Source organism: Amycolatopsis balhimycina FH 1894 (genome assembly GCF_000384295.1).
Taxonomy (GTDB): Bacteria; Actinomycetota; Actinomycetes; order Mycobacteriales; family Pseudonocardiaceae; genus Amycolatopsis; species Amycolatopsis balhimycina.
In genome coordinates this window covers 558,251-673,593 of record NZ_KB913037.1, presented here as the reverse complement: position 1 = coordinate 673,593, position 115,343 = coordinate 558,251, and the positions used below count along the sequence as shown (strand labels likewise).

The following is a 115,343-nucleotide window of genomic DNA, read 5'->3' as shown; positions in this document are numbered from 1 at the left end:
GCTTTGTGGCACGCCCGGCGGAACTCGCGGAGGCTGGTCATCGCGCGACCGTATAGGCTCGACGCCGGTCCACGTAACGGATTTCGCGCGACGGGATTCAGCGTCCGGTCCGCCGAGCAACAGGCCGGGGCCTGCCGTCACCCGGTTGCTGGCCGCCATCACTCGACGGGGGCATCCCTTGCCTGACCGGATTACGACGTTCAGGTACGGGTACGAGCCGGCGTTAACGAGCCCGGCGCGGCAGCCGACTTCCCACACTCCGGCGTACGAATTCCTGGAGGACCGATGGACCGCCTCACGACCGATCAGCGACTGAACATCGACGACGAGATCGTTTCCGGCAACGGCCGCGTGCGGCTGATCATGCAGGGCGACGGAAATCTCGTGCTATACCGAACCGATGACGGCAACCCACTATGGGCGTCCGGCACCGCCGGGACACCGGCAAGCTACGCGATAATGCAGGGTGACGGCAATCTTGTGGTCTACGACTCCGCAGGTACGCCGTTCTGGTCGTCGGCCACGGGCGGAAATCCCGGCGCTTTCCTGGTGATCCAGGACGACGGGAACCTCGTGGTCTACGGCGTCGACGGCGCAGCCTTGTGGGCGTCGGACACGGTCCAGCGCTTCGGCCCCGTGAAAGTGCCGGGATTCCTTCCCTCGACCAGGGCGCCCCTCTTCCACAACAATCCATGGCCATCCGGAACATCACTCACGGTTTCCATCCTGGGGCTGCCGCCGGTATCACTGGATGCGACAACGATGGGTCTTTGCGGCGGCATGTCGTTCCTCACCCGGGACATCTTCGAGAGCGGCACGCCCCAACTGCGTAACAAGGTCTCAAGCGAGATCCCTCCCCAGTTGGTGCAGCAATTGCTGAGCCGGCTGATCGACAGCTTCGCCGGTCCGCAGATCGTCGCACGATGGCTGGCCGCAACGGCTGCCCTCGATCACGACACGGTCGTCTGGGGTGATGGACTGTTCCGGCGGACGCTGCGCGAAATTCCCGCCATACTCGACTCGATCGACAACGGGATTCTGTGCCCGATCGGACTCGTCCTCGTGCACTCGTACGCGCCGTGGGACGTGTTCCAGAATCACGTTGTCCTGGTCTGGGGTTACGAAACCCACGGCGACATCCTGACGTTGCACACCTACGACTGCAATCGCGAAGGCAAGGACGACATCGTCATCCAACTGGACATCAGCGAACCCGCGCCGGCGAAGACGATCGCCACCAACGGAACCGGACCGGTCCGCGGCTTCTTCCCTATATCCTATACGCACGCCGACCCCGCACCGGCCTACGTCGACGACGCCGTGGTGAGCACGCCGACCCCGCCGCCGGTTCCGATGGCAGCAGGCGCGACTGCCGGAGTGCGAGTATCGGCGAAGAACACCGGATCGACGACGTGGACCCCGGCGGACAGTTACCGTCTCGGCAGCCAGGACCCTCAGGACAACGCATCGTGGGGAGCGAACCGGGTACAGCTCAGGCAGCCGACGGTCGACCCGGGCGAGACGGTGGCGTTCGACTTCCAGGCCCAAGCTCCGGGCGCGGCCGGGAGTTACCGGTTCTGCTGGCAGATGGTGCGTGATGGCGTCCACTGGTTCGGGAACGCCGGCCCGTCGATCCCGGTCGCGGTCGGCTCCACGGCGGACACGTGCGAGCAACTTCACGACAACCACGGTTTCCTGGCAACGCAACTGGCCGAAGTCCGTGCCGAGATCGCGGCCATCGATTGGAGCGACCCGGTGATCGCTCGCCACGAGGCAGCCGCGCTGAACGGGCGGGCGAAGGCCCTCCTGGGGCAACTGGAGCGCATCGAAGCCCAGCAGGCAGCCAACGGATGCGCACCCGGATGACGCGGACTACGTCGTCACGCGGTGACCGTGACGACGACCTCGTCGAAGCTGGCTCCGATCCCCGCGCGCACCCGGATCGTGCCCGGGCGGTGCTGATCGTCAGCTCGCCCCTGCGGCAGCCGAGGGCGGCCTCGACGATGCTGAATCGGATCGGCGCGCCGCTCGGCGTCGAATCGGCGGTGATGACGACAGTGCTCGGTGCTCCGGGGGCCGACACGGCCACCGTCGGAGTGGCCGCCTGGACATTGCGCACGGCCGCCGCGCCGATGTACGGGTCGGTGTGCTCGGCCCCGTTGGCGCTGACGAAGAACTCTGGGGCGCCGGGGCTGGTTTCGCGGAGCCCCCGGACGTGCACCGGTGAGGCGAACGCGGCGCGCCACGTGTTCGTCGGCTGCTCGAGCGAACGCAGGTTCTGGGTGACGCTGAAGTCGGCGGGCAGCGCACTCGCCGGCGCCGGGTTGGAAGTGTTCGCGACGAACGGCCGGATGCTGATCCCGGCTCGGCCGACGGTGACTTGGTCGTCGCCGATCATCTCTCCCCCCCCCGACGAGTCGATCCCCCAGCCGCGGTGACGTTCGACGGGTCGTTGGGTGAAGTGGGCAACGGGTAGCTCCAGCCGATCGTGGCGTCCAAGGTCACGCCCATTGTCGGGCATGAGCTCAATCGAAGGACGTGGCGGGGGACCACACGCCGAACCACTGCTCGGCGCCGTACGCCTCGAACAGTTCCACCGCGGTGAACCCCAGCTTTGCCGCGACGCGCATGGAGCGTTCGTTGGCGGTCTGGGTGCAGAGCACCACCGGCTCGGCCGGGTGCGTGCCGGCGAACCAGCCAAGCGCGGCTTGATGCAGTCCGCTGCGACTGTGCCGAATACTCAGTTGGGCATGACCCGACGTCGCCCAGGTGCCGTCGAGATCAAGTCTTCGACTCGGAGCCCGCGTGCTGCGAGGCAATGGCGGATCCAGTCCTGTTGGTGCCGGCTTCGGTTGTCCCAGGTGACTGCAGCGCGTCTTGCGGGCGACGGGGACCGGTCGGCCTCAACCCGGGCACAAGGTTGTCGCACACGTCCGCCAGTTCGCGGATCTGCTGCTGGTAGTCGCAACCGGGGAAGAACTCATCACACATGGTTTCACGTCGATGTGCCATTGCCCTCATGAACAGAACCGATTGGTGAACTATGACGACGATCGCGTCCGCCATCACCGACTTCCGACCAAACCTGCCCCTCCACATGGAGCTCAGTCTTCCAGAACCGGCTGTCCAGCCGGTTCGGGCGGGCTGAAGCGCAGACTATGCCGACGTGCAGGCACGACGCGTCGCGGAGTCCGGTGCTGTTCGGTACTACGGGGACAACGCTCCGCGGCTGAGCGGCGCGATGCACACAGCAAGCAGCACCGGATGGTTTGGTGCCTGGTCACCACCGGCGACAGGGTAGGGAGTATTGCCTCGGGAGGGTTCACCGTTCGGTGATCGCGAAGCTGTCGTCGAGCTTGGCCGCCAAGTCTCCGGCCATGCCGGGAGCGAAGTCGTGAGCCCATTGGGTGGCTGCGTCCAAGAAGCCGAGGAGGTCTTGGTGTGTGGTGTGCAGCTGAGCGGCGAACACGTCCAGTGGTGCCGTGATCGCGCGCTCGATCGGGGGTGGGGCCTCGCCGAGGCCGCCGTCGGGCCAGATGCGCACGGCGTTGCCGAGGTGCTCCACCCAGGGTGCAGGGCTGTGGCCGAGCCACGGCTGGCCGCCGTGCGGCACGGCGGTCCATTCGCGCCAGCTCTCGAGGCCGCAGCAGCAACTCGGCGGGATAGCGACCCCTGTCAGCGTGTCGCGGGCCAGCAGACCACCGGCGGCGATCAAGCAGTCGGCCTCGATGATTGCCCGGAGCACGGCAACAGCGTCATGAAGGCGTGCGGCAGAGGCATCGGAACCGCGAGGGTGCAGGGCCGCGATCACCGTGCCGACATCGAGCGGGGACATACCCGCTGACACGCGGATCAAGGAGCGCCCGGCCCGGGCTGTGACCGGCCAGAGAGTGAAACCGGTCGCGTCGGCCGCGTCGATCACCGGTTCCAGGACGAGCATGGCTGTCAGTCTTCATGAGCGATACGTCACCACGCAACGACATTTGCTCGGCGCTCTTCTCGCGGCCCGCGACCTTCTAACATCCCTGGTCACGCGCCAACGTCCGGTCTTAAGTAGCCCGAATTGAGCGCGTCCGCCTTTCGGTCCGGGCCTGCGACCGAGCGGCCTCGACAGGGCAGGATGAACGATCGTGACGATCATCTTGCCTGTACCGCAGATCGGGTCTGCCGCGGTCTTGCGGCTGCGGCCGTGGCGCCTGGGCGACCTGTCGGTGCTGGTTGCGGCTCATCGCGATCCGGCGTTGCGCCGCTGGCTGGCTCACTCTCTGGCCGACGAAGCCGAGGCGCGGTAGTGGCTGGCTGTCCAGGCTGCCGGCTGGGACTCCGCGACGCGGTTCAGCTTCGCTGTGGTGACCGGTGTGAACGACCGGGCACCTGTCGGCCATGTGGTGGTGAAGGTGGGGGCCGTCGGTGTGGCCGAAGTCGGCTACTGGACAGCGGCCTACGTCCGGGGGCGCGGCATCGCCGCCCGTGCTCTGGAGACCGTGTCCCAGTGGGCATTGAGCACGCAGGGCCTCGTCCCGTTGACCCGTCTCGACCTGCTGCACGCGGAGGACAACCGGGCCTCCTGCCGGGTGGCGGAAAAGTGCAGCTACCTCCTGCCTGCCGCGCCACCCGCGACCCGACCGGCGGGCATAGACACGTACGCACGTCGCCGGGATGCCAGCGGACATGAAAAAATCCGGGTGGGCGGACAGTTCGGTCCGGGTGGGCGGACATGAAATCTCCGGGTCGATGGACATGAGATCTCCGGGACACGCCTGACATCAATGCAGGTAGGGACCCCTCCGGCGGGGTTGGCTCTGGTTGCTGATCAGTTGCCCGCCCGTGCGGCCGGAGGAGTCCCTTGACCAAGTCTGACAGGGAAATCATGGACATCTTGGAAGCGTTCGATTTGACACGCTGTGCGCACTCGGCAGCGGAGCTGGCGGGGGTGGATGAGAAGACCGTCGCCCGTTATGTCGCGATCCGCGACGCGGGTGGTGACCCGTTCACCCCGGCGCGGCGGGCTCGTGGGATCGACCCGTTCCTGGGCAAGATCGAGGAACTGGTGGCGAACTCCCAGGGCCGGGTCCGCGCCGATGTGGTGCATCAGCGGCTGGTCGCGATGGGGTTCACCGGCACCGACCGCACAACCCGACGCGCGGTCGCCGAGGCGAAAGCAGCGTGGAAGGCCGGCCACCGCCGCAAGTACCGGCCGTGGACCCCGGAGCCGGGGATGTGGATGCAGTTCGACTGGGGTGAGGGCCCTCGAGTCGGCGGGCGGCGCACGCAGTTGTTCTGCGCGTGGCTGTCGTGGTCGCGCTTCCGCGTGGTGCTGCCCGCATGGGACCAGACCTTGGGCACTCTGGTGTCCTGTGTGGATGCCACGTTGCGTCGGATCGGTGGCGCACCAACATATCTGCTGACCGACAACCCCCGGACGGTGACGATGGACCGGGTCGCCGGGGTGCCGGTACGTCACCCTGAGATCGTCGCCGCGGGCCGGTATTACGGCTGCAAAGTCGAAACGTGTGAGCCGTTCGACCCCGAGTCCAAGGGCGGCGCCGAGCACACCGTCAAGATCGCCAAGGCGGACCTGGTGCCCACCACGGCGAACCTGCTGCCCGCCTACTCGACGTTCGCCGACCTGGCGGACGCGTGTGTCGAGTGGTGCGAGCGGGTCAACGCCCGCACCCACCGCGAGACCGGGGCCGCTCCGGATGTCCGGCTGGCCACCGAACTGCAGCATCTGCACGTCCTGCCCGCCGAACCGCACGCGATCGCCCTCGGCGAGGAGCGCCTGGTCGACGATGACCAGACGATCCGGTTCGGGTCGGTGCGCTACTCCACCCCCGACGGGCACCAGGGCAGCAAGGTCTGGGCCCGCGTCACCGGCGACGAGCTGGTCATCGTCGGCGACACCACCGCCGGGCTGACCGAGATCGCCCGGCATGTGCTGTCCACTCCGGGTTCTCCGCGCATCGACGACGCGCACTACCCGCACCATCCGGGCGGGAATCTGCCTCGCCCGCCGAAGGTCAGGGCACGCACTCCGGAGGAGGTCGCGTTCCTCGCCCTCGGCGAGGGTGCTCGCCGGTGGCTGGTCGAAGCCGCTGCGACCGGGGTGACCCGGATCCGGGTCAAGATGGCCCGCGCGGTGGAACTGGCGGCGATCCTGGATGCCGGCCGGGTCGACGACGCGCTGGGGCTGGCGGCGATCGCGGGCCGGTTCGCCGAGGACGACCTCGCCTCGATCCTGGACCACCTGACCTCCTCCGGGCCGCCGAGTGACGTGGTGGTGGCCGATGAGGCCCACTCCGCGCAACCGGGCACCAGCGGCTGGGAGGTGTTCGGCCAGTGAGCAGCCCCAAAGCCCCCGCCCTGCCTGAGGAACTGGACCTGGTGCTGCGCCGGATGCGGCTGCCCTACCTGCGCAAAGCCGCACCCGACGTCCTGGCCACCGCGCGGGCGCAACGCTGGGATCCCGCCGAGGTGCTGCGCGTCCTGCTCGGCGAGGAGGTCACCGGCCGCGGCGCCGCGACCCGGCGGATGCGGCGCAAGACCGCGAACTTCCCCACCGGCAAGACGTTCTCCTCCTGGCGCGCCGAGGAATCCTCGATCTCCGAGGCTACCCAGAACTCACTGTCCACATTGGAATGGATTGGAAGACAAGAGAACCTGGCCGTCGCGGGGCCGTCGGGCACCGGGAAGTCGCACTTCGTGGAAGCCCTCGCGCACTCGGCGATCGAGAACGACATGCGGGTGTCCTGGTTCACCCTGGAAACCTTGACCGCCGCGGTCGGCAAAGCCAAGGTCGACGGCTCGGTGGCCCGCACGATCTCCCGGATCTGCGGCTGCGACCTCATCGTCGTCGACATCGGGATGCTGCCCGCCGGGCAGGACGCCGCCGAGGCGTTCTACCGGATCATCGACGCCGCCTACGAACGCCGCTCGATCGCGGTGACCAGCAACATCCATCCCAGCGGGTTCGACTCGATCATGCCGAAAACCCTCGCCACGGCCACCGTCGACCGGCTACTGCACCACGCCCACCTGGTCACCACCAAAGGCGACAGCCACCGCCTCGCCGAAGCCATCGCGGGCAAGGGGGTGGTCCCCTTGACCTAACCAAGATCCGGAGAACCGCTGTCCATCAGCCCGGACAAGTACTGTCCGCCAGCCCGCAGACCAGCTGTCCGCCCGCCCGGAGTTCCCAATGACCGTTGACACGGGAAGCGCCTGTCTTTCCGCCAGGCCGTGATCGAGCCACGATGCCGCCGCCCGCTACCGTCGTCTCCGATCCCCGGACCCGGAAGCCGACCGACTGGATACCCCGCTCATCCGAGGCCCGGATCCGACGAAAAAGTAGACCGCGAATAGACCGCGACTGGCCGCACGCCACCGGTATCAGCCGTACACAACCGGACATCCCGGACTGGATCGCTGCTCCAAACAAGGCTGCCCAGAGGCCTGTTTTCGCAGGTCAGAGGTGGTGCCCTCGGAGAGATTCGAACTCTCACTGGACGGGTTTGAGACCCGTCCGCCGGAAGCGGGTCGACGAGCTGAGGGAAGCCGACAAGCCCGGCCGGCCGAGTGTCTCGGCGATCGATACCCAGGGCAGAAGAGGTGGGCGGTCGTCGGCCTGTATAGCGCCCATCACGAGGGGGCGATGGGTTGGCCTCGGGAGGACGGCAGTACCGGAGCGCTTCGCCGAAGATTGCGCGGGAGCGGCTCTGAGGGACGCCGAATTCCTCCGCAGCGTGGCTCTCGGTGGCGACGAGTAGCCCTGCGGTGCAGGACATCGGCGACGGCCTCGCCAGCGAGAAGCACGGTCGAGACCTGTTCGATCGCGGCCTACTCCGCTGGGGCGCCGAGGTCGAGGAGCCCGAGGGGCTGGTGGACAAGGGAACCAAAGGCAAGCGGGCCCGGAAGGTACCGCTGATCGAGGACATCCGAGAGCTGGTTGAGAGGCGGATCGCTCTGGCTGACCGAGATCCCGACGCTCGGCTGTTTCAGGGGCCTCGCGGCGGTCGCATCACGACGGCGGTGTTGCGCGATGCGACACGGTGGGATGAGGTGGTGTCGCGGCTGGGGTACGACCACCTTCGCCGCCACGATTTGCGGCATACGGGCCTGACCTGGCTGGCGGATGCCGGCGTTCCGGTGCATCACCTGCAGAAGATCGCCGGCCACGGCTCGCTGACGACGACGCAGAGGTACCTGCATCCGGATCATCAGTCTGTGGCGGATGCGGGGGAGCTGTTGACCAAGCACCTGCGATCGCCACGATCAGCCCGGCTGCGCGCCGTCTGATGACGGCATACGGAAATTGGTGAACGCTCCGTCTTCGAGAAGGCGGAGCGTTCCTTCATGCGCTTCTGGCACTGCGGAACGATTCCTGGCCGCTAGCGACCAGTCCTCGCCACGTTGCGAGGCCGACGTACTGAGATCCCGGCTGTGAGGCCGCCGCACAAGCCCGACGGCTACGAGTGCCGTGTCCACGGGGAGTCGCTGCGCCGCAATCCACGGGTGAACTGGTCGTCAGCGGCTGGGACGGCGACCTCCCCTGAGACCGTGGACGCCGGAACCAGCATCACCAGGTCCCAGCAAGCGCACGGGACCTGGCTCCGGCATAGAGCCAGGTCCGTGGGGTCAGGTACTACGCGCTGACCGGTGCGAGCCGCCAGTGTTGTTTGGCACCGCCCCAGCAGTCCCAGATCATTCCGCGAGCACCGCGGTCGAGGCCGCTACCGGCGATGTCGAGGCACCTTTGGTTGAGCTGGATCCTAATCTCGTAGTAGCCATTACCTGCGTCGGCGAGCCGCCAGTGCTGCTTGGCGCCGCCCCAGCAAGCCCACTGCATGGCCGGAGCGCCCTGGTCGAGGCCGGACCCTGCTACATCGAGACACCTCTGGCTGTTGAGCGGATGGATTTCGTAATAGCCGTTTCCGGCATCAGCGAGGCGCCACTTCTGGTTGGCGCCGCCCCAGCAGTCCACTGCCACGACCGGAACTCCGTCCCCGTTGCCGGCGGACTCAATGTCGAGGCATCTCTGGGTGAGCTGGGACCTGATTTCGAAGTATTGGTCAGTCCGAATATTGGCTTGGTGATTCGCCGCGGTGCTGGCCTGAGCCATCGCTGGGCCAAAGCCCAGGAACAGAGCCAGCGCACCCACGAGAACCCCGAGGTAGCGCCTGAACTTGCTCATAATGTCGGTAACCCCTGATCGCCACGTCATGTCGACACGCCGGACCGGTGGCCTGGCCGCCTTGCTGGAGCAACACCGCAGTGGTGGACAGGTCGACGGTGCTCGCCGGATAATGGCCAGCAGCTTGCGGGATCCTTGGTGACTGTCGGTGCCTGCCGGTGTCCGTTCTTGCAAGGCGCGTCGGTGGTGGTGAGGTCGTGGAAATCCGGCTGCTGGGAGTGGTCGAGGTCTGGGACTGCGACAGGCGACTGCCGGACCTCGGCACACCGCAGCAGCGAGCTGTCGTGGCGGCGCTGGCCGTGGACGCCGGCCGTCCGGTGATGCTGCATACGCTCATCGATCGGATCTGGGACCAGGCGTCCCCGGCCGGGGCCAAGCCGGCGCTGTACGCCCACATCTCTCGTCTGCGAAAGGCCCTGGACCAGGCCGAAACGGTCCGGCAAGCAGGGCCGGTCCGCCAGGCGGGCGGATACGCGTTGGACATCGACCCGGATAGCGTCGACCTGCACCGGTTTCACCGGTTGACCACCGCCGCCCGCCACTCCGAGCGTCTGGTTGCCGAGCAAGCCGGACTGCTGAACGAGGCCCTTGGTCTATGGCGGGGGCCTCCGCTGGCCGGCCTGCCCGGCGAATGGGCCGCCCGGATGCGCGAGGACTGGAACCAACAACGGCTGGACGCCACCGTTGCCTGGGCACGAGCCGAACTACGGCTCGGCCACCACGACGAGGTGATCGGGCCGGTGCGGCAGCTGCTGACCGAACACCCGTTGACCGAGCCACTGACCGCGATACTGATGCGCGCCCTGGTGGCCGCCGGCCGGGACTCCGAGGCCTTGGACCGCTATTCCCTCACCCGAAGCCGGCTCGGAGACGAACTCGGAAGCGACCCAGGACCCGAACTCCGCGCCCTGCACGAGGCGATCCTACGCGGTGAGCAGCCGCTGCCATCGCCCGACCTGGTAGTCACGCCCGGTGGCAGGCCGCCGGCCACACGCGCACAGTTCCCGCCGGACCTGCACAGTGTCACCGGACATGACCACGAACCACGTCATCTGGAGGGCCTCACCGACACCTTCGTGTCGCCGCACGTCGACCCCCTGGCAGACTTCTTTGGTCGCGCGTCCGAATTGGACGCGATGCACACCATTTTCACTGGTACCGCGGCACGGGGTGCCTCGAAAACGGTAGTGCTGACCGGGATGGGCGGGGTCGGCAAGACCAGCCTTGCCCGCGCCTACGCCCGACACCATCGCGCGGACTATGGCGTGGTGTGGTGGATCCGCGCCGAGGAAACCGCGACGATCGACGGAGATTTCCGCACGCTGTTGGAAATCCTCGCTCCGCACGATGCCGGCCAGATCAGCGATGCCGCGGCTGCGGTACACGCCCTGCTCGCCGATCAGCCCCGACCGTGGCTGTTGATCCTGGACAACGTGCCTGATGCTTCGTCGGCACGGGGCTTGGTTCCTGCGGCCGGGGATGGGCATGTGCTGATCACCAGCCAAGCCACCGCGCACTGGCCCTCGGGGCAGGCAGTGATCGCCGTCGAACCGTTGGGGCAGGAGACATCGATCGACTTGCTGACCTCACTGTCCCTGGACGACGACCGCGACGCGGCGCAGGTCCTGGCGCAGGAGCTGGGTGGAATGCCGCTGGCGCTGGCCCAGGCGGGGGCGTTCACCCGGGCCGGCGCGGTGACTCTGGCCACCTATCTGCGCCTGTACCGCAGCCGCAGAACCGAGCTGCACCAGGAAGGCCGGCCTCCGGACTATCCGCACACGGTGGCCACCACCTGGCAGTTAGCATTCGACCGGCTGACCCCGACCGCACGGGCACTGCTGAACGTTGTGTGCTTCTATGCACCCGACGCGATTCCGGTTCACCACCTTTTCACCCCGCTACACCGTGTCGAGGGCAGGTTGTCTGACGCTGTCGAGCCGTTGTCGGTGCTGCTCGATGACGAGCTCGCAAGGCACCGCGCGGTGGGGGAGGTCATGGCCTACAGCCTGATGGCCCCTGTCCGGGCCGCGACCATGACGGTCAGCATGCACCGTCTGGTCCAGGCCGTCACCCGTGACCAGTTCCGGACACCGAGCGCTACCAGGGAATGGGTGAAGGCCGCCCACATTCTGCTCGGCGCGGCGTTTCCGACCGAACCACGCACTGTCGTCAGTGTGACCACCCAGCACCACGTGGCCCGTGACCTGTTCGCGGAGCTGCTGCTGGTGGAACAACGAGTACTGGGCACCGACCACCCCGACACCCTGGCCACCCATGAGAGCCTCGCTCGCTGGACCGGACACGCCGGTGACACCGCCAGCGCACGCGACCTGTACACCGAGCTTCTCCAGGCGCAGCGGCGGGTACTGGGCGCCGAACACCCCGACACCCTGGCCACCTACTACAACATGTCGTTGTTCACCGGCCACGCCGGGGACTACTCCCGGGCGCGCGACCTGTGCGCGGACCTGGCGACGGTACAGCAGCGGGTGGTGGGCGCAGAACACCTCGACACGCTGGCCACCCGCTCACGACACGCCTACTGGACCGGGCAGGCCGGAGATATCGTCGGGGCACGTGACCTGGCAACCGAGTTGCTGATAGTGCAGCAGCGGGTCCTGGGCGCCGAACACCTCGAAACCATAGTCGGCCGCTACAACACAGCATTCTGGACCGAGAAGGCAGAGAACCCCGCCGCAATACACGATGTGTACCCGCATCTGCGGTCGATGCAAGAGCAGGTAATGGACGCCGAGCATCCCGGCACCGTGACAGTCCGCCACAACATTCCGTATTGGCCCGGCCAGGAGTTTGACTTCGCCTTCCTCCGCGCTATGTTCACCGACCTGTTGCCCGTGGCGAAACGGACGCTGGGCGCCGAACATCCTTTCACCCTGAAGTGCCACTACAATCTAACCCGCTGGACCGGGTACCTCGGGAATACGGCCGGAGCGCGCGACCTGTACACCGACCTGCTGACGATTGGGGAGCGAGCGCTGGGCGCCGAACACCCCGACACTCTGACCACCCGCCACAACCTCGCCTACTGGACTGGGCTGACCGGTGCCACCGTCGCGGCACGCGAACAGAACGCCCAACTTCTGGCGGTCCGAGAACGGGTACTGGGCGCCGAACACCCCCACACTTTGACCACCCGCCACAACCTCGCCCACTGGACCGCACACGCCGGCGACACCGTCGGCGCATGGGATCTGTTCACCGCGCTGCTACCGGTGCGGGAGCGAGTGCTGGGCGCCGAACACCCCGACACCCTGACCACCCGCCACCACCTGGCCCACTGGACCGGGCAGACGGGAGATTCCGCTGGGGCGCGTGACTTATTCGCAGAACTGCTGCCGGTGAGGGAGCGGGTACTGGGCGTCGAACACCCCAACACCCAGATCACCCGCCACAATCTCGCCTACTGGACCATGCAAGCCGCAGCGAGCGACGGATGAAACCGCAGACAGACGCTGCATGGGAGCGGACCTTCAAATTCATCAATGCGGCGAGCGCCGGTTGTCTATTGGCACGGTGGTGACCAACTGGATGGAGGCCAAGGCAGCCACCGGGCCGGGACCGCTGGCGCACGCAGCAGGACTGCGTGGACGCGCCGGTAACCTCGGCCTGCTGCTCCTGCTTCGGCGGTGCCGTCGATGTTCGTCGGGGGGCCGCCATGCCGGACCTACTGCCACTCACGTTCGTGGTGGCGTGTGGTCTCAGGTGCCAGTTCAACGGTCGGATTCACTCGTCAGAGCATGATCGCCTGGCGCTGCATCAGCAGAGTCAAGTGCGCTGCACGCCCTCAAAACCTGACCTGGTCCCCATATGGTCCCCAAGGGGGCCTGCTCATGATCAACCGCAAGATCAAGAGCGGAACGCAAAAAAGCCGCCTGAACTGGGCTTTCACCCAGGTCGAGCGGCCATCTGCGTCCGTCGGGCTGACAGGATTCGAACCTGCGACCCCTTGACCCCCAGTCAAGTGCGCTACCAAACTGCGCCACAGCCCGGACCCGCACTCCCTGAGTGCGTGAAAGTACTTTAGCGTGCCCGCCAAACGGCCCCGCAACCAGGGTCCTCGGCCCGCCTGACCTGCGGAAACACCGCCAGACGGACCGAGATGCAAGATCAAGCCGGGTTGGCTGCGTGTGTCAGGGTCTGCCAGGCCACGAACAGGTTGTTCGTGCCCGCCGGGCGCTGGTGCTCCGTCAGTGTCTGCGTGTTCGCCATTGCTGTGCCCAAGCGCGTGTGGAGCGCGTTGAAGCCCACCTCCGTCACCGGGCCGAGGCCGAGGTTCAAGTGGCCTGAACACAGCCAGCTGGGGACCGCCGCGCCCAGTTGGTACTTCGACTGGAAGCCCAGGGCCTGGCGCAGGCGCGTGCCGACGTCCGTGGAGTAGACGTCTTCGCCCTGGATGTGCAGCGTCTCCGCCACGTCGGCGATCGCCGCTATGCCGTAGCCCGTGTGGGTGAAGTCGCGGCAGGTCTCCTGGGTGAGGCCGTCCACGAACGTCGACTGGCCCTGCCAGTACGCCACGATCTGGTCGCGGGACGACAAGCCGCTGCCGGGGACCGTCTTCGGCAGGGAACCGTCCGAAGACAAATACACGTACGCCGCGACGCGGTTGCGGTACCGCGAAACCGCCTTGTCGAAGCTCGTCCTGTCCTCCAGGAACACCGAGATGCCGATCGCGGCCTCCATCATGGACAGTTCCCAGTTTCCGTTGCTGTTGCTGCCGTTGATGACCTTGCTCAGGTAGACATTGCGCAGCATCGTCGCGAACCGGCCGGAGTTCGGCCAGCTCGGATACGTGTACCTGATGATTTCCGCCGCGCGGGGCCACGACGAGCCTGCCCAGCCCGTCTGCAGTGGTGCGTTGCTGTTGGTGTGGCTCGTGATCACCGCCGACCACGCGTCCATCAGCGCAATCGCCTTCTGTGCGTAACGGGCGTCGCCCGAGATGTACCAGATCAGCGCGTCCGTGTATGCCGCTATTGCGTCTTCGCGCTCGTCCGTGCAGCCGTAGTTGGGGTTCGAGTACGAGCCGCATTCGACCACCGAACGCGGTTTCGGTGTCCGGGAAAGTGAGGCGTAGGCGCTCGCCAAAGTCTGGTCGTACGCCGCTTTCCAGGGCTGGGCGCCGGCCTTCACCTTGGTCTTGACGAAGTCCAGCTGTGGGCGGCTGACCAGTACTCCCGGGTGGGTGAACGTCGCCGGGGCAGCGGGCGCCGGTGTGGCGGTCAGACCCAATGCCAAGGGGATCAGTGCACCCCAAGTGAAGACCTTGCGAAAGCGGGACATGGCTCTCCTCGAGACGACGGTGTCTGGGGGCGCGTTGTCCACAGTGTCATGGTCCAGACCACTGTTGGTCAAGATGTTCTTTGACGGCAAAAGAAAGGGTTCAGCCCGCTGAACAAATCTGTTCAGCGGGCTGAACACGAGCCGCCGCGTTAATGTCCCGAGAACGTGGCTTTCCCCGGCCCATCGGCCAGGAACGACTTCACGGCGTTGCGGAGGTCCTCGGTTTCGAAGAGCGAAGCCGCGATCGTCGTGATGTGCGCGTTCGCCTCGGGGACGCCGCCCGCCGAGTAGTGGTCGAGGACGCGCTTGGTCGCCGCGTGGGCGCGCGTGGGGCCCTCGGCCAGGCGCTGGGCGAACGCCCGTGCGGCCGCGTCGAAACCTTCGTCCGGCAGCACGCGGTTGACGACGTTCCAGCGCTCCAGCGTGGCCGCGTCGTAGGTGTCGCCGGTCATCACGAACTCCTTGGCCCGCCCGACGCCGGCCCGTGCGGCGAGGCGCTGGGTGCCGCCCATGGTCGGGGTGAGCCCGACGACCTTCTCGACCAGCCCGAACTTCGCGCGCGAGGCGGCGAGGATGATGTCGCAGGCCACCGCGACCTCGAACGCCCAGGTCAGGCACAGGCCGTGGGCGGCGAACACCGTCGGGAACGGCAGTGCCGCGATCCGGTCCGGCACCGCCAGCATCTCGTCGAACAGCACTTTCGCTTCGGCGGGCGAGCCCTGGGCGTCGAACAGCGAGACGTCCACGCCGCCGCTGACGATCTTGCCCTCGGCGCGGATGAGCAGTGCCCGCGCGGGAGCGTCTTCCAGCGTGCCGATCGCCGAAGCGAGCGAGGACTGCAGCGAAGCCGTGTAGAGGTTCAGCGGCGGGGCGTCGATGGTCAGGACGGCGAGCCCGCCATCACGGTCGAGGCGGACCTGCTCAGTCATGCTCACCCTGCTTCTTCGGCTTCGACGATGTCGTCCCAATACTGCTGGGCCTCCGGGCGCCAGTCGACGTGTTTGTGATGGAACAGCTCCGCCGCCTTCGTCCCGCTCCACTTCGCCGGGAGGAGGTCGGCGGGCAGCTGCGGGTCGAGGAACGGGAACCGGCGCCACTCGTGCACCAGCTCCGTCTGCGCCCGCAGCACCGCGCGGCCGCCGGTGGGGTGCAGGCCGGTGAACCGGTCGATGAAGTCCTCGTAGCGGTCCTTCAGCTCGCTCAGGTCCCAGGACCGGGCGACCATGGACTCCTGCTCGCCGACCTCGCCGTATGCCGCGGTGAACGACATCGCCTGGGCGTCGAGGCCGAGCTCGCTGACGATCTGCTGGGCCTCCCGCTGGCGGGACAGGTCCGGGCTCACCCACACGCCGGCGACCGGCGAGCCGAAGCCCGCCCAGGTCAGGCGCGTGCGGAGCCGGTGCCGCAGGTCGCGCTTCGCTTCCGGCACGGAGACGATCAGCATCAGCCACTGCCCGTTCCAGCGGCGTTCCTCGCGGCCGAACGCGTAGATCCGGTCGGCGCCCTCGGTCAGCAGGCGCCGCCCGGGCGGGGTCAGCGACCAGCGCACGCGCCGCCCGACGCGCTCGGACACCACCCAGCCCTCGGCGGCCGAGCGGGCCAGTGCCTGCCGCGCCGACTTCTCCTCGATGTCGAGGAGACCCAGCACCTCGACGAGCATTGACGTCCAGACCGGCTTGTCCCGCGGCAGCGCGTACTCGCCGAGCACGGTCATCAGCAGCGACCGCGCGCTGGCGTGGCTGACCTCGCGGCGCCGGCTGACCGTGGGCCGGGGCGCGGAGGGGCGGCCTTCCCTCGGTTTCGGCCTGCGGCCGAGGGTGACCGGGGGAGCGGGTTCGCCCATGCTGTTCACCGACCTCACTGCGCGGGGGACTGACAACCGAACAGGGTACCCACACTGAGTGATCAAGGCGCCACGGGACACACACAGCCGGTGGCTTTGACCTTGATCTGACACTTCACCACGGGGTCGTAGACTCGGCTACCTCATGAGCGCAACTCTCGTCGCGAAGGACCTGGCCTCGGGCCACGGTGACCGCACCCTCTTCTCCGGACTCGATCTCGTGGTCGCACCCGGCGACGTCGTCGGCCTGGTCGGCGTCAACGGCGCCGGCAAGTCGACGCTCCTGCGGACCCTGGCCGGGCTCGCGAAGCCGGACGGCGGCGAGATCCGCCTGAACCCGCCGACCGCGACCGTCGGGCACCTGCCCCAGGAGCCGGAGCGACGGGAGGGCGAGTCGGTGCGGGGGTTCCTGGCCCGGCGCACCGGCGTCTCGGCGGCGCAGGTGGACCTCGACACGGCGACCGAGGCGCTCACCGCGGGCTCGGCGGGTGCGGACGACGAGTATGCCGCGGCACTGGACCGGTGGCTGGCTCTCGGCGGCGCCGATCTCGACGACCGGGCCGCCGAAGTGGCCGCCGACCTGGGGCTCACGGTCGATCTGGACCAGCCGATGACGTCGCTGTCGGGCGGCCAGGCCGCCCGGGCGGGGCTGGCGTCGCTGCTGCTGAGCCGGTACGACGTGTTCCTGCTCGACGAGCCGACCAACGACCTGGACCTGGACGGGCTGGCCCGGCTGGAGCGGTTCGTGTCGGGGTTGCGGGCGGCGACCGTGCTGGTCAGCCACGACCGCGAGTTCCTGGCCCGGACCGTGGACCGCGTCGTCGAGCTGGATCTGGCGCAGCAGCAGGTGAACGTCTACGGCGGCGGTTACGAGGCGTATCTCGAGGAGCGTGAGGTCGCGCGGCGGCACGCGCGTGAGGAGTACGACGAGTACGCCGACACGAAGGCCGCGTTGGAGGCGCGCGGGCGGATGCAGCGGGCGTGGATGGAGAAGGGCGTCAAGAACGCCCGCCGGAAGCAGCCCGACAACGACAAGGCCGCGCGTAAGTTCCGCTCGGAAGCCACCGAGAAGCAGGCGTCGAAGGCGCGGCAGACCGATCGGATGATCGAGCGCCTGGAGACCGTGGACGAGCCGCGCAAGGAGTGGGAGCTGCGGATGGAGATCGCCGCCGCTCCGCGTGCCGGAGCGGTGGTCGCGACCCTGCGCGGTGCGGTCGTCCGCCGAGGCGGGTTCACGCTCGGGCCGGTGGACCTGCAGATCGACTGGGCGGACAAGGTCGCCATCACCGGGGCGAACGGGTCCGGCAAGTCGACGCTCTTGGCGGCGCTGCTCGGCCGGGTTCCGCCGGACGAGGGTTCTTGCGCGCTCGGGCCGGGTGTCGTGGTCGGCGAGGTCGACCAGGCCCGGCGGTTGTTCCTGGGTGACGTCCCGCTCGCGGAGGCGTTCGCGCGGGAGGTGCCGGAGCTCGCCGACGCCGAAGTGCGGACGTTGCTGGCGAAGTTCGGGTTGAAGGCCGCGCACGTGCTGCGGTCGGCGGCGACGCTTTCGCCGGGGGAGCGGACGCGGGCGGCGCTGGCGTTGCTGCAGGCGCGAGGGGTGAACCTGCTGGTGCTGGACGAGCCGACCAACCACCTGGACCTGCCGGCGATCGAGCAGCTCGAGGCGGCGCTGGACAGGTACCCGGGGACGCTTCTGCTGGTGACCCATGACCGCCGGATGCTCGACGCCGTCCACGTGACGCGCCGGCTGGAGGTCGACGCGGGCAAGGTTCGCGAGTTGTGACGGCCGGCGGTTTCGCGGCCATGGTGAGCAGCGCTCTCGAACGTGAGCACCGCCGCGCGACGTGAGTGATCACCGCTCTCGGGAGAGAGCGCCGCTCACCCCTTCGTCGCGCCGCCCGTCAAGCCCTTCACGAACTGTTTCTGCAGCGCCAGATAAAAGATCAGCACCGGCAACGTCGCCAGGAACATCAGCGCGAACACGCTCCCGAGATCCGCCTGGTACTGGCCGATGGACCGGTAGATGCCCGTGGTGATCGTCGTTCCCTGGCTGGGCCCGAGGATGATCAGCGGGTCGATGAAGTCGTTCCAGATCCACACGCCGAGGAAGATCAGCACCGACGCCGTCGCCGGGCGCAGCAGCGGGAACACCACCCGCCAGAACACCTGCATCCGGCTCGCGCCGTCCAGGCGTGCCGCTTCCTCCAGTTCCACCGGGACGCTGCGAATGAATCCCGAGAACACGAACACCCCGAACGGCACGTAGTACCCGACGTTGAACAGGATCAGGCCCTGCAGCGTCGCCATCAGGTGCGTGACGCGCAGGACGTCGGTGATCGGGATGAGGATGACCTGCGGCGGGATCATCAGCCCGGCCAGCAGCACCAGCGTCAGGACCTTCGTCCACCGCTTGCCCGAGCGCGCCAGGTAGTGGCCCAGCATCGCCGACAGCACGGTGAGCACCAGGATCGACAGCACCGTCACCACGATGCTGTTGGTCAGGCTGACCCAGAACAGGCCGTCCGGCCGGGTCAGCACCGCGTGGATGTTCGCCAGCGTCGGCGGCAACGGCAGTGACGCCGGCTCCTTCGCGATCAGGTCGCCGCGCTTGACCACGTTCGCCAGGACCAGGTACAGCGGCACGAAGAACACCGCGCTGACCAGCAAGGCGACCGAGGGCCGCAGCCAAGAGCGTGTCACAGGTCCACCTCCCGGCGGCGCAGGAAGGTGAGCACGACCGTCGTCACGACCGCGACGATCACCAGCATCAGCACGGCCATCGCGGACGCGTAGCCGATGTGGTTCGAGTCGAAGCCGGTCTGCAGCACGTCGAACGCGATCGTCGCGGTCGCGCCGGAGCCCGGGCCGCCGTTGGTGATCACCTTGACGTAGTCGTAGGTCTTGAACGCCGAAATCAGCAGCACGACCGTGTTGATCGTCAGCGACGGCGCGAGCAGCGGCCAGGTCACCGCCCGGAACCGGCGCAGCGGGCCGGCGCCGTCGATCTCGGCCGCTTCCAGCAGCTCCGCGGGCACGCCCTGCAGCCCCGCGAGGTAGACGACGACGCAGAACCCGAGCATCTGCCAGCACACGATCGACGCCAACGAGTACAACGCGACGTCCGGATCGGACAGCCAGCCCGGCGGGTGCTCGACACCCAGAACACGCAACAGGTTGTTCAGCGGACCCTGGTCGTCGAGCAGCCGGGACCACACGATCGAGACGACGACCGAGCTGAGGATCACCGGCGTGAAGAACACGCTGCGCAAAGCGTTGTACAGCCAGCCTTTCCGGTCCAGCAGCAACGCGACGCCCAGGCCGAGGACGTTGGGCACGATCACCACGATCAGGGTCAGGATCGTGGTGACCTTCAGCGCGGTGAGGAACTGCTCGTCGGTGAAGAGCAGCTTGTAGTTGTCGAGGCCGACGAACTTCACCGGCGGGTTGAACGGGTTGTAGTTCGTGAGGCTGTAGCCGAAGCTGATCAGGATCGGCGCCATCACGAAGCACAGGTAGACGAGCACACCCGGCGCGCCGAACGACGCGAAGTGCGCCACCCGCGGCAGGATCGGCTTGCGCCGCCTGCCGCGGGCGGGAGTGCGGGGTGTGCGAGGCGGAGCGGGGGAATCGACGACGGCGGCCAAGTGGGTCAGCCCGCCTTCGCCCACTCGGTGTCCAGGAACGCGCACGCGTCGGCCACGGACTTGCGGCCCGTGATGACGTCCTGGGCGGCCTGGTCGACCTTGTCCTTCATGCCGGGCAGCAGCCCGTCGTCGGCGGTCTCCCAGCGGAACGCGTGCACCACGGCGTTCTGCTGCACGGCCTGGGTGTAGAGGTCGTAGCCTGCCTTGAAGGTCGAGCCGACGTCGGACGGCGGGGTGTAGCCCTTGATCGCCGGGAACAGGCCGTCGGCCTTCACCGAGGCGTCGAGCTGGTCCTTGTCCAGCTGGAACCCGAGGGCGAACTTCCGCGCGGCGTCGAGGTTCGCGGCCTTGGCGTTGACGATCATGCCGCCACCGGTGTACGCGGGGACGACGAGCTTGCCGTCCTCGGTGGGGAAGTTGAACACGCCCACCTCGAAGTCGTGCTTTTTCGAGTCGGCGTTCGCGGCGAACCAGTTGCCCATCGGGTACATCGCGCTCTTGCCGTCGAGGAACGCCTGCTCGGTCGCCGCGTAGTCGCGGGACACGCTGGTCTTGTCGACGTACCCCTTCGCCGCGAGCTCGGCGAGCTTCGAAAACGCGTGCTGGAACGCGGGATCGGCGAACTTGACCTTGTCCTGGCGGCGCTGGGTCAGCCAGTCCGGCATCGTGTTGTAGACCTCGGTGCTGACCAGGCCGGAGAGGATCATCGACGACGGGAAGCCGTCCTTGCCGCCGCCGATGGTGAACGGCGAGGAGCCCTTGTCCTTCAGCTTGCCCGCGTCGGTGACGAGTTCGTCCCACGTCTTCGGGGGCGCGGTGATGCCCGCGTCGGCGAACATCTTCTTGTTGTAGTAGATCGGCGGGATGGTCTGGGTGTTCGCGGGCAGCTGGTAGTACTTGCCGTTCACCGGGTTGGCCTGCGGGAACTGGAAGTCCTTGAGCTCGTCCGGGGTCCAGGCGTAGAGGTTACCGGCCTCGGCGAAGCCCGCCGAGTCGACGGCGATCATCACGTCCGGGAACTGGCCCGACTGCAGGAGCTGCTTCGCGTACGACGTCCGTCCGTCGGCGGTCGGCGCGACGAGCTTCTTGACCTTGATCCCGGGGTTCTTGTCGGTGACGCGCTTGATCGCGGCGTCCCAGTAGGCCGGGGTGAGGTTCGGGGTTTCGAACGTCAGGAAGGTGATCTCCTTGTCGCCGCCGCTGCCGCCGGTGTTCGACCCGACCGAGCACGCGCTCACCGCCAGGAGCGCCGCTGCGCCCAGCGCCAGGGACCTTCTCATGTCCAGCCACCTTCCTCGACCCACCATATGTGATGTATGACGCATCTGATCGGATCTATTCGACGATGTCAAGCGCCGGATACGCGCAAATCCGCATCGAACGGCGACATAGATCAGATCTTTATGCGATCGAGTCGGACGACGACGCTGGCGAAGTCTCCGGGGGGCAAGCCGAGGGGAAGTCCGTGGGCGAGCAGGACCGCGCCGCTGTGCGTCCGGCCCGGCTCCGGCTCGGCGTACCGCGCGGCCGGGTCGAGACCGTCGAGCCGCAACGGCCGCTCCGGAGCGTTGAAGTGCGCGGCCTGGCGGTAGGCGAAGACGACCGACCGGTCGCCCAGGACGTACTGGAAGGCGACGACGCCGTCGTCGATCGGGGGCCGCAGCCGGTACAGCGTGCCGTGCTGCACCACCGGCCGGATGTCCCGGTAGCGCGCGATCAGGTCCCGGGCGAGCGCGAGATCCTCGTCCGGCCAGTGCACGATGTCGCCGCCGAGACCGAGCACCCCGGCCATGGCGACGTGGAACCGGAACCGCAGCGGCACCGACCGCGCGGTGACGAAGTTGGGGTTGTCGGTGACCCAGGCCGACATCGCGCCCGCGGGGTAGAGCTGGCCGTAGCCGTGCTGGATCCGCAGCCGGTCGAGGGCGTCGGTGTTGTCGGAGGTCCAGACCTGGTCGGAGCGGGCCAGCACACCGAGGTCGATCCGGCCGCCCCCGCCGCTGCACGACTCGATCCGCAGGTCCGGGTGGTCCCCGCGAAGCCGGTCCAGCAACGCGTACACCGCGTGGGTGTGCTCGACCCACAGCCGGTCCTGGTCCGCTTCGCCCGGCCAGCCCGCTTCGCTGAACGGCCGGTTCATGTCCCACTTCAGGAAGTCGACGCCGTGTTCGCCGACGAGCCGGTCGAGCCAGTCGTACGCCCACTCCTGCACGTCGGGCCGCGCGAAGTTGAGCACGAGCTGCCGCCGCAGCTCCGACCGGCGCCGGTGCGGGTGGTGCTGCACCCAGTCCGGGTGCGCGCGGTAGAGGTCGCTGTCGGGGTTGACCATCTCGGGCTCGACCCAGATGCCGAACTTCATGCCGAGCGCGTGCACGGCGCCGACCAGCGGCTTGAGCCCCTCCGGGAACCGCTCGCGGTTGACGTGCCAGTCGCCGAGGCCGGCGTGGTCGCCGGTGCGGGCGCCGAACCAGCCGTCGTCCATGACGAACAGTTCCACCCCGAGCGCCGCGGCCCGCTCGGCGAGGGCCCGCTGCCCGGCCTCGGTGACGTCGAAACCCGTGGCCTCCCACGAGTTGTAGAGCACCGGACGCAGTTCTTCCGGGTGCGGCAGGACGTGCGCGCGGACGTAGGCGTGCCACGCCCGGCTCGCGGCGCCGAACCCGCCGTCGGTGTACAGCCCGGCGGAGACCGGCGTGGTCAGCGGGCGCCTGGGCCCGACGCGGTGCACGACGCCGTCCTGGCCGAAGCCGCCGCTCACGGTCAGCCGTCCGGTCGAGGACCGGGTGGTGGTCAGGCGCCACGACCCGCTCCAGGCCAGCGCGACGCCGTAGACCTCGCCGTGACGCTCGGTCGCGGTGCCGTCGTCGACCATCACCCACGGGTTGGCGTGGTGGCTGGTGATTCCGCGACGGCTGGCGAAGGTCGTTTCGCCGTGCGGCACGGATTCCCGGTGCAGCTGGGTTTCCGCGGCCCAGCGCCCGGTGACGTGGCTCAGCCGGTAGTCCTCGGAGACCGGCAGCGCCCAGGTGGCCGAGTCGGCCCGGACGACTTCCACGTCGGTGTCCGCGGTCAGCTCGGTCCAGCGTTCGAGGACGTCGCCGCGCAGCCGGTAGTGCAGGGTGATCCGCAGCGGGTAGTGCCGGTCCGTGAAGTGGACGCGCAGGTGCCCGGCGGTGATTTCGTGGTCTTCGTACCGCCATTCGAGGGCCCGTGTCCCGTCGGCGAAACGGACCTGCAGGGCGGGTGTCCAGTAGCGGGTGCCGCCGTCGGTGGCGAGCTCGTCGAGTCCTTCGTTGGGGTCGTTGAAGCCGTCCCACCAGGGAAGCGTTTTCGCGGTCAGCTCGACGACGCCGGCCGCGGGCAGCGCGGGTCCCCAGTAGACATGGGCGGGGACGTCGTCTTCGCCGAGCCGCAGCGCGTACGTGCTCGACTCCCCGGTGAGCACCCAGGTGCGGTGTCCTTCGAGGAAGCTGATCCCGGTCATGCGGGACATCCTGCTCATCGGCGTGGCCGCCGCCAAGGGATGTCCCGCTCACCGGTCACGGGCGGTCGGTGAGTCCATCCATGCCCCCGCCACCACCCTCAACGGAGGCGCTCCGCGCCACTGCATAGATATCCGCCCATGGTCTTGAAGTACTCGTGCGCGCCGACATCGGTTCCGTCGGCGGTGCGGACGCGCTCGACCAGCAGGCCGGGCGACTGCCCGCGGCGGGCGTCCGGCCCGGCCACGATCACGACGCCGTCGCCTTCCCTGATGAAGATCCGGCCCGGCGTGCCGCCGTAGTGGCCCTGCGAGACCGACGCCTTCGTGATCCGCAGCTCCTGGCCGCGGTGGTAGGCGAACGCGTTCGGGTACGGGTCCGACAGCGCGCGCACGAACCGCTCGATGTCGGCGGGCGGCAGCGTCCAGTCGATCAGGCTGTCCCGCTTGGCCCGCTTGTGGAAGAAGCTCGCCTTGGCCCGGTCCTGCGGCACAGGCGTGTAGCCGGTCTCGATCAGCCCGATGGCCTCGGTCGTGATCGGCGCGATGAGGTCGACGGTGCGGTGGAACAGGTCCGTGGTCGTGTCGGCGGGACCGACCGGGATCGCGCGCTGCAGCACGATGTCGCCGGCGTCCAGCTCGCCGTCCATCATGTGGGCGGTGACGCCGACCTCGGGCTCGCCGTTGATCACGGCCCAGATGAGCGGGGAGAAGCCCGCGTAGGACGGCAGCAGCGAGTCGTGGATGTTCAGGGTGCCGTGGCGCGGCAGCTCGAAGATCTCCGGCGGCAGCCAGGTGCGCCAGTTGTTCGCCACGATCAGGTCGAGGTCCGCCGCCTTGAGCTCGGCGAGCAGCTCGGCGTCGTCCGGGCGGGTGCGCAGGAGGACCGGGAGGCCGTTCTCCTCCGCGAGGCCGGCGACCGAGTCGGCCCAGATCCGCTCGTAGGCGTGGTCGCTCTTCGGGTGCGTGACCACGAGGGCGACCTCGTGGCCGGCGTCGATGAGCGCCCGCAGGGTCCGGTGCCCCCAGGTCTGGTAGCCGAACATCGCGACGCGCATTGGTGCCCTTTCAAGATCGGGGGACGAACATCACCACGAACGTACTAGGCGAGGCTCGCCTAAGTTAGGTTAGGGTTCCCTGAACCGTACCGGAGCGCGCGAGGGAGCAACATGACTGCAGAGGTCCCGATCTACGACATCGTCGGCGTGGGCTTCGGGCCGTCGAACCTCGCGCTCGCGATCGCCCTCGCCGAGCACAACGCCGGCAGCGCCGTTGCAGGGAAGCCGGTGACCGCGCACTTCCTCGAGCGGCAGCCGCGGTTCGGCTGGCACCGCGGAATGCTGATCGAGACCGCGACCATGCAGGTGTCGTTCCTGAAGGACCTGGTCACCATGCGGAACCCGACCAGCGAGTTCAGCTTCCTGAACTACCTGCACGCGTCCGGGCGGCTGGTCGACTTCATCAACCACAAGAACCTGTTCCCGCTGCGGGTCGAGTTCCACGACTACTTCGAGTGGGCGGCCGCGAAGGTCGACGACGTCGTCTCCTACGGCACCGAGGTCGTCTCGGTGCGGCCGGTGTACGACGGTTCCGAAGTGGCCTACTTCGACGTCGAGGCGTCGGACGGTTCGTCGCTGCGGGCCCGGAACCTGGTGCTGGGCACGGGCTTGCGGCCGCAGCTGCCCGAAGGCGTCACCGCCGGCGCCCGGGTCTGGCACAACAGCGAACTGCTGTTCCGCGTCGAAAGCCTTCGCGGCAGTTCACCGCGGCGGTTCGTCGTGGTCGGCGCCGGGCAGAGCGCGGCCGAGGTGGCCGCGCTGCTGCACGACGAGTTCCCGCGCGCCGAGGTGTGCGCGGTGTTCGCGCGCTACGGCTACAGCCCGGCCGACGACAGCTCGTTCGCGAACCGGATCTTCGACCCCGAGGCCGTCGACCAGTTCTACCGCGCGGACGAGCCGGTGAAGGACCGCCTGATGCGCTACCACGGCGCGACCAACTACTCGGCCGTCGACGTCGACCTGATCGACGAACTGTACCGGCGTGTCTACCGCGAGAAGGTCCTGGGCGTGGAACGGCTGCGGCTGTTCAACGTCTCCCGGCCGGTCGAGGTGACGGACGCGGGAACGGTGACGGTCGAGTCCCTGACCACCGGCGAACGCACGGTCCTGGAAGCCGACGCGGTCGTCTACGCCACCGGTTACCGGCCCGCCGACCCGACGCCGCTGCTCGGCGAGCTGGGTCCGCGTTGCCTGCGCGACGAATCCGGCCGCCTGCGCGTTTCCCGGGACTACCGGATCGCCACGGAGTTTCCGCTGCGCGGCGGGATCTACCTGCAGGGCGGCACCGAGCACACGCACGGGATCACGTCGTCGCTGCTGTCGAACACCGCCGTGCGGGTCGGGGAGATCCTGCAGTCCATTGTGGACCGCCGGGTGGTCGCCGCGCCCGCGGGGGAGTACGCCGTCAGCGCGCGGTGATCTGCTCCCGGAGGATGTCGCTGTGGCCGGTGTGGCGGGCGAGCTCCTCGATCAGGAAAAGGTAGATGAACCGGAGGCTGACCTCGCCGACGACCGGGTGCGTCCATCGGTCGTCGAGTGAGAAGCCCGCCGCGATCTCGCGTGAACGCGCGCTCGTGCGCTCGTACTCGGCGATGACGTCGTCGACGGTTTCGTCGTCGGCGACGGCGAAACTCGGGTCGCCGGGGGTCGAGGGCCCGTCGATCTCGGCCTCGTCGAGCCCGGCCACCAGCCACTGGAACCAGCGGCGCTCGGCGACGGCGGCGTGCTTGACCAGGGCGATCGGCGTGGTCAGGGAGGGGACCAGCCGGCGCCGGGCGTCGGCTTCCGACAGGCCGCGCGCGTTCTCGACGAGGGCGAGGCGGCCACGGTCGATCATGGCCTCGAGCAGTTCACGCTCGGAGCCGGTGGTCTTTTCGGGCAGCGCGTACACAAGTGACCAGCTTCCTTGAGGGGGAGAGTGCCGGAATCGGCGCGAGGGCCCCAGGATAGCGCTAGTTCACCGGTGCCGGGTGGTGGCGGCTGATCGGGATGACCATCGGGGTGCCGCTCACCGGGTCCGGGGTCACCTGGCAGCGGACGTCGAAGACCTCTTCGACGAGTTCTTCCGTGATGACGGCAGCCGGCTCGCCCGAGGCCACGATCCGGCCCGCCTTCATCGCGATCACGTGGTCGGCGTAGCGGCACGCCTGCGGGAGGTCGTGCAGCACCATCACCACCGTCCGGCCCTCGGCGCGGTTGAGGTCGACGACCAGGTCGAGGACGTCGATCTGGTGGGCCAGGTCCAGGTACGTCGTGGGTTCGTCGAGCAGCAGCACCGGCGTTTCCTGCGCGACCGCCATCGCGATCCACGCGCGCTGGCGCTGGCCACCGGACAGCTCGTCCACCGGGCGGTCGGCGAGGTCCGTCATTTCCGTGGCTTCCAGGGCCGTGCGCACCGCGCCTTCGTCCGAAGTGGACCATTGGCGCCACCAGCTCTGGTGCGGGGCGCGGCCGCGGCCGACGAGGTCGGCCACCGTCATGCCTTCCGGCGCCACCGGGGACTGCGGCAGGATCCCGAGCCGCTGGGCGACCTGGCGGGTCGGGAGGTCGTGGATCGACCGGCCGTCGAGGTACACCCCGCCCGCCTTCGGCGTGAGCAGCCGGGCCAGCGTGCGCAGCAGCGTCGACTTCCCGCACGCGTTCGCCCCGACGATCGCGGTGATCTTCCCGGGCGGGATGTCGAGGTCGAGGCCGTCGATGACGACCCGGTCGTCGTAGGCGACGCGCAGGTCCCGCACTCGCAGGGACGGTGTCATCTTCTCAGCCTCCGGAGCCGGATCGGTTGGCCCTGGCCAGCAGCCAGAGCAGCAGCGGGGCGCCGAGCGCGCCGGTCACGATGCCGACCGGCAGCGGCGACGCCGTGAGGATGCGGGCCAGGATGTCGCTGCCCAGCACGACGACCGCGCCGGTGAGCGCGGACGCCGTCAGCGGCGGGGACGCCTGGCGCGCCAGGCGTTGCGCGATCTGCGGCGCGGTGAGCGCCACGAACGAGATCGGGCCGGCCGACGCCGTCGCGAAGGCGACCAGCCCGGCGCCGGCCAGCAGGAGCCCGAGCCGCACCGGCTGGACCGGGGTGCCGAGCCCGGCCGCCACCTCGTCGCCGAGCTGCAGGGTGCGCATCCACCGGGACAGGGCCAGCACGAGCGGCAGCAGCACCGCCAGCGCGCAGGCCAGCGGGACGACGTGCTCCCAGCCGCGGTTGGCGAGGTTGCCGACCAGCCAGCCGATCGACGCCTGGGCTTCGGTGATCTGCGCGCGGCTGAGCAGGTAGTCGGTCAGGCTGGTGCACATCGCGAAGATGCCGATGCCCACCAGGATGATCCGGTGGCCGGTGGTGCCGCGCCGCCACGCGAGCACGTACACGAGCAGTCCGGTCAGCAGCCCGCCGAGGAGGCCGAGCGTGGTGGTGCCGAGGCCGCCGCCGAACCCGAACGAGATCCCCGCGACGACGGCGGTGGCCGCGCCCGCGTTGATGCCGATCATGTCCGGGCTGGCCAGGGGGTTGCGCGTGATGGTCTGGAACACCGCACCGGACGCGCCGAAAGCGAGCCCGGCCAGCAGCCCGGTCAGGGCCCGCGGCAGCCGCAGCTCCTGCACGATGTAGGCGGTGCCGCTGTCCCCGCCGCCGAACACGGCGGAAAGGACGTCGGACACGCCGAGCGGGACGTCGCCGATCGTCATGCCCACGCAGAACAACGCGAACGCCAGCACAGCGAGGACGAGCGAGACGACGAAGAGCCGGAGCCGGATCTGCCCGGACACCGGGGGTTTCGCGAGGCGGAACGTGACGCGGTCGCGCCGCACCTGCAGGAGGCTCATGTCAGGGCTCCACGAGCTTGCGGCGGCGGACGAGGTAGATGAAGAACGGCGCGCCGAGGAACGCGACGATCACGCCCGCCCGGACCTCGCCGGGCCGCGCCATGACGCGGCCGAGGATGTCGGCGGCCAGCAGCAGGCACGGCGCGAGGACAGCGGTGTAGGGCAGCAGCCACCGGTGGTCGGGGCCGATGACGAACCGCACGGCGTGCGGGACGATCAGCCCGAGGAACACGATCGGTCCCGCGACGGCGACGGACGCGCCGGTCAGGAGCGTGACGGCCAGCGCGCCGCGCAGCCGCAGCGGCCCGAGCCGGCGCCCGAGCGCGACGGCGACGTCGTCACCGAGGGCGAGGCTGTTCAGCGCGGGCCCACTGGCGATCGCCAGTACCAGGCCGGCGAGGAGGAACGGCAGGATCCGCAGCAGCGAGCCGCTGTCGACGCCGGCGAGCGAACCGGCCGACCAGAACCGGAAGCGGTTGAGCGCCACGGGATCCGACAGCACCATCGCGCTGGTGAACGACCCGAGCAGCGCCGTGACGGCGGCGCCGGCGAGGGCGAGCTTGACCGGGCTCGCGCCGTTGCGGCCCCGGGTGCCGAGGTAATACACGACCGCGGTGGCGGCGAGCGCGCCGGCGAAGGCGAACCAGACGTAGCCGTAGAGGGAACCGACGCCGAGCACGGTGATCGAGAAGACGATGGCGAACGCGGCTCCGGCGCTGATGCCGAGCAGGCCCGGGTCGGCGAGCGGGTTGCGGGTCAGTGCCTGCATGAGCGTGCCGGCCAGACCCAGCGCGGCGCCCACCACGACGGCCAGCAGTGTCCTCGGCAGCCGGACACTGTGGATGATCACGGCGTCGGCCGAGCCGTCGTCGTGCCAGAGCACCTGCCAGACCGCGCCGGACGAAATCTCCTTCGACCCCAGCCAAACGCTGAGCAGGCACAGGAAAACCAGGACACCGAGGGCGGCGAGCAGGCCGAGCGCGCGGCCCGTGTGTGGCGGGCGTCGCGTGAGAGCGATCCCTCCGGGGGCTGTTCGCACCGCACCTCCGACTGGTAGTGATTTAGGTAAGGCTAACCGATGGTACAGGAGTGCATCCTCACCATCCGTTTGTTAGGGTCGCCTAAGTTTGCATCCCGATCGGGGTGCCGTGAGCAGCGGGAGGCTGGTCTACCGGTGAGCAACGGTGACGCTGTGCAGCAGGTGTCGAGGCTCGGGTTCTGGCGTGATCGCCTCGCCTCGGCGCCGAAGGAGCTGCCGCTGCCGGTCGACCGGCCGTACTCCGCGGAGCCGGTCGCGGGACGGCTGATCAGGCCGGTGCCCGAGGCCGACGAGCTGACTCTGCTCGCCGCGTTCGTCGTGCTGCTGTCCCGGTATTCGGGCACCGCCGACGTCGTGGTGGGCGTCGGCTCGCTGGTGCCGCTCCGGGTGGATCTCGGTGGTTCGCCCGGCTTCGCCGAGGTCGTGACGCGGGTGCGTGAAGCGCGCGAAGAGGCTCTGGCGCACCAGGTCCCGTTCGCCGACCTGGTCGCCGAGGTGGAGCCCGAGCCGGGGCGTGGGGGATCGGTGCTGGTCAACGTCGGCTTCGGCGCCGAGACCGACCTCCCGCTCGACCTGAACCTCACGGTCGCCGACGGCGTGCTGGTGGCCGGCTACCGCGCCGACGTCCTCGACGAGTCCACTGTGGACCGGATGCTCGGGCACCTCGGACACCTCCTGGCCGACGCGTCGAGGCGTCCACAGTGTCCGGTCGCACGGCTGGAAGTCGTGCCGGAGCCGGAACTGCGCCGGATGCTGGACGACTGGAACGACACGGACCTCGATGCGCCGCTGTCGACCCTGCCGGAGCTGTTCGCGGCCCGCGTCCGGGAAGCACCGGACGCGGTGGCGCTGGTCTTCGAGGACGAACAACTGACCTACGCCGAACTGGACGCGCGCGCCAACCGGCTCGCCCACGTCCTCATCGGACGGGGCGCCGGGCCCGAACGGGTGGTCGCGCTCGTCGTGCCCCGCTCGCCCGAGATGATCGTGGCCGAGCTGGCTGTGCTGAAGGCCGGTGCCGCGTACCTGCCGCTGGACCAGGACTACCCGGCCGAGCGGATCGCGTTCATGGTCGCCGACGCGCGCCCGGTCTGCGTGGTGACCACCGCCGATCTCGCCGACCGCTTCGACGGCGATGTCCTGCTCCTCGACGAAATCGACCTCGGCGCGGGCCCGGACACGGACCCGCGCGCGGAGATCGTCCCGGCGAACGCGGCCTACGTCATCTACACGTCCGGGTCGACCGGCCGTCCCAAGGGGGTCGTGGTTTCCCACGCGGGCGTGGCGAAGCTCGTCGCGACGCAGTCCGAGCGGTTCGGCGTCGGGCCGCACAGCCGGGTGCTGCAGTTCGCGTCGCCGAGTTTCGACGTCGCGTTCTGGGACCTGTGCCTCGGTCTGCTCTCCGGCGGCCGCCTGGTCATCGTCCCCGCCGAGCGGCGCGTGCCCGGTTCCGAGCTGGCTGAGTATGCGCATCGGCACGGCGTCGACTTCATGATCCTGCCGCCCGCGCTGCTGGCCGAGTTCCCCGAGGACTGCGACCTGCCGCGGGACAGCGTCCTGCTGGCCGGGACCGAGCGGGTGTCGCCGGAGCTCGTCCGGCGGTGGGCGCCGGGGCGGCGGATGTTCAACGCCTACGGCCCGACCGAGGCGACGACCAACTCCACGCTCGGGCTCTGCGACCCGGAGATCGCCCCCGGTTCGGCCGTGCCGATCGGCGTGCCGGACCCGGGCACCCGCGCGTACGTCCTCGACGCATATCTCGCGCCGGTCCCGGCCGGCGTGGTGGGGGAGCTGTACCTCGCCGGATCCGGTCTGGCGCGTGGTTATCTCGGGCGGCCGGGGTTGACGGCGGAGCGGTTTGTCGCGGACCCGTTCGGTTCCGGCGGCCGGCTGTATCGCACGGGTGACCTGGTGAAGTGGCTGCCGGACGGGCGGTTGGTGTTCTTGGGCCGGGCCGATGACCAGGTCAAGATCCGCGGCTACCGCATCGAGCTCGGCGAGATCGAGTCGGTGCTCGCCGAGCACCCGCGCGTCGGCCAGTCGGTCGTCGTCGCGCAGGACGGCCGGCTCGTCGCCTACGCCGTGCCGGTGCCCGACCGCGACCAGGCGGCCGAGCAGGGTCACGTCGACGAATGGCACGACGTCCACGAGGAGATGCTCGCCGGCTCGACGGGCATCGAGGAGAACTTCGCCGGCTGGAACTCGAGTTATGACGGGTCCGAGATCCCCCTCGACGAGATGCGGGAGTGGCACGCGGCGACGATCGAGCGGATTCGTTCGCTGGGGCCGAAGCGGGTGCTGGAGATCGGCGTCGGCAGCGGCCTGATCCTCTCGCGGATCGCACCGGAGACCGAAAGCTATTGGGGTGTCGACCTTTCCGAGAGCGCGATCGAGAACGTCCGGCGTGAGGTCGCGGCGATGCCCTTCGCGAACAAGGTCCATCTGGCCGCGCGGCCGGCGCACGACCTGGGCGAGCTGCCGGACTTCGACACGGTGATCATCAACTCCGTCGCGCAGTACTTCCCGAGCGCGGACTACCTCGCCGAGGTCGTCCGGACCGCCGCCGGTGTCCTGAAGCCGGGCGGGACGATCTTCCTCGGCGACATCCGCAACCTCCGCTCGCTGCGCGCCTTCCGCACGGCGGTCGAGCTGTGGCACGGCCGGGGCGACGTCGCCGCGGTCGACCAGGCGATCGCGCGCGAGGGCGAACTGGTGCTCGACCCCGACTTCTTCCCGGCACTGGCCCGGGACCTCGAGGGCTTCGACGACGTCGACCTGTGGGTGAAGCGCGGCACCGCGCACAACGAGCTGACCCGGCACCGCTACGACGTCGTCCTGCGGAAGGTGCCGAAGCCGGAAGTGGCCGACGAGCAGGTCGTCGCGTTCGGCGATCTCGTTGCGGTGGAACGATTCCTGACCGCCGAGACGCCGGCGCGGCTGCGGGTCACCGGGATCCCGGACGCGCGGCTGGCCGGGGAGCTGGCGGCGGTCCGCGCCCTGGACACCGGCGACGCCGGCGCGGCACTGGCCGCCCTCGAGCGGCGCGACGGCGTCGACCCCGAAGCCCTGCACCGGCTCGGCGACCAGGCCGGCTACCGCGTCGCGGTGACGTGGGCGGCCGAGAGCGGTGAGCTGGAGGCCGTCTTCATGAAGGGCGAGGACGGAACCGCGTACCGGCCGGTGCGCCAGGCCGGCGCGCCCGCGTCCTATGCCAACAACCCCGCGGCCCGGCGCGAAACCGGGGCGCTGGTGGCGTCGCTGCGGGCGCACGTGCGAGACCGGTTGCCGCTGTACATGGTGCCTTCGGCGTTCGTCGTGCTGGACAAGCTGCCGGTGCTGGCGTCGGGCAAGCTGGACCGCAAGGCCCTGCCGAGCCCGGAGCGGTGGGCCGGCCCGGGCCGTGCGCCCCGCAATCCCGTCGAGCAGCTGCTGTGCGAGATGTTCGCCGATGTCCTCGGCCTTCCGCAGGCCGGGCTCGACGACGATTTCTTCGCGCTCGGCGGCCACTCGCTGCTGGCCACCCGGCTGATCCAGCGGATCCGCGCGGCCGCCGGTGCCGAGGTGCCGGTGCGGGCGGTGTTCGACGCGCCGACGCCGGCCGCGCTCGCGGAACTCCTGTCCGGGGCTGTCGCCGGCACCGAGCGGCGCCCGCTCGTCCGCGTCCCCGAGCGGCCGGACCGGCTGCCGCTGTCGTTCGCGCAGCAGCGGCTGTGGTTCCTGCACGGGCTGGACGGCGGGTCGGCGACCTACAACGTCCCGCTCGTCGTCCGGCTGGCCGGTGAGCTGGACGTCGAGGCGCTGCGCTCGGCGCTGAACGACGTCGTCGCGCGGCACGAGACGCTGCGGACGGTCTTCCCGGCCGCCGATGGCGAGCCGTACCAGCAGGTGCTGGACGAAAGTACGGTGGAGCTGCCCGTCCGCGCGGTGGCCGAGTCCGAAGTGGACACGGTGGTGGACTGCCTGGTCCGCGAGGTGTTCGACCTCGGCGCAGGCGTGCCGCTGCGCGCCGGGCTCCTGGCCGTCGACCCGCGCCGGCACGTGCTGGTCGTCGTCCTGCACCACATCGCCGCCGACGGCTGGTCGCTGTCCCCGCTGTGGCGCGACATCGCCACGGCCTACCGCGCCCGGCTGCGCAGTGAAGCTCCACAATGGACGCCGTTGCCGGTGCAGTACGCGGACTACACGCTCTGGCAGCGGGATCTCCTCGAAACCGAAGAAACCGCCCAGCTCGACTACTGGCGTGAGACGCTTGACGCCCTGCCCGAGCGGCTCACCCTCCCGCTCGACCGGCCGCACCCGCCGGTCTCCGCCCACCGCGGCGAGTTCTTCACCTTCACCTGGGATGCCGGGCTCCAGGACGGGCTCGCCGACCTCGCGAGGGCGTGCGGCGCCAGCCCGTTCATGGTCGTCCATGCGGGTCTGGCGGCACTGTTGTCGCGGCTCGGCGCCGGCTCCGACATCCCTCTCGGCACCCCGATCGCCGGACGCGCCGACCCGGCACTGGACGACCTCGTCGGGTTCTTCGTCAACACCCTCGTCCTGCGCGTCGACACCGGCGGCGACCCGTCGTTCCGCGACCTCGTCACCCGCGTCCGCGAGCGGAGCCTCGACGCCTACAACCACCAGGACGTCCCGTTCGAGCGGCTGGTAGAAGCGCTCAACCCGGCCCGGTCGCTCGCGCACCACCCGCTGTTCCAGACCATGCTCGCCTGGCAGAACACCCCCGGCACCGGCGCCGGGCTGCCCGGGCTCACCGTGACCACGCAGCACGTCGGCACCGGCACGGCCAAGTTCGACCTCTGGTTCTCCTTCACCGAGCAGGACGGCGGCCTCGAGGGCGAGGCCGAATTCAACACCGAGGTGTTCGACCGCGCCACCGTGCACGGTCTCCTCGACCGCCTCGAACTGCTGCTGCGCCAGGTCATCTCGGCCCCGGACCGCCGGCTCGGGTCCCTGGAGGTACTGACCCCGGCCGAACGCGACCGCCTGGCCGACGTCTGGTCCGGTGCCGTCCAGGACGTCCCCGCGGTCACCTTGCCCGAGCTGTTCGCCGCCCAGGTGGCGCGGACCCCGGATCACCCGGCCCTGGTCTTCGAGGACGAAGAGCTCAGCTACGCCGAGCTGGACGCTGTCTCGAACCGCCTCGCCCGCGTGCTCGCCGCGCGCGGCGCCGGGCCCGAGCGCGTGGTCGCCCTGGCCCTGCCGCGCTCGGCACACCTGGTCACGGCCATCCTCGCCGTTCTCAAGACGGGTGCGGCCTACCTGCCCCTCGACCCCGGCTACCCGGCCGACCGCATCGCGTTCATGCTCGAAGACGCGCAACCGGCTCTGGTGCTCGCCACCGCGGAGACCGCGATTCCGGGCGCGCTGCCGCTGGACGATCCGGACGTCCTCGCCGGAGTCCCGGACGCGCCCCTCGATGTCGTGCTCGGGCCGGAGCACCCGGCATACGTCATCTACACCTCCGGGTCGACCGGCCGCCCCAAGGGCGTCGTCGTACCGCACGCCGGAATCGTCAACCGGCTGCTGTGGATGCAAGACGAGTACGGCCTCACCGGCGACGACCGCGTGCTGCAGAAGACGCCGTCCAGCTTCGACGTCTCGGTGTGGGAATTCCTGTGGCCGCTCGTCACCGGCGCCACCGAGGTCCTGGCCCGGCCGGACGGCCACAAGGACCCGGCCTACCTCGCCCGGCTGATCCGGGAACGCGGGATCACGACCGTCCACTTCGTCCCGTCGATGCTTCAGGTCTTCCTGCGGGAACCGGCGGCGGCGGAGTGCACGAGCCTGCGCCGGGTGCTGTGCAGTGGCGAGGCCCTGCCGCCGGACGCGGTCGCGCAGTTCGGCCGGGTGCTCGGCGCCGAGCTGCACAACCTCTACGGCCCCACCGAAGCTTCGGTGGACGTCACCTCGTGGCAAACGTCCACGGAGGACACGACTGTCCCGATCGGACGTCCGGTGTGGAACACGCGGACGTACGTCCTCGACGCCGCCCTCCGCCCGGTGCCGCCGGGCACGCCGGGGGAGCTCTACCTCGCCGGAGTCCAGCTCGCCCGCGGCTACCTCGGCCGGCCCGGGCTCAGCGCGGAGCGGTTCGTCGCCGACCCGTTCGGCGCGCCCGGCGCCCGGATGTACCGCACCGGTGACCTCGCCCGCTTCCGCCCCGACGGCGTGCTGGAGTTCCTCGGCCGCGGTGACGAGCAGATCAAGATCCGCGGCTTCCGCGTCGAGCCCGGCGAGATCGCCGCGACGCTGTCCGCGCACGACGACGTCGCCCACGCCGTCGTCGTGGCCCGCGAAGACCGGCCGGGCGACGTCCGCCTGGTCGGGTACGTCGTGCCGGCCGGTCCCCGAACCGGCGCCTTGCTCGCCGAGCTGCGGGTTCTGGCCGCCGCCCGGCTGCCGGACCACATGGTGCCGTCGGCGATCGTGCTGCTCGACGCGCTCCCGGTGACGGCCAACGGCAAGCTCGACCGCCGCGCGCTCCCGTCCCCGGACCCGGTGACGCCGACGTCCGGCCGGGCGCCGCGCACTCCCGTCGAACGGCAGCTGTGCGAGCTGTTCGCCGACGTCCTCGGCCTGCCGCGGGTCGGCCCGGACGACAGCTTCTTCACCCTCGGCGGCCATTCGCTGCTGGCCACCCGGCTGATCGCGCGGATCCGTGCGGCACTGGGCGCCGAGGTCGAGATCCGGTCGGTGTTCGAGACGCCGACCCCCGCGGGCCTGGCCGGGGTGCTCGCCACCGGCGCCGGGGCCGCGCGCCCGCCGCTGATGCCGGTGCGCAGGCCGTCGCCGGTGCCGCTGTCCGGCGCCCAGCAGCGGCTGTGGTTCCTGCACCACCTCGAAGGCCCGTCGGCCACCTACAACGTCCCGCTGGTCATGCGGCTCGAAGGCGAGGTCGACGTCGAGGCGCTGCGCGCGGCGCTGGCCGACGTGGTCGGCCGCCACGAGGCGCTGCGGACCCGGTTCCCGCAGCGGGATGGCGTGCCGTACCAGGACATCCTGGCCGTCGAGGACGCGGACGTCACCCTCCGGGTGCGTGCGGTCGCCGACCTCGGCGAAGCCCTGACCGGGCTCGTCCGCGGGCCGTTCGACCTCGAGCGGCACGTGCCGGTGCGCGCCGAGCTGCTGCGCCTGGGCGATCGGGAGCACGTCTTCGCCCTGGTGTTCCACCACATCGCCTCCGACGGCTGGTCGATGGCCCCGCTGTGGCGTGACATCGCCACGGCCTACACCGCCCGCCGCGCCGGTGAGAGTCCACAGTGGACGCCGTTGCCGGTGCAGTACGCGGACTACACGCTCTGGCAGCGGGAACTGCTCGGCCGCGAGGACGACCCGGACAGCGTCCTGTCCGCCCAGCTGGCCTACTGGCGTGCCGCGCTGGACGGCCTGCCGGACCGGATCGAGCTGCCGCTGGACCGCCCGCACCCGGCGGCCGCGACGTTCCGCGGCGAGCTGCACACCTTCACCTGGGACGCTGGGCTGCACAGCCGGTTGGCCAGGCTGGCCCGCGAGTGCGGCGCGAGCGTGTTCATGGTCGTGCACGCGGCCCTCGCCGCGCTGCTCACGCGGCTGGGCGCGGGCACCGACGTGCCCATCGGCTCGCCCATCGCCGGCCGCACCGACCAAGCCCTCGACGACCTCGTCGGGTTCTTCGTCAACACGCTCGTCCTGCGCGTCGACACCGGCGGCGAGCCGTCGTTCCGCGACCTGGTGGCGCGCGTCCGCGAGCGCAACCTCGACGCGTACGCCCACCAGGACGTCCCGTTCGAGCGGCTGGTCGAGGTGCTGAACCCGGCGCGGTCGCTGTCGTACCACCCGCTGTTCCAGGTGATGATCGCCGGGCAGAACAACGCCCGCGCCGAGGTCGTCCTGCCCGGCCTGACCGTCACCGAGATCCCGGTGACCACCGGGACGTCGAAATTCGACCTCGCGATTTCGCTGACCGAGCGCGACGCCGGGATCGCGGGCGTGCTGGAGTTCAATGCGGACGTCTTCGACCACGCGGGTGCCCACGCGATCCTGCGGCGGCTCGAAGTGCTGCTGCGCGCGGCGCTGGCCGAGCCGGACCGCCCGGTCGGGGCGCTGGACCTCCTCGCCGGCGACGAGCGCGATCGGGTGCTCGGCCGGTGGGCCGGCTCCCTCGAACCGGCCGGTACCGAGACGTTCCCGGGGATGTTCGCCCGCCGCGTCGCCGAGGCCCCGGACGCGGTGGCGCTCGTGTTCGAAGACGTCGAACTCACCTACGCCGAAGTGGACGCCCGTGCCAACCGGCTCGCGAACCTGCTGGTCGAGCGCGGTGCCGGGCCCGAGCGGGTCGTCGCGCTGGCCGTGCCGCGATCGCTGGACATGATCATCGCCGAACTGGCCGTCCTCAAGGCCGGCGCCGCCTACCTGCCGGTCGACGTCGACTACCCGGGCGACCGGATCGCCTACATGGCCGGGGACGCGGCCCCGGTCTGCGTGGTGACGACGCGGGAGATCGACGCGAAGCTGCCCCCGGACGTCCCCCGGGTCCTCCTGGAGGATCCGGCCCTGGACGGAATGTCCACAGCGGACCCGGCGGTGATGGTCAAGCCGGAGAACGCGGCGTACGTGATCTACACGTCCGGCTCGTCCGGGCGGCCGAAGGGCGTCGTCCTCCAGCACTCCGGTGTCGCCAAGCTCGTCGCGACGCAGTCCGAGCGGTTCGGCGTGGGACCGCACAGCCGGGTGCTGCAGTTCGCGTCGCCGAGTTTCGACGTCGCGTTCTGGGACCTGTGCCTCGGCCTGCTCTCGGGCGGCCGCCTGGTCGTCGTCCCGGCCGAGCGCCGGGTCGCCGGGCCCGCGCTGACCGAGTACGCGCATCGGCACGGCGTGGACTTCATGATCCTCCCGCCCGCGCTGCTCGACGCCCTGCCGGAGGACTGCGACCTCCCGCGCGACAGCGTGCTGCTGGCGGGGACTGAACGGGTGTCGCCGGAGCTTGTCAGGCGGTGGGCGCCGGGGCGGCGGATGTTCAACGCTTATGGCCCGACCGAAGCGACCACCAACTCGACGCTCGGGGAGAGCGACCCGGCCGAGCTGGCGGAAGCGACGGTCGTTCCGATCGGCATCCCCGACCCGGGCACCCGGGCCTACGTGCTCGACGCCGGTCTGCGGCCGGTCCCGCCGGGTGTGGTGGGGGAGCTGTATCTCGCCGGATCGGGCCTGGCGCGCGGCTATCTCGGGCGGCCAGGGTTGACGGCGGAGCGGTTTGTCGCGGACCCGTTCGGTTCGGGAGGGCGGCTCTACCGGACCGGTGACCTGGTGAAGTGGCTGCCGGATGGACGGCTGGTGTTCCTGGGCCGGGCCGACGATCAGGTCAAGATCCGCGGCTACCGCATCGAGCCGGGCGAGATCGAAGCCGTGCTCGCCGAGCACCCGGCCGTCGGGCAGTCCGTCGTGCTCGCGCAGGACGGGCGGCTCGTCGCCTACGCCGTCCCGGCCGCCGGCCGTGACGAGGAAGCCGAGCTGGACCACGTCGGCGAGTGGCGTGAGCTGCACGAGAACGTCTTCACCGACGCGGCTTCGGCTGGGCTGGAGGAGAACTTCACCGGCTGGAACTCCAGCTACGACGGGTCCGAGATCCCCCTCGGCGAGATGCGGGAGTGGCACGCGGCGACGATCGAGCGCATTCGTTCCCTGGCGAAAGCGCCACTTTCACGTGAAAGTGGCGCTCTCGGGCGGGTGCTGGAGATCGGCGTGGGCAGCGGCCTGATCCTGTCCCGGATCGCGCCGGACGCCGAAGAGTACTGGGGCGTCGATCTGTCCGAGCGGGCGATCGCGAACCTGCGGCGCGAACTCGCCGGGACGCCGTTCGCGGGCAAGGTCCACCTGGCCGCGCGCCCGGCCCATGACCTGGGCGAGCTGCCGGAATTCGACACGGTGATCGTCAACTCGGTCGCGCAGTACTTCCCGAGCGTCGGCTACCTCGCCGAAGTCGTCCGCACGGCCGCGGCGCGGGTCCTCCCCGGCGGGGTGATCTTCCTCGGCGACATCCGCAACCTGCGTTCGCTGCGGGCGTTCCGGACCGCGACCGAGCTGCGGCACGGCCGCCGGGACACGGCCGCGGTCGACCAGGCGATCGCGCGGGACGGCGAACTCGTCCTCGACCCGGACTTCTTCCCGGCGCTGGCCCGGGACCTCGGCGGCTTCGACGACGTCGACCTGTGGGTCAAGCGCGGCCACGCCCACAACGAGCTGACCCGCCACCGCTACGACGTCGTCCTGCGGAAGGCGCCGAAGCTCGCCACGCCCGAAGAGCAGGTCGTGACGTTCGAGTCCGTCGCCGACCTGGACCGGCTCCTGGAAACGCGCCCGGGCCGGGTGCGTGTGACCGGGGTGCCCAACGCCCGGCTGTCCGGCGAACTCGCCGCCGTCACCGCGCTCGCCGCGGGCGACCCCGATGCGGCACTGTCCTCCTTGGACAGCAGGGATGGCGTGGATCCCGAGACCCTGCACGATCTCGGCGAGCGCTTCGGCTACCGGGTGTGCGCGACCCTCACCGCGGACGAAGGCGCGCTGGAGGTCGTGTTCACCACCGGTGAGCCGACGCGGATCCACCGCGTCCGCCCGGTCCGAGCCGCCCTGGAAACCCTGGGCAACCACCCGGCCGGGCAACGGGACACGAACGCGCTGGTGACGGCCCTGCGGACGCACGTCCGCGACCGGCTGCCGCAGTACATGGTGCCGTCGGCCTTCGTGATCCTGGCCCGGCTGCCGCTGCTCGCCTCCGGCAAGCTCGACCGCCGGGCCCTGCCGAGCCCCGACAAGCAGGCCGTCACCGCCGGCCGGGCCCCGCGGACGCCGGTCGAGGAAGTCCTGTGCGGCCTCTTCGCCGAGGTCCTCGACACCGCCTCGATCGGCGTCGACGACGACTTCTTCGCCCTCGGCGGGCACTCGCTGATGGCGACGCGGCTGGTCGCGCGGCTGCGCGCGGTCTTCGGCGTCGAGCTGCAGGTGCGGTCGGTGTTCGAGACGCCGACGGTCGCCGGGCTGGCCGCGCTGCTGTCCACCGCCGGGCAAGCTCGTCCGGCGCTCGTGCGCGCGGATCCGCGGCCGGACGTGCTGCCGCTGTCGTTCGCCCAGCAGCGGCTGTGGTTCCTGCACCGGCTCGAAGGCCCGTCGGCGACGTACAACATGCCGAGCGCGGTCCGGCTGACCGGAGACCTGGACGTCGACGCGCTGCGGGCCGCGCTGTCCGATGTGGTCGGACGCCACGAGGCGCTGCGGACCGTCTTCCCCGAGGTCGGCGGCGAAGCCCGGCAGCTCGTCCTCGACGACGTCGCGATCCCGCTGCCGCTGCGCACGGTCACCGAGGCCACGCTCGCCGACGCGGTGTCCGAAGTGGCCGGCACGGTGTTCCGGCTGGAGGCGGAGCTTCCGCTGCGGGCGGAACTGCTGCGCCTGGGGGCCCGGGAGCACGTCCTCGTGCTGGTGTTCCACCACATCGCGTCGGACGGCTGGTCGACCGCGCCGCTGTGGCGCGACCTCGCGAAGGCCTACACCGCCCGCCAAGCCGCAGAAGCTCCACAATGGACTCCACTGCCGGTGCAGTACGCGGACTACACGCTGTGGCAGCGGGACGTCCTCGGCGAGCCGGTGATCGAACCGCAGCTCGCCTACTGGCGTGAAGCATTGGCCGACCTGCCGGACCGGATCGAACTGCCCACTGACCGGCCGCACCCGGCGGAGGCGTCCTACCGCGGCGAGCAGTTCGCCTTCGGCTGGGACGCCGAGCTCCACAGTGGACTGGTCGAGCTGGCCCGCGCGTGCGGCGCCAGCGTGTTCATGGTCGTGCACGCCGGGCTCACCGCGGTGCTCACCCGCCTCGGGGCGGGCACCGACATCCCGCTCGGCACGTCCATCGCCGGCCGCACCGACGAGGCCCTGGACGACCTCGTCGGGTTCTTCGTGAACACCCTGGTCCTGCGCGTGGACACCGGCGGCGACCCGTCGTTCCGGGACCTCGTCGCCCGGGTGCGGGACCGCAGCCTCGACGCCTACGCCCACCAGGACGTCCCGTTCGAACGGCTCGTCGAAGTGCTGAACCCGGTCCGGTCGCCGGCTTACCCCCCGCTGTTCCAGACGATGCTCGCCTGGCAGAACAACGCCGTCGCCGACCTCGCCCTGCCCGGCCTGACCGCCGTGGAGGAGCCGGTCCGCACCGGCACCGCCCGGGCCGACCTGACGTTCTTCGTCGGCGAACAGCCGGGTCACCAAGCCGGGATCCGCGGCACCGCGGAGTACAACAGCGACGTCTTCGACCGCGCGAGCGTCGAAGCGATCCTGGACCGGCTCCGGACGCTGCTGCAGGCGGTCGTGGCCGACCCGGACACCCGGATCGGCGCCGTCGACCTGCTCACCGAGGCCGAGCGCGAACAGCTCGCCGCTGCCCCCGCCACACCCCTGTCCGCCGAGACGGCCGCCGAGCTGTTCGCCGCGCAGGTGGCCCGGACACCGGACGCGACCGCACTGGTCTTCGGCTCCGCGCGGCTCACTTACGCCGAGCTGGATGCCCGGGCCACGACGCTCGCCCGGGCGCTGCTCGCGCGCGGCGCGGGCCCGGAACAGGTGGTGGCGGTCGCGCTGCCGCGGTCGCCCGAGCTGGTCGTCGCGCTCCTGGCCGTGCTCAAGGCCGGCGCCGCGTACCTGCCCTTGGACCTCAACCATCCGGCCGAGCGCATCGAGCTGATGCTGACCGACGCGGCACCGCACTTAGTCGTCGCCGAGGATGGCTTCGGGGACCGCCTGGTCCGTCCCGGCTCGACCGCGGACCAACCGGATGCCTGGCCGCCGATCAGCCCGGACAACCCGGCGTACGTGATCTTCACGTCCGGTTCCACAGGCCGTCCGAAGGCGGTGGCGGGAACCCAGCGGGCGCTGGCCAACCGGCTGTACTGGGGCCGCGACCTCGCCGAGGGCGTGCGCGCGGCCAAGAGTGCGCTGACGTTCATCGACGGGTCCACCGAGCTGCTCGGCGGGCTCGTCGCGGGCGACCCGGTCGTCCTCGCCGACGACACGACGGCCACCGATCCGATGGCCCTGGCCGAATTCGTCCGCGAGTCCGGCGCGCAGGTGCTCACCGTGGTCCCGAGCCTCCTCGACAGCTTCGCCGAGGACGCCCCGGCCGACGCGTTCGAGTCGGTGACCACGTGGATCACCAGCGGGGAGCCGCTTTCCGCTGCGCTCGCCGAGAAGGTGGCGACCCGCTGGCCGTCGGCGAAGCTGGTCAACCTGTACGGCTGCTCGGAAGTCGCGGGCGACAGCCTGGTCCAGGTCTGCGGTCCGGTGGCCATCGGGCGGCCGATCGCGAACACCCGCGCGTACGTCCTCGACACCGCGCTGCGGCCGGTGCCGCCGGGCGTGCGCGGCGAGCTGTACCTGGCCGGCGCCGGGCTCGCCCGGGGCTACCTCGGCCGTCCCGCGCTCACCGCAGAGCGGTTCGTCGCCTCGCCGTTCGAGCCGGGGGAGCGGATGTACCGCACCGGCGACCTGGTCCGGCGGCGCGCCGACGGCGCACTGGAGTTCCTCGGCCGCGCCGACCAGCAGATCAAGATCCGCGGCTTCCGGGTCGAGCCAGGCGAGGTCGAGGCCGTGCTGACCACGGACGCCTCGGTGGCACGCGCGGCCGTGATCGCCCGGGGCAACCGGCTGATCGCTTACGTGGCACCGTCGGGCGACCCGGTCGCGCTGCGGGCTCGGGTGGCCGAGCAGCTGCCGGAATACCTGGTGCCGTCGGCGGTCGTCGTGCTGCCGGAGCTGCCGGTCAACGCCAACGGGAAGCTCGACCGCGCCGCGCTGCCGGACCCCGAGGTCCGGACCTCGGGGCGCGTCGCGCGAACCCCGGCCGAGCAGGCGCTGTGCGAGCTGTTCGCCGACGTCCTCGGCGTCCCGGTGGTCGGCCCCGACGACGGCTTCTTCGCGCTCGGTGGCCACTCGCTCCTGGCGACGCGGCTGGTCAGCCGGATCCGGGCGCTGCTCGGCGTCGAGGTGCCGATCCGGGCGGTGTTCGACGCGCCGACCCCGGCCCGGCTCGCTGGGCTCCTCGACCCCGGACGCCGGAGCCGGCCGGCTCTGGTCCCGGCCGAGCGGCCCGAGGTGCTGCCGCTGTCGTTCGCGCAGCAGCGGCTGTGGTTCCTCGATCGCCTGGACGGGCTGAACGCGACCTACAACATCCCGTGGGCGTGGGAGCTGACCGGCCCGGTCGACGTCGGCGCCCTGCGGGCCGCGCTGTCCGATGTCGTGGCGCGCCACGAGATCCTGCGGACGCTCCTCGTCGAAGAGCAGGGCACGCCGCGGCAGGTCGTGCTCGACCGGGCCGAGCCGGTGCTGGTCACCGAGACCGTCGCCACGGCCGACCTCGACGAGCGCGTCACCGCGGCGGCGTCGTACTGCTTCACCCTCGACACCGAGATCCCGATCCGGGCCACCCTGGTGTCGGCCGGGCCGGAGCGGCACGTGTTCGTGCTGCTGGTGCACCACATCGCGGGCGACGGCTGGTCGCTGCCGCCGCTGAAGCGTGACCTCGACACCGCGTATGCCGCCCGGCTGCGCGGTGAAAGTCCACAGTGGACGCCGTTGCCGGTGCAGTACGCGGACTACACGCTGTGGCAGCGGGAGTCGTTCGGCCGGGCCGGCGACCCGGACAGCGTCCTCGGCCGCCAGGCCGCGTTCTGGCGGGAAACCCTCGCGGACCTCCCCGACGAACTGGCGCTCCCGGTCGACCGGTCGCGCCCGGCGCGGTCGACGAACCGCGGCGCCGCCGTGCCGTTCACCGTGCCCGCCGACGTCCACCGTGGACTGCGGGAGCTGGCGCACGGCAGTGACACCAGCACGTTCATGGTGCTGCAGGCGGCGCTGGCCGCCCTGCTGACCCGGCTCGGCGCGGGCACTGACATCCCGCTGGGGACGCCGGTGGCCGGCCGCACCGACCACGCCCTCGACGACCTCGCCGGGTTCTTCGTCAACACTTTGGTGCTGCGGACGGACACCGGCGGCGACCCGACGTTCCGGGAGCTCCTGGCCCGCGTCCGCGAGGCCGGCCTCGCCGCGTACGCCCACCAGGACCTGCCGTTCGAGCACCTCGTCGAGCTGCTCAACCCGCCCCGGTCGCTGGCCAGGCACCCGCTGTTCCAGGTCATGCTCGCGGTCTACCACTCGGGCACGGAGGACGGACGGCTGCTCGGGCTCGACGCGGCCTACCGGGACACCGGGCTGCGGCAGGCGAAGTTCGACCTGTCGTTCGACCTGGTCGAAACGGCCGAGGGCATCGACGGCGACCTCGAATACAGCCTCGACCTCTTCGACGAACCGACCGCCCGGACGCTCACCGAGCGCCTGGTCAGGGTGATGGCGGCGGTCGTCGCGGACCCGGACCGGCCGCTGAGCCGGATCGACGTCCTCGACTCCGTTGAGCGGGACCGGATCCTGCGCGACTGGGGTGCCGGTGCGCCACTGACGCTTCCGGCGCCGACGGTCGTCGACCGGCTGGCCGCGCAGGTGGCGGCGACCCCGGGCGCGATCGCGCTGAGCGACGCTCGCGAGAGCCTCACGTTCGCGGAGTTCGCCGCGCGGACCGACCGGCTCGCCCGGTGGCTCGCGGCCCAGGGCGCGGGGCCGGAGAAGGTCGTGGCGCTGGTGCTGCCCCGGTCCGCGGCGGTCGTCGAGGCGATCTTCGGCGTGTTCAAGACGGGGGCGGCCTACCTGCCCGTGGACCCCGACCAGCCGGGGGACCGGATCTCGGCGATCCTCGCCGACGCCGGTGCCGCGCTGGTGCTCACCAGCCGTTCGCTGGCTTCGCCGGTCCCCGGGGCGCTGTTCGTCGAGGACATTGTGGACAGTGACGCGGCCCTGACCCCGCCGTCGCCCGCCAACCCGGCGTACGTGCTCTACACGTCCGGCTCGACGGGCAACCCGAAGGGTGTCGTGATCCCGCACTCCGGGCTGGTGAACCTGTTCCACAGTCACCGCGAGACGCTCTACCGCCCGGCGGTCGCGGCCGCGGGCGGGCGGCGGCTGCGGGTCGGGCACGCGTGGGCGTTCTTCTTCGACGCGTCCTGGCAGCCGCAGCTGTGGCTGCTCGACGGGCACGAGGTGCACGTCGTCGACGACGACACCCGCCGCGACCCGGACCGGCTGGCGGCGGTGGTGCGCGAGCGCGGGCTCGACTTCCTCGAACTCACGCCGTCGCACTTCGCCCAGCTGGCCGCGGCCGGGGTGATCTCGGACGGCCGGTGCGCTCTCGGCGTGGTCGGCGTCGGCGGTGAAGCCGTTTCGCAGCCGCTGTGGGAGCAGCTGCGGTCGATGCCGGGGACCGAGGCGTACAACCTCTACGGCCCGACCGAGACCACTGTGGACGCTCTGGTCGGCCGCTTCCGCGACGCCGACCGGCCGGTGGTCGGCCGTCCGGTGCACAACACGCGCGCGTACGTCCTCGACGGCGGCCTCAGCCCGGTCCCGGCCGGAGTGCCCGGCGAGCTGTACCTGGCCGGCGCCGGTCTGGCCCGCGGCTACCACGGCCGTCCCGCGCTCACCGCGGACCGGTTCGTCGCCGACCCGTCCGGGCCGCCGGGGGAGCGGATGTACCGCACCGGCGACCTCGTGCGGTGGCGGCCCGGAGGGCAGCTCGAATACCTCGGCCGCACCGACGACCAGGTCAAGATCCGCGGCTTCCGGATCGAGCCGGGCGAGATCGAGACGGCGCTGACCCGGCACGACGACGTCGGCCAGGCGCTGGTCGTCGTCCGTGAGGACCGGGACAAGCGGCTGGTCGCGTACACGACCCCGGCGACCGCCGATCCGGTGGAGCTGCGGGAGTTCCTCGCGCGGTCCCTGCCGGAATACATGGTGCCCGCGGCGATCGTGCCCCTGGAGAAGTTCCCGGTGACCCCCAACGGGAAGCTGGACAAGGCGGCGCTCCCGGTACCCGACGTCGCGGCTCGCGGCCGGGCGCCGGAAACACCCCTGGAAAAGGCTCTCTGTGAGATCTTCGCGGAGGTCCTGGACGTCGCCGCGGTCGGCGCCGACGACGACCTGTTCACCCTCGGCGGCCATTCGATGCTGCTCGTGGTCCTGCGCAACCGCATCACCGAGCGGCTCGGGACCGAGCTGGAGATCGCCGAGTTCTTCCGTACCCCGACCGCGGCCGGGCTCGCCGCGCTGTTGACCCGAGACGCGAGGTAGACCGTGCACCGCACCCTGATGAACGCCAAGATCCACCGAGCCACCGTCACGCAGGCCGACCTGCACTACGTCGGCTCGCTGACCATCGACGCCGAGCTGATGGCCGCCGCGGACATCGTCGAGGGGGAGCGGGTCCAGGTCGTCGACATCACCAACGGCGCCCGGCTGGAGACCTACGCCATCACCGGCGAGCCGGGCTCCGGCGTGATCGGCGTCAACGGCGCCGCGGCGCACCTGGTACACCCCGGCGACCTGGTCATCATCATCACCTACGCCCAGATCGCCGAGTCCGAGCGCGCCGCCCACCGGCCGCGCGTGGTGCACGTGGACGGCGACAACCGCCAGGTCCACCTGGGCCACGACCCGGCCGAGCCGGTGCCCGGCGCTTCAGCGCAGCTCTCGGGCCGAGGTGGGCGCTGACACAGTTGCTTTTGAGAGGCTGCCCTAAATAAGGTGTGCCTATCCTAAAAGCTGGCGAGAGGTTCTCATGTCCGTGTTTCATGGCGCTGCCGGGCTCAGCCGGCGTGGATTCCTGATCGGGGCGGGCGGGCTCGCCGCCGCCGCGGCGCTCACCGCGTGCGGCGATGGCAAGTCTTCTTCGGGTGCCGCCGCCTCCGGCCCGTGGGAGTTCACCGACGACCGCGGCCAGAAGGCGGCGCGCGAGCAGCGTCCCGCCCGCGTGGTCGCCTACGTCAGCGCGGCCGCCGCGCTGTGGGACTACGGTGTCCGCCCGGTCGGCGTCTTCGGCCCGCAGAAGACGGCCACCGGCGGCAAGGAGATCCAGGCCGGCAACATCGACCTCGGCGCCGTGACTTCGATCGGCAACGCGTGGGACGACTTCAGCATGGAGAAGTTCGCCGCGCTCAAGCCCGACCTGGTCGTCACCGGCCTGACCGGCACCAAGCCGACGGACATGTGGGTGCTGACCGACGACCTCGGCCCGAAGGCCCAGCAGATCGCGCCGATCGTCGCGCTCTCCGAGTACAAGGTCGCGCTGCCGAAGGTGATCGAGCGCTACTCGCAGCTGGCCGTCGCGCTCGGCGGCGACGCGAACTCCGAGACCATGAAGAAGGCGAAGGAAGACTTCGACAAGGCGTCCGAGGACCTGCGCGCGGCGGCGAAGGAAAAGGCCGGGCTCAAGGTCCTGGTGCTGTACGGCGACAAGGACGGCCTGTACATCGCGAAGCCGGAGTACTTCGCCGACCTCGCGTACTACCGCGAGCTGGGGCTGGACATCGTCTCCGGCGGCGGCACCGAGGACTACTGGGAGCAGCTGTCCTGGGAGCAGGCGGGCAAGTACCCGGCGGACCTGATCCTCACCGACACGCGGTCGTACGCGCTGCCGCGCGCGCAGATGACGCAGTTCCCGACGTGGAACCAGCTGCCCGCGGTCAAGGCGGGCCAGCTCGGCGACTGGTCCGCCGAGCCGCGCTTCAACCACCTGCTCGCCACGCCGGTCATCGAGAAGCTGACCGCGCTGGTGAAGGGTGCCCGCACCGACGTCACCGCCTGAGGAGGCCCGCGATGACCAACCCGTTCGAAGACCCTGACGGCACGTACCTGGTGCTGGTGAACGCCGAGAACCAGCACAGCCTGTGGCCGGAGTTCGCCGACGTCCCGGCCGGCTGGACGGCCGCCTTCGGCCCCGCGTCCCGTCAGTCCTGTCTGGACCACGTCGAAGCCCACTGGACGGACATGCGCCCGAAGTCCCTGGCCGACGCCATGGACGCCTGACCTTCCCACCGACACGCCGGGAGCCACGGGCTCCCGGCGTGTCGTCTTCCTAAGCACGCGTGTCGTCCCTCCAATCACGCGAGATGCCCCTCCAATCACGCGAGTTCCGGCTTCAATCACGCGAGTACCGCGCCCGATCACGGGAGTTCCGTGTACCGGAACGGACGACTCGCGTGATCAGGCGGTCGACTCGCGTGATTGGAGGGTCGACACGGGTCAGGTGCGCTGGCCGGACCAGGCCGCCCACAGCTTCGCGTACTGGCCGCCCGCGGCGACGAGGTCGTCGTGGGTTCCGGACTCCACGACGGCGCCCGCGTCGAGGACGACGATCCGGTCGGACGCCGCCGCCTGCGTCAAGCGGTGCGCTACCACCAGCGCCGTGCGTCCCTCCAGCGCCGCCGCGGCCGCGGACTCCAGCACCCGGGCGCCCGCGCTGCCCGCCTCGGCCGTGGCCTCGTCGAGGATCGCGATCGGCGGGTCGGCCAGCACCAGCCGGACCAGCGCGAGCTGCTGGGACTGCGTCACCGTCAGCTGGTGGCCGCCTTCGCCGACGACCGTCGCGAGTCCGTCCGGAAGGGACGACGCCCAGGACAGCGCCCCCACCTTCGCCAGTGCGGCCCGCAGTTCGCCGTCGGACGCCGACGGGCGCGCCAGCCGCAGGTCGTCGGCCAGGGGACCGGCGAAGACGTGGACCTCCTGGCTGATCAGCGCGACCGTCCGGCGCGTGGCCTCCGGGCCCAGCTCGTCCAGCGGGACGCCGCCGAGCGTGACCGACCCCGTGTCCGGGCGGTGGATCCCGGCGATCAGCTTCGCCAGCGTCGTCTTCCCGGCTCCGCTCGCCCCGACCAGCGCCATCCGCTCGCCGGGCGCGACGCCGAGGTCGACGTCCTGCAACGCGGGATGACCGTCCACATAGGAGTAGCCGATCCCCGCGGTCTTGACGGACGCGTCGACCGGCCGCGCCGGCCGCGAAGGCGACGTCTCGGCGGGCAGGTCGGCGACGCCGATCAGCCGCGCCAGGCTCGCCGCGGCCGCCTGGGCGTCGTCGACCAGCGCCAGCGCGCTCATGATCGGCCCGAACAGGCTGTGGAAGTACAGCGCCGCGGCCGTCGCCACGCCGAGCGTGACCGCGTCCGCGCCGACCAGCAGGAACCCGATCGCCAGCACCGCAGACAGCCCGACGAACTCGGCGAAGTTGAGCCGCGAGTAGAACCGCGTCACGAGCCGGATCCCGCGCAGTGCCAGCGAGACGGCCGTGCCGGACCGTTCCCGCACCCGTTCGAGATGCGTGTCGGCCAGCCGGAACGCGCGGACCGTCTTCGCCCCGCCGATCGTGTCGAGCAGTTGCTGTTGCTGCGCTCCGACCGCCTCACGCTGCGAGGCGTACAACGGCTTCGCGCGCGGCACGTACCACCGCACGGTCCACAGCTGGATCGGCACGGCCACCAGCGCGGCGAGCAGGAACCGCCAGTCGAGCACCGCCAGCGCGCCGAGCGTCAGGACGACGGTCAGCACCGACCGGCCCAGCTCCGGCAGCGCCTGCCGGACCGCTTCCGAGACGACCGAGACGTCGTTCGTCACACGGGCGGTGAGGTCGCCGGACCCGGCGCGTTCGAGCTGTTCGAGCGGCAGTCCGAGGGCGCGTTCGACGAAGCGTTCGCGCAGTTCGGCGAGGATCGTCTCGCCCAGGCGCGCCACCAGCGACACTCCGACGGCGGTCGCGACCGCCTGGGCGAGCGCGACCAGCACCAGGCCCACGACCGGCGGCACGAGGTCGGCCGCCGGACGGCGCGTCGCGACCAGGTCGACGATCCGGCCGAGCAGGGGCGCGGTGAGCAGGCCGATCGCGGTGGCCGCGACGAGCGTCGTGAACGCGGCGGCGGCGCGGCCCTTCGAGCGGCCCACCAGTTCGCCGAGGACGGCGCGGATCCGGCGGCCGTCAGCCACCGGCAGCAGTTCATAAGTCACGACAGCACCGCCGCCCGGTAGTCGGCCCGGCCGGCCAGGTCGGCGTGGCTGCCTTCGCCGGCCACGCGCCCGTCGTCGAGCAGGACGACGCGGTCGGTCGCGGCGAGCAGCGCCGGGCTGGTGGTCACGAGGATCGTCGTGCGCCCGCGCCGCAGTTCCGCGAGACCCGCGGCGATGCGGGCCTCGGTCACGGTGTCGACGGCGGTCGTCGGGTCGTGCAGCACCAGCACCGGCGCGTCGGCGGCGAGGGCCCGCGCGAGCGCGACCCGCTGGCGCTGCCCGCCGGACAGCGACCGCCCGCGCTCGGTGACGGCGGTCGCGACGCCGCCGGGCAGCGCGCTCGCCACCTCCTCGACGGCGGCCGCGGACATCGCCTCGGCGGCCAGCGGCCCGGCCGTCACGTTCTCGGCGACCGTCCCGGCGAACAGGTCCGCGTCGTGCGCGGCGACCAGCACGACTTCGCGGACCCGGCCGGGGTCCACAGTGGACAGGTCGACCGAGTCGACCGACACCGAACCGCCGTCCGGGTCGGTGGCCCGGCCGAGGCAGTCCAGGAGGTCGGTCGCGGCGGCCGGGTCGGTCGCCACCACGCCGAGCAGCTCGCCCGGCCGGGCTTCGAAGCCGACGTCACGCAGGGCGCCGCGGCGCAGCCCGGAAAGCTTCACGTGCCCGGCCGCCGGGACCGGCAGCGTGGCGTCCCCGCCGCCGACGGCGGGGGGCGCGTTCAGCACGTCGGCGATGCGCGCGGCCGACGCCCGGCCCTGCGCGAGCTCGCCGTTGACCCACGAGAAGAGCGTGAACGGCGTGATCAGGTACTGCGCGAGCCCGACCGCGGCGACCAGGTCCCCGACGCTGATGTCACCCGCGGCGGCGAGGGTGCCGCCGACGAGCGCCACCACGGCGATGAAGATCCCGGTGAGCGCGAGCAGCGCGCCGTTGTGCCAGGCCTGGGCGCGGGCCGCGCGCAGCGTCGCCCGCAGCGAGTCCTGGCTGGTCCGGCGATAGCGGTCGACGGCGGCGCGTTCGGCGCCGATGCCCTTGAGCACGCGCAGCCCGGCGACGAGGTCGGTGGCGACGCCGGAGGCGAACGCGGACCGTTCCTGCTCGGCCTCGCTGCGGCGTTCGAGGGGCTTGCCGACCAGGTGCGCCAGGCACAGCATCGGCGGCGTGCCGAGCAGCACGAGCAGGCCGAGCGGAAGCGACATGGTGAGCAGCGCGACGGCGCTGACGAGCAGCCCGGCCAGGCCCGCGACACCGAACGGCAGCACGCCGTTGACCGTGCCGACCCGCTTGGCGTCCGACGTCCCGATGCTCACCAGCTCGCCCGCGAGGGTGCCGGAGTCGGCGACGCCGCCGGGGTGCAGCACCCGGCGTCCGAGCGCGAGCCGGAGGTCGTGGGCGGCGCGTTCCGCGGCGCGTTCGCCGAAGCGGGCGCCCAGGCGGTAGCTGTTCGACAGCGCGGCGAAAAGGACGCCCAGCACCGCGAGCCAGAGCAGGAGCGTGCCTGCCGAACCGTTGGCCACGGCCTGGTCGACGATCACGCCGATCACCACCGGTACCAGCGCTTCGCCGCCTTGGTGGCAGGCGGTCAGCAACGCCGCGAGCGTCACCGGCCGCCGTTGCCCGGCGATCGAACGGCGGAGGACTTCCCGTCCCGTCGTGCCCACCCGAGCCTCCCTGTCCTGTGCTGGGATAGGTAAGGCTAGTCTAAGTTATTGGTTCACGGGGACACGGTCTCGGTTCGCGGCTCGGTGGCGGGTTCGCCGAACCGGGCCAGTGCGAGCGCGGCCGCGACGGCGAGGACGAACCCGGCGACGGCGACGAAGGCGAACCCCGGCCGGGTGCGGTCGCCGAGCGCCAGCACGCCGACCAGCGAGGGGAACACCGTCTCGCCGAGCACCATCATCGCGGTCGAGGTCGTGACGCTCCCGCGTTGCAACGCCGTCGCGTAGAACAGCATCGCCATCCCGCCGGCCACCGCGACCGTGTAGGTCGCCGGGTCGGTGAGCAGGTCCAGCGGCGCGAGGCTGGGGATGATCCGCCCGGAGATCGCGACGACACCGAAGCACAGCCCGGCGACGAGCCCGAGCGCCGGCGTCCGCACGCGGCGGTTCGCCTTCCCCGCGGCGATCCCGGCCGCGGCCAGCACGACGACGGCGCCGATGAGAACGAGACGGAAGCCCAGCCCGACCGGATCGGACCCTTCGCTCTCGGCGGCCGCGCCGAGCAGCCCCAGCCCGGCGCACACGACGGCCACGGCCGCCCACTCCCGCTTGCCGAGCCGGACACCGAGGAACCGGGCCGCGACCGCCGTCACGGCGAGGCTCGCTGCGAGGGCGGCCTGCACGACGAACAGCGGCAGCACGTGCAGCGCCACGATCTGGGCGGCGAACCCGAGGACGTCCAGCACCAGCCCGAGCACGAACTTCCCCTGGCCGAGTACGCGGACCAGCAGTTTCGGGTCGACGCCGTCGGTGCCGGTGTCCGTCGCCTTCGCAGCGTCCGACTGCATCACCGAAGCAACGCCGTACGCGCATGCCGCGCCCAGGGCGCAGAGCAGTCCCCACCACATGCTGATCACTCTATGGCGGATTTCGTCGGACCGGTGCGGTAGGTTCCAGGCATGTCGAACACGAGTTCGAAGACGCACCGCCGGTGGCCGGATCGCCTGGCCTTCGACGAGCTGCGCCTGCAGCTGGATTTCCTGCAGTTCCTGCGCGCCACGGCGGTGAACAAGGTCGCCGGGCTGACGGCGGAGCAGGCCGCGGCGACGCCGTTGCCGTCGTCGCCGCGGATGAGCGCGCTGGGGGTGGTGAAGCATCTCACCGCGGTCGAGCGGTGGTGGCTGTGCATCGAAGCGGGCGGGGCGGACCTGCCGTCGCTGTGGGCGGGCACCCCGGACCCGAGCTGGGACCTGACCCCGGACGACACACCGGCGTCGGTGGTGGCGGCCTACCGGGCGGAGTGGGCGCGGGCGGAGAAGGCCCTGCGCGGACTGGGCCCGGACGACCGCACCCGGCGGCGCTCGGAGTTCACGGTCCGCTGGGTGGTGGCGCACGTGGTGCAGGAGACCGCGCGGCACCTGGGGCACCTGGACGTGCTGCGCGAGCTGGCCGACGGGGAGGTGGGCGAGTAAGGGAGGAGTGAGCGCGGCCTCAGGCCCGGAGTCCCCGGAGCGCCGGCTCGGCGCACCGCCGTGACCGCCGAGCTGTTCGCCGGCGGCCTGCGGGCGGTCGTGCACGAGGTGCTGCCGCTGGAGCAGGCGGCACAGGCGCACCGGAAGCTGGACGCGGGCGAGGTGTTCGGCCGGATCGTGCTCACCACGCGGAGTTTCAGCGGAGCACGCGATACCTCAGGTGCGTGACCGAGGCCGCCGCGCGCGACTCCAGCTGCTCCAGGTTCAGCGGCGGGACCCCGTCGAACAGCCGGACGCCGGCACCGAGCGTGAACGGCGCGATGTGCAGCCGCAGCTCGTCGATCAGGCCGGCGGCGAGGTACTGGTTGACGGTGGTCGCGCCGCCGTGGACGGAGATGTCGCCGCCGTCCCCGGCCGCTTCGCGCGCGCGTTCCAGCGCGGCCTCGATGCCGCCGGTGACGAAGTGGAACGTCGTGCCGCCGTCCATCGGCTGCGGGTCACGCGGGTGGTGGGTGAGCACGAAGACCGGGCCGTGGTACGGCGGGTTGTCGCCCCACCAGCCCTTCCACGCGCGGTCCCACTCGCCGCGGACCGGCCCGAACATGTTGCGCCCCAGGATGAACGCCTTCGCCGTCAGCATCCGGTCGAACTCGGCCGGGTGCTCGTCGCGGCCTTCGGCGAACCAGGCGTGCAGCTTGTCGCCCCAGCCGTCGCCGCCGTCGTCGCCGAACGGGCGCTGTTCGGTCTGGTGGAGCCCGGCCGCGTACCCGTCGACCGTGATGGTGAGGTCGCAGGTCACCCTGCCCGTCCGTGTGGTCATCGCCGTGCCCTCCCTCGTGGTTGTGCGAGTCCAGGATGGCCCGGACCCGACATGACGTCTAGTGTCAGTCCGCGCGCCGAATCATTGATATTCTCGATGAATGCTCACTCTGGTCCAGCTCAAGGTCTTGGCCGCGGTGGCCCGGCACGGGTCGGTGACCGAGGCGGCCCGCGAGCTCCACTATTCGCAGCCGTCGGTGAGCCACCACCTGGCTCGCCTGGAAACGGCCACCGGCGCCAAGCTCCTGCAGCGAACCGGCCGGGGCATCCGCTTGACGCCGGAAGGACGTCTGCTGGCCGACCGCGCCGCCGAGATCGTGGGCCGCGTGGACGCGGCGGCGGGCGAGCTGGCCGCGCAGGTCGGCCTCCGGGCCGGGCGGATCCGGCTGGCGGCCAACGCATCCACGCTGAGCACGCTGGTGCCGGACGCCGCGGCCGCACTGGCTCTGGCGCACCCGGGTCTGGAACTGAGCCTGTTCGACCGGCACCCGGTGGAAGCGCTGGAATTGCTGCGCCGCGGCGAGATCGACGTCGCCCTCGTCTTCCAGCACGCCGGCGCACCGCTCGAGGACGAGGGATTCCGGTTCCGGCACCTCGCCGACGACCCGATCCACCTCATCAGCAAGCACCCCGGCGACAGCCTGGCGAACCACCGGGACTCCGCCTGGATCGGCGGCTGCGACCGGTGCCGGGCGGAGCTGACCGCCGTGTGCGGCGGTGCGGGCTTCACCCCGCGCATCGCCGCGCACAGCGACGACATGGTGGTGGTGCAGTCGCTGGTCGCCGCCGGTCTCGGCGTCGCGACCCTGCCCGGATTCGCGCTGGCCGCCCACCGCCGGCCCGGCATCCACGCCACCGAACTCCCCGGCGTCCACCGCCGGATCCACGCCGCCACCTACGGCGACCCGCCGGACCCACCCGCGGTCGCCGCCGTGCTGGCCGCCCTCACCAAGGCCGCCGCGGCGGCGCGGAGCGGCCCGTAAGGTGACCGGTATGACTGATCGTCTGTACTTCCGGCAGCTGCTCGCCGGCCGGGACTTCGCCGTCGGGGATCCCGTTGCGACGCAGATGGTGAACTTCGCCTACCTGATCGGTGACCGCGAAACCGGGGACGCCGTGATCGTCGACCCGGCCTACGCGGTGCGGGACCTGCTGGACGTCCTGGCGGGCGACGGGATGCGGCTGACCGGGGTGCTCGCGACCCATCACCACCCCGACCACGTCGGCGGCGAGATGCTCGGGTTCTCGCTGCCCGGCATCGCCGAGCTCCTCGCGATCGAACAGGTGCCGATCCACGTCAACGGTGCCGAGACCGAGTGGGTCCGGCGGGTCACCGGTGTCTCCGGGACCGACCTGCGCGCCCACGAGCACGACGACGTCGTCGAGGTCGGGGCGATCCCGATCCGGCTGCTGCACACGCCCGGGCACACGCCGGGCAGCCAATGCTTCCTCGTCGAGGACAAGCTCGTCTCCGGCGACACGCTGTTCCTCGAAGGCTGCGGGCGCACCGACTTCCCCGGCGGCGACGCCGACGAGATCTACCGCAGCCTGCAGGCGCTCGCCGGGCTGCCCGGCGATCCCGTCGTCTACCCCGGGCACCAGTACTCGGCCGAACCGTCGGCCGCGCTGTCGGAGGTCAAGCGCACCAACTTCGTCTACCGGCCGCGCTCGCCCGCCGAATGGAAGGTCATGTTCGGCGGCTGAGACAAGCCGTTCCACAGGGTGAAACGCTGCCTGTTCACGGAGTGGGCGCGGATTGACTTCCCCTCCCAGGGACCGGAAGGTCGGGACCACGCAATCCCGAAAATCCCCGTCCCCGGGAGAAATCCGTGTCGATTTCCCTTACGGGTGTGCTGCCGCGCGCCCGGAAAAACGAGCCGCCGCGAAAGGCGGTGCGGCGGCTCGACCTCCGGCGCTGGATCAGCCCGGTGGTGCTCGTCGCCGCCTGGCAGATCGCCAGCGCCACCGGTGCCTTGCCGCCCGACAAGCTCAGTTCACCGTGGACAGTCGTGCGGGCCGGCGTCGAAGTCGCCCGCAGCGGCGAACTCGGGACTGCGTTCGCGGTGTCGCTCGGCCGTGTGGGTGCCGGCTTCGCGCTCGGCGCAGTCGTCGGTGTCCTGCTCGGCATCGTCTCCGGGCTGTCCCGCTGGGGCGAGGCACTGGTCGACCCGCCGGTGCAGATGCTGCGCACCCTGCCCTTCCTCGGCCTGATCCCGCTGTTCATCCTGTGGTTCGGCATCGGCGAAGAGACGAAGATCGTGCTGGTCTCCCTCGGCGTCGCCTTCCCGCTCTACCTGAACGTCCACTCGGGAATCCGCGGCGCCGACCCGAACCTCGTCGAGGCTTCGCGAGCACTCGGGTTCACCCGGGCGGAACGGCTCTGGCACGTCATCCTGCCCGGCGCGCTGCCGCAGGCGCTCGTCGGGCTGCGGCAGTCGCTCGGCCTCGCCTGGCTCGCGCTGATCGTCGGCGAGACGGTCAACGCCGACGCCGGTGTCGGCTACCTCATCAACAACGCGCGGGAGTTCCTGCGCACCGACGTCGTGGTGGTCGGCCTAGTCCTGTACGCCCTGCTCGGCCTGGTCACCGACGCGCTGGTCCGGCTGCTCGAACGGAAGGTGCTGCGGTGGCGAACCCAGTAGCCGAGGTCCGTGACCTCACCAAACGGTTCGGCGACCGGACCGTCCTCAAAGGACTGAACCTGACCGTCGAGCGCGGCGAGTTCGTCGCCCTGCTCGGCCGCAGCGGCTCGGGCAAGTCGACGCTCCTGCGTGTCTTGGCCGGCCTCGACGACGAGGTCGAAGGCAGCGCCGAAGTCACCGGCACCGTCTCGGTCGCCTTCCAGCAGCCGAGACTGCTGCCGTGGCGGAAGGTCTGGCGCAACGTCGTCCTCGGCTTGCGCCAAGACGGCGTCGCGAAGTCCCGCAACCGGGCGCTCGCGGACCAGGCCCTGGCCGAGGTCCACCTGACCGCGCACGCCGACGACTGGCCGCTCACCCTGTCCGGCGGGGAGGCCCAGCGCGTGTCGCTGGCCCGCGCGCTGGTGCGCGAACCCGATCTGCTGCTGCTCGACGAGCCGTTCGGCGCCCTCGACGCGCTCACCCGGCTCGCGATGCACACCCTGGTCCAGGACCTCTGGCGGCGGCACCGGCCGGGCGTGCTGCTGGTGACCCACGACGTCGACGAAGCCCTGCGGCTCGCCGACCGGGTCCTGGTGCTCGACGGCGGCCGGATCGTGGCCGCGCACCGGCCCCGCGAAGCCGCCGGCCACGACGACCTCCGCCGGCGTGTGCTGGCCGATCTGGGAGTGAACGAAGATGCTGTGGCGTAAGGGACTGGCCGCCGTCGCGGCGGCACTCGTGGTGACCGCGTGCGGGACGGCGACCGGCGAAGCCCCGGCCGCCGTGCCGGGGCCGGTGAGCGCGGCGGACCTGGCGAAGGTGACGCTCAAGGTGGGCGACCAGAAAGGCGGGTTGAAGTCCCTGCTCACCGCGGCGAACCTCCTGCAGGGAACGCCGTACAAGATCGAATGGGCGACGTTCACGTCGGGTCCGCCGCTGCTCGAGGCCGCCTCCGCCGGCGCGATCGACGCCGGCCGGGTCGGCAACACGCCGCCGATCTTCGCGGCCGCCGCGAAGGCGAAGATCAAGGTCGTCAGCGTGTCGCGCAGCAACGTCGAGCGGGAGGCCGTCCTCGTCCCGCCGGACTCGCCGCTGCGCGACGTCGCCTCCCTGAAGGGGAAGACGATCGGCGTGGCCAAAGGCAGCTCGGCCCACGGGCAGTTGCTGAACACCCTGCACAACAACGGATTGTCCACAAAGGACGTCAAGCTGAGCTTCCTGCAACCGGCGGAGGCGTACGCCGCGTTCACGCAGCACACCATCGACGCCTGGGCGATCTGGGACCCGTACACCGCGCAGGCCCAGCTCGAAGCCCACGCCCGGGTGCTGGCCGACGGCCGCGGCGCGTCGAACGGACTGGCCTTCCTGGCGGCGAGCACGGCCGCGCTCGGCGATCCCGGCAAGAACACCGCCTTGCGCGACTTCGCGGTGCGCGTGGTCAAGGCGCAGAAGTGGGCCGACACGCACCGCGACGAGTGGGCGCAGGCGTGGGCCAAGGAGACCGGGCTGAAGCTCGAAGTCGCGCGGGAAGCCGTCGACGCCGGCCGCGACCGGCCGATCGCGCTGGACGACTCCGTGGTGGCGTCCGAACAGCAGCTCGCGGACGCCTTCACCGACGAGAAGACTCTGCCGGGGAAGGTGGACTTCGCCGCGTACGTCGACCGGCGGTTCGCCGCGGACCTTGATCAGGCGAGGAGCAACGGATGAGCATCAGGCTGCACTGGTTCCTGCCCACCAGCGGCGACGGCCGCACGATCGTGGAACGCTTCCACGCCAACCGGTCCGCGGGCCCGGCGGCGCAGCGCGACCCCGACCTCGACTACCTGGCCCAGGTGGCCCGCGCGGCCGAACGCCAGGGCTTCGAAGGCGTCCTGACGCCGACGGGCACGTGGTGCGAGGACGCGTGGCTCACCACGGCCGCGCTGATCCGCGAGACCACCCGGCTGAAGTTCCTGGTCGCCTTCCGCCCCGGCGTGATCTCACCGACGCTCGCCGCGCAGATGGCCGGCACGTTCCAGCGGCTGTCGAACGGCCGGGTGCTGCTCAACATCGTCACCGGCGGCGACGCGGTGGAGCAGCGGCGGTTCGGCGACTGGCACGACCACGACGCCCGCTACGCGCGCACCGGCGAGTTCCTCACGATCGTCCGCGGGGTGTGGTCGGGTGAGCCGTTCACCTTCGCCGGTGAGCACCTGAGCGTCGAAGGCGCGACGACGCTGGCCGTGCCGGATCCCGTGCCGCCGATCTACTTCGGCGGCTCGTCGCCGGCCGCGCTGCCGGTCGCGGCGCGGCACGCCGACGTCTATCTGACCTGGGGCGAACCGCCCGCGCAGGTCGCGGAGAAGATCGGCAAGGTCCGCGAGCTGGCCGGGGACCGGCCGATCCGGTTCGGGGTCCGGCTGCACACCATTTCGCGTGACACCTCGGCCGAAGCCTGGGCGGAGGCGCAGAAGCTGTTCGACGCGCTGAGCCCGGAGCAGGTCGCGAAGGCGCAGGCGCAGCTGGCGGCCAGCGAGTCGGTGGGGCAGCAGCGGATGGTCGCCCTGCACGGCGGCCGGACCGGCGGCGGGGTCCGCGGCCTGGAGATCCACCCGAACCTGTGGGCCGGCGTCGGCCTGGTCCGCGGCGGCGCGGGCACCGCGCTGGTCGGCAGTCACGAGGAAGTCGCCGATCTGATCGAGGAGTACCACTCGATCGGCGTCACGGAGTTCGTGCTGTCCGGCTACCCGCACCTCGAGGAGGCCTACTGGTTCGGCGACGGCGTCCGCCCGGAGCTGGCCCGGCGCGGCCTGCTGGCCGACGTCCCGGCCCTCCGCCGGCCGTCGCACCCCGAGCGGAACATCGCCGCTCTCTAGCCTGCGTCTTTCATGCGATGTGATGTAGATCAGGGTCTGAAAATGGAGGGAGTGCCTGTCCTGTAAGGGAAACTTGGGCTTGCGACGGTCCAAGATTCACCAGGCAGGAAGGCACTCCCTTGGTGCAGAGTAGCAAGGCGTCATCGGTGCGGGTCAGCGCGGACGGTGAGGGGCTGGTGTCGCGGGCGGGGGTGGCGTTGCTGCGGGAGCTGACGATCAGCACGGGCCTGGGAACCGGCTGGTCGGAGGCACTTCTGGACACCTATGACGGGACGCCGGTCCACCTGCCCGGCCGCGTCCTGGCCGACCTGGCGGTGATGATCGCTGACGGTGGTGACGCGCTGGCGCACCTGGCGACACTGCGGGACCAGGACAAACTCTTCGGCGCGGTGGCCAGCGACGCCACCGCGTGGCGGGTGCTGGACCGGGTCGACGACGAGCACCTGGTCCGCCTGCAGACGGTCCGCACGTCAGCCCGGGAACAGGCCTGGGCCGCCGGAGCAGGTCCCGACCTGGCGGCTGGGTTGACGATCGACATCGACGCGACGATCAGCATCGCGCACAGCGAGAAAGAGAACGCGGCGAAAACATGGAAGAAGACCTTCGGGTTCCATCCGCTGCTGGCCTACCTCGACCGGCCGGATATCTCCGGCGGGGAAGCACTCGCCGGGATCCTGCGACCCGGCAAAGCCGGGTCCAACACTGCCGCCGACCACGTCAAGGTCCTCACGATGGCACTGGCCGCGCTCCCCGCCTGCGCCCGGCCCGACCCCGATGATCCCGACGCGCCGCGGGTGCAGGTCCGGACCGACGCCGCCGGCGCGACCCACGCCTTCGCCGCGGCGGTGCGAGCGGCGGGATGCGGGTTCTCGATGGGGTTCCCGATCAGCACCGAGGTCCAGGCCGCGGTCCTCGCCGTCCCTGACCATGCGTGGGTCCCGGCCTACGACATCGATGGCGGGCCCCGGGAGGGGGCGTGGGTCGCGGAGATCACCGGCATGCTCGAGTTGACGAAGTGGCCGGACGGTTCGCGGGTGTTCCTGCGCCGGGAACGCCCCCATCCTGGTGCGCAGTTGCGGTTCACCGACGCCGACGGGCACCGGTTCACCGCGTTCATCACCGACACCGCAGGCGGGCAACTCGCCGACCTCGAAGTCCACCACCGCTGCCACGCCCGGGTCGAAGATCGGATCCGTTGCGGCAAAACCACCGGGCTACGGAACTTTCCCTGCCGCGGCTACCCGGAGAACAAAGCCTGGCTGGAACTCGCCCTCACCGCCGCCGACCTGCTCACCTGGACCCAGGCGTTGTGTTTCACCGGTGACCTCACCCGAGCCGAACCGGCGACCTTCCGCTACCGCATCTGCGCCATCGCCGCCAAACTGACCCGCACCGCGCGGGTCACCACCCTGCACCTGGACCAGGACTGGCCCTGGGCACAGCACCTCGCCACCGCCTTCACCCGGCTCCGCGCAGCTCGCTGGCCCGGCTGAAACCCTGCTCCTGCCCCTACAACCAAGGACCTCGGACCCCGCCCGCCGACGCGACAGCCGGCCCACAACCCTGCCCCCACCACGGTTTCCAGCCAAAACCCCGGCTACGACACGAACCCCCACCGAACGCCACAGCCCCATGCAAGATCGAGGCTAGATCCGTGCCGCTGGACGATCTCGAATGTTCGTGAAGGCCACCTTGAGGAACATAGAGTTCCTCAAGGTGGCCTTCACGGCTTTGCCGGCCGGCCTGGGCGCACCTGATCGAGTGCGAACTTCGGCGGGCCTCAGGGAGCGGAGAACGGGACGAGCAGGCCCGGCGGCGCGAACAGCGGGTAGGTGACGAGCACGCCGGCTTCGGTCGGGGTGACCGAAGCCGGGCGGAACAGGTCGCGCTGGCCGGTGTAGAACGCCGTCACGCCGTCCTCGCCGCCGGTCAGCAGCACCCGGCGGCGGGGCTGCCCGGCCGGGTCCTCGCCGGCGACCTCCGGGAAGGCCGCCACCGTGACCGGCTGCATGGCCGACAGCGCGGCGATCGTCGCGATGAGCCGCGGGTCCGCGCGGCCCTCGCGGAGCACGGCGGCGGCGTCCGGGGCCAGGGAGATCCGGGCCGACGCCGTCAGGGCCGAGCCGGCGTGGGCCCGGGCCGGTGCTTCCGGCGGCGCGGTGGGGTCGGGCGGGGGCAGCCCGAGCCGCCGGACGGTGACCCGGCGGTCGCGGGTGCCGAACACCGCGGTCGTCCCCGCGCCGGTCAACGCGGTGTCGAGCGCCGGGTAGCGCTCCCGCAGCCCGGTCACGTCGCCGGAGAAGACGGCCCACTCGGCGGGCGGGCAGGCGACCGCGCAGGCGGCCGGCGGGGCCAGCATGCCGGTCGGCCAACCGGCGTTCGCGAGCTCGCCCCACGCCGCGTCGTCGACCAGCAGCCAGGAGCCGGAAGCGTTGTCCCGCAACCATTTCTGCGCTTCGGTGAGCGGCCCGGACCGGTCGGTCGACGGCTGCAGCGCCGGGTAGCCGGCGGACCATCCGACGGCGACTGCCGCCACCGAACCGGCGGCGGCCAGCGCGAGCCAGGTCCGCCGCGTACGGCCGGTGTCCGACAGGTGCGCGGGCGTACGCCGCCTGATGACGGCCTGGGCGACCCCGGCCAGCAGGAGCGGCGTCAGCGGCAGCAGCAGGGCGAGCACGGCGGTGTGCTGCACGCCGGGGACGAGCAGGGTCGCGGCGAGCAGCAGGCCGGACACCGCGAACGGCCGCAAGGCGGTGAACGCGAGCGCGGCCACCAGTGCGACGGCCGACAGCGCCGCCCAGGCCGGGTCGAGCGCCGCCCAGTCGGCGGCCGTCGGGTGGCCGGCCGTGGCGAGGTGCGGCTGGAGCACGCCGCCCGCCGGGCCGTACGCGATCCCCAGCCCGAGGTTCAGCAGCACCGTCACCAGCGCCGCCCGGATCGGCGCTCGCCGCACCAGCAGCCAGCCGGCCGCGGGCAGGAACAGCAGCGCCAGCGGCGAAGTCAGGACCGCCGCGAGCAGGCAGAGCGCGGCCACGACGTCGTGCCGGATGCGGGCGCCGGGCCGGGTGACCAGGACCAGCGCGCTCAGCGCCCACACGACGGCCAGGTGCTCCACGAGGACCAGCCGCTGCAGGCCGAGCGCGAGTGGGGACGCCGCCACGAACAGCACCGCGGCCGCCGACGCCCAGTGCGTCATGCCCAGCCGGCGCGCCAGGAACCACAGCAGCACGGCCGCCACGACGGCCGTGACCAGCATGGTTTCGCGGACCGCGGCCAAGGCCGTTGCCGAGCGGCCGAACGCGTCCGAAACCATCGTCCAGGCACCGAGCTGCAGCCAGCCGAACCGGCTGACCCCCGCGCCGCCCGCGTCGGTGAAGGAGGTGAGGTGGCCGAGCGCGTAGGCGTGGGCGACGGTGGCGGCTTCCGAGGGCAGGGCCGGCTCGGGAGCCGCGAGGTAGAGCACGCGCAAACCGCCGGTCAGGGCCAGCAGCGCGAGCAGGATGTCGAGTGACAGCAACCGGTGCGCGGCCGAATTCCGGATACCCGGCCCGGGAAGAGTCGCCGGAGAGCGGTCGCGCGTTTCCCGGCTGTGCTGCGCCATTGCACGGATCGTAGCGGGCCCCGAACCGCCGTCCAGCACGGGCCGGGGACGTCAGCCGGACGGCCTAGCCCCGGCAAAGTGTTGCCTGGCAAGATTATTTCCGACTGTCCGCAGTGGATCCGGAGAGTGTCCGGGTCAACGCGAGCGCGACCGTACGGACGGCGGGAGCGACCCGTTCGGTCCGCATCCGGTTGGCCCAGCCGGAAATGGAGACCGCTGCCACCGCGACGCCGTGTGCGTCGAGCAGCGGGCTGGCCGCGCACACGACGCCGACACCGGATTCCTCGCGTTCCAAGGCGACTCCGTCCTCCCGCACCCGGGTGAGCTGACGGCGGAGCAGGCCGGGCGCGGTGATCGTCCGCGCGCTCACCCGCGGCAATCCGGCGTCGATCACCTGGTTCACCACGGATTCCGGAGAAAACGCCAGGATCGCCTTGCCGACCCCGGTGGCGTGCGCGGGGAACCGGCCGCCGATGCGCGACGGCAGCGTCGGCGCGTCCGGGCCGCGCAGGACGTCGAGGTACACCACTTCGGTGCCTTCGAGGATCGCGAGGTGGACGGTGTTGTGCGTCGCTTCGCGGAGGTCGGCCAGGTACGGCCGGGCCGCTTCGACCAGTCCGCGGCGGGGCGAGGCCAGTTGGCCGATTTCGAACAGGCGCAGCCCGAGCCGCACCGCGCCGTCCTCGCGCTCGAGCAGGCCCGTTTCGGTGAGGTGCCCGACGAGCCGGTGCACCGTCGTCTTCGCCAGCCCGGTCCGGCGGGCCAGTTCGGAGACGCCGACGGTCTCGTCACCCGGCCGGAAGGCTTCGAGGAGCGCGGCGAGCCGGGTCGCGACGAGCCCGTCGCCGCTCGTCCCTTCGTTCCGCCCAGCGGTACGCATGGGTTGAGTGTGCCCCATTGGCCGCGCGAGTGTCACCAGGTCGGAGGGGGAGGTCAGTGGTCGTCGGCGCCGAGGACGAGCTTCACGCAGTGCGCGACGAGCCGCTCGCGCGAAACCTTCAGCGAGCCGTCGAGGTAGGCGATGAAGACGTTGCTCAGCGCGCCGACCAGCCCGACCGCGACCATCCGCCGCTCGATCTCGTCGCCGTGGGACAGCTGCTCGCCGACGAGCGCGGCGAACACCGGCAGCAGGTGCAGGCCGCGGCGGGTCAGTGCCGGGTCGGTCAGCGGGGCGAGCAGCAGTACCCGGCCCTTGCGGGGGTCGTCGACGATCAGCTCGACGAACGCGCGCACGGCGTGTTCGGCCCGCAGGACGGGGGTCGGGGCGTCCCGGACGGCGTCGACGAGTGCCTGCCGCGCCTGTTCGCCGACGTGCTCGTACACCGCCGCGACGAGCTCTTCCCGGTCGGCGAAGCTCTCGTAGAAGTAGCGCTCGGTCAGCTTCGCGTGCCGGCACACCGCGCGGACGCTCGTCCCGGCCGAGCCCTCGGTGCCCAGCAGCTCCAGGCCCGCGGCCACGAGCTGCTCGCGCCGCAGCGCCTTCCGGTCGTCCAGCGTCGTGCCCGCCCACGTGCGGCCCGGCATGGCGGCTCCTCGGTTGACTACAACTGTTGTCAGATCCTAGCCTGACAACAGCCGTAGTCAGTTTTGACTCGACGAGGAGCGCGCTGATGACACCGGACCCGCTGGGTCCCGACTCGCTGACCTGGAAGTACTTCGGCGACTGGCGCGGCCTGCTCATCGGCCTGTGGGCCGGGTCGATGCAGAACATGCACCCGGGCCTCGGCGCCGGCGTCGAGCAGCACTCGCGGTTCTTCCAGGAACGCTGGCAGCGGCTGTTCCGCTCGCTCTACCCGATCGGCGGGGTGGTCTACGACGGCCCGCGCGCGCACCGGACCGCCCTGGAGGTCCGCGGTTACCACGATCGCATCAAGGGCGTCGATGCTCAAGGCCGCCGCTACCACGCGCTCGACCCGGACACCTACTACTGGGCGCACGCGACCTTCTTCGTCAGCACGATCCTCATCGCCGACCACTTCATGGGCGGCATCGGCGAAGCGGAGAAGCGGCAGCTGTTCGCCGAGCACGTCCGGTGGTGGCGGATGTACGACATGACCATGCGGCCGGTGCCCGAGAGCTGGGAAGACTTCCAGCGCTATTGGAAGCACATGTGCACCGAGGTCCTCGAGGACAACAAGGCGACCAGGGACGTCCTGGACATCCGCGGGCTCGGCAAGCCGCCGTTCCTGCCCTGGCTGCCGGACGTGCTGTGGCGGCCGGTCCAGCGCATCGTCGCGCGCAACTTCGTCTGGCTCACGATCGGCCTCTACGACCGAGAGGTCCGCGACCTGCTCGGCTTCCGCTGGTCCGAACGCGACGCACGGCGCCACCGGCGGTTCGGGAAGCTCGTCAACGCCGTGTTCAAGCTCGTCCCGCACGATCGTCGCTACCACCCGCGAGCCCGCGCCGGCTGGCGTCGCGTCCGCGGCGAGGTGGCTCCGGACGCGCCGTTGGCCGAGACTCCACGAAGGAACCTGCCGCCGCTGTCCCAGCGGGGCAAGCCCGAGCACTACGCGCCGAACGTCTAGGAGGCATTCGTGAAGCTGGGATTCCACGTCGGGTACTGGGGCAGCGGCCCGACCCCGGGCGCGCTGGAGGCCGTCCTCAAGGCCGAGGAGCTCGGGTTCGACTCGGTGTGGACGGCGGAGGCGTACGGCTCGGACGCGTTCACCCCGCTGGCCTGGTACGGCGCTTCGACCAGCCGGATCCGGCTGGGCACGAACATCGTCCAGATGGCCGCGCGCACCCCGACCGCGACCGCGATGCACGCGCTGACCCTGGACCACCTGTCGGGCGGCCGGATGGTGCTCGGGCTCGGCGCGTCGGGCCCGCAGGTCGTCGAAGGCTGGTACGGGCAGCCGTACCCGAAGCCCCTCGCCCGCACCCGGGAGTACGTCGACATCGTCCGGCAGGTGATCGCGCGCGAAGCGCCGGTGACCCTGGACGGGCAGTTCTTCCAGCTGCCGCTCAAGGGCGGGACCGGGCTCGGCAAGCCGCTGAAGCCGACCGTGCACCCGCTGCGGAAGGAGATCCCGATCCATCTGGCCGCGGAGGGCCCGAAGAACGTCGCGCTGGCCGCGGAGATCGGCGACGGCTGGCTGCCGATGTTCTTCTCGCCCAAGAGCAACGGCTTCTACCAGGCCGCGCTGGAAGAGGGCTTCGGCCGGCCGGGCGCGCGGCACACCCTCGAGACGTTCGAGGTGCCGTGCTCGGTCCCGGTGATCGTGCACGACGACGTCGAGGAAGCGGCGAGCTGGATGAAGCCGTCGCTCGCGCTGTACATCGGCGGGATGGGCGCGAAGAGCGTGAACTTCCACCACGACGTCTTCGCCCGGCTCGGCTACGAGGACGTGGCCGACAAGGTGCAGGAGCTGTACCTGGCGGGCCGCAAGGAGGAGGCCACGGCCGCGATCCCGACGTCGCTGGTCGAGGACACCTCGCTGATCGGGCCGCCGGCGAAGATCCGCGACGAGCTGCGGGCGTGGGAGGAAACGGTCGTCACGCAGCTGCTGCTACGCGGTGACGCCGCGACGCTGGAGAAGATCGCCCGCGCCCTCGGCTGACCGGCGGGTCGCTCCGTGGCCTTGGTCACGACGATGGCACGATTCCCCTCGACCACTACCGGGTGCGCGCCGAGATCGAATACTCATGGCCTGCACCCGGTACGCATTCGAGGAGGACCTGTTGGCGACGCTGTCCGGCCGGACGAGGTTCCGCTATTCGCTCGGCTCGTTCGTCACCGGGTCCTTCGGCACGGTCCCCGGACTGGTGCTGGTGAAGTACCTGACCGACACGATGGCCGTGCCCGCGGGCTGGGCCGCCGCGATCGTGTTCGTGCCCAAGGCCTGGGACGTGCTGTTCAACCCGATCGCCGGCCGGCTGTCCGACGCCGACCTGCTCAAGACCGGCAGCCGCCGTCGCTTCCTGCTCATCGGCGGCATCGGCGTGGCGATCCTGTTCGCGGCGATGTTCGCCCACCCCGGGTTCGGGAGCCCGCTGCCGGACGCGCTGTACGTGGCGATCACGTTTGCCGCGTGTGCCACGGCGTACGCGCTGTTCCAGGTGCCGTTCAACGCGCTGCCCGCCGAGCTGACCGAGTCGGCGACCGAGCGCACGAAGCTCACCAGCGTCCGCATCGGCGTGCTGGCCGTGACGATCCTGATCTGCGGTGGCGGCGCGCCGGCGATCACCGCCGCGATCGACGGGGTCGCCGGCTACCGGCTGATGGCCGTGGTGATCGGGCTGATCGTGCTGGCCGCGACGCTGCTGGTGTACTTCGGGCTCAAGGACGCGCCGGTCGGCTCGCTGCGGCCGAACACCGTGAACCTGAAGGAGCTGGTGCGGACGCTCGCCGCGTGGCGGCCGTTCCGCTGGCTGCTCGGCACGTACTTCATCCAGGCGCTCGGCATCGGCACGGTGCTCGCCGCCATCCCGTTCTTCGCCCAGCGCATCCTCGGCAAGGAGAGCTACGGGACGATCCTGTTCGTCATCTTCGTCGGTCCCGCGCTGATCACGATGCCGCTGTGGCCGCGCCTGGGCGACCGGGTCGGCAAGCTCAACGGCTTCCGCCTGGCCACCGCGGCCTTCGCGGTCGGGCTGCTCGGCCTGGTCTTCGCGCGCGAAACCCCGCTGGTCGTGTCGTTCGTCTTCGTGGCGCTGTGCGGGGTCGGCTACGCCGGGATCTCGGTGTTCCCGCTGGCCATCCTGCCCGACCTGATCACCGCCGAGGAGGAGCGCACCGGCGAGACACGGGCCGGCATCGCCGCGGGCGTGTGGACCGCGGGGGAGACGCTCGGCCTGGCCTTCGGCGGCGGGCTGTGGGCGATCATCCTCGCGTTCGGCGGGTACGTGTCCAGCACCGACGCGACGGCGGACCAGCCGCACAGCGCGATCCTGGCGATCCTCGTCGGGGCGTCGGTCATCCCGGGCGTGCTCATCGCGCTGGCCCTGCCGCTGCTGCGGCGGTCGGTGCTGGAACCGCGGCATGAACCCGCCTGAGGACGTCCTCGCCCGGCTGCGGGCGCTGCGCGCGGGTGACCTGCCGACGCACGGCGGCCGCACGCTGGCCTACGTCTACGACAGCGGAATGTCCGAAGTGGACTCCCTCGGTGCGGCGGCGCACGCGCTGGCGTCGTCGGCGAACGGTTTGGATCCGACGGCGTTCCCGAGCCTGCTGAAGATGGAGAACGACCTCGTTCTCGCGGCGTCCCGGTTGCTGGGTGACGTCCCGGGGGTGGTCGGCTCGGTGACGTCCGGCGGGACGGAGTCGTGCCTGCTGGCGGTGCTCGCCGCGCGCGACGGACGGCCGTCGCCGTCGATCGTGCTGCCGACCACCGCGCACGCGGCGTTCCACAAGGCGGCGCACCTGTTCGGGCTGCGCCGGATCGACGTCCCGGTCGACCCGGTGACGTTCCGGGCCGACCCGGCGGCGATGGCCGCGGCGATCGACGACTCGACGGTCCTGGTCGTGGCGAGCGCACCGTCGTACGCCCACGGCGTGCTCGACCCGGTGCCGGAGATCGCCGCGGCGGCTCTCGAGCGGGGTGTCCGGATGCACGTCGACGCCTGCATCGGCGGCTGGGTGCTGCCGTACTTCGCCCGCCTCGGCGCGGATGTCCCGCCGTTCGACTTCCGCGTCCCCGGCGTCACCAGCATCTCGGTCGACCTGCACAAGTACGCGTACTGCCCGAAGGGGACGTCGGTGCTGCTGCACGCGTCGGCCGAGCTGCGGCGCACGCACTACTTCGCGAGCGCGGCCTGGCCGGGCTACACGATGTTGAACACGACGATCCAGAGCACGCGCTCCGGCGGCCCGCTCGCCGCGGCGTGGGCGGTGGTGCACCACCTCGGCTCCGAGGGGTACCTCAAGCTGGCGACCGCCGCGCGTGAGGCGACGTCCCGGATCCGTTCCGGTATCGAGGAACTGCCCGGTCTGCGGGTGCTCGGCGACCCGGTGTCGACGCTGATCGCGTTCACCGGCGACGACGGCTTCGACCTGTTCACGGTGGCCGACGAGATGAAGGCACGCGGCTGGTACGTCCAGCCGCAGTTCGCTCATCTGACGTCGCCGGTGAACCTGCACCTGACGGTCACGGCGGCGAACCACGGCGGCGAGAAGGAGTTCCTCGCCGACCTGGCCGCCTCGGTCGACGCGGCCCGCGCCGCCGGTCCGGTGGTCGTGGACCCGGCGGTGGCGGAGTTCGTCGCGGCCCTCGACCCCGACACGCTGACGTCTTCGCAGTTCGCGGACCTCCTCGCCGCGGCAGGTCTCGGCGGCGCTTCCGGCCTCCCGGACCGCATGGCCCCGATCAACGCCCTCCTCGCCACAGCGCCACCCCCACTCCGGGAGCGCCTCCTGCTCGAGTTCCTGGGCGCCCTCTACACGCCGTGAAAAGCCGTGAATGGCACATTGAGGGACTTAGAGTCCCTCAATGTGCCATTCACGGACTTCGGCTACTGGGTGCGGGAGGCCAGGCCGGCCGGGGCGGATTTGACGGCCGCGTGGATCGCGTCCGCCAGGGCCAGGGCGTCTTCTTCGGTGAGTTCGAGGGCGACCCGCGCCGACGCGCCCAGGGCCGGGCTGCGGAAGTCGATGTTGACGGTGTGCCCGTACGGCGCGTGGACCGGGTGGTCGACGTACACGGTGCCCTCGGTCAGGCGGAACCAGCCGCGGGCGCCCTTGCCACTGCCTTCGAGGGCGAACTTCTCGGTCAGGTAGGTGCACATGGCGAGTCCTCTCAGACGGTGAGCGTGCGCGCGTAGAAGTCGAGGATGCGTTCCCAGCCGTCCTTCGCGGCTTCGGGGCGGTAGCTCGGGCGGTCGACGGCGAAGAACGCGTGACCGGCGTCGGCGTAGGTGTGGAACTCGTGCTCCTTGCCGAGTTTCTCCAGCTCGGCCGCCAAGACCGCCACCTCGTCCGGGCCGGGGAACTGGTCGTCGGCGCCGAAGATGCCCAGCAGCGGGCAGGACAGCTGCGGGGCCAGGCCGAGCAGCGGCTTCATCATCCTCATGGCTTCGGGCGGGTCGTTGACGACGAAGGCGCCGTAGCAGTCCACCGCCGCGTCGAGGTCCAGGGAACAGGCCGAGAGGAACGCGTGACGCCCGCCCGAGCAGTGCCCGATCACGCCGATCCGGCCGTTCGCGTTTTCCAGGGCGCGCAGGTAGTCGGCCGCCCCGGAGACGTCCCCGACCAGACGGTCGTCCGGGACGCCGCCGGCCGCGCGGACCATCGCGGCCGCGTCGTCCGGGTCCGCGCCCGGTGCTTCGCGGGTGTACAGGTTCGGGCAGAGCGCGTTGTAGCCCTCGACGGCGAAGCGGCGCACCATCTCCTTCGTCGCCGCGTCGTAGCCGGGCAGGTGGTGGATCACCACGACACCGCCGCGCGGGGTCGCGTCGGTCGGTTTGGCCAGGTAGGCCTCGAGCTCGTCCCCGCCGTGACCGCTGATGGTGACGGTCCCGGCGACGATTTCGTCGGTCATTGAGACTCCTTGACTTCCTCGGGAGTGTGGAAGTAACGCCCGCCGCGCGCGGCGGAAGCCACCGCGGCGATGACGGCCATGAGCGCGGCCGCGGTGAACACGACCACCAGGCCGTGGTGGAACGGGCCGGACACCAGCCGCGGGAAGAACTCGCCGCCGGTGAGCGTCGCCCGGTCCGCGGGCGGCAGTCCGGAAAGGACGTCCGGGCCGAGCAGGTGCCCGACCGGGTTGCTGCCGAGGAACGCCGCGAACAGCGTGCTCACCGGCGGCAACTGCGCGACGCCGTCGGCGACGGGCGCCGGGACGCCGTGGGCCTGCAGCCCGCCGGTGAGCGTCTGCGGCAGCGACGAGGCCAGCCCGGCGATCATCAGCGAGAAGAAGACGCCGATCGACAGCGACGTCCCGGAGTTCTGGAACGTCGCCCGCATGCCGGAGGCGACACCGCGCTGATCGGTCGGCACGCTGCTCATGATCGCCGACGTGTTGGGCGCGGCGAACATGCCCTGGCCGACGCCGCTCAGCACGAGCAGGGCCGCGAACGCCGGGTACGGGAAGTCCACCGGCAGTGCCAGCAGCCCGACGAAGGCCACCGCGACCAGGAGCAGCCCGCCGGTGGCGAACAGCCGCGCCCCGAACCGGTCGGAGAGGTACCCGGACACCGGGCCGGCGAGGAGGAACCCGACGGTCAGCGGCAGCATGTGGATCCCGGCCCACAGCGGCGTCTGCTCGTAGTCGTAGCCGTGCAGGGGCAGCCAGATGCCCTGCAGCCAGATGATGAGCATGAACTGCATGCCACCACGCGCGACCGAAGTCAGCAAGGCGGCGACGTTGCCCGCGGCGAACGCGCGGATCTTGAACAGGCTCAGCTGGAACATCGGCGCGGCGACGCGGGTCTCGATGACGCCGAACAGCAGGAGCAGCAGCACGCCGGCGCCGATCCCGCCGAGTACCCACGGGTTGCCCCAGCCGGTCGCGCCGCCGCCGTAGGGCTGGATACCGTAGGTGATGCCGGCGAGCAGGAGCGCGGTGCCCGCGGCGAACGTGACATTGCCGCCCCAGTCGATCTTCGCGCGCTTCGGCGTCCCGACCTCGCGGAGGCTGCGGATCGACCAGATCGTGCCCAGCAGCCCGAACGGCACGCTGACCCAGAACACCGCGCGCCAGTCGATCTCGGCCAGCAGGCCGCCGACGACCAGACCCAGGAACTGCCCGGCCAGCGCGGTGATCTGGTTGACGCCCAGCGCCATGCCGCGCTGTTCGGTGGGGAAGGCGTCGGTGAGGATGGCGGCCGAGTTCGCCGTCAGCATCGACCCGCCGACGGCTTGGACGACCCGCCAGCCGATCAGCCACAACGCGCCGCCGCCGGCGTGGAACGGGTCGAACGACAGCGCCACCGAAGCGACGCTGAAGATGACGAAGCCGAGGTTGTACATCTTGACCCGGCCGAACATGTCGCCGAGCCGTCCCAGCGTCACCACCAGCACGGCCTGCACCAGCAGGTAGCCGAGGATCATCCACAGCAGGTAGCCGATGTTGCCCGGCGCGAGGGGGTCGAGCCCGATGCCGCGGAAGATCGCCGGCAGCGAGATGATGACGATCGAGCCGTCGAGCGCGGACATCAGCACGCCGAGTGTGGTGTTGGACAGCGCGACCCACTTGTAGCTCACAGCTCGTCCGCCAGCCGTTCGATCAGCGGGATAGCCGCGGCGAGCTCGCGCTGCTCGGCCGCGGTGAACTTCTCGGCCAGCGCGGCCGCCATGAGCCGCGTGGTCCGCGACCGCCGGTCGGTGAGCAGCTTGATGCCGGCCTCGGTGACCGACATCAGCACCTTGCGGCCGTCGGAGTCGTCCTTGCGCCGTTCGACGAGCCCGCGGCCGACGAGCCCGGCGAGCGTGACGCCCATGGCCTGCGGTTTGACGCGTTCGAGGTCGGCCAGGCAGCCCGGCGTGGCCGGGCCCTCCCGGTCGAGCCGGGAGAGCACCGAGCGTTCGGGCAGGGTCAGCTCGCCGGCGACGTATCCCTGGCGCAGCCGCCGGATCAGCCGGCCGAGGGCGACGCGCAGGTCGGCGCTCGCCTGGAGGAGCTCCTCGTCCGTCACATTCGTCAACCTAGACTGATAAACCTGGGTTGATCAACTCGGACGCGAGCGCCGCTATCGGGTGAGCCGGGAGGTTTCGCCCGGGCCGGGGCCGGGCCCGGTGTTACCGTCCGAAATGGACACACCTGGAAGGGGCAGCCGATGACCAGCCCGCACGTGCGGCACGCCGGCCACGACCACATCCACCGCGAGGGCTGCGGCCACGCGGCGGTCCCGCACGGCGACCACGTCGACTACGCCCACGACGGGCACCTGCACCGGCCGCACGACGGCCACTTCGACGAGTGCGAGATCGCGGGGCACGTACCGCACGCGGGCCACGACCACACCCACGGCGACGGCTGCGGCCACGTGGCGGTGCCCCACGGCGAGCACGTCGACTACCTGCACGACGGACACCGCCACGCGGTCCACGAGGACCACTACGACGACCACTGAAGTGCTTTCATCGGATCAATCGGCTTGATGGTCCAGTCTGAATCACGACGATCTCCCTGGCTGTAAGGAATTCCGCTGATCGGGACCTTTCAAGAAAGGTCTTTACATCCGATGTTCGGCGGCTACCTTGGAAGCGTGGCGACGACGCCGCGCTCGGCTCAGGGAGAGGAGCAAGGCATGTCAGGTCCGCGCCTGGCCGGACTGGCCATCGTGGTCGCGGCCGCTCTGGCCATTCCGGTCACCGCCGCCTCGGCGGCGCCCGTCCCGCAGGCCGCCGTGATCGGCACCGGCTGGACCCAGGTCGACCCCTCGAAGACGATCCAGGTGGTCAGTCACGGCACCGCCCATCCGCACGACTGGGCCACCACGACGCAGGCAGCCGAGGACGGCGTGTCCTACAGCCGCTCCGGTGGGGTGGAGACGTTCAAGCTGCTGAGCAAGTCGTCGAACCGGGTCGAGGTCCGGGTCCACAACGACTACAAGACCGGGCTCCGCCACTTCGAGGGCGACCTGAAGGTGGCCGGTCCGACCGAAGACGAGTCGTGCATGCAGATCTTCGGCAACGACGGGCCCGGCGCGACGACGTTGATGATCCGCGCCTACGCGGCCGACGGCGGCACCCTCCGCGGCCTGGGCAAGGTGCTCGCCACCGGAGTCTTCGGCAAGTGGGTGCACGTCAACGTCATCCACGACGCCACCGCGAACAAGGTCTCCGTCTACCTCGGCGGCAAGCTCGTGGCCAGCGGATCCGGCCCGACGGGCACGCACTACTTCAAGTACGGCGTGTACGGCACGCTCCAGGCGGCGAACGCGCAGACCCAGTGGAAGAACGTGAAGTTCTTCCAGAAGTGACTCGTGAGCGCTCCGGGCCGTCCGGAACGCTCACGAGTCAGTGGACGTGGACCGGGCCCCACTCCGGGAACGGGTCGGGCCCGGTCGCGACGTCGCCGAGGCAGTCACCCAACGCGGCGAGCAACGCGTCCCCGGCCAGGTCGACGCCGATGAACACCAGTTGGTTGAGCAACGTCGTCTTGCCCGCGCCGCGGAAGCCGGACAACACCGTGACCGGGACCGTCACGAGTGGAAGTGCTTCATCAGCCGGCGCGGGACCAGCTGAACCTTGCCGTCGACCTTGATCGGCACCAGGTCCGGCACGGCGGCCTTCCACTGTGACCGCCGGGACCGGGTGTTGCTGCGGGACATCTTCCGCTTCGGGACGGCCATCAGCGGTTGCCTCGCTTCCCGTAGCGGCGGTGGAACTTCTCGACCTGGCCGGCGCTGTCCATGATCCGCTGGGTGCCGGTCCAGAACGGGTGCGACCACGAGCTGATGTCGACCATGACGAGCGGGTAGGTGTTGCCGTCGGACCATTCGATGGTCCGGTCGGAGGTGATGGTGGACCGGGTCAGGAAACTGTCGCCGGTGGACGAGTCCTTGAAAACCACGGGGTGGTAATCGGGGTGGATGCCGTTCTTCACTGGTCTTCCTTTCGGTTCGCCGCGGTCGCGTCGTGCCGCGCCGGGTCGGGTTCGGTGTCCTCGCAGGGCTCTTCGTGCCAGTCGCCGAACGGGTCCGGGTAGCGCTGCCACTCCCCGGGGCCGGCGGCCAGTTCTTCGTCGGTCAGTAGAGCGCCGCGCAGGGCCGTGTCGATCTCGTCGGGCGTTGTCTGGTCCGTCACCACGACGAGCTCCTGCGCCCGGTCGCCGTGCGCCGGGTCCCAGCGCAGGGACGCCAGGGTGTGGCGTTCGGGGGAGACGTCCGTCCACATCCGCGCCAGCTCGACCCGCGGGATCGACGGCGCCACCCGGTCGAGCACCGCGGACGCCTTCGCGGCGCTCCACGCGTCGGTGGCCGCGCCGGCCAGCACGAGGACGTCGGCGAACTCCACCTGGGACAGCGCGACCTGGGCGACCGTCCGCTCGTCCTCGGGGCTGCCCTGCAGGTTCCGGTCGGCCAGTTCGTCGTCGCCGGTCGCGTCGGCGAGCCAGGTCGCGCAGTCGACGACGGTGAGGACGGCCCGCAGGTCGACGTCGTCGCGCACCGGATGGTCGCCGACCAGGACGTTGCGGATCGCCCAGCTCACCGGCTCCGGCTCCATGGCCTCGTCGAGCCGGACGACGATCCGGGTCACCTCCGGGCGCCGCGCCAGCCGCCGCAGCAGCGGGAGGAGGTCCTCCCGCAGGGTGCACGACACGCAGCCGTGGGCCAGTTCCAGCACGGACAGTTCGTCGTGTTCGCCGAGCCGCAGCTGGCGGCGGACGACGCCGGAGTGGATCTCGCGCAGGTCGTGGTGGACGACGGCGGTGCCCGGCCCGGCGACGCGCAGAAGCTCGGCCAGCGCGGCGTTCGGGCCGGGGGCGAGCCCGCTGACGAGGACGAGCGGGACGCGGGGGTGAGGGGTCACTGCGGCTCCAGGAATGCGGGCGGGGTACGGTGCGTAGAGTAGATGACAATGATAACCACTATCAACTTGGGAGGGTCCTTGTCCGCCGTCTGCCAGGTCACCGGCCGCAAGCCGGGCTACGGCAAGCAGGTCTCGCACTCCCACCGCCGCACGTCCCGGCGGTGGGAGCCGAACCTTCAGAACCGCCGGTACTTCGTGGCCGGTGAGGGCCGCTGGGTGCGGCTGCGCGTCTCCGTCAAGGGCATGAAGACGATCGACAAGCGCGGCATCGAGGCCGTCGTCGCCGAGCTGAGGGCGAAGGGGGTGAAGCTGTAATGGCGAAGAGCACCGACGTCCGGCCGATCATCAAGCTGCGGTCCACCGCGGGCACCGGCTACACGTACGTCACGAAGAAGAACCGCCGCAACGACCCGGACCGCATGGTCCTGCGCAAGTACGACCCGGTCGCGCGCAAGCACGTCGAGTTCAAGGAAGAGCGCTGATGGCCAAGAAGTCGAAGATCGCGAAGAACGAGCAGCGGAAGGTGATCGCCGCGCGGTACGTCGAACGCCGCCGCGCGCTCAAGGCCGTCGTCGCCTCGCCGGCGTCGTCGCCGGAGGAGAAGGCCGGGGCGGTCGTCGCGCTGCAGAAGCTGCCCCGTGACGCGAGCCCGACCCGGATCCGCAACCGCGACACCGCCGACGGGCGTCCCCGCGGGTACCTGCGGAAGTTCGGGCTGTCGCGGGTGAAGATGCGGCAGGCCGCCCACAACGGCGAGCTGCCCGGCGTCGCGAAGTCGAGCTGGTGAGCCGGATGCCGAAGCCGAACCGTGACCGTCCCGCCAAGCGCAAGGTGAACCTGTTGCGCGCCAACAAGATCACCGAAGTCGACTGGAAGGACGCCGACCTGCTGCGGAAGTTCATCTCCGACCGGGGCAAGATCCGGGCCCGCCGGGTCACCGGATTGACGCCGCAGCAACAGAAACAGGTCGCCACGGCGATCAAGAACGCGCGCGAGATGGCCCTGCTGCCGTACCCGTCCTCGGGGCGCGCGAGCTGAAATTCGGATGCGGCAGCCGGGTGGGTGCGCGACCATGGGTGGACGAAAGGGGGCGTCGCAGGAGGATGTCCTGACACAGGAGGTCCGCGCTTGCACGCCCAGCTCACGGTCACGCCCGCCCGGCTGCCCGAAGTCCTGCTCACCACCGCCGTCGTGCGGCCGGTGTTCCTCTGGGGCGCGCCGGGAATCGGGAAGTCCTCGCTCGTCCGGGACTTCGCGGCGTCGCTGGGGCTCGACTGCGTTTCGCTGCTGGGCACGCAGCTCGCGCCCGAAGACCTCATCGGCGTCCCGCAGATCGTCGACGGCCGCAGCCGGTTCTGCCCGCCGGAGCAGATCGCGCGCGACGAGCCGTACTGCCTGTTCCTCGACGAGCTGAACGCCGCCGCACCCGACGTCCAGAAGGCGTTCTACTCGCTCATCCTCGACCGCCGCATCGGCTCGTACGAGCTGCCGCCTGGCTCGGTCGTGATCGGCGCCGGCAACCGCGCCACCGACCAGGCCCTCGCCCGGCCGATGGCCTCGGCACTGGTGAACCGCCTGGTGCACGTCCACCTGCGCGCCGCGCCCGACGACTGGCTCGCGTGGGCCGCGGGCCACGGCATCCACCCGTGGGTCGTCGAGTACCTCACCCAGCGGCCGGACCACCTCTGGAGCCCGCCGCCGAAGACCGAGGAGCCGTTTTCGACGCCGCGGTCCTGGCACATGCTCTCCGACCTGCTCCACTCCGCCGGTGACCCGGCCGACGACGAGACGGTCGCGCTGCTGGCGTACGCCACCCTCACACCGGCGCACGCGGGCGCGTTCCGCGCGTACCTCAAGGTCGCCCGGCACGCCTTCGACCTCGAGGCCATCCTCAAGGGCGAGGTGCGCTGGCCGGCCGAGCCGGGTGACCGGGACCTGCTCTACTTCCTCGCCGAGACGTTCCGCGCGCGGCTGGTCAAGGACCTGCCCGCGGACAAGCGGCACGCGTCGGCGGCCGTGCGCCAGTTCGCCTTCCGGGCGAAGAGCCTGCTGGTGGAGCTGGCCGAGATCTCCCTGGAGATGGCGCAGCTGGTCATCGCCGACGACGAAGCCGGCAACCCGCGGCTGCCGTCGTGGTTCCTGGTCGAAACCGCCCGCGACCTGCCGCGGCTGGTGGCGGCGCGCGCATGAGCAACGTCCGCGCCGAAGCCAAGCGCCGCGAGCGCCGGACCAAGGCGATCGAGGACGGCTGGGCCCAGGTCCGCGCGCACACCGTCCTCGACCACCTGGCCCGCGGCGCGAGCCTGAGCCAGGAGAGCCTGACCGGGGTGGGCAGCTGGGCTGTCGTCACCGACCGCGGAACGATCACGCCGAACCGGGCCCGCGACGCCGAGGCGGGCGAGTGGGCCTGGGTGTTCGCGCACGTGCTGCTGCACCTCGGCCTCGGCCACCTCGACGAGGACCGGCTGACCGAGGCGGAGGCGGTCACGCCGGACCGCGAGGTCGACCCGGCCTACGCCGCCGCGTGCTGCGTCGCCGTGCACCGGTTCGCCGAGGCCGTCCACGTCGGGACACCGGTGCTGGACCTGCCCGAACTGCCCGGTACCGAGGAGCTGACCTTGACCCGCGCCTGGCGGGAAACGGGCGTTCCGGCGCCGTTCGCCGACCTGGGCACCGGCCGGCCGTGCCTGGCGCTCGCGGAGCCGATGTCCCGCTGGCAGCTGCAGTACCACGGGAAGCCGAAGCCCTGGACCGAACGGTTCGCCCGCGGTCTGATCGCCTCGGCCACCGAGGCCATGGAACGTGCCGCCGACGCGCGCGGGCAGACCCGGCACCGGCGGGCGATCGGGGAGTGGGACCGCGCGCTGTCCTGGTTCGTCTCGTCGTTCCCGCTCCTCGGCGCGGTGGCCGCGGGGTTCACCCTGGTCGTCGACGCCGAGGTCGTCCGCGCCTGGGACATCTCCCTGGCGGCGGTCGACGCCGAACACGGCGAGATCTACGTCAACCCGGCGGCCGCCCTGACCGCCGAGGAATGGCGGTTCGTCCTGGCGCACGAAATGCTGCACGCGGCGCTGCGGCACGACCGGCGGGCCCTGGGCCGCGACCTGTACCTGTGGAACGTCGCCTGCGACTACGTGATCAACGGCTGGCTGGTCGCCATGGCCGTCGGCGAACTGCCCGACGGCACCCTGCACGACCAGCAGCTGACCGGGATGTCGGCGGAGTCGGTGTACGACACGCTGACGACCGACATCCGGCGGGCACGCAAGCTGCTGACCCTCGGCTCGCGCGAGGCCGGGGACGTCCTGGGCGACTGGCTGTCCGAGCCGGAGGCGGCGCAGCGCCGGTCGTCGAAGCGGGACACCCGGCCGCTGCCGTGGCGCGACGGCGACCGGGCCGGCGGCGTCGACCTCGACGAGTTCTACCGCCGGGCGCTCACCCAGGGGCTCGAATACCACCACGCCCGGGGCCGCGGGCTCCTGCCGGCCGGACTGGAGCAGGAGATCCGGGCCCTGGATCACCCGCCGCTGCCGTGGGACGCGCAGCTGGCCCGCTGGTTCGACGAGCACGTCCGCGTCGAACTGCCGGTGCGCAGCTACGCGCGGGCGTCGCGCCGCCAGTCGGCGACCCCGGACATCCCGCGCCCGGGCCGCGTCCGCCCGGAACGGCTCGATCGGCGCGTCACCTTCGGCGTCGTGCTGGACACGTCGGGGTCGATGAACGCCGAGCTGCTGGGCAAGGCCCTGGGGGCGATCGCGTCGTACGCGCTGGCCCGGGACGTCCCGGCGGCGCGCGTGGTGTTCTGCGACGCCGTCGCCTACGACGCCGGGTACCTCGCGGTGGAGGACATCGCGGGCCGGGTCAAGGTGCGCGGCCGCGGTGGCACGATCCTGCAGCCGGGCGTCGACCTGCTGCAGCGGGCGGACGACTTCCCGGCCGATGGCCCGATCCTGATCATCACCGACGCCCAGTGCGACCACGTCCGGCCGCGCCGCGAGCACGCGTACCTGGTGCCGCGGGGTGCGCGGCTGCCGTTCGTGGCGCGCGGGCCGGTCTTCCGGGTGGCGTGACCCACGCTGGGCTGTCGTGGGCGTGAACCCTAAATAGACTCCCGGCCATGGACGACCCGCACTACCTCTCCGGCCTCCAGCTCACCGGCCGCCGCGTCGTGATGATCGGCGGCGGCACCGTGGCCCAACGCCGGCTGCCCCGGCTGATCAGCGCGGGGGCCCGCGTCGAACTGGTGTCGCCGCACACCACGCCGTCGGTGCAGGGAATGGTGGACGCGGGCGAGCTGGTCTGGCACGAACGCCCTTACGCCGAGGGCGATCTTCGCGCTGCTTGGTACGCGCTGGCCTGCACGAACGACCCAGACGTGAACGCGGCCGTCTGTGCCGAGGCCGAGCGCGAGCGGGTGTTCTGCGTCCGCGCCGACGAAGGCGAGTCGGGCAGCGCGGTGACCCCGGCGTCCGGGCGGCACGGTGGCCTGCTGTTCGGCGTCCTCTCCGGCGGCGAGCCGCTGCGCTCGGCCGCGGTCCGCGACTCGATGCTCGACGGCCTGCACAACGGCACGATCGAGGACGGCCGCCGGCCCCACCCGGAGGGCAGCCTGCCCGGGGTCGCGCTGGTCGGCGGCGGCCCGGGCGACCCGGAGCTGATCACGGTCCGCGGACGGCGGCTCCTGTCGCGCGCGGACGTCGTCGTGGTCGACCGGCTGGCACCGCGCGAGCTGCTCGGCGAACTCGCGCCGGAGGTGGAGATCGTCGACGCGGCGAAGATCCCGTACGGCCGCGCGGCCAGCCAGGACGTCATCAACAGCACGCTCATCGAGCGCGCCAAGGAGGGCAAGTTCGTCGTCCGGCTCAAGGGCGGCGACCCGTACCTGTTCGGCCGCGGCTTCGAAGAGGTGCTGGCCTGCGCCGAAGCGGGCGTCCCGGTGACGATGGTCCCGGGCATCACGAGCGCGTTCGCGGTGCCCGCGGCCGCCGACGTCCCGGTGACCCACCGCGGCGTCGCCCACGAGGTGGTGGTGGTCTCCGGCCACGTCGCCCCCGGCGACGACCGGTCCCTGGTCGACTGGGACCTGCTGGCCCGGATGCGCGGCACGATCGTGCTGATGATGGGCGTGGAGCGGCTCCCGCAGTTCGCGAAGGCCCTCCTGGACGGCGGCCGCCCGGCGGACACCCCGGTGGCGATCGTCGAGGACGGCACGATGCGCACCCAGCGCACCCTCCGGTCCACATTGGACAAGGTGGCGGCGGACGCGGCGGCCGCGTCCGTCCGCCCACCCGCGGTGATCGTGATCGGCCCGGTCGCCGCACTGGCCCCTGCTGATCACACGTGATGCCCCGCTGATCACGCGAGTCACGTCTTCAATCACGCGAGTTCCGGGCTCAATCACGCGAGTTCCGGGTTTCAGCTCGGCTGGAAGAACGCCTGCAGTTTCCGGGCGGCGTCCGGGGACATCATGAGTTCGTGCATGTCCTCGGACCTGCGGGCGGCGGCGCCGGCGCGTTCGAACATCTCGCGTTCGTACTCTTCGACGGCGGTGGCGAAGTCGTCCGGGTGCGCGGCGAGGGCCAGGCCGAGTGAGGCGCCGTCGAGCATTGCCATGTTCGCGCCTTCTCCCACCGCCGGCATCAGGTGCGCGGCGTCGCCGAGCAGCGTGACGTCCGGCCTCGACGGCCAGGTCAGGCCGGCCGGGAGCGTGGTCATCGACCGTGGCACGACCCGGTCGTCGCAGGCGGCGATCAGCGCCGTGATCCGCGGGTCCCAGCCCGGGAGCAGTTCGATCAGCCGCGCCCGGGCGGCGGCCGGGTCGTCGAAGGGGATCCCGCTGGTGGCGAACCAGTCTTCGGCGGTGTTGGTGAAGCTGACGCCGATGCGGACGCGGCCGTCGCCGTTGCGTTGCGCCGCCAGGGAAATTCCGTTGCCCACCACCCAGTAGGTGCCGCGCCCGACCATCGCCGCCAGGTCCGGGTGCGTGCGGTCGATGTCCGGGATGCCGATCTCGACGACGTTCTTGCCGATGGGTGCCGGGCGGACGTCGGTGAGCAGCGGGCGGACCCGGGACTGCGCGCCGTCCGCGCCGACCAGCAGGTCGTACGGCGCACTGCTCCCGTCGGCGAAGTGCAGCCGGCCGTCGCCGGCGGACTTGAACACGTGCCCCCAGCGCACCGTGTCCTCGGGAAGAGAGTCCAGCAGCAGGTCGCGCAGATCGGCGCGGTCCACCTCCGGGCGCAAGAGCGGGGCGTCGTCGGGCGTGTCCTCCTGGTGCAGCAGGGTGCCGTCCGGCTCGAGCAGCCGCATGTCCTGGCCCTCGCCGCGGGCGATCGCGAAGAACTCCTCGAGCAGACCGGCCTCGCGCAGTGCCCGCTGCCCGGAGTGGATGTCGAGCATGCTGCCCTGATCGCGAGCGGTACGCGAAGAGTCCCGTTCGTACACGACGGCTTCGATGCCGTTCACGTGCAGCACCCGGGCGAGGGTCAGGCCGCCCATCCCGCCGCCGACGATGGCGATCGTCATGGTTCCCCCTTCGATACAGTGTATTGACAAATACAGTGTATCGCGACAGGCGTTGTATCGTCACCGGCATGTTGGTGTGGGAGCGGCCGGAGCCGCCGGATCGGCCGGTACCGGCCTCGCTGAGCCGCGAGCGGATCGTCGGGGCGGCGATCCGGCTGGCCGACGCGGACGGCCTGGACGCGGTGTCGCTACGCAAGGTCGCCGCCGCGCTGGACGTCGGCCCGATGCGGCTGTACGGCTACATCGCCACCAAGGAAGAGCTGCTCGACCTGATGGTCGACGCGGTCTACGCCGAGATCCGGCCGGTCGGCGACGGGTGGCGGGAGGTGCTGTGTTCCCTCGCCGAAGCCACCCGGAAAGCGGCGCACCGGCACGAATGGCTCGCCGACCTGCTCGGCGGCCGGCCGCAGCTCGGGCCGAACACCATGGCCGGGGGAGAGGCGGTGCTGGCCGCGATGGACGGCGTCGACCTGGACACGGTCGTGCCGGGGGTCGCCGCGGTCACCGCGTACGTGACCGGCGCGGTACGCCGCGAGATCACCGAACGGCGTGCCGAGCGGGTCTCCGGGATGGACAAGAGGCAGTGGCAGGCCACCTTCGGGCCCTATCTGGAGCGGACCTTCGCCACCGGCAGGTTCCCGGCGCTGGCCACGATGGTGCGCGACGGCCCCCACCTGGACGCCGACCAGACCTTCCGCATCGGCCTCGGCTTCGTCCTCGACGGCATCGCGGCCCGCATCTCAAAGCGCGTTCAGTAGCAGCTCGCGGCGAAGTCCCGGATCGCGTCCGACAGCCGGGTCGGGTCGAGCCTGAGCTCGACCGGGCTGCGGGCCTGGACGAACTCCGCGTCCGGCATGTCGGCGGCGAGGGTGTCCGCGTCGCCGAACGGGTGGATCGGGTCGCCCTCGTGGCCGATCACCAGCGCGCGCGTGGTGATCTTGCGGCGCACCGACTTCGGCGGCGCGATCCGGCCGAACAGCACGCCATGCAGCAGCGCCGCCATCGGGGCCGGGCGCTGCGAGAGCGTGTCCGTCACGACGTCGACCCACTGGTTGCCGTGCGGAACCACCGACGCCGCGAGCGCGACCGCCTGCACCGTGAACGGCAGGAACCGGGCCGCCATCAGCAACGGCGCGAACGTGAACAGCCCGGCGACGATCGCGTTGTCCAGCACCGGCATCTCGACGACCAGCCCGCGTGCCCGCTCGGGGGCCAGCACCGCCACTTCCAGCGAGACGTTCGCGCCCAGCGACGTCCCGCCGATGACGGCCGACTCGACCTCGAGGTGGTCCAGCAGCGCCAGGGTCTGCTCGGCGAACGAGGGCATCGAGTACAGCCACGACTCGGTCGGCCGGTCGGAGTCGCCGTGGCCGAGCAGGTCGAGGGTGATCACCCGGAAGCCGGCGCGGGCCAGCCGGCGCGCGAGGGGCGCGTGCATCCGGCGGGTCAGCATGATGCCGTGGGTGAGGACGACGACCTTGTCACCGCTGCCGAACTCGGTGTACCAGAGCCGGTGTCCCTCGTGGTCGAAGGAGCCGGTCAGCTCGATCGGGCGGGACTCGCGCCGGGCGGGCGCGGCGGGGGGTTCGGGTTCGATCGCGGTCGCGCTGGCCGGGCTCATGTCCCACCGTCCTCCCCGTGTCGTGGGGGTGAGTCTCTTTCAGGAAAGCATCCCCCGACCAGGTTGGCACGGTGACCATGGGGTCAATTGACAAGGTGCCAATGGCGGGTCGCCGCGAGCATGGGTCAAGATGACCCCATGACCGCTACTGCTGACAGTTTGCCCGACCTCGTGTCCCTGAAGGTCGACGTCGACGGCCCTGTGGCCGAAGTGACGCTGCTCGGCCCGTCGAAGGGCAACGCGATGGGGCCGGACTTCTGGCGCGAGCTGCCGCAGGTGTTCCGCGCGCTGGATGCTGACCCGCAGGTCAGGGCCGTGGTGCTGACCGGCAGCGGGACGAACTTCTCCTACGGCCTCGACCTGCCGGCGATGATGGGCGACTGGGCGCCGATGCTGGGCCCGGACAACCTGGCCGGCCCGCGCACGGCGTTCCTCGACCAGGTCCGGTCGCTGCAGGCGGCGGTCAGCTCGATCGCGGAATGCCGCAAACCGGTCGTCGCGGCCGTGTCCGGCTGGTGCATCGGCGGCGGGGTCGACGTCGTCGCGGCCGCGGACGTCCGGCTGGCCAGCGCTGACGCCAAGTTCAGCGTCCGCGAAGTGCGTGTCGCGATCGTCGCGGACCTCGGCAGCCTCCAGCGGCTGGCCTCGATCGTCGGCGAAGGGCATCTGCGGGAGCTGGCCCTGACCGGCAAGGACATCGACGCCGCCCGCGCCGAGAAGATCGGCCTGGTCAACGACGTCCACGCGGACCAGGAAGCCGTGCTGAAGGCCGCCCGCGAACTCGCCGGGGAGATCGCTGCGAACCCGCCGCTGGTGGTGCAGGGTACGAAGCAGGTACTGGCGGCGAACACCGAGCGCCAGGTCGCCGACGGCCTCCGGTACGTCGCGGCGTGGAACTCGGCGTTCCTGCCCAGCAAGGACCTCGGCGAAGCGGTCCAGGCCTTCATGGAGCGCCGGAAGCCGGAGTTCAAGGGCGAATAGAGGAGGTAGCGTGAGCGCTTCGACTGTCCACCACGCGTTCCGCGTCGCGCGGGACTACCTGCAGGCCCGCCGCGAGGACTACGACACGGCCTACCGGGACTTCGCCTGGCCGGAGTTCGACGAGTTCAACTGGGCGATCGACTGGTTCGACGTCGTCGCGCACGACCCCGACAACGCCGAGCGGGACGCCCTGTGGATCGTCGAAGAGGACGGCAGCGAGAGCCGCTGGACCTACCCCGAGATGTCGGGCCGGTCCAACCAGGTGGCGAACTGGCTGCGCGTCCTCGGCGTCCGCCGCGGCGACCGGCTGATCCTCATGCTGGGCAACCAGGGCGAGCTGTGGGAGACGATCCTCGCCGCGATCAAGCTCGGCGCCGTGATCATCCCGGCGTCCACGCTGCTCGGGCCGGCCGACCTGACCGACCGCGTCGAGCGCGGCGCGGCCAAGCACGTCGTCGTCCGGGCGGTGGACGCGCCGAAGTTCGACGGAATCGAAGGCGACTACACGCGCATCGCCGTGGGCGAGCCGGTCGAGGGCTGGCTTTCGTACTCGGCCGCGTTCGCGCAGTCGCCGGAGTTCACGCCGGACGCCCCGACCCGGGCCGGCGATCCGCTGCTGCTCTACTTCACCTCCGGCACGACGGCGAAGCCCAAGCTGGTGCAGCACACGCACGTCTCGTACCCGGTGGGCCACCTTTCCACGATGTACTGGATCGGGCTGGAACCGGGCGACGTCCACCTGAACATCTCCTCGCCGGGCTGGGCGAAGCACGCGTGGAGCAACTTCTTCGCACCCTGGAACGCCGAGGCCACGGTATTCCTCTACAACTACAACCGGTTCGACGCGGGCGCGTTGCTGGCGCAGCTGGACCGGTGCGGGGTGACGAGCTTCTGCGCCCCGCCGACGGTGTGGCGGATGCTCATCCAGGCCGACCTGACGGCGCTGAAGACCCCGCCGCGCAAGGTCGTTGGCGCGGGGGAGCCGCTCAACCCCGAGGTGATCGACCAGGTCCGGAAGGCGTGGGGCGTCACCATCCGCGACGGCTTCGGGCAGACGGAGAGCAGCGTCCAGATCGCCAACACGCCGGGGCAGGACGTCGTGCCCGGCTCGATGGGCCGCCCGCTGCCCGGGTTCGTGGTGGCGCTGGTCGACCCGATCAGCGGCGAGCGGGCATCGGAGGGCGAGATCTGCCTCGACCTCGCCCACCGCCCGGTGGGCCTGATGACGGGCTACGCGGACGACGACGAGCGCACCTCGGCGGCGTTCGGCGGCGGCTACTACCACACCGGTGACGTCGGTTCGATCGACGAGCGCGGCTACATCACGTACGTCGGGCGCACGGACGACGTGTTCAAGGCGTCGGACTACCGGATCTCGCCGTTCGAGCTGGAGAGCGTCCTCATCGAGCACGAGGCGGTGGCGGAGGCGGCGGTGGTCCCGGCCCCCGACCCGATCCGGCTCGCGGTGCCCAAGGCGTACGTCGTGCTGGCCGCGGGGTTCTCCCCGGACGCGGCGACCGCGCGGTCGATCCTGGCGTACTGCCGCGAGCACTTGGCGCCGTACAAGCGGATCCGGCGGCTCGAGTTCGCGGAGCTGCCGAAGACGATCTCGGGCAAGATCCGCCGCGTCGAGCTGCGAGGTCGTGAGAGCGACCCGAAGCGCGCCGAAGCGACGGAGTACCGCGAGGAGGACTTCCCCGACCCAAGTCCTGACTCCGGCAGCTCACCGGGGCCGCGGACGTCATGAAAGAGTCGTTCATGACCTCAGACGTCATGAACGACTCGTTCATGACATGCGGTGGGGCGGGCGGTCAGGCGCGCGTGCCTTCGACCTGGCGGCCGTCTTCGGTGGAGCACGCCGTCACCGGGTCGTTCGGGCCGCTGCCGCACGTCCACTCGTCGAGCACCACCGGGCCCGGGCCGTCCGCGGAGGCGGCCTCCGCCGGGGTCAGCTTCGCGAAGTAGTCCTTCAGCAGCTTCGTCGCCGCGGCGCAGTCCACCTTGCCGTGGGCCACGACGGCTGTCTTCGCGCCGCCCGCACCCGGGACTTCGCCGCAGGGCACGCCCGGTGCCGTCGACTCGACTGCCGCCACCGCGGCCGGGACAGTGGCGGACGGCGAGACTGCCGCACTGACGGGCGCCGGGTCGCCGCCCGCGCAGCCGGCCAGTGCGGCGGTCGCGGCGACGAGCAGCAGGGGGTACGCGAGTGTCTTCATGGGCCCTTCAGGAGCGGACGGGACGGCAGCGGACTCACTCGGACGGCACGACGGCGGCGAACACCGTCTGCTCGCCCTTGGTACAGGTGGTGCCGCCCTGCGCGGCGGGCGGACCGGACGTGCACAGCCAGCCGTCGACGGTCTCGTTCACCGCGTCGTTCGAGCCGGTGCCCTGGCGCCCGGCGATCTTGCGGTGGAAGTCGCCGACGAGCTTGGTCGCCGTGGCGCAGGTGACCCCGGCGGAGCCGCTGTCGAAGACGTACAGCGTGAGCCCGCTGGCGGCGGTGACCGTGCCGCACGACCCGGGCACCGTCGGCGGCGCTCCGGACGGCTTGGTCACCGGGGCCGGCGCGGACGTACCGCCGGTCGCGGCCGAGGGCGGCGGAGTGGTGCCCGGCGGCGTCGCCGTGGTGGGCGCCGCTGCCGCGGAGGAAGGCGGGGGAGGGGGCGCCTGCGCGGCCGGGTCGCCGGCGCAGGCCGCGAGCGCGGGGACGGCGAGGCAGGCCGCGAGCAACGGCCGCCACGTCCTCGTGGTGGCTGGGTGGGGCACCGCGATCGTTCCTCCCCGGTCAGGCCGACCCGGTCATTCTGGCCCATCCCGGCCGGGGCCCCGTGGACCGGCTCGCCCACGAGTGTGCCGGAGATTACTCCAGCCGGGCGGCGGCCCGCGCCGGTGGCCGCCGAAAGACCGTCCACAATGGACAATTAACATTCCGTTCACGCTCCGAAACCTCACGCTGCCATGAAGAATCGATCGGTCTAATTCCCGGCGTTCCCGTTAACATTCCGGCCTCGGGGACCGAAGATCTTGGTGGAGGCCGCAGAGCTTCCCGTCCCCGAAACCCGTCCCGAGCCCGTGAGAGCGATGAACGACGACGCTGTGACCAGCACCGAAGACCCGTCCAGTCCGCCGACCGTCCCCTGCACCGTGGTCTGGTGCGGCGGCCGTCCGTACGTCCTCGAGGGACGCATCGGCCGCGCCCGCTGGATGGGCACCGACTTCCGTGGCCGTCCCGAGTCGCTGAGCAGCGCGGAGCTGCAGCGACGCGGCTGGAGCCACCACCGCGCGAGCTGACGCCGCCCGGGCCGCACCACCGGGCGGCCCGGCCCCCTTCCGCTGTTTAATTGGCCGGTGAGCACAGCCGCGCCGGACCCAGCCGCTCAGGCGAGCGCCGAACCGTCCCTGCTGAAGCAGGCCTTCAATGTCCCGAACATCCTGTCGCTGCTGCGGCTGGCCGGCGTGCCGGTGTTCCTCTGGCTGCTGCTGGGCCCGAAGGAGGACGGCTGGGCGCTCGCCCTGCTGGTGTTCAGCGCCCTGACCGACTGGCTCGACGGCAAGCTGGCCCGCTGGCTCAACCAGATGTCCCGGCTGGGGCAGCTGCTCGACCCGGCGGCCGACCGGCTGTACATCCTCGCGACGCTCATCGCGTTCCTGGTCCGCGACATCATCCCCTGGTGGGTCGTCGTGCCGCTCGTGCTGCGGGAAGCCGTGCTCGGCGGCTGCGTGTTCGCGCTGCGCCGCCGCGGCTTCGCCCCGCCCGAGGTCACCTACCTCGGCAAGGGCGCGACCTTCGTCCTGATGTACGCCTTCCCGCTCCTGCTGCTCGCGCAGGGCGGCTCGGACGTCGCCGCGGTCGCCCGGCCGATCGGCTACGCCTTCACGATCTGGGGCGCGGTCCTCTACGTCTGGTCGGGCGTGCTCTACGTCGTGCAGGCGCGCAACGCGCTGCGCGGCGCCGGAGACGACTGAACGTGGCCCTTTCCCCGGGTCGTGGCGGGCGGCTGCGCCGTGTGGGTGTAAGACTTCGCCCAGCACGTTTTCGCCAGTGAGGGCATGAAAGGGGACCGCTGGTGTCCGCTCCTGAAGAGCTTCGCTACACCGAGGAACACGAGTGGGTCGCCACCCGCGAGGAGACGCTCGTCCGGGTGGGCATCACCGAGTACGCGCAGGACCAGCTCGGGGACGTCGTGTTCGTCGACCTGCCCGAGGTCGGCAGGCAGGTGAGCGCGGGCGACGTCTTCGGCGAGGTCGAGTCGACCAAGAGCGTCTCCGAGCTGTTCGCGCCGGTCGACGGCGAGGTCGTCGCGGTCAACGACGGGGTCGCCGACTCGCCGGAGCTGATCAACAGCGACCCGTACGGCGAGGGCTGGCTGATCGAGATCCGGCTCGACGACCCGTCGGGGCTCGAAGCCCTGCTGGAGGCCGAAGCGTACGACGCGCTGACCAAGGGCTGAACCCCGCCGGAGGCGCACTGCGCCGGTTCGGGGAGCCGGGGCTCGGAGAATCGATCAGGCACGGTACGTTGGCAGCTACACGTTCTTGAGTACTGGCAACACAGCATGTGTGGAGGAGAGCTCAGGTGAGCACGAACGACGGGCCCGGCGGCGTTCCCCCGGAGCAGTCTCCGGAGCGGACCTCTGTCTTCCGGGCCGACTTCCTGGCCGAAGCCGAAGGCCACGAGTCCGTCCCGGCCCCGGAGGCCCCGGTCCAGGGTGTCGACGCCCTGCCGGCGGGTTCGGCCCTGCTGGTCGTGAAGCGCGGCCCGAACGCGGGTTCGCGGTTCCTGCTCGACCGCGACACCACCAGCGCCGGACGGCACCCGGACAGCGACATCTTCCTGGACGACGTCACGGTCTCCCGCCGGCACGCCGAATTCCGGCGTGAGGGCGGCGAGTTCGTCGTCATCGACGTCGGCAGCCTCAACGGCACCTACGTCAACCGGGAGCCGGTCGACCAGGCCGTCCTCGCCGGCGGCGACGAGGTCCAGATCGGGAAGTTCCGCCTGGTCTTCCTGACCGGCCCGGGGCACGGGGGCCAGGGGGCGCAGTGACGGCGGCCGGACGGCCACAACGTGACGGGTTGAGCATCGGGGCCGTCCTGGCGCAGCTGCGCGGGGACTTCCCCGATGTCACCATCTCCAAGATCCGGTTCCTCGAAGCCGAAGGCCTGGTCCAGCCGGGCCGGACGCCGTCGGGGTACCGGCAGTTCGCCGCGGCGGACGTGGAGCGTCTCAGGTTCGTCCTGGCCGCCCAGCGGGACCACTACCTTCCGTTGAAGGTCATCAAGGAGCAGCTGGACGCGGCGGACTCGGGCAACGGGTCCGCCGCGGCCGTGCCCCGGCCGCCGCGCCGGCTGGTGCCCATCGACGCGCCGGCGGAGAACGTCGGCCTGCCGATGGCGGACGACTTCACCGCGGGCAAGGAGCTGCGCCTGACCCAGGAGGAACTCCTGGAGCAGGCCGGCATCGACGCGCCCGCACTGGCCGAACTGCAGCAGTACGGCCTGGTCCGGTCCGGTCCCGCCGGGTTCTTCGACCCGGACGCGGTGCTGGTCGCGCGGACGGTGAAGGCGATGACCGAATTCGGTATCGAGCCGAGACACCTGCGTGCCTTCCGCGCTGCGGCCGACCGCGAGGTCGGCCTGCTGGAGCAGATCGTGACGCCGGTGTACCGGCATCGTGACCCGGAGGCCAAGTCGCGGGCCGACGAGGTGGTGCGGGAGCTCGCGGCACTGTCCGTGACCCTGCACACGCTCCTTGTCAAGGCCGGAATCCGCGACGTCTCCGGGTGTTGACCGGTAACGGGGCAGTGAGATCCTCTTTGCGGTCCCATGTCAATGACTGAATGTTCGGCACCGCATGCCGTACCGTGAAGGCACGGGTTTGCGGCAGGCGAACCGAGAGAGTCCGGACAGCGAGCACAGCGCACGGATGACGGGTAGCGTCGACAGTGGCGGCGCGAAGCCGTTTCGGCGCTGAAGCCCGTGTGCACGAGAGGGAGGCGAAGCCCGATGAGCGAAATGCGCGTCGTCGGTGTGCGGGTCGAGCTGCCCGCGAATCAGCCGATCTTGTTGCTGCGGGAGACCGAGGGTGAACGGTACCTGCCGATTTGGATCGGCTCGGTCGAAGCGACCGCCATCGCGTTGGAGCAGCAGGGAGTCCGCCCGGCCCGTCCGCTCACGCATGACCTGCTGAAAGAGGTCATCGGGGCGCTCGGCCGGGAGCTCGAGCAGGTCGTCATCACCGACCTGAAGGAGGGCACGTTCTTCGCGGAGCTCGTCTTCGACGGTGACATCCGGGTGTCCGCCCGGCCGAGCGACTCGGTCGCGCTGGCCCTGCGGATCGGCGTCCCCATCCACGCCGTGGACGCGGTGCTGGAAGAGGCCGGCCTGATCATCCCGGACGAGCAGGAGGACGAGGTCGAGAAGTTCCGCGAGTTCCTCGACTCGGTTTCCCCGGAAGACTTCCGCGGAGCCGACACCTGATCCGCGGGCGAGCGCGCTCGCGGAACGCGCTCGCCACAGGCGGCCAGGTGTGTGTCTTCTGGGGGCGCAGCCCCCAGACCCCGCCCGGGGGCAGTCCCCCGGACCCCCGAAATTCTCACGCGGCGAGTCCCGTTACTTGCCTTGACGCGGACGTCAACGTCTAGCGTCGGGGACATGCGGATCGGAGAGCTTGCGCAGCGCACGGGTGTCACCACCCGTGCGCTGCGGTTTTACGAGGCCCAGGGCCTGCTGGCGGCCCGTCGCTCGGCGAACGGCTACCGCGAGTACGACGAGGACGACCTGCACCTGGTCAAAGAGATCCAGACACTGCAGACGATCGGCCTGTCCCTCGACGAGACCCGGCCCTTCGTCGACTGCCTGCGCAGCGGCCACGAAACCGGCGACTCGTGCGCGAGCTCGATCGAGGTGTACCGCCGCAAGCTGGAAGAAGCGGACGCGCTCCTCGCGCGGCTCGGCGGCATTCGCGCGGAACTGGCCGCGAAGCTCGCCGGCGCCCTCACCCGGCAGGCGCCCGATCCGTGTGTCGTGCCCGAATCCCCGCGCCCGTGAAGGAGCCCGCCATGACCGCTGTCGCCGTTTCCGAAGTCACCGATGCGACGTTCGCCGCCGAGGTCCTCGGCAGCGACCTGCCCGTGCTGGTCGAGTTCTGGGCCACCTGGTGCGGGCCCTGCCGGATGGTCGGCCCGGTGCTGGCGCAGCTGGCCGTCGAGCGCGCCGGCGCCCTGTCCGTCCGGAAGATCAACGCCGACGAGAACCCGGAGACGACCCGGGCGTACCAGGTCATGTCCCTGCCGACGATGATCCTCTTCCGGAACGGCGAGCCCGTGACGACGATCGTCGGCGCGTTCCCGAAGGCCCGCATCGAGGAACGCCTCGACCAAGCCCGCTAAGGCGCGGTCGCCTTGACGAAGGTCTCGGCGATCTCGCGGCCGTACGTTTCGACGTCCAACGAAGGGTCGGCCGCGTAGGCCGCGGCGACGCCGTCGACGGCCTGGGCGATGGACATCGCCATCACCTCGGGCGTGAACTCGCCGAACACGCCCTCGGCCTGGCCTTGCTTGAGCTGGCGGGCCAGGCCGTGCACGCGCAGGTCGTCGACCAGCACCTTCGTCATCACCCAGCCGTCGGCGTCGTCGGCGTTGGCGGCCAGCTCGGTCAGGGCCCGGACGCATTCCGGGTACGCGCGCAGGAACGCGATCGACGTCTCGATGTGCGCCCGCAGGTAGCCGGGGCGGTCGGCGGGGTCGAGCTCGCCGCCGGTGCGTTCGGTGAGGAACTGGTGCTTCGTCTCGACGACCGTGCTCAGCACGGCCTGCATCAGGCCGGCCTTGTTCGTGAAGTGGTAGGAGATCAGCCGGGTGCTGCTGAGCCCGGCGCGCTCCTTGATCTTGGCGAACGTGGTGCGCCGGTAGCCCAGGTCGGCGAGGACGCCGATGGTCGCGCCGACGATCTGCGCGCGGCGCGCGGCTTCGGTGACGCTGAGGCCCATTTCGGCCATGAGGTCCGGGTTTACTCGCATGAGTAAAAATTAACACGGCTGAGTAAAACGTGTCCACCGAGTTTGGCCGGACGGTGATCGGGGTACGGCGAACGGCTCAAAGGCTCATCCGACCGTTGAGGCTTGCCGCGCGTCGCGTTGACCGGCACTGTCCGGGCGCTTACCGTCGGAGGAGGTAAATCGCCACGGTGTGATTCACGGTCTGGGGCCGGATCGTGGCGGTTGATCTCCGGTGGGTCCCGCTCCTGGGACCGTCCGGCTGTCATTCGCCGGCCGCCAGGTCGGGCGAGGGGAGGCTTGCGTGGTCGAGGCTGGTTCCGAGAAGCAGCCTGTCGAGGTCGCGACTGGTGAGCAGGGAGAACTGTTCCCCGACGACTCGCTGCCCGACGAGCTGGTGGGCTACCGCGGCCCGGCCGCGTGCCAGATCGCCGGGATCACCTACCGTCAGCTCGACTACTGGGCCCGGACGAAGCTGGTCGCGCCCAGCATCCGCACCGCGCACGGCTCCGGCTCGCAGCGGCTGTACTCGTTCAAGGACATCCTGGTGCTCAAGGTGGTCAAGCGGCTGCTCGACACCGGGGTCTCCCTCCAGAACATCCGGGTCGCCGTCGACCACCTGCGCCTCCGCGGCGTCCGCGACCTCGCGCGCGTGACGCTCTTCTCCGACGGCACCACCGTCTACGAGTGCACCTCGCCGGAGGAGATCGTCGACCTGCTCCAGGGCGGACAGGGCGTCTTCGGCATCGCGGTCAGCGGGGCGATGCAGGAAATCAGCGGAACCATCCACGAGTTCCAAGCCGAACGCGCCGACGGCGGCATCGTCGAGACGCACGAACCGGACGAACTCACCCAGCGCCGCAACGCCCGCAAGACCGGTTGATCACCGCTACGGCAGACGGGGTAAGGTTTTCCCTGCGGTCGACGAATCCGCGCGGGAGAGACCGAGCCTCATAGTGAGCTCGGCGCCGAAGGAGCAAGTCCTCCCCGGAACCTCTCAGGCACCCTGGACCGCGCGGACGAGACGCCTCTGGAAAGCGGGTCGTCAGGTCACCACCTGACGGCCCCGCCGACGGTGCAAGCCCGGCTCAACCTGCGGGCGAAACTCTCAGGCGCCTCCATAAGGAGGTACGGACAGAGTGGGGAGGACCAGGACATCGCCGTCCCGGTCCGGCACCGCTGTCCCCAGGAGGCCATCGTGGAACTGACGCTTGCCTCGCTGGAACAGGGGATTCCCTTCCTCGACCGGCACATCGGGCCCGGTTCGGACGACCTGCGGCACATCCTCGACGTCATCGGCGTCGCTTCCCTCGACGAACTCGCCGAGCGGGCCGTGCCGTCGTCGCTGCGGCAGTCCGCCGAGCCGCTCGAGCTGCCTCCGCCCGCCAGTGAAGCTCAGGCCCTCGCCGAACTTCGCGAGCTGGCCTCGCGCAACCGGCTGACCGCCTCGATGATCGGGCTCGGGTACCACGACACCGTCACCCCGCCCGTGATCCGGCGGAACGTCCTCGAAAACCCCGCCTGGTACACCGCCTACACGCCCTACCAACCCGAGATTTCGCAGGGGCGCCTCGAAGCGCTGCTCAACTTCCAGACCATGGTCGCCGACCTCACCGGGCTGCCGGTCGCCAACGCCTCCCTGCTCGACGAGGCCACCGCGGCCGCCGAGGCGATGACGCTGGTGCGCCGGGCCGGGCGGGCGAAGTCGCACCGCTTCGTCGTGGACGAGGACACCCTGCCGCAGACCCTCGCCGTGCTCCGGACACGCGCCGAGCCGCTCGGGATCGAACTGGTCGTCGAGGACCTCTCCCAGGGGCTGACCGGACTCGGGCTCGGCGGCGACTTCTTCGGCGTGCTCCTGTCCTACCCGGGCGCGTCCGGTGCGGTGCGGGAGCTCGACCTCACCATCGGCGAGGCCAAGAAGCACGGCGCGGCGGTGATCGTCGCCGCCGACCCCCTCGCGCTGACCCTGCTGCGGCCGCCGGGCGAGCTCGGTGCCGACGTCGCCGTCGGATCGACGCAGCGGTTCGGCGTCCCGCTCGGCTTCGGCGGCCCGCACGCGGCGTACCTCGCCGTGCGGAAGGGACTCGAACGGCAGCTGCCCGGCCGGCTGGTCGGCGTGTCGAAGGACGCCGACGGCACGCCCGCGTACCGGCTCGCCCTGCAGACCCGCGAACAGCACATCCGCCGCGAGAAGGCGACCTCGAACATCTGCACCGCGCAGGTCCTGCTCGCGGTGATGGCGTCGATGTACGCCGTGTACCACGGGCCCGAAGGGCTGCGCGCGATCGCGCTGCGGGCCCACCGGATGGCCACCGTGCTGGCCGCCGGCCTCGCCGAGGGCGGGGTCGACGTCGTGCACGGCGAGTTCTTCGACACCGTCGCCGCGGCGGTGCCCGGCCGCGCGGACGCGGTCGTCGCGGCGGCCCGCGACCTCGGCGTCTCCCTGCGCCGGATCGACGACGACCACGTCGGCATCGCCTGCGACGAGACGACCACCCGCGAACGGCTTTCGTGCGTGTGGAAGGCGTTCGGCGTCTCGGTGTCCGATGTGGACGGACTCGACGCGGACACCGCGGACGCGCTCCCGCCGCCCTTGCGGCGCACGAGCGGCTATCTCGCGCACCCGGTGTTCCACGCGCACCGCTCGGAAACCGCGATGCTGCGCTACCTGCGTGCGTTGTCGGACAAGGACGTCGCGCTCGACCGCAGCATGATCCCGCTCGGCTCGTGCACCATGAAACTCAACGCCACCGCCGAAATGGAGCCGGTCACCTGGCCGGAGTTCGCCGGGCTGCACCCGTTCGCGCCCGCCGAGGACGCCGCCGGGCTCCTGGCGGTGGCCGCCGACCTGAGTGCCTGGCTCGCGCGGATCACCGGCTACGACGCGGTTTCCCTGCAGCCCAACGCCGGCAGCCAGGGCGAGTTCGCGGGCCTGCTGGCCATCCGCGCCTACCACCTGTCCCGGGGTGAGGACGCGCGCGACGTCTGCCTGATCCCGGCCAGCGCGCACGGCACGAACGCCGCCAGCGCCGTGATGGCGGGTATGCGCGTGGTCGTCGTCCGCTGCGACGACCGTGGCGACATCGACCTCGCCCACCTGCGGTCCACAGTGGACGAGCACCGGGCCGATCTCGCCGCGATCATGCTCACGTACCCGTCGACGCACGGTGTCTACGAAGACACCGTCGGCGAGGTGTGCGCGGCGGTGCACGACGCGGGCGGCCAGGTGTACGTCGACGGCGCCAACCTGAACGCGTTGATCGGCGTCGCCCAGTACGGCCGGTTCGGCGCCGACGTCTCGCACCTCAACCTGCACAAGACGTTCTGCATCCCGCACGGGGGCGGCGGGCCCGGCGTCGGCCCGATCGGGGTCCGCGCGCACCTCGCGCCGTTCCTGCCGAACCACCCGATGCAGCAGGCCGCCGGCCCGGTCACCGGGGTCGGCCCGGTCAGCGCGGCGTCGTGGGGCAGCGCGTCGATCCTGCCGATTTCGTGGGCCTACGTCCGGATGATGGGGGCCGAGGGCCTGCGCCGGGCGACGCTCGTCGCGGTGGCCAACGCCAACTACGTCGCCCGCCGCCTCGCCGGCCACTACCCGGTGCTGTACGCCGGCCGTGAAGGGCTCGTGGCGCACGAGTGCATCCTCGACCTGCGGCCGCTGACGAAGGCCACCGGCGTCACGGTCGACGACGTCGCCAAACGGCTGGCGGACTACGGGCTGCACGCGCCCACGATGTCGTTCCCCGTCGCGGGCACGCTGATGGTGGAGCCGACGGAGAGCGAAGACCTCGCCGAACTCGACCGCTTCTGCGCGGCGATGATCGCGATCCGCGGCGAGATCGACCGCGTCGCGGCGGGGGAGTGGCCGCTGGAAGAGTCCCCGCTGCGGCAGGCACCGCACACCGCCCGGTGCGTCGCGGGCGAATGGAACCGGCCGTACAGCCGCGAAACCGCGGTGTTCCCCGCGGGGACGTCCGCGCCGAAGATCTGGCCCCCGGTCCGCCGCATCGACGGCGCGGCGGGCGACCGGAACCTGGTCTGCTCCTGCCCGCCGCCGGAGGCCTTCGCCGCAAGTCCGTGAAGGCCACCTTGAGGAAGTACAAGTTCCTGAAGGTGGCCTTCACGAACAGTCGCATAGGAACGGGAGGTAGGTTGACGGCCATGGCGAATGGGCACGGTCCTGATCGGATGTCCGTGGTCGTGACCGGCGGCAGCGGCTTCATCGGCCGGGCCGTCGTGCGCGCCCTCCGCGACCGGGGCGTCCCGGTCACTGTCGTCGACCGGGTCCGCTTCCCCGAAGAGCTCGACGGCGTTCGCGTGGTAACCGGCGACCTTCGTGAGGCGGCCGTCCGCGAGCAGGCCGTGACCCGCGAAACCGCGGGCATCGTGCACCTCGCCGCGCTGACGTCGGTGCTGAAGTCGGTCGAGCTGCCCGAAGACACCTTCGCCGACAACGTCCTCGTCACACAAGAACTGCTCGAACTCGCCCGCCGGCACGACGTGCCGAAGTTCGTGTTCGCCTCGACCAACGCGGTGATCGGCAACGTCGGCACGACGACCATCACCCCGGACCTGCCGCTGCGCCCGCTGACGCCGTACGGCGCCACCAAGGCGGCGTGCGAAATGCTGCTGTCGGGCTACGCCGGGGCGTACGGCATGACGACGTGTGCGTTGCGGTTCACCAACGTCTACGGTCCGGGAATGTCCCACAAGGACAGTTTCGTGCCGCGGATGATGCGGGCCGCGCTGACCGGCACCGGTGTCAAGGTCTACGGCGACGGCCGGCAGCGCCGCGACCTCGTGCACGTCGACGACGTCGTCCACGCGGTCCTGCTGGCCCTCGACAGCGGCTACTCCGGCCGCGCGATCGTCGGCGCCGGGCGCTCGGTGTCCGTGCTCGAGATGGTCGAGGCCGTGCGCGAGGTGACCGGTGCGGAGCTGCCGGTCGAGCACGTCGAAGCCCCGGCCGGGGAGATGCCCGCGGTCGTCGTCGACGTCTCGGCGAGTGCCGGGACGATCGGCTACCGGCCGGAGGTCTCGCTGACCGACGGCCTGGCGACGGCGTGGAAGTACTTCTCCGGCCTCCCGACCCCGTGAAGCGGTTCGTCCGGCGCCACTGGCCGCTCCTCCTGCTTCTCGTCCCGGCGATCGTCCTCCGGGTGCTGACCTGGCTGGCCTACCGGCCCGCGCTGCTGTTCATCGATTCGTTCCGCTACATCGACAACCTGCACGCCCTGCGCGCCGACCAGCTCGACCCGATCGGCTACGACCTGGTGCTGCGGCCGCTGCTGGCCGTCGGCGGGCTGGCCTGGGTGGCGGCGGTGCAGCACGCCGGCGGCCTGCTCATCGCGATCGGCGTCTACGGCCTGGTCCTGCGCCTCGGCGGCCGTCCGTGGGTAGGCGCGCTCGCCGCCGCGCCGGTGCTGCTCGACGCGTACCAGCTGCAGATCGAGCAGAACATCATGTCCGAGGTGACGTTCGAGGCGGTGCTGCTCGGGCTCCTCTGGCTGCTGCTCGGCTGGGGCACCCCGGGCTGGAAGCGTGCCGGAGCCGCCGGCCTGCTGCTCGGCTTCGGCGTGCTGACGCGGCTGATCGGGATCTCGCTCGCCCTCCCGCTGCTGGTCTTCCTGGTCACCGCCGGGGGAGCGTGGCGACACTGGGCGGGCTGGCGCCGGGCCGGCGTCGGCCTGGTGGGCCTGCTCGTCGTGCTGGTGCCCTACTCGGCGCGGGTGCACTCGGAGACCGGCAAGTGGGGGCTGTCCGGGCCGTCCGGGAACATGCTCTACGGCCGGACGGCCGCGGTCGCCGACTGCGCGAACCTCCACCTCGACCCGGCCCTGATGGTCTTCTGCCCGGCCGAGCCGCGCGAGACGCGCCTGGTGGACAACTACACGCACGCCGACCTCGACCCGAACTGGCCGGGCCCGCTGCCCCCGGGCGCGGACAAGGCGGCCCTGGCGCACGAGTTCGCGATCGACGTCCTGAAGGCCCAGCCCGGCGACGTCGCCGAAGCGATCCTGAACGACTTCTCCAAGAGCTTCGCCTGGACACGCGAGCAGGACCCGGCCGACGTCCCCCTCGACCGCTGGCAGTTCCAGCTCACGTACCCGCAGTGGGCCGACCGGCCGCTGATCGACCTGGTCACGCTGCAGAACGACGGCGTCACCGCGGGCGTCGACCAGCCACTGGCGAAGGTCCTCCGCGACTACCAGCTCGACGGCGGGTACGTCCCGGGAGCGGCGCTCGGCATCGGCGCGCTGCTCGGGCTGCTGACGGTGTTCCGCCGCAAGAAGCCCCTGGACCGGGCGCAGGCGGGCGCACTGCTCGCGGCGTCAAGCGGGCTCCTGCTGCTCTTCGCGTCCGCCGTGTTCCAGTTCTCCTGGCGCTACCAGATCCCGGCGCTGGTGCTGCTGCCGGTGGCCGGCGCGCTCGGCCTCACGACGCTGACGTCGGCCGGCCGGAAACGCCTCGCCGCCTTCCCCGACGACGTCGACCAGGGTGCGCTCGACGACTTCCGTGGCCGCCACCCCGACCTGACGCTCGCTCCGCTGACGGTCGTCATCGCCGCCTACAACGAGGCCGACGGCATCGGCGAAGTCCTGGAAAAGATGCCCGACCAGTGCCTCGGCATGCCGGTCGACGTGCTGGTGGTGGTCGACGGCGGCACCGACGACACGGCCGCGATCGCCGAAGACCACGGCGCGTACGTCTGCGTCGCCCCGCGCAACCGCGGCCAGGGCGCCGCGCTGCGGCTGGGCTACCACCTCGCGGCCAGGGCCGGCGCCGAGTACGTCGTCACGACCGACGCCGACGGCCAGTACGACAACAGCGAACTCGAGGCTCTGGTCCGCCCGGTCGCCGACGGCACCGCCGACTTCGTCACCGGGTCCCGGCGGCTCGGGCACGAGGAAGCCGACAGCCGAGTCCGGTGGCTCGGGGTGCGGGTGTTCGCGGCGCTCGCGTCGGTGCTGACCGCGCGGCGGATCACCGACACGTCGTTCGGCTTCCGCGCGATGCGGGCGGAGCTGGCGTGTTCGGTGCCGCTCAACGAGCCGCAGTACCAGTCGTCGGAGCTGCTGCTCGGCGTGACCGCGCGCGGCGCCCGGGTCACCGAGCTGCCGATGAGCATGCGGCTGCGCAAGGCGGGCAAGAGCAAGAAGGGCGGCAGCCTCGTCTACGGCGCCAACTACGCCCGCGTCATGACCGGGACGTGGTGGCGGGGATACGTGCTGCGCCGCGGCCGAACACGACCCGGTCGAGCAGGGTGAACTTGACGGCGAAGACCAGCGCGTAACCGGCGATGTACGCGCCGTCGACGAGCACGACCCACCAGAAGTGCGGTAGGTCCGCCCTCGTCAGCAGTGAGCCGGCCAGCGTCGTCAGGCCGATCGAGATGAGCCCGCCGAGGCCGATCACGGCCAGGTAGGGCAGCAGTTCGCGCCGGACGCGCGGCCGCCCGGTGCGGCCCCAGACCCAGCGCCGGGTGACGAGGAAGTTCAGCACGGCGCCCGCCGCCCAGGCCAGCGTGCTCGCCAGCGCCGGCACGCCGCCGGTGGCGAGGACCGCCAGCAGCACGACCTGGCTGAGGACCGTGGCCGCGACGGACGTCGTCGCGGCGCGCGCCAGCCGCGCCCAGCCGCGGCGGGTCTTTTCCGCCGTGCGGGGCCGCACGGCGTTGGTTACGGTCGTCATGCCCCCATCCTCCCCGTGGGCCGGCCGCGCCGCCGTCCGACCCCCTCACGCAGAGGAGATTCACAGCTCATTGCCAGGTCCTCATCAGCAGGTGATCTATAGCGTTCGGGTGGCGTAAACGAGCAGGAAAGGCGGCACAATGCGGGTGCTGGTTCTCGGCGGTGACGGTTATCTGGGCTGGCCGACCGCGTTGCACTTATCGGACAAAGGTCACGAGGTGGCCGTCCTCGACAATTTCGCCCGCCGCGGTTACGACGCCGAACTGGGGGTCGAGAGCCTGGTTCCGATCGAGTCCCTCGCCGACCGGATCGCCGCCTGGCAAGAGGTGTCCGGAAAGAAGATCACCAGCTACGAAGGTGATCTGCTCGACGCGGAGTTCCTGTTCGAAGCGGTGCGCGGCTTCGCGCCCGACGCCGTCGTCCACTACGCCGAACAACGGTCGGCGCCCTATTCCATGATCGACCGCGAACACGCGGTGTACACCCAGCACAACAATGTCGTCGGCACGCTGAACCTGCTCTACGCGATCGCGGAGAGCAATCCGGCCATCCACCTGGTCAAACTGGGCACGATGGGCGAATACGGCACGCCGAACATCGACATCGAAGAAGGCTGGCTGGACCTGGAACACAACGGGCGTAAGGACCGCGTCCTGTTCCCGAAACGGCCGGGTTCGTTCTACCACCTGACCAAGGTCCACGATTCGCACAACATCGAATTCACCTGCCGCGCGTGGGGCCTGCGGGCCACGGACCTCAACCAGGGCGTCGTGTACGGCCAGCAGACGCCGCAGACGGCGCTGGACCCGCGGCTGGCGACCCGGTTCGACTACGACGCGGTGTTCGGCACGGTGCTGAACCGGTTCGTCATCCAGGCGGTGCTGGGCCAGCCGCTGACCGTGTACGGCCAGGGCGCGCAAACCCGCGGCCTGATCGACATCCGCGACACGGTGGAGTGCATCCGCCTGGCCGTCGAGCACCCCGCCGAGCCGGGGGAGTTCCGCGTCTTCAACCAGATGACCGAGAGCCTGTCGGTGGCCGGCATCGCCGACCTCGTCGCCGACCGGTTCCCCGGCCCGGTGCAGATCGAGCAGCTGGAGAACCCGCGCACCGAGGCGCCGGAGCACTACTACAACGTCAAGCACACCGGGCTGGTCGGGCTGGGCCTGAAGCCGCATCTGCTTTCCGACACGCTGATCGAGTCGATGTTCGACATCGTCGGCGCCAACAAGCACCGGGTGAACCCGGAGAAGCTGCGCCCGACCGTGCGCTGGCGGGGCGCGCTGAAGGGCTGACGGTGCGGGGTGGCGTGCGGGCTCCCCTGCCCGGGAGCCCGCGCGCTCCGGCTCATCCGGGCATCTTGTCCAGGAAGCCGTGCACCTTGGCGATCCGGCCGTCCTCGATCTCGATGACGTCGAACCCGATGGCGACCGGCTCGGCGCCGGGCGCGCCGAGGTGCCAGTGGAATCGCGCCAGATCGTGGTGGGCGTCCGGCTCGGCGGGCAGGCTGATGGTGAGCCCGCCGAACTGCTGCTGGGCCCCGGCCACGTGCTGGTCGATCCCGTCGTGCCCGGTGACGGCGCCGAGCGGGTCGGTGAAGCCGACCTCCTCGGTGAAGACGTCGGCGACGAGGGCCCGCCGCTTGCCGGCGTCGGTCTCGTTCCACACCGCGATGTACTGCTCGACGAGGCCGCGGACGTCGGTCATGGTGGTTCCTTTCGTTGGGGGACAACGGATTCGTCGTCGTCCTGCGCTGGAACCGACTTTGGCGCAGCCGCGGCGGCGCGTCGATTACGTGCGAGGTAATGCGAAGGCATTACCTCCGAAGTAATGGCAGCCGCCCGGTGATCGTCGTAGCGTCGCCGGTGTGACGACTACTGTGCAGGCGTCCGCGCGGCAGCGGCCGGTGGGGGAACTGCTGCGGCAATGGCGTGACCGGCGCCGGATCAGTCAGCTCGACCTGGCGATCTCCGCGGACATCTCGACCCGCCACCTCAGCTTCGTGGAAACCGGCCGGTCCAAGCCAAGCCGGGACATGGTCCTGCGGCTCGGCGAGCACCTCGACGTGCCGCTGCGGGAACGCAACCGGCTGCTGCTGGCCGCCGGCTACGCGCCCGCCTACACGGAGAACGCGCTGCCGGACCCCGGGATGTCCGCCGTCCGCGAGGCCGTCCGGCAGCTGCTCGCGAGCCATGAGCCGTACCCGGCCGCCGTCGCCGACCGGAACTGGGACCTCGTCGACGCCAACGCCGGCACCGGGCTGTTCGTGGCCGGGATCGCGCCCGAGCTGACCACCAACGTGCTGCGCGCGACCCTGCACCCCGAGGGCATGGCACCGCACATCCTGAACCTGGGGGAGTGGCGCGCGCACCTGCTGGGCCGGCTGCGGCGCCAGGTGAGCCAGACCGCGGACGCCGGTCTCGCCGAACTCCTGGACGAGCTGCGCGGCTACCCGTGCGACCAGCCCGTGCCCGAGGTGGAGGTCCCCGGACCGGGTGACATCTTCGTGCCACTGCGGTTCCGCCACGAAGGCGCCGACCTGACGTTCTTCAGCACGGTCGCCACGTTCGGGACCCCGCTGGACGTCACCGTGGCGGAGCTGATGATCGAATCCTTCTTCCCGGCGGACCAGCGGACGGCGGCGTATCTGCGCGAGCGGGCCGCCCGGGTGGGATGATGGGGGTCCGCGCAGCATCCGAAGTGAGGATCACCGGTTTGATGCCCGTCCCTTCGCTCGCCCTGTCCGACGGAGTCCGCATCCCCCAGCTGCTGTTCGGCGTCGCTGGCCTGTCCACGGCCGAAACCGGCCGCGCCGTCCGCATCGCCCTCGACACCGGTTTCCGCGGCATCGACACGGCGCCGGGGACCGAGGCGGCGGTGGGCGCGGTGCTCGCCGCGGCCGAAGTGCCGCGCGAAGAACTGTTCGTCACCGTGCACGTGCCGGCGCAGGGCTACGACACGGCCCGCCGCGCGGCCGACCGGGCGCTGGCCGCTCTGGAGCTCGAGCGGGCCGACCTGTGCCTGCTGGACGGCACGAAAGGCGCCTTCACCGACACCTGGCGCGTCCTGGGCCGGCTGCGTGCCGAAGGGCGGGTCCGCGCGGTCGGCGTGGCCGGGTTCGGCGTCGCCGAGCTGCGGCGGCTGATCGACGCGACCGGCTCGGTGCCCGCGGTCAACCAGGTCGAGCTGCACCCGTGGCTGCAGCAGCTCGCGTTGCGGGAATTCCACTCCGAGCGCGGCATTCTGACGGTCGCGTCGAGCCCGGCCGCGAACTCGGCGCTGCTGGCCGACGAGACGGTCACCGCGCTCGCGGCCAAGTACGGCAAGACGCCGTCCCAGATCGTGCTCCGGTGGCACCTGCAGACGGGCACGGTCGCGGTGGCGGCTTCGGTCACCACGACCCGGACCCGTGAGCACTTCGGGATCTTCGACTTCGAGCTGGCCGACGACGACCTCGCCGTCGTCGCCGAGCTCGACAACGGCACCCGCGTCTAGGCGGTCTTGATCCCCGCCGCGGCGAAGTCCGCCTGCTGGGCGGGCTGCTCGAGGTACTCGCGGAACGTCTGGGCGGCGCGCAGCACGGTGTCGTCGATGCCCTGGCCCGTCAGGCCGATGAACGGGTAGTCCGCCGACCGGGCGTTCGCCACCGACTGGGCGGGCGAGCCGATCATCTCGGGCTTCTTGGTGGTGAGCTCGCTCACCCAGTACGACGACTCGGGCAGCCAGGCGGCCGGGAGCCCGCCGATCGAGTCCAGCCCGGCCCGGCCGACCAGCGCGTCGAGCACCTGCGACGACGCCTTCGCGTCGATCGTCACGTGCACGCACTGGCCGTGGACGACGGTGGCGGCCTGGTTCCAGCGCTCGGCCGCGGCGGCGAGCGGCTTCTGCACGCTCGGGGTGACGACCACCCGCATCTGGGAGGTGCCGCCCGAACAGCTGGCGGCCTGCGCCTCGGCCCGGCTGTTGAGCTCGTTGTCGGCCCAGTTCCAGCCGATCACGCCGAGCCCGATCAGCACGGCCAGCACGAGGCACGCGATCGGCCAGCCCGCGATCCGGCGGCGGGGGGCCTTCTTGCCGACGATGCGGTGGGAGCCGGTGGCGTCGCTCTTGCCGACGACCCGGTGCGAACCGGTCGTCTCGCCCTTGTCCGAGGTGCGGTGCGGGCCCGTGGTGTCACCACGGCCGGGCGCGCGGCGGCGGCCTTCGCCTTCGGTGGTGCTGTCGCGGCGGGCGCGGCGCTTGCCGGTGACTTCGTGTTCCCCGGTGACCTCGGTCCGGTCGGGGGTCCGGTCGGCGGTGCGCTCGGCCGTCCGGACATCGGCGACGGCGCGGAAGGATCCGGATGTTTCGCCGCGCGCTGCGACCGGATGGTCATCGGCGGTCTCGAGCCGCGCGATCACCTCGGTCCGCTCGGCGGCGGACTCGTCGCGGCGGGTCGCGGGGTAGGGGCCCGAAGCCTCCCCGCGGCGGGTGGGACGAGCGACCGCGGGTTCGACGCGGACGGCGGCGGGGTAGGCGCCGGAAGCTTCGCCGCGCCGGGTGGGCTGGGCGCCGGACGACGGGCCGCGGCTCGCGGCCGGGTAGGCGCCGGAGGTTTCTCCGCGGCGGGCTGTCGCGGCCGGGGCGGGGGTTTCGTTCGCGGGGACGAAGTAGGAGCCGGACGATTCGCTGCGGCCGGAAGCCCGGGAGGCGCGACCGGCGATCCCGAAGGCGTCGGAGATGGAGCTGCGCCGGGGCTTGCGGAAGGCACCCGAGGCCTCACCGCGGCCGGCGACCAGCGGCAACGCCGTGGTCTCACCCGGGTGCGGGCGGCCCGGAGCGGCCGGCCGGCCCTCGGCGGGGACGCTCGGCGTGCGGTCCAGAGGGTGCGGCACCGGCTCCTCGTCCCGGGTGTGTCGCCCCATCGTCATCCTTTCGGGCGTGAGCGCACGTCAAGCACGCGCTGCGATGCAATCAAACCGTTATCACCCTAACAGGTGAGTATCGGAGAGAGAATAATCTGACTCACAGTTGCGCGCGTTCAGGGTCCTGCGCTGACCAGGCGATGGCAATGCGCAATCAGGCGATGACGCAGCGGGTCCGCCCGGCGCACGAACTCACCCTGGGCCCGCGCGTACTCGGCCCGCCCCGGCGCGGTTTCGATGCGCACCGGCGGGTAACCGAGCCCGGCCAGGTCGTACGGGCTCGCCCGCATGTCGAGCGTCCGGATCTCGACGGCCAGCTCGAAACAGTCCGCGACGAGCTCCGCGGGCACGAACGGGCCGAGCTTGTAGGCCCATTTGAACAGGTCCATGTTCGCGTGCAGGCACCCGGGCTGTTCGAGGGCGACCTGCGTCTCCCTCGACGGCGTCAGCTCGTTGCGGGGCCGCGCGTCCGCCGTGAAGAAGCGGAACGCGTCGAAGTGCCCGCACCGGATGTCCAGGGACTCCACGACGGCGTCGGTGCCCGCCGAGCCGAGCCGGAGCGGTACCTGGTCGTGCCGCACCGAATCGGCGGGTTCGCGGTAGACCATCGCCCACTCGTGCAGGCCGAAGCAGCTCAGCCGCGGCGCGCGCGACGCCGTCGCGGTCAGCAGGCCGAGGACGAACTCGGCCGTCCGGGCCTTGCCCTCGGTGAAGCCCGCCGGATCCAGCTCGACACCGCCGGCCGTCGCGACGTACCCCTTGCGGTCCAGGAAGCGCCGCGCGGCGGGCCCGGCGAGGACGACGCCGGGCCCGGGCTGCCACCGCTCCAGGTACGATGGCCGGTACGAGTAGTAGGTGAACAGGAAGTCCAGCACCGGGTGCTTCTCGGCACGCGCCCGCCGCTCCTGGTGCGGGACCGTCCACCGGCGCATCCGCTCGACGTGGGCCGCCTCCCGGGCCAGCCAGTCCGGTTCGGCCAGGATCTCGACCCCGCTCATGCGCGCGCCTCGCTGACGCTCGGCGCGGCCTGAGCCGAACGCGCAGTGTTGAATGATTCGTTCGCAGGCTCACTCATGCGCCCACGTGGGTCCCGTCGCGCACGGTGCCCACGTACTCCTCGACGAGGTCTTCGAGCGCGACGACGCCGACCGCGTTCCCGGCCGCGTCGAGCGCCCGCGCGAGGTGGCTGCGTTCCTTGCGCATGGCCGAAAGCGCGACGTCGAGCCGGGCGTCGGCGCGCAGTTCGGTCAGCGCCCGCGTCTTCGCCGCGGGGACGACCGTCGCCGGGTCCTGCCCCGCGAGGTCGAGGATGTCCTTCACGTGGATGTAGCCGGTCAGGCGCCCGTCGTCGGTGCACACCGGGAACCGGGAGAAGCCGGTGGAGGACACCGCCCGCTCGACCTCGCCGACGGTCGGCCCGCACGGCAGCGTCGTCAGCTCGGCCGTCGGCACCAGCACGTCCGCGACCGTCTTCTGCACCGAGGACAGCGTCTGGGCGAGCCGTTCGTGCTCGGACTGGTCGAGCAGGCCTTCCCGCCGCGACTCGCTGAGCAGCTCGGCCAGCTCGTCGGACGTGTACGCCGTCTCCAGCTCGTCCTTCGGCTCGACGCGGAACGCGCGCAGCAGCGAGTTCGCCACGAAGTTCAGCAGCCAGATGAACGGGTTGGCCACCTTCACCCACGCGACGTGCGCCGGCACCAGCCACAGCGCGAGCCGCTCCGGCTCGGCGATGGCGAGGTTCTTCGGCACCATCTCGCCGATCAGCACGTGCGCCACGGTGATGAACGCCAGCGCGATGGCGAACGAGATGGGGTGCAGCAGCGCCTCGGGCAGGCCCAGCAGGTCGAAGCCCGCCGCCAGCCGGTGCGCGATCGCGGGTTCGCCGAGCCGGCCGAGCAGCAGCGAGCAGATGGTGATGCCCAGCTGCGCGCCGGCCAGCATCAGCGACACGTGCTTGCTGGCGTTGATGACGATCTTCGCGCGCGTCTTGCCCTGCTCCAGCAGCGCCTCGAGCCTGTCCCGCCGCGAGGAGATCAGCGTGAACTCCGCGCCGACGAAGAAGGCGTTCGCCAGCAGCAGGACCACGACGAGGGCGATGTTCAGCCAGTCGCTCACGAGGCCACCTCCGGCTCCTGGGCCGCGGTGGCGGGGACCGGGGCGACCTCGACCTCGGCGATCCGGCGCTTGTCCATGGTGGTCACCGTCAGCCGCCAGCCGTCGACCTCCGTGGCGTCCCCCTCGGCGGGGATCTTGCCCAGCCGCTCGAGGATCAGCCCGGCGATGGTCTCGTAGTCGCCGTCCGGCATCCGGAACCCGGTGACGCCGGTGACCTCGTCCGCGCGCAGCTGGCCGGACACCAGCCAGCTGTCCGTGCCGACCTGCTGCGACGCCGGTGCCTCGCGCTCGTCGTGCTCGTCGCGGACGTCGCCGATGATCTCCTCGACGACGTCCTCCAGGGTGACCAGCCCGGCCGTGCCGCCGTACTCGTCGACGACGATCGCCAGCTGGAAGCGCGAGTCGCGCAGGCGGTTGAGCAGGTCGTCGCCGGGCAGGGACTCGGGCACGGTCGGTACCGGCCGCATGACCGAGCCGATCGGCACCTGCCCCCGCTCCGCGGCCGGCACGGCGAAGGCCTGCTTGACGTGCACGGCGCCGCGGACGTCGTCGAGGTCCTCGGCGTGCACCGGGAACCGCGAGAACCCGGTCCGGCGCGAGATGTCGATCAGGTCGGCGATGGTGTCGCCGATGGCGAGGGACTCGAGCTGCACGCGGGGCGTCATCAGCTCCTCCGCGGTGCGCTCCCCGAACCGCAGCGAGCGGTCCAGCAGCTCCGCGGTGGACGTGTCGAGCGTGCCGCTTTCGGCGCTGGAGCGCACGATCGAGCCCAGCTCCTGCGGCGAACGCGCGGACCGCAGCTCTTCCTGCGGTTCGACGCCGAACTTGCGCACGAGGAAGTTCGCGCTGTTGTTCATCAGCGTGATGAGCCAGCGGAACAGCGCGGAGAACCGCGAGTGGTAGCCGGTGACCGCGCGCGCGGTCGGCAACGGCCGGGCGATCGCGAGGTTCTTCGGCACCATCTCGCCGAGGATCATCGACAGCGACGTGGCCAGCACCAGGGCGAGCACGATCGACGCGCCCGCGGCGAACCCTGCCGGGAATCCGACGCCGGTGAGCAGCGGCCGGACGAGCTCGCCGATCAGCGGCTCGGCCAGGTACCCGGTGATGAGCGTGGTCAGCGTGATCGCGACCTGGGCGCCGGAGAGCTGGAACGACAGCGTCCGGTGCGCCTTCTGGACGGCCAGCGCCCGGCGGTCGCCGACCTGGCGGACGTTGGCCTCGACGGTGCTGCGCTCAAGCGCGGTCAGCGAGAACTCGGCGGCGACCGCGAGCCCGGTGCCGACCGTCAGCAGTACGAAGAGGAGGACGCCGAGCACGGCGAAGAGGATCTGGATCATTCCGCGTCCGCCTCGGCGGCGGAGGATGAACCTATCGGACAGCCGGGTCGGTCACCCGGCCCGGTACTGTCACCGGGTGACTGCGCTGCGCGCACGAAACGGTCACTCCTAGCAAGAAATCGGCGTGTACTGCGGATATGCGGTGGATATGCGGACCAGCTTAACGTGTCTCCCGCACCCGCCGCTGGCGTTGCCGGTGTGTCGGCGCGCTCACTCCGCCCGCCGGTCCGCTCCGGCACCGGTGCCCGGCCGGTGGCGCCGCACGGTTTCCTCGACGAGATCGAGCACCGGGCCGAGGCCGGCCGCGGGCAGGCCCATGGCCAGGTGCGAGACCAGTCCTTCGAGGACGAGCTCGAGGAACGCGGTGAGGACGTCGACGTCGACGTCGTCGCGCAGGTTCCCGGCCTCCCGCTGGCGCAGCAGACGCAGCCGGGTGGCGGTGGTCAGCTGCTGCGACCGCTCGGCCCAGCGAGCGCGGAACTCCGGGTCGGTGCGCAGCCGCCGGGACACCTCCAGCCGGGTGCCGAGCCAGTCGGCCGGGTGGTCCCCGCCGGCCAGCAGGTCCCGCATCACCTGGACGAGGCCCTGTTCGGCGACGACGTCGGCCATCCGGAGCGCGTCGTCCTCGGCGAGGGCGAGGAAGAGCGACTCCTTGTCGCGGAAGTGGTGGAAGATGGCCCCGCGCGACAGCCCGGTGGCTTCCTCCAGGCGCCGGACTGTGGCACCTTCGTAGCCGTAGCGCGCGAAGCAGACGCGCGAGCCGTCGAGGATCTGGCGCCGGCGTGCGTCGAGGTGATCCTGGCTTACGCGTGGCATCCTGAAATCCTGGCACCGCGGACCGGCATCTCGCAATCCGTACGTACGTACTGTGACCCGGAGTGCCCGGAACCACTCGCCCGCCCCCATCGTCTGAACGTTGCGGCGATTCGCTGACACGAAGTGAGACGGTTGGCTAATCTTCGTCCCATCACGGTGGGTGAGCCGAGGGGAAGGTGCGGGCGTGATCATCGGCGAAGCCGGGCAGGCGGTCCAGGCGGTCTGGGGTGGCGACATCCTCGGCGAGCGCGGCCGCGTCTACGGCGGCGGTGGCGGCGGGGGCGGCCAGTTCCGGATGGACCCCGAGGAACTCGCGTCGGTGATCGGCCAGTGGGAAGCCGAGCTGGACAAGATCGTCGACGACAAGGACAAGATCACCTACATCATCGGGGTGCTCACGTCGCCGGGCAAGGACGCGGTCAGCGACGGGTACGTGTCGACGACGATGGACTCCCTCATAGCGCTCCAGGACCAGAACGACTCGATGCTGAAGTACGTGCAGAACTACCTCAAGAAGCTCAAGGAAGCCCAGACCAAGACGGTCGCCACCGACCACGGCATGGCCGACCCCTTCCGGACGGTGTGACCGTGCGTCTGCCTGCTTGCGTCGCTGTCGCAGCCGTTCTGCTGCTGCTCGCGGGGTGCTCCTCCGAGAAGACCGGTAGCGCGTCGCCCGCGCCGAACGCCTCTGCGTCGCCGGGCGCGTCGGTCAACCCCGACGTGCCGAAGGTTTCCGCGCCGCTCGACGTTTCGAAGTACACCTCGAAGCCGTGCGACATCGTGCCGGCTTCGGTGCTGTCCTCATTGCGGTTCACGGATGCGGGCGACACCCAGCTGCGGGACAACGGGTTCGGGGCGGGTGGACCGGGATGCGCCTGGAAGATTTCTGGCGAGGGGGTCAGCATGCAGGTCATCATCGCGACCGGCAACCGGGACCGGGGCTTGGGCGGCCTGACCGGGCTGTACGGCGCGCACGAGAACGGCCAGTTCCCGTTCCTCGAGAAGGCGCCGGACGTCGAAGGCTATCCCGCGATCTACATCGACAAGAAAGACCGGCGCCCGAACGGCAACTGCAGCCTCGACGTCGGTGTCGCCGATGACCTCGCCATCGGGGTGTACGCCGGCGGCTACGAAGGTCAGCAGGATTCCTGCGCCGCGGCGCAGAAGGTGGCGGCCGCCGTCGTCACCACGCTCAAGGGGGCCTGACGAGTGGACGGCAAGCAGATCTACGACAACTTCAGGCAGGGCGACACCTCCGGCCTCCGCGAGGCCGCGGGGAAGGTGTCCGAGCTGTCCTCGGCCTACATGACGCGCGCGCAGGGCATCAAGGCGCTGCAGGACCGGATGAAGCAGGCCTGGACAGGGAACGCGGCCGACGCCGCGAACGCCGGGGCCGGGCCCCTGGAACAGGCTTTCGCCGAGACCGCCGCGCCGCTGGACGTCACCCAGGTCTCCGTCGACACCCAGGCCGACATCTTCGACCACTCCGGCAACGCCGTCGTCGAAGTGCCGCCGAAGCCCGAGAAACCCAACCCGTGGACCACCGGGCTCAAGGCCGCCATCCCGATCGCCGGGCCGTTCATGGCCAAGGACGACATCGACAACTACCAAGAAGGCGTCGCCAAGTACAACGCGGCCAACGAAACCAACGTCCGCGTCATGGACCAGTACAGCAGTGTCACCAGCGGTACGAGGGCGGCGCTCCCGACGGACTACGGCGTGCTCGAGGCCGACGGTGCCGCCATCTCGGTCACCCGGCCGACGACGCCGGGAAAGGTGGTCCTGCCCGGGACGCCGCCCAGGAACAGCGGGGGCGGCGATTCCGGCGCGGACGACCACACGTCGACGACCAGCGTCGACACCACGCACACCGGCGGGCCCGACCGGCCGGGCGGCACCGACGGCCCGGGAGGGACCGACCGCCCGGGTGGCACCGACCGGCCCGGCGGCACGGATCGGCCGGGTGGGACGGACCGGCCCGGCGGGGGCGACGACACCACCCACACGACGCGCACGCCGGTGCCGACGCCGGTCAAGCCGGGGGAGCGGCCGGGCGACCGGCCCGGCAAGACCCCGCCGCCGTCCGGCGGGATCGACTTCTACCCGACCTCCACCGGCGGGGGCGGCGGTCAGAACTACTCGGCCACCTTCGGGGAGGAACCGGGCACCGGTCCCGGTGGGCGCGGGCCGAACAGCGGCAACGCCGGCGGGCGGCTGCTCGACCCGACCGGTCGCGGCGGAACCGGCACCGGCGGCGGGAGCGGCTCCGGGGCCGGCTCGGCGGGGGAGCGCGGGCTCGGCAGCGGGGGCCGCTCCGGGATGGGCAGCCTCGGCAACGCGGCCGCGGCCGAAGCCGCCGCGGCGCGGTCGGCCGCCTCGCGGTCCGGGCAGCTCGGGCCGATGGGCCCGGGCGGCCGCCGGGGCGAAGGCGAGGAAGACGACGAGCACCAGCGTCCGGACTTCCTGATCGAAGCGGACCCGGACGCGATCTTCGGCACCGACCAGCGGACCAGCCCGCCGGTCATCGGCGAGTAGGCGGGTGGACGTGGCAGCAGGCCGGGTGGACGTTCCGGTCGAGGCGCTGGCCGCACTGGCCGAGCGCGAACAGGCCGGCCAGTTGCACATCACCCTGCGCCCGGAGCCGCTGTGGCTTTCGGACGCCGAGCGTGCGGAGGCCGGCAAGCGGATCGACGCCGCGCTGGCGGAGGCCGGCCTGGTCGACGCCAAGGGCCGCACCACCGTCGACTTCCTCGACTGGCTCCCGTTGCTGGTCAGCCCGGCGCGGGAGTGCTACGGCTGGGTCGGCGCCGACGGGCGGACCTACGGGGTGCTCGCCGCGGCGAAGGGGCTCCAGGCGGTGTTGGCGGTCTCCGACGGGACCCACGTCGGCGTGCAGGAGATCGACCGGAACCGGCTCGCCGAAGCGCTCGTGGAGCAGCTGCCGCCGGTCGGCCCCGGCGGCGGCCACCCGCGCGCCGTCCGGGTGGCGGACCTGAGCGAGGCGGCCCGCCGCGGGCCGGACGCCTACCCGCTGGACCCGGCGATCGCCGACGTCGTCAGCCTGGTGCGGCGGCCGGTGACCGGCAGCGGCGAGCTCTACGCCGGCCGCCGCGACGACGTCGGGCGTCACTCCTGCCTGGGGCAGCCACTCCACTACGCGGACACCGACTGGGGCCGTTACCTCAGCTACACGACCGGCTCGGACGACGACGCGGTCATCCACATCGGCCCGGCCGGCCCGCGGGAGCTGGCCGAAACGCTCACCGAGCTGGCCGAAACCCTCGGCTGAGCCCGGAAAAGGCGCTAATGTGACAGCGCTGTCGTATTCCGGGGGAAGGGCGCCGATGGTGTATCCCGAGATCGAACCGTACGACCACGGCATGCTCGACGTCGGCGACGGACACCGGATGTACTGGGAGACCTGCGGGAACCCGGCAGGTAAGCCCGCACTGGTCGTGCACGGCGGGCCCGGCACCGGGTGCTCGGCGAACCTCCGCCGCTACTTCGACCCGGCGCGGTACCGCGCCGTGCTCGTCGACCAGCGCGGCTGCGGCCGCAGCACGCCCCACGCCGGCGCCGCGGTCGCCGATCTGTCGGCCAACACCACCGACCACCTGGTCGCCGACTTCGAGCGGCTCCGCACCCACCTCGGCATCGAGAAGTGGCTGCTGTTCGGCGGTTCCTGGGGATCGGTGCTCAGCCTGACCTACGCGCTGCGGCACACCGGCCGGGTCAGCGAGATCGTCCTGATGGGCCTGGCCACCGACCGTTTCATCGAGATCGAGATGCTCATCCGCGGTCTCGGCGCGTACTTCCCGGAAGCCTTCGAGAAGTTCCGCCGGGGAGTGCCGGAGAGCGAGCGCGACGGCGACCTGTCCGCCGCGTACCACCGGCTGCTGCTGGACCCGGACCCGGCCGTTCACCACAAGGCGGCCGGCGACTGGTGCGCCTGGGAAGACGCGATGCTCCCCGGAGTGCCGCCGCACGACGTGTTCGAGGACCCGTCCTACCGGCTCTGCTTCGCCCGGCTGGTCACCCACTACTTCAGCAACCGCGCGTTCCTCGAGGACGGTGTGATCCTGCGCGAGGCGGGCAAGCTCGCGGACATCCCCGCGGTGCTGGTGCAAGGCGTGCTGGACACGAGCAACCTCGTCGGCACGCCGTGGCTGTTGCACCACGCCTGGCCGGGCAGCGAGCTGGTGATGCTCCAGGACGTCGGGCACACGACGTCGGTCGCGCCGATGCAGGAGGCCCTGATCAACGCGACCGACCGCTTCGCGGACCGCGGCTGACCGTTACGGGATGAGCAGTCCCGGCTCACCTTCGGGGGCGAGTGCGGCTTCGGCCCGCCGGGCGCGGTTGGCCTCGGCCAGCTTGAGCCCGGTGAGGCGCAGCGGCAGGCGGTCCATGTTCCACTCCGCCAGCAGGAGCGCGACCTTCGCCTGCATCTCGGTGCGCAGCCGCAGGAACGAGTCGGCCGGGTCGGCGCCGACCTCGCCCAGCAGCAGCCACCACGCCCAGGCCGCCGCGCCCGCGTTGGCGACGAAGTCCGGCACGACCGCCACGCCCCGCGCCGACAGCGCGGCCTCCGCTTCCGGCGTCGTCGCCGCGTTGGCCGCTTCGACGACGACCTTGGCCTTGACCAGGTTTTCGTTGTCCGGGCGCAGGGCGTAGGAGATCGCGGCCGGCACGAAGATGTCCGCGTCGATGCCGACGACCGCTTCCCGCGCCAGCGTCCGGACCCCGGCAGGCAGCCGGGAACGGTCCACTTCGCCGAAGCGGTCGCGCAGCTCGAGCAGTGCCGGGACGTCGAGACCCTGCGGCGCGAACAGGGTGCCCGCGGCGTCCGCCACGGCGACGACCTTCATGCCCGCCTCGTGCAGGTACCAGGCCGCCCCGCCGCCCATCGTGCCGATGCCCTGGATCGCCACGGTCGTCTCCCCGGCGTCCCAGTCCCACGCGGCGGCGACGCCGAGGCACGCCTGCGCCACGCCGTAGCCGCCGACGACGTCGCCGAGCAGGAACCCGCCGGGGACCGGCGCGTTGAGGCCCGCCTGCACCCGGCGGAGGGTCCGGGCCGGATCGGCCGAACGGCGGATCGCGGCGTGGTACGACTGCTCCAGCCCCAGCTCGGCGAACACCGAGTCGATCAGGTGCTGCGGCACGCCGAGGTCCTCCGCGGTCACCCAGTGGGCGTCCAGCCACGGCCGCAGGAACGCGCAGAACCGCTTCAGGACGTCGAACGCGCGCGGGTCCTTCGGGTCGAAGTCGATGCCGCCCTTGGCGCCGCCGACCGGCAGGTTGAACGTCGCCGTCTTGCCGGCCATGCCCCGGGCGAGGTCTTCGACCTCGCTCATCGTGCAGCCGGCCCGCATCCGGGTGCCGCCGGTGGCGACGCCCGAGACCAGGCTGTGCACGACCAGGTAGCCGTGCGCGCCGGTGATGGGGTCGGTCCACGTGAGCCGCATCAGCGGTTCGGCGTTGCTCGGGGTCATCAGGCCACTCACCTCCAGGGGGGTCCGGGGCGGCCGGGGGTGACCGCCACCCTGAGCGTGCGCCCCCGGGCGCCCGCCCGTCCATTTAACGAACGTGCACGATCTCGTTTAGGTTTGGTGTATG

General features: G+C 71.1%; 102 protein-coding genes, 1 tRNA gene, 1 pseudogene and 1 riboswitch (2 of these 105 running past the window's edge). Of the genes and pseudogenes, 60 read left to right on the top strand and 44 right to left on the bottom strand.

Going from position 1 to position 115,343, the window contains the following annotated elements; genetic code table 11:
• Nucleotides 1–41 carry the 5' end (the start) of a hypothetical protein gene (locus A3CE_RS0102210; RefSeq protein ID WP_020638433.1) on the bottom strand. 325 nt of this gene lie to the left of the window's left edge, so 41 of the gene's 366 nt are visible here — the first part of the coding sequence; its start codon is at nt 39–41; its stop codon lies beyond the left edge, outside the window.
• Between the two features lie 244 nt (nt 42–285).
• On the opposite strand from A3CE_RS0102210, the gene A3CE_RS53210 reads away from it, so the two are divergent.
• Nucleotides 286–1,866, top strand: coding sequence for a hypothetical protein (locus A3CE_RS53210; protein ID WP_020638432.1), 1,581 nt, complete (start codon nt 286–288; stop codon nt 1,864–1,866).
• A complete protein-coding gene (locus A3CE_RS0102200; protein WP_157376760.1) occupies nt 1,863–2,438 on the top strand; it encodes a hypothetical protein in 576 nt (191 codons plus the stop codon). Before A3CE_RS53210 ends, A3CE_RS0102200 begins: the two co-directional genes overlap by 4 nt.
• An 884-nt stretch (nt 2,439–3,322) precedes the next feature.
• On the opposite strand, the gene A3CE_RS0102185 is transcribed toward A3CE_RS0102200, so the two are convergent.
• Nucleotides 3,323–3,940 carry a hypothetical protein gene (locus A3CE_RS0102185; protein ID WP_020638428.1) on the bottom strand — a complete coding sequence of 206 codons (618 nt, stop codon included), beginning with the start codon at nt 3,938–3,940 and terminating at the stop codon, nt 3,323–3,325.
• 190 nt (nt 3,941–4,130) lie between these two features.
• Here A3CE_RS0102185 and A3CE_RS57815 point away from each other — a divergent pair, with 190 nt between their 5' ends.
• The 5 genes from A3CE_RS57815 (at nt 4,131) to A3CE_RS49795 (ending at nt 8,295) form a co-directional block, all read left to right on the top strand.
• On the top strand, nt 4,131–4,292 hold the full coding sequence (locus A3CE_RS57815) for a GNAT family N-acetyltransferase (protein WP_020638427.1): 162 nt from the start codon (nt 4,131–4,133) through the stop codon (nt 4,290–4,292).
• 3 nt (nt 4,293–4,295) lie between these two features.
• A complete protein-coding gene (locus tag A3CE_RS57810) occupies nt 4,296–4,721 on the top strand; it encodes a GNAT family N-acetyltransferase (protein ID WP_260473824.1) in 426 nt (141 codons plus the stop codon).
• 149 nt (nt 4,722–4,870) lie between these two features.
• Entirely contained in the window at nt 4,871–6,343 is a 1,473-nt protein-coding gene (gene istA / locus A3CE_RS0102175) for an IS21 family transposase (protein ID WP_020638426.1), read from the top strand.
• Entirely contained in the window at nt 6,340–7,110 is a 771-nt protein-coding gene (gene istB / locus A3CE_RS0102170; protein ID WP_020638425.1) for an IS21-like element helper ATPase IstB, read from the top strand. The genes istA and istB overlap by 4 nt, the downstream gene beginning before the upstream one ends.
• 663 nt (nt 7,111–7,773) lie before the next feature.
• Nucleotides 7,774–8,295, top strand: coding sequence for a tyrosine-type recombinase/integrase (locus A3CE_RS49795; RefSeq protein WP_020638424.1), 522 nt, complete (start codon nt 7,774–7,776; stop codon nt 8,293–8,295).
• A 346-nt stretch (nt 8,296–8,641) separates the two neighbouring features.
• Here A3CE_RS49795 and A3CE_RS0102160 read toward each other — a convergent pair whose 3' ends face one another.
• Nucleotides 8,642–9,190 carry an RICIN domain-containing protein gene (locus A3CE_RS0102160; RefSeq protein WP_020638423.1) on the bottom strand — a complete coding sequence of 183 codons (549 nt, stop codon included), beginning with the start codon at nt 9,188–9,190 and terminating at the stop codon, nt 8,642–8,644.
• A 197-nt stretch (nt 9,191–9,387) separates the two neighbouring features.
• Here A3CE_RS0102160 and A3CE_RS53205 point away from each other — a divergent pair, with 197 nt between their 5' ends.
• Nucleotides 9,388–12,648 carry an AfsR/SARP family transcriptional regulator gene (locus A3CE_RS53205; protein WP_026468067.1) on the top strand — a complete coding sequence of 1,087 codons (3,261 nt, stop codon included), beginning with the start codon at nt 9,388–9,390 and terminating at the stop codon, nt 12,646–12,648.
• Nucleotides 12,649–13,126: 478 nt separating this feature from the next.
• Here the strand turns inward: A3CE_RS53205 and A3CE_RS0102150 are convergent.
• The 4 genes from A3CE_RS0102150 to A3CE_RS0102135 form a co-directional block, all read right to left on the bottom strand.
• Nucleotides 13,127–13,200: transfer RNA gene (locus tag A3CE_RS0102150), tRNA-Pro, on the bottom strand.
• A 118-nt stretch (nt 13,201–13,318) separates the two neighbouring features.
• Nucleotides 13,319–14,491: an alginate lyase family protein gene (locus A3CE_RS0102145; protein WP_026468066.1), complete on the bottom strand. Its 1,173-nt coding sequence runs from the start codon at nt 14,489–14,491 to the stop codon at nt 13,319–13,321.
• Between the two features lie 149 nt (nt 14,492–14,640).
• Nucleotides 14,641–15,420 (bottom strand): enoyl-CoA hydratase/isomerase family protein, encoded by a 780-nt coding sequence (locus A3CE_RS0102140; protein WP_043790623.1) that lies wholly within the window; start codon nt 15,418–15,420, stop codon nt 14,641–14,643.
• A gap of 2 nt (nt 15,421–15,422) precedes the next feature.
• Nucleotides 15,423–16,334 (bottom strand): PaaX family transcriptional regulator, encoded by a 912-nt coding sequence (locus A3CE_RS0102135; protein WP_020638420.1) that lies wholly within the window; start codon nt 16,332–16,334, stop codon nt 15,423–15,425.
• 145 nt (nt 16,335–16,479) lie between these two features.
• Here A3CE_RS0102135 and A3CE_RS0102130 point away from each other — a divergent pair, with 145 nt between their 5' ends.
• Entirely contained in the window at nt 16,480–18,117 is a 1,638-nt protein-coding gene (locus A3CE_RS0102130; RefSeq protein ID WP_020638419.1) for an ABC-F family ATP-binding cassette domain-containing protein, read from the top strand.
• 95 nt (nt 18,118–18,212) lie between these two features.
• On the opposite strand, the gene A3CE_RS0102125 is transcribed toward A3CE_RS0102130, so the two are convergent.
• The 5 genes from A3CE_RS0102125 to A3CE_RS0102105 form a co-directional block, all read right to left on the bottom strand.
• Entirely contained in the window at nt 18,213–19,034 is an 822-nt protein-coding gene (locus tag A3CE_RS0102125; protein WP_020638418.1) for a carbohydrate ABC transporter permease, read from the bottom strand.
• Entirely contained in the window at nt 19,031–20,002 is a 972-nt protein-coding gene (locus tag A3CE_RS0102120; RefSeq protein ID WP_020638417.1) for a carbohydrate ABC transporter permease, read from the bottom strand. The genes A3CE_RS0102125 and A3CE_RS0102120 overlap by 4 nt, the downstream gene beginning before the upstream one ends.
• Nucleotides 19,984–21,258, bottom strand: a complete 1,275-nt coding sequence (locus tag A3CE_RS0102115; RefSeq protein WP_020638416.1) for an extracellular solute-binding protein — start codon at nt 21,256–21,258, stop codon at nt 19,984–19,986. Before A3CE_RS0102115 ends, A3CE_RS0102120 begins: the two co-directional genes overlap by 19 nt.
• A gap of 113 nt (nt 21,259–21,371) precedes the next feature.
• Nucleotides 21,372–23,462 (bottom strand): alpha-galactosidase, encoded by a 2,091-nt coding sequence (locus A3CE_RS0102110; protein WP_020638415.1) that lies wholly within the window; start codon nt 23,460–23,462, stop codon nt 21,372–21,374.
• 98 nt (nt 23,463–23,560) lie between these two features.
• Complete coding sequence (locus A3CE_RS0102105; RefSeq protein ID WP_020638414.1) at nt 23,561–24,517, bottom strand: methionyl-tRNA formyltransferase; 957 nt, start codon at nt 24,515–24,517, stop codon at nt 23,561–23,563.
• A 111-nt stretch (nt 24,518–24,628) separates the two neighbouring features.
• On the opposite strand from A3CE_RS0102105, the gene A3CE_RS0102100 reads away from it, so the two are divergent.
• Nucleotides 24,629–25,936, top strand: coding sequence for a lysine N(6)-hydroxylase/L-ornithine N(5)-oxygenase family protein (locus A3CE_RS0102100; RefSeq protein ID WP_020638413.1), 1,308 nt, complete (start codon nt 24,629–24,631; stop codon nt 25,934–25,936).
• Here the strand turns inward: A3CE_RS0102100 and A3CE_RS0102095 are convergent.
• The 4 genes from A3CE_RS0102095 to A3CE_RS0102080 form a co-directional block, all read right to left on the bottom strand.
• Complete coding sequence (locus A3CE_RS0102095) at nt 25,923–26,408, bottom strand: DinB family protein (protein ID WP_020638412.1); 486 nt, start codon at nt 26,406–26,408, stop codon at nt 25,923–25,925. The two genes, A3CE_RS0102100 and A3CE_RS0102095, sit on opposite strands and share 14 nt — an antisense overlap.
• 61 nt (nt 26,409–26,469) lie before the next feature.
• Nucleotides 26,470–27,273, bottom strand: a complete 804-nt coding sequence (locus tag A3CE_RS0102090) for an ABC transporter ATP-binding protein (RefSeq protein ID WP_026468064.1) — start codon at nt 27,271–27,273, stop codon at nt 26,470–26,472.
• Nucleotides 27,274–27,277: 4 nt separating this feature from the next.
• A complete protein-coding gene (locus A3CE_RS0102085) occupies nt 27,278–28,336 on the bottom strand; it encodes a FecCD family ABC transporter permease (protein WP_020638410.1) in 1,059 nt (352 codons plus the stop codon).
• A 1-nt stretch (nt 28,337) separates the two neighbouring features.
• The gene (locus A3CE_RS0102080; RefSeq protein ID WP_020638409.1) at nt 28,338–29,375 is read right to left on the bottom strand and encodes a FecCD family ABC transporter permease; all 1,038 of its coding nucleotides are present in this window, start codon (nt 29,373–29,375) and stop codon (nt 28,338–28,340) included.
• 135 nt (nt 29,376–29,510) lie between these two features.
• Between A3CE_RS0102080 and A3CE_RS0102075 the strand changes: the two genes are divergently transcribed.
• The 4 genes from A3CE_RS0102075 (at nt 29,511) to A3CE_RS0102060 (ending at nt 48,314) form a co-directional block, all read left to right on the top strand.
• Nucleotides 29,511–46,580, top strand: a complete 17,070-nt coding sequence (locus A3CE_RS0102075; protein WP_020638408.1) for a non-ribosomal peptide synthetase — start codon at nt 29,511–29,513, stop codon at nt 46,578–46,580.
• A 3-nt stretch (nt 46,581–46,583) separates the two neighbouring features.
• On the top strand, nt 46,584–47,000 hold the full coding sequence (gene panD, locus A3CE_RS0102070; protein ID WP_020638407.1) for an aspartate 1-decarboxylase: 417 nt from the start codon (nt 46,584–46,586) through the stop codon (nt 46,998–47,000).
• A 67-nt stretch (nt 47,001–47,067) separates the two neighbouring features.
• Complete coding sequence (locus tag A3CE_RS0102065) at nt 47,068–48,093, top strand: ABC transporter substrate-binding protein (RefSeq protein ID WP_020638406.1); 1,026 nt, start codon at nt 47,068–47,070, stop codon at nt 48,091–48,093.
• An 11-nt stretch (nt 48,094–48,104) separates the two neighbouring features.
• Entirely contained in the window at nt 48,105–48,314 is a 210-nt protein-coding gene (locus A3CE_RS0102060) for an MbtH family protein (protein ID WP_020638405.1), read from the top strand.
• A gap of 216 nt (nt 48,315–48,530) precedes the next feature.
• Here the strand turns inward: A3CE_RS0102060 and A3CE_RS0102055 are convergent, their stop codons facing one another.
• Genes A3CE_RS0102055 through A3CE_RS0102045 form a run of 3 tightly spaced genes read right to left on the bottom strand, consistent with a single transcriptional unit; the run spans nt 48,531 to nt 52,854 of the window.
• The gene (locus tag A3CE_RS0102055; protein WP_020638404.1) at nt 48,531–50,282 is read right to left on the bottom strand and encodes an ABC transporter ATP-binding protein; all 1,752 of its coding nucleotides are present in this window, start codon (nt 50,280–50,282) and stop codon (nt 48,531–48,533) included.
• On the bottom strand, nt 50,279–51,949 hold the full coding sequence (locus A3CE_RS0102050) for an ABC transporter ATP-binding protein (protein WP_020638403.1): 1,671 nt from the start codon (nt 51,947–51,949) through the stop codon (nt 50,279–50,281). Before A3CE_RS0102050 ends, A3CE_RS0102055 begins: the two co-directional genes overlap by 4 nt.
• A gap of 53 nt (nt 51,950–52,002) precedes the next feature.
• Nucleotides 52,003–52,854, bottom strand: coding sequence for a DMT family protein (locus A3CE_RS0102045; protein ID WP_026468063.1), 852 nt, complete (start codon nt 52,852–52,854; stop codon nt 52,003–52,005).
• Nucleotides 52,855–52,905: 51 nt separating this feature from the next.
• On the opposite strand from A3CE_RS0102045, the gene A3CE_RS0102040 reads away from it, so the two are divergent.
• Both A3CE_RS0102040 and A3CE_RS54625 read left to right on the top strand, forming a co-directional pair.
• Nucleotides 52,906–53,418, top strand: coding sequence for a DinB family protein (locus A3CE_RS0102040; RefSeq protein ID WP_020638401.1), 513 nt, complete (start codon nt 52,906–52,908; stop codon nt 53,416–53,418).
• A 45-nt stretch (nt 53,419–53,463) separates the two neighbouring features.
• Nucleotides 53,464–53,646, top strand: a pseudogene (locus tag A3CE_RS54625) (zinc-binding dehydrogenase); the annotation flags it as partial.
• Here A3CE_RS54625 and A3CE_RS0102030 read toward each other — a convergent pair.
• A complete protein-coding gene (locus A3CE_RS0102030) occupies nt 53,615–54,238 on the bottom strand; it encodes a dihydrofolate reductase family protein (RefSeq protein ID WP_020638399.1) in 624 nt (207 codons plus the stop codon). The pseudogene A3CE_RS54625 and the gene A3CE_RS0102030 sit on opposite strands and share 32 nt — an antisense overlap.
• Nucleotides 54,239–54,338: 100 nt before the next feature.
• Between A3CE_RS0102030 and A3CE_RS0102025 the strand changes: the two genes are divergently transcribed.
• The 7 genes from A3CE_RS0102025 to A3CE_RS0101995 all read left to right on the top strand — a co-directional run bounded on the left by A3CE_RS0102025 (nt 54,339) and on the right by A3CE_RS0101995 (nt 61,206).
• The gene (locus A3CE_RS0102025; RefSeq protein WP_020638398.1) at nt 54,339–55,220 is read left to right on the top strand and encodes a LysR family transcriptional regulator; all 882 of its coding nucleotides are present in this window, start codon (nt 54,339–54,341) and stop codon (nt 55,218–55,220) included.
• A gap of 10 nt (nt 55,221–55,230) precedes the next feature.
• Nucleotides 55,231–55,941 (top strand): MBL fold metallo-hydrolase, encoded by a 711-nt coding sequence (locus tag A3CE_RS0102020; protein WP_020638397.1) that lies wholly within the window; start codon nt 55,231–55,233, stop codon nt 55,939–55,941.
• A 125-nt stretch (nt 55,942–56,066) separates the two neighbouring features.
• Entirely contained in the window at nt 56,067–56,879 is an 813-nt protein-coding gene (locus A3CE_RS0102015; RefSeq protein WP_026468062.1) for an ABC transporter permease, read from the top strand.
• Entirely contained in the window at nt 56,864–57,568 is a 705-nt protein-coding gene (locus A3CE_RS0102010; RefSeq protein ID WP_020638395.1) for an ABC transporter ATP-binding protein, read from the top strand. Before A3CE_RS0102015 ends, A3CE_RS0102010 begins: the two co-directional genes overlap by 16 nt.
• The gene (locus tag A3CE_RS0102005; protein ID WP_020638394.1) at nt 57,555–58,565 is read left to right on the top strand and encodes an ABC transporter substrate-binding protein; all 1,011 of its coding nucleotides are present in this window, start codon (nt 57,555–57,557) and stop codon (nt 58,563–58,565) included. Before A3CE_RS0102010 ends, A3CE_RS0102005 begins: the two co-directional genes overlap by 14 nt.
• The gene (locus tag A3CE_RS0102000; RefSeq protein WP_020638393.1) at nt 58,562–59,713 is read left to right on the top strand and encodes an LLM class flavin-dependent oxidoreductase; all 1,152 of its coding nucleotides are present in this window, start codon (nt 58,562–58,564) and stop codon (nt 59,711–59,713) included. Before A3CE_RS0102005 ends, A3CE_RS0102000 begins: the two co-directional genes overlap by 4 nt.
• Nucleotides 59,714–59,832: 119 nt before the next feature.
• Entirely contained in the window at nt 59,833–61,206 is a 1,374-nt protein-coding gene (locus A3CE_RS0101995; RefSeq protein ID WP_020639723.1) for an IS1380 family transposase, read from the top strand.
• 287 nt (nt 61,207–61,493) lie between these two features.
• Here A3CE_RS0101995 and A3CE_RS0101990 read toward each other — a convergent pair whose 3' ends face one another.
• The 3 genes from A3CE_RS0101990 to A3CE_RS0101980 all read right to left on the bottom strand — a co-directional run bounded on the left by A3CE_RS0101990 (nt 61,494) and on the right by A3CE_RS0101980 (nt 64,838).
• A complete protein-coding gene (locus A3CE_RS0101990; RefSeq protein ID WP_026468060.1) occupies nt 61,494–63,314 on the bottom strand; it encodes a hypothetical protein in 1,821 nt (606 codons plus the stop codon).
• Between the two features lie 94 nt (nt 63,315–63,408).
• Nucleotides 63,409–64,194, bottom strand: a complete 786-nt coding sequence (locus A3CE_RS0101985; protein ID WP_020638390.1) for an IclR family transcriptional regulator — start codon at nt 64,192–64,194, stop codon at nt 63,409–63,411.
• Between the two features lie 53 nt (nt 64,195–64,247).
• A complete protein-coding gene (locus A3CE_RS0101980) occupies nt 64,248–64,838 on the bottom strand; it encodes a TetR/AcrR family transcriptional regulator (protein WP_020638389.1) in 591 nt (196 codons plus the stop codon).
• A gap of 86 nt (nt 64,839–64,924) precedes the next feature.
• Between A3CE_RS0101980 and A3CE_RS0101975 the strand changes: the two genes are divergently transcribed.
• From A3CE_RS0101975 to A3CE_RS0101960, 4 genes are all read left to right on the top strand, one after another.
• Nucleotides 64,925–65,842 carry an oxygenase MpaB family protein gene (locus tag A3CE_RS0101975; protein ID WP_020638388.1) on the top strand — a complete coding sequence of 306 codons (918 nt, stop codon included), beginning with the start codon at nt 64,925–64,927 and terminating at the stop codon, nt 65,840–65,842.
• A gap of 9 nt (nt 65,843–65,851) precedes the next feature.
• Nucleotides 65,852–66,877: an LLM class F420-dependent oxidoreductase gene (locus A3CE_RS0101970; protein WP_020638387.1), complete on the top strand. Its 1,026-nt coding sequence runs from the start codon at nt 65,852–65,854 to the stop codon at nt 66,875–66,877.
• A 121-nt stretch (nt 66,878–66,998) separates the two neighbouring features.
• A complete protein-coding gene (locus tag A3CE_RS0101965; protein WP_026468059.1) occupies nt 66,999–68,312 on the top strand; it encodes an MFS transporter in 1,314 nt (437 codons plus the stop codon).
• The gene (locus A3CE_RS0101960; RefSeq protein ID WP_020638385.1) at nt 68,299–69,705 is read left to right on the top strand and encodes a pyridoxal phosphate-dependent decarboxylase family protein; all 1,407 of its coding nucleotides are present in this window, start codon (nt 68,299–68,301) and stop codon (nt 69,703–69,705) included. The genes A3CE_RS0101965 and A3CE_RS0101960 overlap by 14 nt, the downstream gene beginning before the upstream one ends.
• Nucleotides 69,706–69,767: 62 nt before the next feature.
• On the opposite strand, the gene A3CE_RS0101955 is transcribed toward A3CE_RS0101960, so the two are convergent.
• The 4 genes from A3CE_RS0101955 to A3CE_RS0101940 are packed head-to-tail and all read right to left on the bottom strand — an operon-like array spanning nt 69,768 to nt 72,890.
• Nucleotides 69,768–70,040, bottom strand: coding sequence for a DUF6295 family protein (locus A3CE_RS0101955; protein WP_020638384.1), 273 nt, complete (start codon nt 70,038–70,040; stop codon nt 69,768–69,770).
• A gap of 11 nt (nt 70,041–70,051) precedes the next feature.
• Entirely contained in the window at nt 70,052–70,792 is a 741-nt protein-coding gene (locus A3CE_RS0101950; RefSeq protein WP_020638383.1) for a dienelactone hydrolase family protein, read from the bottom strand.
• Entirely contained in the window at nt 70,789–72,459 is a 1,671-nt protein-coding gene (locus A3CE_RS0101945; RefSeq protein ID WP_020638382.1) for an MFS transporter, read from the bottom strand. Before A3CE_RS0101945 ends, A3CE_RS0101950 begins: the two co-directional genes overlap by 4 nt.
• Complete coding sequence (locus A3CE_RS0101940; RefSeq protein ID WP_020638381.1) at nt 72,456–72,890, bottom strand: MarR family winged helix-turn-helix transcriptional regulator; 435 nt, start codon at nt 72,888–72,890, stop codon at nt 72,456–72,458. The genes A3CE_RS0101945 and A3CE_RS0101940 overlap by 4 nt, the downstream gene beginning before the upstream one ends.
• Nucleotides 72,891–73,031: 141 nt before the next feature.
• Between A3CE_RS0101940 and A3CE_RS0101935 the strand changes: the two genes are divergently transcribed.
• A complete protein-coding gene (locus A3CE_RS0101935; RefSeq protein WP_020638380.1) occupies nt 73,032–73,328 on the top strand; it encodes a hypothetical protein in 297 nt (98 codons plus the stop codon).
• A gap of 177 nt (nt 73,329–73,505) precedes the next feature.
• Nucleotides 73,506–74,180 (top strand): polysaccharide lyase family protein, encoded by a 675-nt coding sequence (locus A3CE_RS0101930; protein ID WP_020638379.1) that lies wholly within the window; start codon nt 73,506–73,508, stop codon nt 74,178–74,180.
• A 37-nt stretch (nt 74,181–74,217) separates the two neighbouring features.
• Here the strand turns inward: A3CE_RS0101930 and A3CE_RS0101925 are convergent, their stop codons facing one another.
• Genes A3CE_RS0101925 through A3CE_RS0101910 form a run of 4 tightly spaced genes read right to left on the bottom strand, consistent with a single transcriptional unit; the run spans nt 74,218 to nt 75,732 of the window.
• Entirely contained in the window at nt 74,218–74,406 is a 189-nt protein-coding gene (locus tag A3CE_RS0101925) for a GTP-binding protein (protein WP_020638378.1), read from the bottom strand.
• On the bottom strand, nt 74,403–74,552 hold the full coding sequence (gene rpmF, locus A3CE_RS0101920; RefSeq protein ID WP_020638377.1) for a 50S ribosomal protein L32: 150 nt from the start codon (nt 74,550–74,552) through the stop codon (nt 74,403–74,405). The genes A3CE_RS0101925 and rpmF overlap by 4 nt, the downstream gene beginning before the upstream one ends.
• A complete protein-coding gene (locus tag A3CE_RS0101915; protein ID WP_020638376.1) occupies nt 74,552–74,806 on the bottom strand; it encodes a type B 50S ribosomal protein L31 in 255 nt (84 codons plus the stop codon). Before A3CE_RS0101915 ends, rpmF begins: the two co-directional genes overlap by 1 nt.
• Nucleotides 74,803–75,732, bottom strand: coding sequence for a GTP-binding protein (locus A3CE_RS0101910; protein ID WP_020638375.1), 930 nt, complete (start codon nt 75,730–75,732; stop codon nt 74,803–74,805). The genes A3CE_RS0101915 and A3CE_RS0101910 overlap by 4 nt, the downstream gene beginning before the upstream one ends.
• A 78-nt stretch (nt 75,733–75,810) precedes the next feature.
• On the opposite strand from A3CE_RS0101910, the gene rpmB reads away from it, so the two are divergent.
• The 7 genes from rpmB (at nt 75,811) to cobA (ending at nt 81,076) form a co-directional block, all read left to right on the top strand.
• Nucleotides 75,811–76,047: a 50S ribosomal protein L28 gene (gene rpmB / locus A3CE_RS0101905; protein ID WP_020638374.1), complete on the top strand. Its 237-nt coding sequence runs from the start codon at nt 75,811–75,813 to the stop codon at nt 76,045–76,047.
• Nucleotides 76,047–76,214: a 50S ribosomal protein L33 gene (gene rpmG, locus A3CE_RS0101900; protein WP_003091682.1), complete on the top strand. Its 168-nt coding sequence runs from the start codon at nt 76,047–76,049 to the stop codon at nt 76,212–76,214. Before rpmB ends, rpmG begins: the two co-directional genes overlap by 1 nt.
• On the top strand, nt 76,214–76,519 hold the full coding sequence (gene rpsN / locus A3CE_RS0101895) for a 30S ribosomal protein S14 (RefSeq protein ID WP_020638373.1): 306 nt from the start codon (nt 76,214–76,216) through the stop codon (nt 76,517–76,519). Before rpmG ends, rpsN begins: the two co-directional genes overlap by 1 nt.
• Nucleotides 76,516–76,770, top strand: a complete 255-nt coding sequence (gene rpsR / locus A3CE_RS0101890; protein ID WP_026468057.1) for a 30S ribosomal protein S18 — start codon at nt 76,516–76,518, stop codon at nt 76,768–76,770. The genes rpsN and rpsR overlap by 4 nt, the downstream gene beginning before the upstream one ends.
• Before the next feature lie 90 nt (nt 76,771–76,860).
• On the top strand, nt 76,861–77,922 hold the full coding sequence (locus A3CE_RS0101885) for an ATP-binding protein (RefSeq protein WP_020638371.1): 1,062 nt from the start codon (nt 76,861–76,863) through the stop codon (nt 77,920–77,922).
• A complete protein-coding gene (locus A3CE_RS0101880) occupies nt 77,919–79,802 on the top strand; it encodes a vWA domain-containing protein (RefSeq protein ID WP_020638370.1) in 1,884 nt (627 codons plus the stop codon). The genes A3CE_RS0101885 and A3CE_RS0101880 overlap by 4 nt, the downstream gene beginning before the upstream one ends.
• Nucleotides 79,803–79,849: 47 nt before the next feature.
• Nucleotides 79,850–81,076 (top strand): uroporphyrinogen-III C-methyltransferase, encoded by a 1,227-nt coding sequence (gene cobA / locus A3CE_RS0101875; RefSeq protein WP_020638369.1) that lies wholly within the window; start codon nt 79,850–79,852, stop codon nt 81,074–81,076.
• A 71-nt stretch (nt 81,077–81,147) separates the two neighbouring features.
• Here the strand turns inward: cobA and A3CE_RS0101870 are convergent, their stop codons facing one another.
• A complete protein-coding gene (locus A3CE_RS0101870) occupies nt 81,148–82,257 on the bottom strand; it encodes an FAD-dependent oxidoreductase (protein WP_020638368.1) in 1,110 nt (369 codons plus the stop codon).
• A gap of 68 nt (nt 82,258–82,325) precedes the next feature.
• Here A3CE_RS0101870 and A3CE_RS0101865 point away from each other — a divergent pair, with 68 nt between their 5' ends.
• The gene (locus A3CE_RS0101865) at nt 82,326–83,015 is read left to right on the top strand and encodes a TetR/AcrR family transcriptional regulator (protein ID WP_020638367.1); all 690 of its coding nucleotides are present in this window, start codon (nt 82,326–82,328) and stop codon (nt 83,013–83,015) included.
• On the opposite strand, the gene A3CE_RS0101860 is transcribed toward A3CE_RS0101865, so the two are convergent.
• Nucleotides 83,009–83,878, bottom strand: a complete 870-nt coding sequence (locus A3CE_RS0101860) for an alpha/beta fold hydrolase (protein ID WP_020638366.1) — start codon at nt 83,876–83,878, stop codon at nt 83,009–83,011. The genes A3CE_RS0101865 and A3CE_RS0101860 overlap by 7 nt on opposite strands.
• Before the next feature lie 138 nt (nt 83,879–84,016).
• Between A3CE_RS0101860 and A3CE_RS0101855 the strand changes: the two genes are divergently transcribed.
• Nucleotides 84,017–84,859 (top strand): crotonase/enoyl-CoA hydratase family protein, encoded by an 843-nt coding sequence (locus A3CE_RS0101855; RefSeq protein ID WP_026468056.1) that lies wholly within the window; start codon nt 84,017–84,019, stop codon nt 84,857–84,859.
• 10 nt (nt 84,860–84,869) lie between these two features.
• Nucleotides 84,870–86,606 (top strand): AMP-binding protein, encoded by a 1,737-nt coding sequence (locus tag A3CE_RS0101850; protein WP_020638364.1) that lies wholly within the window; start codon nt 84,870–84,872, stop codon nt 86,604–86,606.
• 64 nt (nt 86,607–86,670) lie between these two features.
• On the opposite strand, the gene A3CE_RS0101845 is transcribed toward A3CE_RS0101850, so the two are convergent.
• Entirely contained in the window at nt 86,671–87,075 is a 405-nt protein-coding gene (locus A3CE_RS0101845; protein ID WP_020638363.1) for a hypothetical protein, read from the bottom strand.
• A 34-nt stretch (nt 87,076–87,109) separates the two neighbouring features.
• Entirely contained in the window at nt 87,110–87,625 is a 516-nt protein-coding gene (locus A3CE_RS0101840; RefSeq protein ID WP_026468055.1) for a hypothetical protein, read from the bottom strand.
• Nucleotides 87,626–87,940: 315 nt separating this feature from the next.
• Here A3CE_RS0101840 and A3CE_RS0101835 point away from each other — a divergent pair, with 315 nt between their 5' ends.
• The 8 genes from A3CE_RS0101835 to trxA all read left to right on the top strand — a co-directional run bounded on the left by A3CE_RS0101835 (nt 87,941) and on the right by trxA (nt 92,250).
• Entirely contained in the window at nt 87,941–88,150 is a 210-nt protein-coding gene (locus A3CE_RS0101835; RefSeq protein WP_020638361.1) for a hypothetical protein, read from the top strand.
• 57 nt (nt 88,151–88,207) lie between these two features.
• Entirely contained in the window at nt 88,208–88,825 is a 618-nt protein-coding gene (gene clsA / locus A3CE_RS0101830) for a cardiolipin synthase ClsA (RefSeq protein ID WP_020638360.1), read from the top strand.
• 101 nt (nt 88,826–88,926) lie between these two features.
• Nucleotides 88,927–89,310 (top strand): glycine cleavage system protein GcvH, encoded by a 384-nt coding sequence (gene gcvH / locus A3CE_RS0101825; protein WP_020638359.1) that lies wholly within the window; start codon nt 88,927–88,929, stop codon nt 89,308–89,310.
• Nucleotides 89,311–89,435: 125 nt separating this feature from the next.
• Entirely contained in the window at nt 89,436–89,906 is a 471-nt protein-coding gene (garA, locus tag A3CE_RS0101820) for a glycogen accumulation regulator GarA (RefSeq protein WP_020638358.1), read from the top strand.
• Nucleotides 89,903–90,649 carry a transcriptional regulator FtsR gene (gene ftsR / locus A3CE_RS0101815; RefSeq protein WP_185839892.1) on the top strand — a complete coding sequence of 249 codons (747 nt, stop codon included), beginning with the start codon at nt 89,903–89,905 and terminating at the stop codon, nt 90,647–90,649. Before garA ends, ftsR begins: the two co-directional genes overlap by 4 nt.
• Before the next feature lie 216 nt (nt 90,650–90,865).
• Entirely contained in the window at nt 90,866–91,339 is a 474-nt protein-coding gene (locus A3CE_RS0101810; RefSeq protein ID WP_009078856.1) for a bifunctional nuclease family protein, read from the top strand.
• A gap of 174 nt (nt 91,340–91,513) precedes the next feature.
• Nucleotides 91,514–91,909 carry a MerR family transcriptional regulator gene (locus tag A3CE_RS0101805; protein WP_020638356.1) on the top strand — a complete coding sequence of 132 codons (396 nt, stop codon included), beginning with the start codon at nt 91,514–91,516 and terminating at the stop codon, nt 91,907–91,909.
• Between the two features lie 11 nt (nt 91,910–91,920).
• The gene (gene trxA, locus A3CE_RS0101800) at nt 91,921–92,250 is read left to right on the top strand and encodes a thioredoxin (RefSeq protein WP_020638355.1); all 330 of its coding nucleotides are present in this window, start codon (nt 91,921–91,923) and stop codon (nt 92,248–92,250) included.
• Here the strand turns inward: trxA and A3CE_RS0101795 are convergent.
• A complete protein-coding gene (locus tag A3CE_RS0101795; protein ID WP_020638354.1) occupies nt 92,247–92,858 on the bottom strand; it encodes a TetR/AcrR family transcriptional regulator in 612 nt (203 codons plus the stop codon). The two genes, trxA and A3CE_RS0101795, sit on opposite strands and share 4 nt — an antisense overlap.
• A 301-nt stretch (nt 92,859–93,159) precedes the next feature.
• Between A3CE_RS0101795 and A3CE_RS0101790 the strand changes: the two genes are divergently transcribed.
• The 4 genes from A3CE_RS0101790 to A3CE_RS0101775 all read left to right on the top strand — a co-directional run bounded on the left by A3CE_RS0101790 (nt 93,160) and on the right by A3CE_RS0101775 (nt 100,126).
• Nucleotides 93,160–93,738: a MerR family transcriptional regulator gene (locus A3CE_RS0101790; protein WP_020638353.1), complete on the top strand. Its 579-nt coding sequence runs from the start codon at nt 93,160–93,162 to the stop codon at nt 93,736–93,738.
• A 42-nt stretch (nt 93,739–93,780) separates the two neighbouring features.
• Nucleotides 93,781–93,879, top strand: a riboswitch (glycine riboswitch).
• A 174-nt stretch (nt 93,880–94,053) separates the two neighbouring features.
• The gene (gene gcvP, locus A3CE_RS0101785; protein WP_020638352.1) at nt 94,054–96,939 is read left to right on the top strand and encodes an aminomethyl-transferring glycine dehydrogenase; all 2,886 of its coding nucleotides are present in this window, start codon (nt 94,054–94,056) and stop codon (nt 96,937–96,939) included.
• 107 nt (nt 96,940–97,046) lie between these two features.
• Nucleotides 97,047–97,955, top strand: a complete 909-nt coding sequence (locus A3CE_RS0101780) for an NAD-dependent epimerase/dehydratase family protein (RefSeq protein WP_020638351.1) — start codon at nt 97,047–97,049, stop codon at nt 97,953–97,955.
• Nucleotides 97,952–100,126 carry a glycosyltransferase family 2 protein gene (locus tag A3CE_RS0101775; RefSeq protein ID WP_020638350.1) on the top strand — a complete coding sequence of 725 codons (2,175 nt, stop codon included), beginning with the start codon at nt 97,952–97,954 and terminating at the stop codon, nt 100,124–100,126. The genes A3CE_RS0101780 and A3CE_RS0101775 overlap by 4 nt, the downstream gene beginning before the upstream one ends.
• Here A3CE_RS0101775 and A3CE_RS0101770 read toward each other — a convergent pair.
• Nucleotides 100,056–100,550: a GtrA family protein gene (locus tag A3CE_RS0101770; protein ID WP_020638349.1), complete on the bottom strand. Its 495-nt coding sequence runs from the start codon at nt 100,548–100,550 to the stop codon at nt 100,056–100,058. The genes A3CE_RS0101775 and A3CE_RS0101770 overlap by 71 nt on opposite strands.
• 139 nt (nt 100,551–100,689) lie before the next feature.
• On the opposite strand from A3CE_RS0101770, the gene A3CE_RS0101765 reads away from it, so the two are divergent.
• Nucleotides 100,690–101,844, top strand: a complete 1,155-nt coding sequence (locus A3CE_RS0101765) for an NAD-dependent epimerase/dehydratase family protein (RefSeq protein WP_020638348.1) — start codon at nt 100,690–100,692, stop codon at nt 101,842–101,844.
• 52 nt (nt 101,845–101,896) lie between these two features.
• Here A3CE_RS0101765 and A3CE_RS0101760 read toward each other — a convergent pair whose 3' ends face one another.
• On the bottom strand, nt 101,897–102,256 hold the full coding sequence (locus A3CE_RS0101760; RefSeq protein ID WP_020638347.1) for a nuclear transport factor 2 family protein: 360 nt from the start codon (nt 102,254–102,256) through the stop codon (nt 101,897–101,899).
• Between the two features lie 160 nt (nt 102,257–102,416).
• Between A3CE_RS0101760 and A3CE_RS0101755 the strand changes: the two genes are divergently transcribed.
• Nucleotides 102,417–103,226, top strand: coding sequence for a helix-turn-helix domain-containing protein (locus A3CE_RS0101755; protein ID WP_169523906.1), 810 nt, complete (start codon nt 102,417–102,419; stop codon nt 103,224–103,226).
• A 41-nt stretch (nt 103,227–103,267) separates the two neighbouring features.
• Complete coding sequence (locus A3CE_RS0101750; protein ID WP_020638345.1) at nt 103,268–104,044, top strand: aldo/keto reductase; 777 nt, start codon at nt 103,268–103,270, stop codon at nt 104,042–104,044.
• Here the strand turns inward: A3CE_RS0101750 and A3CE_RS53950 are convergent.
• From A3CE_RS53950 to A3CE_RS0101725, 5 genes are all read right to left on the bottom strand, one after another.
• Nucleotides 104,041–105,453 (bottom strand): hypothetical protein, encoded by a 1,413-nt coding sequence (locus A3CE_RS53950; protein WP_020638344.1) that lies wholly within the window; start codon nt 105,451–105,453, stop codon nt 104,041–104,043. The genes A3CE_RS0101750 and A3CE_RS53950 overlap by 4 nt on opposite strands.
• 116 nt (nt 105,454–105,569) lie before the next feature.
• Entirely contained in the window at nt 105,570–106,451 is an 882-nt protein-coding gene (locus A3CE_RS0101740) for a hypothetical protein (RefSeq protein ID WP_020638343.1), read from the bottom strand.
• Between the two features lie 73 nt (nt 106,452–106,524).
• A complete protein-coding gene (locus tag A3CE_RS0101735; RefSeq protein WP_020638342.1) occupies nt 106,525–107,568 on the bottom strand; it encodes a hemolysin family protein in 1,044 nt (347 codons plus the stop codon).
• Nucleotides 107,565–108,908, bottom strand: coding sequence for a hemolysin family protein (locus tag A3CE_RS0101730; RefSeq protein WP_020638341.1), 1,344 nt, complete (start codon nt 108,906–108,908; stop codon nt 107,565–107,567). Before A3CE_RS0101730 ends, A3CE_RS0101735 begins: the two co-directional genes overlap by 4 nt.
• A gap of 210 nt (nt 108,909–109,118) precedes the next feature.
• Nucleotides 109,119–109,724, bottom strand: coding sequence for a TetR/AcrR family transcriptional regulator (locus A3CE_RS0101725; RefSeq protein ID WP_020638340.1), 606 nt, complete (start codon nt 109,722–109,724; stop codon nt 109,119–109,121).
• A 184-nt stretch (nt 109,725–109,908) separates the two neighbouring features.
• Between A3CE_RS0101725 and A3CE_RS0101720 the strand changes: the two genes are divergently transcribed.
• The 5 genes from A3CE_RS0101720 to pip are packed head-to-tail and all read left to right on the top strand — an operon-like array spanning nt 109,909 to nt 114,016.
• Nucleotides 109,909–110,310, top strand: coding sequence for a hypothetical protein (locus A3CE_RS0101720; protein ID WP_020638339.1), 402 nt, complete (start codon nt 109,909–109,911; stop codon nt 110,308–110,310).
• 2 nt (nt 110,311–110,312) lie between these two features.
• Complete coding sequence (locus A3CE_RS0101715) at nt 110,313–110,930, top strand: DUF3558 domain-containing protein (protein WP_245589410.1); 618 nt, start codon at nt 110,313–110,315, stop codon at nt 110,928–110,930.
• Nucleotides 110,931–110,933: 3 nt separating this feature from the next.
• A complete protein-coding gene (locus A3CE_RS0101710; protein ID WP_020638337.1) occupies nt 110,934–112,259 on the top strand; it encodes a WXG100 family type VII secretion target in 1,326 nt (441 codons plus the stop codon).
• A gap of 25 nt (nt 112,260–112,284) precedes the next feature.
• Nucleotides 112,285–113,013: an ESX secretion-associated protein EspG gene (locus A3CE_RS0101705; protein ID WP_020638336.1), complete on the top strand. Its 729-nt coding sequence runs from the start codon at nt 112,285–112,287 to the stop codon at nt 113,011–113,013.
• A gap of 55 nt (nt 113,014–113,068) precedes the next feature.
• Nucleotides 113,069–114,016: a prolyl aminopeptidase gene (gene pip, locus A3CE_RS0101700; RefSeq protein ID WP_020638335.1), complete on the top strand. Its 948-nt coding sequence runs from the start codon at nt 113,069–113,071 to the stop codon at nt 114,014–114,016.
• A 3-nt stretch (nt 114,017–114,019) separates the two neighbouring features.
• Here pip and A3CE_RS0101695 read toward each other — a convergent pair whose 3' ends face one another.
• Complete coding sequence (locus A3CE_RS0101695; RefSeq protein WP_020638334.1) at nt 114,020–115,219, bottom strand: Glu/Leu/Phe/Val dehydrogenase dimerization domain-containing protein; 1,200 nt, start codon at nt 115,217–115,219, stop codon at nt 114,020–114,022.
• Nucleotides 115,220–115,340: 121 nt separating this feature from the next.
• Between A3CE_RS0101695 and A3CE_RS0101690 the strand changes: the two genes are divergently transcribed.
• Nucleotides 115,341–115,343 carry the beginning of a LysR family transcriptional regulator gene (locus tag A3CE_RS0101690; protein WP_020638333.1) on the top strand. 924 nt of this gene lie beyond the right edge of the window, so 3 of the gene's 927 nt are visible here — the first part of the coding sequence; the start codon lies at nt 115,341–115,343; the stop codon falls past the right edge of the window.

Bases quoted from the DNA above. Each gene is read 5' to 3' on its own strand.
- A3CE_RS0102105 (WP_020638414.1), bottom strand. From the start codon at position 24,517: ATGCGCGTCGCGATGTTCGGCTACCAGACCTGGGGGCACCGGACCCTG.
- A3CE_RS0101865 (WP_020638367.1), top strand. From the start codon at position 82,326: ATGTTGGTGTGGGAGCGGCCGGAGCCGCCGGATCGGCCGGTACCGGCC.
- A3CE_RS53950 (WP_020638344.1), bottom strand. From the start codon at position 105,453: ATGGGGCGACACACCCGGGACGAGGAGCCGGTGCCGCACCCTCTGGAC.
- A3CE_RS0101870 (WP_020638368.1), bottom strand. From the start codon at position 82,257: ATGACGATCGCCATCGTCGGCGGCGGGATGGGCGGCCTGACCCTCGCC.
- A3CE_RS0101770 (WP_020638349.1), bottom strand. From the start codon at position 100,550: ATGACGACCGTAACCAACGCCGTGCGGCCCCGCACGGCGGAAAAGACC.
- A3CE_RS0102160 (WP_020638423.1), bottom strand. From the start codon at position 9,190: ATGAGCAAGTTCAGGCGCTACCTCGGGGTTCTCGTGGGTGCGCTGGCT.
- A3CE_RS0102110 (WP_020638415.1), bottom strand. From the start codon at position 23,462: ATGACCGGGATCAGCTTCCTCGAAGGACACCGCACCTGGGTGCTCACC.
- A3CE_RS0101930 (WP_020638379.1), top strand. From the start codon at position 73,506: ATGTCAGGTCCGCGCCTGGCCGGACTGGCCATCGTGGTCGCGGCCGCT.
- rpmF (WP_020638377.1), bottom strand. From the start codon at position 74,552: ATGGCCGTCCCGAAGCGGAAGATGTCCCGCAGCAACACCCGGTCCCGG.
- A3CE_RS0101725 (WP_020638340.1), bottom strand. From the start codon at position 109,724: ATGCCACGCGTAAGCCAGGATCACCTCGACGCACGCCGGCGCCAGATC.
- A3CE_RS0101695 (WP_020638334.1), bottom strand. From the start codon at position 115,219: ATGACCCCGAGCAACGCCGAACCGCTGATGCGGCTCACGTGGACCGAC.
- A3CE_RS0101730 (WP_020638341.1), bottom strand. From the start codon at position 108,908: ATGATCCAGATCCTCTTCGCCGTGCTCGGCGTCCTCCTCTTCGTACTG.
- A3CE_RS0102085 (WP_020638410.1), bottom strand. From the start codon at position 28,336: ATGAGCCTCCTGCAGGTGCGGCGCGACCGCGTCACGTTCCGCCTCGCG.
- A3CE_RS0101990 (WP_026468060.1), bottom strand. From the start codon at position 63,314: ATGGCGCAGCACAGCCGGGAAACGCGCGACCGCTCTCCGGCGACTCTT.
- A3CE_RS0102200 (WP_157376760.1), top strand. From the start codon at position 1,863: ATGACGCGGACTACGTCGTCACGCGGTGACCGTGACGACGACCTCGTC.
- A3CE_RS0102115 (WP_020638416.1), bottom strand. From the start codon at position 21,258: ATGAGAAGGTCCCTGGCGCTGGGCGCAGCGGCGCTCCTGGCGGTGAGC.
- A3CE_RS0101860 (WP_020638366.1), bottom strand. From the start codon at position 83,878: ATGAGCCCGGCCAGCGCGACCGCGATCGAACCCGAACCCCCCGCCGCG.
- A3CE_RS0102045 (WP_026468063.1), bottom strand. From the start codon at position 52,854: ATGTGGTGGGGACTGCTCTGCGCCCTGGGCGCGGCATGCGCGTACGGC.
- A3CE_RS0102145 (WP_026468066.1), bottom strand. From the start codon at position 14,491: ATGTCCCGCTTTCGCAAGGTCTTCACTTGGGGTGCACTGATCCCCTTG.
- A3CE_RS0101760 (WP_020638347.1), bottom strand. From the start codon at position 102,256: ATGACCGACGTCCGCGGCCTCGTCGAGCAGTACATCGCGGTGTGGAAC.
- A3CE_RS0102090 (WP_026468064.1), bottom strand. From the start codon at position 27,273: ATGACACCGTCCCTGCGAGTGCGGGACCTGCGCGTCGCCTACGACGAC.
- A3CE_RS0101835 (WP_020638361.1), top strand. From the start codon at position 87,941: ATGAACGACGACGCTGTGACCAGCACCGAAGACCCGTCCAGTCCGCCG.
- A3CE_RS0102030 (WP_020638399.1), bottom strand. From the start codon at position 54,238: ATGACCACACGGACGGGCAGGGTGACCTGCGACCTCACCATCACGGTC.
- A3CE_RS0101810 (WP_009078856.1), top strand. From the start codon at position 90,866: ATGAGCGAAATGCGCGTCGTCGGTGTGCGGGTCGAGCTGCCCGCGAAT.
- A3CE_RS0102060 (WP_020638405.1), top strand. From the start codon at position 48,105: ATGACCAACCCGTTCGAAGACCCTGACGGCACGTACCTGGTGCTGGTG.
- A3CE_RS0102130 (WP_020638419.1), top strand. From the start codon at position 16,480: ATGAGCGCAACTCTCGTCGCGAAGGACCTGGCCTCGGGCCACGGTGAC.
- A3CE_RS0101845 (WP_020638363.1), bottom strand. From the start codon at position 87,075: ATGAAGACACTCGCGTACCCCCTGCTGCTCGTCGCCGCGACCGCCGCA.
- istA (WP_020638426.1), top strand. From the start codon at position 4,871: ATGGACATCTTGGAAGCGTTCGATTTGACACGCTGTGCGCACTCGGCA.
- A3CE_RS0101750 (WP_020638345.1), top strand. From the start codon at position 103,268: ATGCCCGTCCCTTCGCTCGCCCTGTCCGACGGAGTCCGCATCCCCCAG.
- A3CE_RS0102020 (WP_020638397.1), top strand. From the start codon at position 55,231: ATGACTGATCGTCTGTACTTCCGGCAGCTGCTCGCCGGCCGGGACTTC.
- rpsN (WP_020638373.1), top strand. From the start codon at position 76,214: ATGGCCAAGAAGTCGAAGATCGCGAAGAACGAGCAGCGGAAGGTGATC.
- A3CE_RS0101985 (WP_020638390.1), bottom strand. From the start codon at position 64,194: ATGCGTACCGCTGGGCGGAACGAAGGGACGAGCGGCGACGGGCTCGTC.
- cobA (WP_020638369.1), top strand. From the start codon at position 79,850: ATGGACGACCCGCACTACCTCTCCGGCCTCCAGCTCACCGGCCGCCGC.
- A3CE_RS0102135 (WP_020638420.1), bottom strand. From the start codon at position 16,334: ATGGGCGAACCCGCTCCCCCGGTCACCCTCGGCCGCAGGCCGAAACCG.
- A3CE_RS0101960 (WP_020638385.1), top strand. From the start codon at position 68,299: ATGAACCCGCCTGAGGACGTCCTCGCCCGGCTGCGGGCGCTGCGCGCG.
- A3CE_RS0102100 (WP_020638413.1), top strand. From the start codon at position 24,629: ATGACTGCAGAGGTCCCGATCTACGACATCGTCGGCGTGGGCTTCGGG.
- A3CE_RS0102000 (WP_020638393.1), top strand. From the start codon at position 58,562: ATGAGCATCAGGCTGCACTGGTTCCTGCCCACCAGCGGCGACGGCCGC.
- trxA (WP_020638355.1), top strand. From the start codon at position 91,921: ATGACCGCTGTCGCCGTTTCCGAAGTCACCGATGCGACGTTCGCCGCC.
- A3CE_RS0101795 (WP_020638354.1), bottom strand. From the start codon at position 92,858: ATGGCCGAAATGGGCCTCAGCGTCACCGAAGCCGCGCGCCGCGCGCAG.
- A3CE_RS0101935 (WP_020638380.1), top strand. From the start codon at position 73,032: ATGACCAGCCCGCACGTGCGGCACGCCGGCCACGACCACATCCACCGC.
- A3CE_RS0101955 (WP_020638384.1), bottom strand. From the start codon at position 70,040: ATGTGCACCTACCTGACCGAGAAGTTCGCCCTCGAAGGCAGTGGCAAG.
- A3CE_RS0101855 (WP_026468056.1), top strand. From the start codon at position 84,017: ATGACCGCTACTGCTGACAGTTTGCCCGACCTCGTGTCCCTGAAGGTC.
- A3CE_RS0101980 (WP_020638389.1), bottom strand. From the start codon at position 64,838: ATGCCGGGCCGCACGTGGGCGGGCACGACGCTGGACGACCGGAAGGCG.
- A3CE_RS0101780 (WP_020638351.1), top strand. From the start codon at position 97,047: ATGTCCGTGGTCGTGACCGGCGGCAGCGGCTTCATCGGCCGGGCCGTC.
- A3CE_RS0102185 (WP_020638428.1), bottom strand. From the start codon at position 3,940: ATGCTCGTCCTGGAACCGGTGATCGACGCGGCCGACGCGACCGGTTTC.
- A3CE_RS0101975 (WP_020638388.1), top strand. From the start codon at position 64,925: ATGACACCGGACCCGCTGGGTCCCGACTCGCTGACCTGGAAGTACTTC.
- A3CE_RS0102140 (WP_043790623.1), bottom strand. From the start codon at position 15,420: ATGACTGAGCAGGTCCGCCTCGACCGTGATGGCGGGCTCGCCGTCCTG.
- A3CE_RS0101950 (WP_020638383.1), bottom strand. From the start codon at position 70,792: ATGACCGACGAAATCGTCGCCGGGACCGTCACCATCAGCGGTCACGGC.
- A3CE_RS0102005 (WP_020638394.1), top strand. From the start codon at position 57,555: ATGCTGTGGCGTAAGGGACTGGCCGCCGTCGCGGCGGCACTCGTGGTG.
- A3CE_RS0102025 (WP_020638398.1), top strand. From the start codon at position 54,339: ATGCTCACTCTGGTCCAGCTCAAGGTCTTGGCCGCGGTGGCCCGGCAC.
- A3CE_RS0102065 (WP_020638406.1), top strand. From the start codon at position 47,068: ATGTCCGTGTTTCATGGCGCTGCCGGGCTCAGCCGGCGTGGATTCCTG.
- A3CE_RS0102040 (WP_020638401.1), top strand. From the start codon at position 52,906: ATGTCGAACACGAGTTCGAAGACGCACCGCCGGTGGCCGGATCGCCTG.
- A3CE_RS0101805 (WP_020638356.1), top strand. From the start codon at position 91,514: ATGCGGATCGGAGAGCTTGCGCAGCGCACGGGTGTCACCACCCGTGCG.
- rpmG (WP_003091682.1), top strand. From the start codon at position 76,047: ATGGCGAAGAGCACCGACGTCCGGCCGATCATCAAGCTGCGGTCCACC.
- A3CE_RS0101740 (WP_020638343.1), bottom strand. From the start codon at position 106,451: ATGAGCGGGGTCGAGATCCTGGCCGAACCGGACTGGCTGGCCCGGGAG.
- A3CE_RS53210 (WP_020638432.1), top strand. From the start codon at position 286: ATGGACCGCCTCACGACCGATCAGCGACTGAACATCGACGACGAGATC.
- A3CE_RS0101880 (WP_020638370.1), top strand. From the start codon at position 77,919: ATGAGCAACGTCCGCGCCGAAGCCAAGCGCCGCGAGCGCCGGACCAAG.
- A3CE_RS0101765 (WP_020638348.1), top strand. From the start codon at position 100,690: ATGCGGGTGCTGGTTCTCGGCGGTGACGGTTATCTGGGCTGGCCGACC.
- pip (WP_020638335.1), top strand. From the start codon at position 113,069: ATGGTGTATCCCGAGATCGAACCGTACGACCACGGCATGCTCGACGTC.